The sequence below is a fragment of the Hydrogenophaga sp. genome (assembly GCF_030651625.1).
GTDB lineage: Bacteria > Pseudomonadota > Gammaproteobacteria > Burkholderiales > Burkholderiaceae_C > Hydrogenophaga.
Map to the genome: position 1 here is coordinate 113,078 of NZ_JAUSCF010000030.1, position 115,343 is coordinate 228,420.

Annotated in this window: 96 protein-coding genes and 1 pseudogene (1 of these 97 cut by a window edge); 40 read left to right on the top strand and 57 right to left on the bottom strand. The window is 64.8% G+C overall.

Annotation, left to right across the window (positions count from 1 at the left end; genetic code table 11):
- A protein-coding gene (locus tag Q7V46_RS14170) for an aminotransferase class III-fold pyridoxal phosphate-dependent enzyme (RefSeq protein WP_304914198.1) crosses the window boundary here: on the bottom strand, positions 1-600 show its beginning. Its footprint begins 741 nt before the window's first position; the window shows 600 of its 1,341 coding nt (coding positions 1-600); it begins with the start codon at positions 598-600; its stop codon lies off the left edge, out of view.
- Positions 601-719: 119 nt separating this feature from the next.
- On the opposite strand from Q7V46_RS14170, the gene purU reads away from it, so the two are divergent.
- Together purU and Q7V46_RS14180 are read left to right on the top strand one after the other, a co-directional pair.
- Positions 720-1,568, top strand: coding sequence for a formyltetrahydrofolate deformylase (gene purU / locus Q7V46_RS14175; RefSeq protein ID WP_304914199.1), 849 nt, complete (start codon positions 720-722; stop codon positions 1,566-1,568).
- Between the two features lie 166 nt (positions 1,569-1,734).
- Positions 1,735-2,604, top strand: coding sequence for a LysR substrate-binding domain-containing protein (locus Q7V46_RS14180; RefSeq protein ID WP_304914200.1), 870 nt, complete (start codon positions 1,735-1,737; stop codon positions 2,602-2,604).
- A 132-nt stretch (positions 2,605-2,736) separates the two neighbouring features.
- Here the strand turns inward: Q7V46_RS14180 and Q7V46_RS14185 are convergent, their stop codons facing one another.
- Positions 2,737-3,165: an Hsp20/alpha crystallin family protein gene (locus Q7V46_RS14185; RefSeq protein ID WP_304914201.1), complete on the bottom strand. Its 429-nt coding sequence runs from the start codon at positions 3,163-3,165 to the stop codon at positions 2,737-2,739.
- 217 nt (positions 3,166-3,382) lie between these two features.
- Between Q7V46_RS14185 and Q7V46_RS14190 the strand changes: the two genes are divergently transcribed.
- The 3 genes from Q7V46_RS14190 to Q7V46_RS14200 are packed head-to-tail and all read left to right on the top strand — an operon-like array spanning position 3,383 to position 9,281.
- Positions 3,383-4,885 carry an FAD-linked oxidase C-terminal domain-containing protein gene (locus Q7V46_RS14190; RefSeq protein ID WP_304914202.1) on the top strand — a complete coding sequence of 501 codons (1,503 nt, stop codon included), beginning with the start codon at positions 3,383-3,385 and terminating at the stop codon, positions 4,883-4,885.
- Between the two features lie 50 nt (positions 4,886-4,935).
- Positions 4,936-8,793: a PAS domain S-box protein gene (locus tag Q7V46_RS14195; RefSeq protein ID WP_304914203.1), complete on the top strand. Its 3,858-nt coding sequence runs from the start codon at positions 4,936-4,938 to the stop codon at positions 8,791-8,793.
- A gap of 2 nt (positions 8,794-8,795) precedes the next feature.
- Positions 8,796-9,281: a response regulator gene (locus tag Q7V46_RS14200; protein ID WP_304914204.1), complete on the top strand. Its 486-nt coding sequence runs from the start codon at positions 8,796-8,798 to the stop codon at positions 9,279-9,281.
- A 31-nt stretch (positions 9,282-9,312) separates the two neighbouring features.
- Here Q7V46_RS14200 and Q7V46_RS14205 read toward each other — a convergent pair whose 3' ends face one another.
- On the bottom strand, positions 9,313-11,145 hold the full coding sequence (locus Q7V46_RS14205; RefSeq protein WP_304914205.1) for a carboxyl transferase domain-containing protein: 1,833 nt from the start codon (positions 11,143-11,145) through the stop codon (positions 9,313-9,315).
- A gap of 316 nt (positions 11,146-11,461) precedes the next feature.
- Positions 11,462-11,770, bottom strand: coding sequence for an RNA-binding protein (locus tag Q7V46_RS14210; protein WP_304914206.1), 309 nt, complete (start codon positions 11,768-11,770; stop codon positions 11,462-11,464).
- 313 nt (positions 11,771-12,083) lie between these two features.
- On the opposite strand from Q7V46_RS14210, the gene Q7V46_RS14215 reads away from it, so the two are divergent.
- A complete protein-coding gene (locus Q7V46_RS14215; protein WP_304914207.1) occupies positions 12,084-15,047 on the top strand; it encodes an EAL domain-containing protein in 2,964 nt (987 codons plus the stop codon).
- Positions 15,048-15,310: 263 nt separating this feature from the next.
- On the opposite strand, the gene Q7V46_RS14220 is transcribed toward Q7V46_RS14215, so the two are convergent.
- The gene (locus Q7V46_RS14220; RefSeq protein WP_304914208.1) at positions 15,311-16,669 is read right to left on the bottom strand and encodes a glutamine synthetase family protein; all 1,359 of its coding nucleotides are present in this window, start codon (positions 16,667-16,669) and stop codon (positions 15,311-15,313) included.
- Between the two features lie 291 nt (positions 16,670-16,960).
- On the bottom strand, positions 16,961-20,038 hold the full coding sequence (locus Q7V46_RS14225) for an L-glutamate gamma-semialdehyde dehydrogenase (RefSeq protein WP_304914209.1): 3,078 nt from the start codon (positions 20,036-20,038) through the stop codon (positions 16,961-16,963).
- A 105-nt stretch (positions 20,039-20,143) separates the two neighbouring features.
- Between Q7V46_RS14225 and Q7V46_RS14230 the strand changes: the two are divergent.
- Both Q7V46_RS14230 and Q7V46_RS14235 read left to right on the top strand, forming a co-directional pair.
- Positions 20,144-20,617 (top strand): annotated as a pseudogene (locus tag Q7V46_RS14230) (Lrp/AsnC ligand binding domain-containing protein).
- Between the two features lie 104 nt (positions 20,618-20,721).
- On the top strand, positions 20,722-21,279 hold the full coding sequence (locus Q7V46_RS14235) for a DUF3617 domain-containing protein (RefSeq protein WP_304914210.1): 558 nt from the start codon (positions 20,722-20,724) through the stop codon (positions 21,277-21,279).
- Between the two features lie 13 nt (positions 21,280-21,292).
- Here Q7V46_RS14235 and Q7V46_RS14240 read toward each other — a convergent pair whose 3' ends face one another.
- Entirely contained in the window at positions 21,293-21,997 is a 705-nt protein-coding gene (locus Q7V46_RS14240) for a YggS family pyridoxal phosphate-dependent enzyme (protein ID WP_304914211.1), read from the bottom strand.
- A 41-nt stretch (positions 21,998-22,038) separates the two neighbouring features.
- On the opposite strand from Q7V46_RS14240, the gene Q7V46_RS14245 reads away from it, so the two are divergent.
- The 3 genes from Q7V46_RS14245 to Q7V46_RS14255 all read left to right on the top strand — a co-directional run bounded on the left by Q7V46_RS14245 (position 22,039) and on the right by Q7V46_RS14255 (position 25,584).
- A complete protein-coding gene (locus tag Q7V46_RS14245) occupies positions 22,039-23,082 on the top strand; it encodes a type IV pilus twitching motility protein PilT (protein ID WP_304914212.1) in 1,044 nt (347 codons plus the stop codon).
- Between the two features lie 158 nt (positions 23,083-23,240).
- Positions 23,241-24,377: a PilT/PilU family type 4a pilus ATPase gene (locus Q7V46_RS14250; protein ID WP_304914213.1), complete on the top strand. Its 1,137-nt coding sequence runs from the start codon at positions 23,241-23,243 to the stop codon at positions 24,375-24,377.
- A gap of 304 nt (positions 24,378-24,681) precedes the next feature.
- Positions 24,682-25,584, top strand: coding sequence for an NAD(P)-dependent oxidoreductase (locus Q7V46_RS14255; protein ID WP_304914214.1), 903 nt, complete (start codon positions 24,682-24,684; stop codon positions 25,582-25,584).
- A 411-nt stretch (positions 25,585-25,995) separates the two neighbouring features.
- On the opposite strand, the gene Q7V46_RS14260 is transcribed toward Q7V46_RS14255, so the two are convergent.
- The 3 genes from Q7V46_RS14260 to Q7V46_RS14270 all read right to left on the bottom strand — a co-directional run bounded on the left by Q7V46_RS14260 (position 25,996) and on the right by Q7V46_RS14270 (position 27,980).
- The gene (locus Q7V46_RS14260; protein ID WP_304914215.1) at positions 25,996-26,652 is read right to left on the bottom strand and encodes a BON domain-containing protein; all 657 of its coding nucleotides are present in this window, start codon (positions 26,650-26,652) and stop codon (positions 25,996-25,998) included.
- A complete protein-coding gene (locus Q7V46_RS14265; RefSeq protein WP_304914216.1) occupies positions 26,649-27,269 on the bottom strand; it encodes an SIS domain-containing protein in 621 nt (206 codons plus the stop codon). The genes Q7V46_RS14260 and Q7V46_RS14265 overlap by 4 nt, the downstream gene beginning before the upstream one ends.
- Before the next feature lie 267 nt (positions 27,270-27,536).
- Positions 27,537-27,980, bottom strand: coding sequence for a YraN family protein (locus tag Q7V46_RS14270; protein ID WP_304914217.1), 444 nt, complete (start codon positions 27,978-27,980; stop codon positions 27,537-27,539).
- Between Q7V46_RS14270 and rsmI the strand changes: the two genes are divergently transcribed.
- The gene (gene rsmI, locus Q7V46_RS14275; protein ID WP_304914218.1) at positions 27,980-28,906 is read left to right on the top strand and encodes a 16S rRNA (cytidine(1402)-2'-O)-methyltransferase; all 927 of its coding nucleotides are present in this window, start codon (positions 27,980-27,982) and stop codon (positions 28,904-28,906) included. The genes Q7V46_RS14270 and rsmI overlap by 1 nt on opposite strands.
- A gap of 30 nt (positions 28,907-28,936) precedes the next feature.
- Here the strand turns inward: rsmI and Q7V46_RS14280 are convergent, their stop codons facing one another.
- On the bottom strand, positions 28,937-29,305 hold the full coding sequence (locus Q7V46_RS14280) for a hypothetical protein (protein WP_304914219.1): 369 nt from the start codon (positions 29,303-29,305) through the stop codon (positions 28,937-28,939).
- Positions 29,306-29,564: 259 nt separating this feature from the next.
- Here Q7V46_RS14280 and Q7V46_RS14285 point away from each other — a divergent pair, with 259 nt between their 5' ends.
- The 4 genes from Q7V46_RS14285 to Q7V46_RS14300 all read left to right on the top strand — a co-directional run bounded on the left by Q7V46_RS14285 (position 29,565) and on the right by Q7V46_RS14300 (position 34,884).
- Positions 29,565-30,284: a DUF502 domain-containing protein gene (locus Q7V46_RS14285; RefSeq protein ID WP_304914220.1), complete on the top strand. Its 720-nt coding sequence runs from the start codon at positions 29,565-29,567 to the stop codon at positions 30,282-30,284.
- 22 nt (positions 30,285-30,306) lie between these two features.
- Positions 30,307-33,000: a GNAT family N-acetyltransferase gene (locus Q7V46_RS14290; RefSeq protein ID WP_304914221.1), complete on the top strand. Its 2,694-nt coding sequence runs from the start codon at positions 30,307-30,309 to the stop codon at positions 32,998-33,000.
- A 76-nt stretch (positions 33,001-33,076) separates the two neighbouring features.
- The gene (locus Q7V46_RS14295) at positions 33,077-33,670 is read left to right on the top strand and encodes an intradiol ring-cleavage dioxygenase (RefSeq protein ID WP_370690351.1); all 594 of its coding nucleotides are present in this window, start codon (positions 33,077-33,079) and stop codon (positions 33,668-33,670) included.
- A gap of 185 nt (positions 33,671-33,855) precedes the next feature.
- A complete protein-coding gene (locus Q7V46_RS14300; protein ID WP_304914223.1) occupies positions 33,856-34,884 on the top strand; it encodes a metal-dependent hydrolase in 1,029 nt (342 codons plus the stop codon).
- Between the two features lie 67 nt (positions 34,885-34,951).
- Here the strand turns inward: Q7V46_RS14300 and Q7V46_RS14305 are convergent, their stop codons facing one another.
- From Q7V46_RS14305 to Q7V46_RS14320, 4 genes are all read right to left on the bottom strand, one after another.
- Complete coding sequence (locus tag Q7V46_RS14305; RefSeq protein ID WP_304914224.1) at positions 34,952-35,422, bottom strand: CopD family protein; 471 nt, start codon at positions 35,420-35,422, stop codon at positions 34,952-34,954.
- Positions 35,423-35,497: 75 nt separating this feature from the next.
- A complete protein-coding gene (gene dinG / locus Q7V46_RS14310; protein WP_304914225.1) occupies positions 35,498-37,849 on the bottom strand; it encodes an ATP-dependent DNA helicase DinG in 2,352 nt (783 codons plus the stop codon).
- A gap of 149 nt (positions 37,850-37,998) precedes the next feature.
- Complete coding sequence (locus Q7V46_RS14315) at positions 37,999-39,237, bottom strand: FAD-binding oxidoreductase (RefSeq protein WP_304914226.1); 1,239 nt, start codon at positions 39,235-39,237, stop codon at positions 37,999-38,001.
- Positions 39,234-39,587: a RidA family protein gene (locus Q7V46_RS14320; protein ID WP_304914227.1), complete on the bottom strand. Its 354-nt coding sequence runs from the start codon at positions 39,585-39,587 to the stop codon at positions 39,234-39,236. Before Q7V46_RS14320 ends, Q7V46_RS14315 begins: the two co-directional genes overlap by 4 nt.
- A gap of 235 nt (positions 39,588-39,822) precedes the next feature.
- On the opposite strand from Q7V46_RS14320, the gene Q7V46_RS14325 reads away from it, so the two are divergent.
- From Q7V46_RS14325 to Q7V46_RS14350, 6 genes are all read left to right on the top strand, one after another.
- Positions 39,823-40,920, top strand: coding sequence for a patatin-like phospholipase family protein (locus Q7V46_RS14325; RefSeq protein ID WP_304914228.1), 1,098 nt, complete (start codon positions 39,823-39,825; stop codon positions 40,918-40,920).
- Positions 40,917-42,368: a GntP family permease gene (locus tag Q7V46_RS14330; protein WP_304914229.1), complete on the top strand. Its 1,452-nt coding sequence runs from the start codon at positions 40,917-40,919 to the stop codon at positions 42,366-42,368. The genes Q7V46_RS14325 and Q7V46_RS14330 overlap by 4 nt, the downstream gene beginning before the upstream one ends.
- A gap of 117 nt (positions 42,369-42,485) precedes the next feature.
- On the top strand, positions 42,486-43,118 hold the full coding sequence (locus Q7V46_RS14335; protein WP_304914230.1) for a TetR/AcrR family transcriptional regulator: 633 nt from the start codon (positions 42,486-42,488) through the stop codon (positions 43,116-43,118).
- Positions 43,115-44,311 (top strand): efflux RND transporter periplasmic adaptor subunit, encoded by a 1,197-nt coding sequence (locus Q7V46_RS14340; protein WP_304914231.1) that lies wholly within the window; start codon positions 43,115-43,117, stop codon positions 44,309-44,311. Before Q7V46_RS14335 ends, Q7V46_RS14340 begins: the two co-directional genes overlap by 4 nt.
- The gene (locus tag Q7V46_RS14345; RefSeq protein WP_304914232.1) at positions 44,308-45,498 is read left to right on the top strand and encodes an ABC transporter permease; all 1,191 of its coding nucleotides are present in this window, start codon (positions 44,308-44,310) and stop codon (positions 45,496-45,498) included. Before Q7V46_RS14340 ends, Q7V46_RS14345 begins: the two co-directional genes overlap by 4 nt.
- 5 nt (positions 45,499-45,503) lie before the next feature.
- Positions 45,504-46,220 (top strand): ABC transporter ATP-binding protein, encoded by a 717-nt coding sequence (locus tag Q7V46_RS14350; protein WP_304914233.1) that lies wholly within the window; start codon positions 45,504-45,506, stop codon positions 46,218-46,220.
- Positions 46,221-46,342: 122 nt separating this feature from the next.
- Here the strand turns inward: Q7V46_RS14350 and Q7V46_RS14355 are convergent, their stop codons facing one another.
- The 5 genes from Q7V46_RS14355 to Q7V46_RS14375 form a co-directional block, all read right to left on the bottom strand.
- Complete coding sequence (locus Q7V46_RS14355; RefSeq protein WP_304914234.1) at positions 46,343-48,805, bottom strand: PAS domain S-box protein; 2,463 nt, start codon at positions 48,803-48,805, stop codon at positions 46,343-46,345.
- A gap of 314 nt (positions 48,806-49,119) precedes the next feature.
- A complete protein-coding gene (gene mgtE, locus Q7V46_RS14360; protein ID WP_304914235.1) occupies positions 49,120-50,802 on the bottom strand; it encodes a magnesium transporter in 1,683 nt (560 codons plus the stop codon).
- 5 nt (positions 50,803-50,807) lie between these two features.
- Complete coding sequence (locus Q7V46_RS14365) at positions 50,808-52,820, bottom strand: SLC13 family permease (RefSeq protein ID WP_304914236.1); 2,013 nt, start codon at positions 52,818-52,820, stop codon at positions 50,808-50,810.
- Between the two features lie 153 nt (positions 52,821-52,973).
- Positions 52,974-53,666, bottom strand: coding sequence for a MarC family protein (locus Q7V46_RS14370; protein WP_304914237.1), 693 nt, complete (start codon positions 53,664-53,666; stop codon positions 52,974-52,976).
- A 13-nt stretch (positions 53,667-53,679) separates the two neighbouring features.
- Complete coding sequence (locus Q7V46_RS14375; protein WP_304914238.1) at positions 53,680-55,239, bottom strand: BCCT family transporter; 1,560 nt, start codon at positions 55,237-55,239, stop codon at positions 53,680-53,682.
- Between the two features lie 357 nt (positions 55,240-55,596).
- Here Q7V46_RS14375 and Q7V46_RS14380 point away from each other — a divergent pair, with 357 nt between their 5' ends.
- Complete coding sequence (locus Q7V46_RS14380) at positions 55,597-56,940, top strand: MFS transporter (RefSeq protein ID WP_304914239.1); 1,344 nt, start codon at positions 55,597-55,599, stop codon at positions 56,938-56,940.
- Between the two features lie 31 nt (positions 56,941-56,971).
- Here Q7V46_RS14380 and Q7V46_RS14385 read toward each other — a convergent pair whose 3' ends face one another.
- Positions 56,972-57,475, bottom strand: a complete 504-nt coding sequence (locus Q7V46_RS14385; RefSeq protein ID WP_304914240.1) for a MarR family winged helix-turn-helix transcriptional regulator — start codon at positions 57,473-57,475, stop codon at positions 56,972-56,974.
- A gap of 265 nt (positions 57,476-57,740) precedes the next feature.
- Between Q7V46_RS14385 and Q7V46_RS14390 the strand changes: the two genes are divergently transcribed.
- From Q7V46_RS14390 to Q7V46_RS14405, 4 genes are all read left to right on the top strand, one after another.
- Positions 57,741-58,721 (top strand): tripartite tricarboxylate transporter substrate binding protein, encoded by a 981-nt coding sequence (locus Q7V46_RS14390; RefSeq protein WP_304914241.1) that lies wholly within the window; start codon positions 57,741-57,743, stop codon positions 58,719-58,721.
- 20 nt (positions 58,722-58,741) lie between these two features.
- The gene (locus Q7V46_RS14395) at positions 58,742-60,145 is read left to right on the top strand and encodes a sulfatase (RefSeq protein ID WP_304914242.1); all 1,404 of its coding nucleotides are present in this window, start codon (positions 58,742-58,744) and stop codon (positions 60,143-60,145) included.
- A 261-nt stretch (positions 60,146-60,406) separates the two neighbouring features.
- On the top strand, positions 60,407-61,348 hold the full coding sequence (locus tag Q7V46_RS14400) for an ornithine cyclodeaminase family protein (RefSeq protein ID WP_304914243.1): 942 nt from the start codon (positions 60,407-60,409) through the stop codon (positions 61,346-61,348).
- 133 nt (positions 61,349-61,481) lie between these two features.
- On the top strand, positions 61,482-63,044 hold the full coding sequence (locus Q7V46_RS14405) for a cache domain-containing protein (RefSeq protein WP_304914244.1): 1,563 nt from the start codon (positions 61,482-61,484) through the stop codon (positions 63,042-63,044).
- A gap of 13 nt (positions 63,045-63,057) precedes the next feature.
- On the opposite strand, the gene Q7V46_RS14410 is transcribed toward Q7V46_RS14405, so the two are convergent.
- From Q7V46_RS14410 to Q7V46_RS14435, 6 genes are all read right to left on the bottom strand, one after another.
- Entirely contained in the window at positions 63,058-63,321 is a 264-nt protein-coding gene (locus Q7V46_RS14410) for a hypothetical protein (RefSeq protein ID WP_304914245.1), read from the bottom strand.
- A gap of 311 nt (positions 63,322-63,632) precedes the next feature.
- Positions 63,633-64,718 carry a C4-dicarboxylate TRAP transporter substrate-binding protein gene (locus Q7V46_RS14415; RefSeq protein ID WP_304914246.1) on the bottom strand — a complete coding sequence of 362 codons (1,086 nt, stop codon included), beginning with the start codon at positions 64,716-64,718 and terminating at the stop codon, positions 63,633-63,635.
- Positions 64,719-64,806: 88 nt separating this feature from the next.
- The gene (locus Q7V46_RS14420) at positions 64,807-65,802 is read right to left on the bottom strand and encodes a tripartite tricarboxylate transporter substrate binding protein (protein ID WP_304914247.1); all 996 of its coding nucleotides are present in this window, start codon (positions 65,800-65,802) and stop codon (positions 64,807-64,809) included.
- Complete coding sequence (locus tag Q7V46_RS14425; protein ID WP_304914248.1) at positions 65,799-66,971, bottom strand: CaiB/BaiF CoA-transferase family protein; 1,173 nt, start codon at positions 66,969-66,971, stop codon at positions 65,799-65,801. The genes Q7V46_RS14420 and Q7V46_RS14425 overlap by 4 nt, the downstream gene beginning before the upstream one ends.
- A 237-nt stretch (positions 66,972-67,208) precedes the next feature.
- Positions 67,209-68,024: a citryl-CoA lyase gene (locus Q7V46_RS14430; protein WP_304914249.1), complete on the bottom strand. Its 816-nt coding sequence runs from the start codon at positions 68,022-68,024 to the stop codon at positions 67,209-67,211.
- A gap of 45 nt (positions 68,025-68,069) precedes the next feature.
- Positions 68,070-68,960: a dioxygenase gene (locus Q7V46_RS14435; protein ID WP_304914250.1), complete on the bottom strand. Its 891-nt coding sequence runs from the start codon at positions 68,958-68,960 to the stop codon at positions 68,070-68,072.
- 123 nt (positions 68,961-69,083) lie between these two features.
- Here Q7V46_RS14435 and Q7V46_RS14440 point away from each other — a divergent pair, with 123 nt between their 5' ends.
- Entirely contained in the window at positions 69,084-69,971 is an 888-nt protein-coding gene (locus Q7V46_RS14440) for a LysR substrate-binding domain-containing protein (RefSeq protein WP_304914251.1), read from the top strand.
- A 5-nt stretch (positions 69,972-69,976) separates the two neighbouring features.
- On the opposite strand, the gene Q7V46_RS14445 is transcribed toward Q7V46_RS14440, so the two are convergent.
- The 7 genes from Q7V46_RS14445 to Q7V46_RS14475 all read right to left on the bottom strand — a co-directional run bounded on the left by Q7V46_RS14445 (position 69,977) and on the right by Q7V46_RS14475 (position 75,288).
- On the bottom strand, positions 69,977-70,564 hold the full coding sequence (locus Q7V46_RS14445) for a malonic semialdehyde reductase (protein ID WP_304914252.1): 588 nt from the start codon (positions 70,562-70,564) through the stop codon (positions 69,977-69,979).
- A gap of 12 nt (positions 70,565-70,576) precedes the next feature.
- On the bottom strand, positions 70,577-70,876 hold the full coding sequence (locus Q7V46_RS14450) for a Dabb family protein (RefSeq protein ID WP_304914253.1): 300 nt from the start codon (positions 70,874-70,876) through the stop codon (positions 70,577-70,579).
- An 8-nt stretch (positions 70,877-70,884) separates the two neighbouring features.
- Positions 70,885-71,190: a YciI family protein gene (locus Q7V46_RS14455; RefSeq protein ID WP_304914254.1), complete on the bottom strand. Its 306-nt coding sequence runs from the start codon at positions 71,188-71,190 to the stop codon at positions 70,885-70,887.
- A 42-nt stretch (positions 71,191-71,232) separates the two neighbouring features.
- Positions 71,233-72,552: a TRAP transporter large permease gene (locus Q7V46_RS14460; RefSeq protein ID WP_304914255.1), complete on the bottom strand. Its 1,320-nt coding sequence runs from the start codon at positions 72,550-72,552 to the stop codon at positions 71,233-71,235.
- Positions 72,549-73,118, bottom strand: a complete 570-nt coding sequence (locus Q7V46_RS14465) for a TRAP transporter small permease subunit (protein ID WP_304914256.1) — start codon at positions 73,116-73,118, stop codon at positions 72,549-72,551. The genes Q7V46_RS14460 and Q7V46_RS14465 overlap by 4 nt, the downstream gene beginning before the upstream one ends.
- A 165-nt stretch (positions 73,119-73,283) precedes the next feature.
- Positions 73,284-74,381 (bottom strand): C4-dicarboxylate TRAP transporter substrate-binding protein, encoded by a 1,098-nt coding sequence (locus Q7V46_RS14470; protein WP_304914257.1) that lies wholly within the window; start codon positions 74,379-74,381, stop codon positions 73,284-73,286.
- Positions 74,382-74,409: 28 nt separating this feature from the next.
- Positions 74,410-75,288 (bottom strand): intradiol ring-cleavage dioxygenase, encoded by an 879-nt coding sequence (locus Q7V46_RS14475; protein WP_304914258.1) that lies wholly within the window; start codon positions 75,286-75,288, stop codon positions 74,410-74,412.
- Between the two features lie 120 nt (positions 75,289-75,408).
- On the opposite strand from Q7V46_RS14475, the gene Q7V46_RS14480 reads away from it, so the two are divergent.
- Positions 75,409-76,338 (top strand): LysR family transcriptional regulator, encoded by a 930-nt coding sequence (locus Q7V46_RS14480; protein WP_304914259.1) that lies wholly within the window; start codon positions 75,409-75,411, stop codon positions 76,336-76,338.
- Between the two features lie 140 nt (positions 76,339-76,478).
- Here the strand turns inward: Q7V46_RS14480 and Q7V46_RS14485 are convergent, their stop codons facing one another.
- The 10 genes from Q7V46_RS14485 to Q7V46_RS14530 form a co-directional block, all read right to left on the bottom strand.
- The gene (locus Q7V46_RS14485; protein WP_370690352.1) at positions 76,479-77,162 is read right to left on the bottom strand and encodes a GntR family transcriptional regulator; all 684 of its coding nucleotides are present in this window, start codon (positions 77,160-77,162) and stop codon (positions 76,479-76,481) included.
- Between the two features lie 55 nt (positions 77,163-77,217).
- Positions 77,218-78,030 (bottom strand): class II aldolase/adducin family protein, encoded by an 813-nt coding sequence (locus Q7V46_RS14490; RefSeq protein ID WP_304914261.1) that lies wholly within the window; start codon positions 78,028-78,030, stop codon positions 77,218-77,220.
- A gap of 27 nt (positions 78,031-78,057) precedes the next feature.
- Entirely contained in the window at positions 78,058-79,053 is a 996-nt protein-coding gene (locus tag Q7V46_RS14495; RefSeq protein WP_304914262.1) for a PDR/VanB family oxidoreductase, read from the bottom strand.
- A complete protein-coding gene (locus Q7V46_RS14500; protein ID WP_304914263.1) occupies positions 79,050-80,588 on the bottom strand; it encodes a Rieske 2Fe-2S domain-containing protein in 1,539 nt (512 codons plus the stop codon). Before Q7V46_RS14500 ends, Q7V46_RS14495 begins: the two co-directional genes overlap by 4 nt.
- Before the next feature lie 178 nt (positions 80,589-80,766).
- The gene (locus Q7V46_RS14505) at positions 80,767-81,927 is read right to left on the bottom strand and encodes an MFS transporter (protein ID WP_304914264.1); all 1,161 of its coding nucleotides are present in this window, start codon (positions 81,925-81,927) and stop codon (positions 80,767-80,769) included.
- 233 nt (positions 81,928-82,160) lie between these two features.
- A complete protein-coding gene (locus Q7V46_RS14510) occupies positions 82,161-83,225 on the bottom strand; it encodes a maleylacetate reductase (protein WP_304914265.1) in 1,065 nt (354 codons plus the stop codon).
- A gap of 10 nt (positions 83,226-83,235) precedes the next feature.
- Positions 83,236-84,111: an NAD(P)-dependent oxidoreductase gene (locus tag Q7V46_RS14515; protein WP_304914266.1), complete on the bottom strand. Its 876-nt coding sequence runs from the start codon at positions 84,109-84,111 to the stop codon at positions 83,236-83,238.
- A complete protein-coding gene (locus Q7V46_RS14520) occupies positions 84,108-85,082 on the bottom strand; it encodes a tripartite tricarboxylate transporter substrate binding protein (RefSeq protein ID WP_304914267.1) in 975 nt (324 codons plus the stop codon). Before Q7V46_RS14520 ends, Q7V46_RS14515 begins: the two co-directional genes overlap by 4 nt.
- A 225-nt stretch (positions 85,083-85,307) precedes the next feature.
- Complete coding sequence (locus Q7V46_RS14525) at positions 85,308-86,651, bottom strand: amidohydrolase family protein (RefSeq protein WP_304914268.1); 1,344 nt, start codon at positions 86,649-86,651, stop codon at positions 85,308-85,310.
- A gap of 8 nt (positions 86,652-86,659) precedes the next feature.
- Entirely contained in the window at positions 86,660-87,583 is a 924-nt protein-coding gene (locus tag Q7V46_RS14530) for an NAD(P)-dependent oxidoreductase (RefSeq protein WP_304914269.1), read from the bottom strand.
- A gap of 352 nt (positions 87,584-87,935) precedes the next feature.
- On the opposite strand from Q7V46_RS14530, the gene Q7V46_RS14535 reads away from it, so the two are divergent.
- The 4 genes from Q7V46_RS14535 (at position 87,936) to corA (ending at position 92,107) form a co-directional block, all read left to right on the top strand.
- On the top strand, positions 87,936-88,652 hold the full coding sequence (locus Q7V46_RS14535; RefSeq protein ID WP_304914270.1) for a 3-oxoacid CoA-transferase subunit A: 717 nt from the start codon (positions 87,936-87,938) through the stop codon (positions 88,650-88,652).
- On the top strand, positions 88,649-89,386 hold the full coding sequence (locus Q7V46_RS14540) for a 3-oxoacid CoA-transferase subunit B (protein WP_304914271.1): 738 nt from the start codon (positions 88,649-88,651) through the stop codon (positions 89,384-89,386). The genes Q7V46_RS14535 and Q7V46_RS14540 overlap by 4 nt, the downstream gene beginning before the upstream one ends.
- Positions 89,387-89,461: 75 nt before the next feature.
- A complete protein-coding gene (locus Q7V46_RS14545; RefSeq protein ID WP_304914272.1) occupies positions 89,462-90,772 on the top strand; it encodes a patatin-like phospholipase family protein in 1,311 nt (436 codons plus the stop codon).
- 348 nt (positions 90,773-91,120) lie between these two features.
- Positions 91,121-92,107, top strand: coding sequence for a magnesium/cobalt transporter CorA (gene corA / locus Q7V46_RS14550; protein WP_304914273.1), 987 nt, complete (start codon positions 91,121-91,123; stop codon positions 92,105-92,107).
- 165 nt (positions 92,108-92,272) lie between these two features.
- Here the strand turns inward: corA and Q7V46_RS14555 are convergent, their stop codons facing one another.
- From Q7V46_RS14555 to Q7V46_RS14570, 4 genes are all read right to left on the bottom strand, one after another.
- Positions 92,273-92,956, bottom strand: coding sequence for a 5'-methylthioadenosine/adenosylhomocysteine nucleosidase (locus Q7V46_RS14555; protein ID WP_370690348.1), 684 nt, complete (start codon positions 92,954-92,956; stop codon positions 92,273-92,275).
- A gap of 188 nt (positions 92,957-93,144) precedes the next feature.
- Positions 93,145-94,833: a long-chain-fatty-acid--CoA ligase gene (locus tag Q7V46_RS14560; RefSeq protein ID WP_304914274.1), complete on the bottom strand. Its 1,689-nt coding sequence runs from the start codon at positions 94,831-94,833 to the stop codon at positions 93,145-93,147.
- A gap of 225 nt (positions 94,834-95,058) precedes the next feature.
- The gene (gene pntB, locus Q7V46_RS14565; protein WP_304914275.1) at positions 95,059-96,477 is read right to left on the bottom strand and encodes a Re/Si-specific NAD(P)(+) transhydrogenase subunit beta; all 1,419 of its coding nucleotides are present in this window, start codon (positions 96,475-96,477) and stop codon (positions 95,059-95,061) included.
- 26 nt (positions 96,478-96,503) lie between these two features.
- Positions 96,504-98,138 (bottom strand): Re/Si-specific NAD(P)(+) transhydrogenase subunit alpha, encoded by a 1,635-nt coding sequence (locus Q7V46_RS14570; protein ID WP_304914276.1) that lies wholly within the window; start codon positions 98,136-98,138, stop codon positions 96,504-96,506.
- Positions 98,139-98,605: 467 nt separating this feature from the next.
- On the opposite strand from Q7V46_RS14570, the gene Q7V46_RS14575 reads away from it, so the two are divergent.
- Positions 98,606-99,085, top strand: a complete 480-nt coding sequence (locus tag Q7V46_RS14575) for an NUDIX hydrolase (protein ID WP_304914277.1) — start codon at positions 98,606-98,608, stop codon at positions 99,083-99,085.
- A gap of 202 nt (positions 99,086-99,287) precedes the next feature.
- Here Q7V46_RS14575 and Q7V46_RS14580 read toward each other — a convergent pair whose 3' ends face one another.
- The gene (locus Q7V46_RS14580) at positions 99,288-99,836 is read right to left on the bottom strand and encodes a hypothetical protein (RefSeq protein ID WP_304914278.1); all 549 of its coding nucleotides are present in this window, start codon (positions 99,834-99,836) and stop codon (positions 99,288-99,290) included.
- 575 nt (positions 99,837-100,411) lie between these two features.
- On the opposite strand from Q7V46_RS14580, the gene Q7V46_RS14585 reads away from it, so the two are divergent.
- Together Q7V46_RS14585 and Q7V46_RS14590 are read left to right on the top strand one after the other, a co-directional pair.
- Positions 100,412-100,912 carry a hypothetical protein gene (locus Q7V46_RS14585; RefSeq protein ID WP_304914279.1) on the top strand — a complete coding sequence of 167 codons (501 nt, stop codon included), beginning with the start codon at positions 100,412-100,414 and terminating at the stop codon, positions 100,910-100,912.
- A complete protein-coding gene (locus tag Q7V46_RS14590) occupies positions 100,909-102,282 on the top strand; it encodes a GAF domain-containing protein (RefSeq protein WP_304914280.1) in 1,374 nt (457 codons plus the stop codon). Before Q7V46_RS14585 ends, Q7V46_RS14590 begins: the two co-directional genes overlap by 4 nt.
- A gap of 21 nt (positions 102,283-102,303) precedes the next feature.
- Here the strand turns inward: Q7V46_RS14590 and Q7V46_RS14595 are convergent, their stop codons facing one another.
- The gene (locus Q7V46_RS14595) at positions 102,304-103,047 is read right to left on the bottom strand and encodes a hemerythrin domain-containing protein (protein ID WP_304914281.1); all 744 of its coding nucleotides are present in this window, start codon (positions 103,045-103,047) and stop codon (positions 102,304-102,306) included.
- A gap of 162 nt (positions 103,048-103,209) precedes the next feature.
- Positions 103,210-103,611 (bottom strand): alternative ribosome rescue aminoacyl-tRNA hydrolase ArfB, encoded by a 402-nt coding sequence (gene arfB, locus Q7V46_RS14600; protein WP_304914282.1) that lies wholly within the window; start codon positions 103,609-103,611, stop codon positions 103,210-103,212.
- A 239-nt stretch (positions 103,612-103,850) separates the two neighbouring features.
- On the opposite strand from arfB, the gene Q7V46_RS14605 reads away from it, so the two are divergent.
- Positions 103,851-105,284 (top strand): ethylbenzene dehydrogenase-related protein, encoded by a 1,434-nt coding sequence (locus tag Q7V46_RS14605; protein WP_304914283.1) that lies wholly within the window; start codon positions 103,851-103,853, stop codon positions 105,282-105,284.
- A 2-nt stretch (positions 105,285-105,286) separates the two neighbouring features.
- Complete coding sequence (locus Q7V46_RS14610; protein ID WP_304914284.1) at positions 105,287-105,835, top strand: hypothetical protein; 549 nt, start codon at positions 105,287-105,289, stop codon at positions 105,833-105,835.
- Positions 105,836-105,908: 73 nt separating this feature from the next.
- Here the strand turns inward: Q7V46_RS14610 and eutC are convergent, their stop codons facing one another.
- The 6 genes from eutC to Q7V46_RS14640 form a co-directional block, all read right to left on the bottom strand.
- Entirely contained in the window at positions 105,909-106,730 is an 822-nt protein-coding gene (gene eutC, locus Q7V46_RS14615) for an ethanolamine ammonia-lyase subunit EutC (RefSeq protein ID WP_304914285.1), read from the bottom strand.
- Positions 106,727-108,139: an ethanolamine ammonia-lyase subunit EutB gene (locus Q7V46_RS14620; RefSeq protein ID WP_370690349.1), complete on the bottom strand. Its 1,413-nt coding sequence runs from the start codon at positions 108,137-108,139 to the stop codon at positions 106,727-106,729. The genes eutC and Q7V46_RS14620 overlap by 4 nt, the downstream gene beginning before the upstream one ends.
- Before the next feature lie 23 nt (positions 108,140-108,162).
- Complete coding sequence (locus Q7V46_RS14625) at positions 108,163-109,020, bottom strand: ABC transporter permease (protein WP_304914286.1); 858 nt, start codon at positions 109,018-109,020, stop codon at positions 108,163-108,165.
- 76 nt (positions 109,021-109,096) lie between these two features.
- A complete protein-coding gene (locus Q7V46_RS14630) occupies positions 109,097-109,963 on the bottom strand; it encodes an ABC transporter permease (protein ID WP_304914287.1) in 867 nt (288 codons plus the stop codon).
- A 7-nt stretch (positions 109,964-109,970) separates the two neighbouring features.
- Positions 109,971-111,086: an ABC transporter ATP-binding protein gene (locus Q7V46_RS14635; RefSeq protein WP_304914288.1), complete on the bottom strand. Its 1,116-nt coding sequence runs from the start codon at positions 111,084-111,086 to the stop codon at positions 109,971-109,973.
- A 9-nt stretch (positions 111,087-111,095) separates the two neighbouring features.
- Positions 111,096-112,163, bottom strand: coding sequence for an extracellular solute-binding protein (locus tag Q7V46_RS14640; RefSeq protein ID WP_304914289.1), 1,068 nt, complete (start codon positions 112,161-112,163; stop codon positions 111,096-111,098).
- Between the two features lie 205 nt (positions 112,164-112,368).
- On the opposite strand from Q7V46_RS14640, the gene Q7V46_RS14645 reads away from it, so the two are divergent.
- Together Q7V46_RS14645 and Q7V46_RS14650 are read left to right on the top strand one after the other, a co-directional pair.
- Positions 112,369-113,487: a carboxynorspermidine decarboxylase gene (locus tag Q7V46_RS14645; RefSeq protein ID WP_304914290.1), complete on the top strand. Its 1,119-nt coding sequence runs from the start codon at positions 112,369-112,371 to the stop codon at positions 113,485-113,487.
- A 220-nt stretch (positions 113,488-113,707) separates the two neighbouring features.
- Positions 113,708-114,958, top strand: coding sequence for a saccharopine dehydrogenase family protein (locus Q7V46_RS14650; RefSeq protein ID WP_304914291.1), 1,251 nt, complete (start codon positions 113,708-113,710; stop codon positions 114,956-114,958).
- The last annotated feature ends 385 nt before the right edge of the window (positions 114,959-115,343 follow it).

Consider the following 115,343-nt stretch of genomic DNA (forward strand, 5'->3'; position numbering starts at 1 on the left):
CAGCAGCAGGTCCTCCTCCCACACCGGTTCCTGGTTGTGGATGTAGGCGTGCTTCAGCGGATCATGGATGAAACGCAGGTGGTCCACGCGCGGCAGCAGGCTGGTGCCATAGACCTTTCGGTTGGCCGGAATGCCTCCCACCGACATGCCGCCAAAGCCCACGCCGTGGTAACCGCGTTCGCGGCCGATGAAGATGTTGCGGTGACCCTCGCCGCGCGCGCGGTGGTAGGCCAGCGCCACCTTCATGGAGGTGTCGGCTGCCTCGGAGCCGGAATTGCAGAACAGCACCTTGTTCAGGTCACCCGGCGCCATGGCGGCGATCATTTCGGCGGCGCGAAACGCCTTGTCGTTGCTCACACTGAACGCAGTGGCGTAGTCCAGCGTATCGAGCTGTTTCTTGATGGCTTCGTTGATCGGCTTGCGGTTGTGGCCGGCGCCCACGCACCAGAGGCTGGAAATACCGTCGATGACCTGGCGGCCGTCGTGTGTTGTGAAGTGCATGCCGTCGGCGGCCACGAACACCCGGGGGTCCTTCTGGAAGCTGCGGTTGGGCGTGAAGGGCAACCACTGGTTGTCCATACGGAGGTCGTTGTAGGCCATGTCGGTGCTCCTGGGGTACGAAGATCGCCAATTCTGGCAGGTCCAAAGGCCTTCGGGGGCACCACTGCCCACGGCGGCGACGGACCCATCGCCAGGCATCCTGCGACAATCGGTCGGCCATGAACCACACCTATGTCCTCACCCTCTCCTGCCCGGACCGCCCCGGCATCGTGCACGCTGTTTCGGGCTTCTTGCTGGAGCACGGCGGCAACATCGAAGAGGCCGCCCAGTACAACGACCCCGACACCGGGCTCTTCTTCATGCGGGTGCAGTTCGCCTGTGTGCAACTCACGCAGGACGATCTTCGCCTGCGCCTGAAGCTGTTCGCCGAGGCCTACGCCATGCGCTGGAGCCTGCACGCGCTGGCAGAACCGGTTCGCACCGTGATCTTCGTGAGCAAGGAGGGGCACTGTCTCAACGACCTGATGTTCCGGTGGAAAAGCGGTTTGCTGCCACTCGACATCCGCGCCATCATCAGCAACCACCGGGATTTCTACCAGCTCGCGGCCGGCTACAACGTGCCCTTCCACCACATTCCGGTGACCGCCGCCACCAAACCGCAGGCCGAGGCCAAGCAGCTGGAGATCATCCAGGGCGAAGGTGCCGAACTGGTGGTGCTGGCGCGCTACATGCAGGTGCTCAGCAACGACTTGTGCAAACAATTGGCAGGCAAGGCGATCAACATCCACCACAGCTTTCTCCCCAGCTTCAAAGGGGCCAAGCCGTACTACCAGGCGCACGACCGCGGCGTGAAGCTCATTGGCGCCACCGCCCACTACGTGACGGCCGATCTTGACGAAGGTCCGATCATCGAGCAGGACGTGGCCCGGGTGGACCACACCGACACGGTGGAAGACCTCACTGCCCTGGGCCGTGACACCGAAAGCCAGGTGCTGGCGCGCGCCGTGAAGTGGCACAGCGAGCACCGGGTGCTGCTCAACGGCCACAAGACGGTTGTCTTCAAATGAACTGTGCCCCCACGCTCCGCCGCCGCGCGGGTCGCTGCCCCCCGAGGGGGCTGACCTTGCTTGGGGCGGCCCGGCGCTGCGGTCGGTCGACCGCCCCCACGCTCCGCAGCTGCGCGGGTCGCTGCCCGGCGGCTCGTGACTCCCTCCGATGGGGACATTGACGCACATGACCATCCGAATTCCCCCGATACAGTGTCTGCTCACCTTCGAGGCCCTTGCGCGGCTGCGCAGCGTCACCCAGACGGGGGAGGAACTCAACGTCACACCCAGCGCGGTCAGCCATCGCATCAAGCAGCTGGAACAGATCCTGGGTACCAAGCTGTTTGGCCGGGCAGACTTTTCCCTGACAACCGAGGGCAGCGAATACCTGGCTCATGTGCGCGAAGGCCTGGCCACACTGCAAAAATTCCCTAGCAGCGCTGTCACACCCGGGCGACGCAAGCTTCGGCTGGCGGTGACGCCCACTTTCGCGCGCTCCATCCTGTTGCCGCGCCTGAAACAGTTCAGCGAGGCCTACCCGGAGATCGACCTGACGCTGCAGGTCAGCATCCCGCTGCTGGATGTGGTGGCCGAAGATGCGGACCTGATGATTCGCTTTGGCACCGGTCGCTACGCCGACGTGGAGCACGTCTGCCTGATGAAGGACGAAATCACACCACTGGCCTCACCCGCCTTTGCACGCGAGCACGGCCCGTTCGAAACCGCCGAAGACCTCGAGGGAGTGCCTTTGCTGCGAAGCCCGCTGGAGCCATGGCGCACCTGGTTCGCTGCGCACGAACTGGACTGGCCCGAGCCCCTGGACGGCTCGCAATTCAACGACATCGGTCTCATGTGCGACGGCGCTGCCGCCGGAATGGGCGTGGCACTGGTGCGGCTCAAACTGGGCGCGCCCTGGCTGGAGCACGGCACACTGGTGCCGCTGTACGAACGGCACGTGCCAAGCCCGCACGCGCACTACCTGTGCTGGCGCACCGGCACGATGGATCGCTGGGAATGCGCGGCGTTCGCCGAGTGGCTCAAGAAAAGCCTCAGCTGAACCCAGGAGCAACCGGAGCGCGTGCCCCTGATCCAGGGCAGCCTTGGAACCGGCTTGCCGGGCCAAAGGGCTGCGTCCCCCTCCCGCCGCAGGCGAGAGAGGGGGAAGACGCGTCAGCGACGCAGGGGGTGCTCACTCTATATTCAGGCGCTGCCCCGCCAGGGCCACCTTTTTGGGAAGGGTCAGCGTCAACACCCCGTTTTCATACTTGGCGCGGGCATTCTGGTTGTCAATGTCGGTCGCCAGCTGAAAGCTGCGAGACACCGCGCCGTAATAGCGCTCGGTGCGCAAAACCTTCTCGTCCTGGCGCTGGCTGTCCTCCTGCTTGATCTCGGCGCGCAGGGTCACCACGCTGCCCTCGACCGTCACATGAATGTCCTCCCTGGGCACGCCGGGCACCTCAGCCACCACCGTGTAGACCGACGGGGTTTCCTTCACGTCGATCTTTATCTGGGACGGCGACGGAAGGGAATCCCCGTGCAAGGGACGGACAAAAAACCCCGGAGCGACATCCTTGAAGAAGTCGTCGAGCAAACCGGAACGGGTGATCACATGGTTCATGGAAAAACTCCTTGTCAGCGTTGGCGGATCAGGGGGCACGGGCTGTGCCCCACCCAGCAAAAAGTTGATGTCGCCCCAGCGGTTTTTCAAGTCCCCATGCGCCAAATCCGACCGGTGGAGCGCTGCGCCAACTTCACACACGGCTGCAAGTTTCTTCAATCGCTGTGCGACCGATTGGCCTAAACTGAACGCCCGCGCGTTGTCCATCGCCCCCACCATGAATGTCCCCTCAACCCCTGTGCAGGTCAACCAGAGCGAACGCGCCGTGCGCCAGAGCACGGTGGTCAGTGCGCTGCAGGCGGTGCTGCCTGCGCATGCGCTCCTGTGGCACAACGAGGACACGACGCCTTACGAATGCGACGGTCTGACCGCCTACCGGCAACGGCCGCTGGTGGTGGCTCTGCCCGAGACCGAAGACCAGGTGGCCGCCGTGCTCAAGGTCTGCCATGCGCTGGACGTGCCCGTGATCGCCAGGGGCGCGGGAACCGGCCTGTCGGGTGGCGCCATGCCCCATGCGATGGGCGTGACCTTGGCACTGGCCAAGTTCAACCGCATCTCGCGGATCGACCCGCGCGCCAGAACCGCCGTGGTGCAGGCCGGCGTTCGCAACCTGGCCATTTCGGAGGCCGCTGCACCTCACGGTCTGTACTACGCGCCCGACCCGAGCAGTCAGATCGCCTGCACCATTGGCGGCAACGTGGCCGAAAACTCCGGTGGCGTGCATTGCCTTAAATACGGCCTGACGCTGCACAACGTGCTGCAGGTGCGGGGTTTCACGGTGGAAGGTGAACCCATCACCTTCGGTGCTGAAGCGCTCGACACGCCGGGTCTGGATCTGCTCTCGCTGGTGATTGGCAGCGAGGGCATGCTGGCCGTGATCACCGAGGTCACCGTCAAGCTGGTACCCAAGCCGCTGCTGGCGCGCTGCATCATGGCCAGTTTCAACAATGTGCGCAAAGCCGGCGATGCGGTGGCTTCGGTCATTGCTGAAGGCATCATCCCGGCGGGGCTGGAGATGATGGACAAGCCCATGACCGCTGCAGTGGAAGACTTCGTGCACGCGGGCTACGACCTGAATGCCGAAGCGATCCTGCTGTGCGAGAGCGACGGCACACCCGAAGAGGTGGAGGAAGAGATCGGCCGCATGAGCGCCGTGCTGCGCCGATGTGGCGCCACCGCCATCGCGGTCAGCCGCGACGAGGCCGAGCGGCTGCGTTTCTGGAGCGGCCGCAAGAACGCCTTTCCCGCCAGCGGGCGCATCAGCCCCGACTACATGTGCATGGACTCGACCATCCCGCGCAAACGCCTGGCCGACATCCTGCTCGCCATTGCCGAGATGGAAAAGAAATACCGGCTGCGTTGCGCCAACGTGTTTCATGCCGGCGACGGCAATCTGCACCCGCTGATCCTTTTCGACGCGAACGATGCCGATCAATTGCATCGCTGCGAGCTCTTTGGTGCCGACATACTGGAAACCAGTGTGGCCATGGGGGGCACAGTGACCGGAGAACACGGCGTGGGTGTGGAAAAGCTCAACAGCATGTGCGTGCAGTTTTCCGCCGAAGAGAATGCTCAAATGTTCGCAGTGAAGCGCGCTTTTGATACCAATGGCCTACTGAATCCCGGCAAGGTGATCCCCACCTTGCAACGTTGTGCTGAATACGGAAAGATGCTGGTGCGCGGAGGACAGCTGGCGCACCCGGAACTGCCCCGTTTCTGAGGGTCATATTCACCGTTGCTTTCACACCCGCTGGGGTAAAGTGGTGTGAGATGAGCGCACTTCACCCTCCGCCGGACAGCCGTTCTTCGTCTTCAGCCGTTGAGACGAAGCTGTCGGTGCGCGAAAGAGCCATGCTGATGGAGGTGGAAGCCCTCCGCGCAGAGAATGCCTACCTGCGAGGCCACTATGCCCAGCAACTGACCGGCACGCTGCAAGACCCTGTCGACCTGCAAGCCGGGTCCTCCTCCGCGCCACTGCCACTGCCGCTGGAGGCCACGTTGTCGCTGGGGGACGACCACGCGCCCGGCATTGCCCCCCTGGAGTACAGGGCAGTTTTCTCCGCTTTGTCCACCCTGTTTCCAATCGGGATCTTCCGGATCGATCACATGGGCGTGCTGACACACGTCGACGATCAGCTCAAGGCCATTTTTTCGCTGGAGCAGACCGACTTTCCTCACTTCGGCTGGCTGGAGCGCGTGCACCCGGAAGACCTGGACAGGGTGCGGCAGACATGGGATGAGGGCATCAGGCTGGTGCAGGAGCGCAGTATCGAGTTCCGGATCGTGAAGCCGGACGGCTCCCTGGCGCACTTACTGGCGAACACCGTCCCCCAAAAAGACGACCAGCACCGTTTGACTGGCCAACTGGGCTTCATGCTGGACATCAGCCGCATCCGCGCCATTGAAGCCGACGCGCAGATCAAGGACGAGCTCAACCATCAGATCATCGCCAGCACCATCGACTGCACCAAGGTGCTCGCTCTGGATGGCCGTCTGCAGCAGATCACGGCGCAGGGCTGTCGGTTGATGGAACTGGACAACGCCGACCAGGTGCGTCAGGGCGACTGGACCAACTGGTGGCCAGGCGAAGGCCGACAGCTCGCGCGGGCAGCGGTCGAGAGTGCCCGCAAGGGTGAAAGCGCCAAATTCGTGGCGTTTGGCTACACGTTCAAGGGTTCCCCCAAGTGGTGGGACACCGTGATCTCGCCGATCCGTGATGCGCACGGCACCCCGGTGATGCTGCTGGCGGTCTCACGCGACATCACCGAATCACATCAACAGCAGGAAGAAATCCGTCGGCTCAATGAAGGACTCGAGACGCGCGTGCGCCAGCGCACCGAAGAACTCGATCAGGCCAACCAGCGCATTCGCCAGACGCTGGCAGACACGCAGGCTCTGTACGACCAGGCACCTTGCGGCTACCACTCGGTTGATGCCGATGGACTGTATGTGCTCATCAACCAGACCGAACTGGACTGGCTGGACTACGCGCGCCACGAAGTCGTGGGCAAGCGCCGCTTTCGCGACCATGTCGCGCCCGAACACCTGGACATGGTGAAGGACCGCTTGCGGCGCCTGAAGCTGAGGGAGAAACTCGAAACTGTTGAGATCGACCTGCTCCGCCGCGATGGCAGCCGCTTCACAGTTCTGCTCAGCAGCACCGCTGTGTACGATGAACACGGCGTGTTCGTGCGCACGAACAACACACTGGTGGATGTCTCCGAGCGCAACGCCGCCAGCAGGGCGCTGGCCGAACAACGCAACTTGCTGCAGACCATCACCGACCGCGTTCCTGTCCAGATTGCTTTCTTCGATCGCGATCTGATCTGCCGCTTTGCCAACGCCAGCTACGCCCGGTGGTTGGGAAATGATTCGCAGCAACCGGTGGGTCTGCACCTGAGTCAGATCGCCCGCCCGGAAAACTACGAGAGCACCCGGGATCGTCTCGCCGCAGCCCTGGCCGGACACTCGCAACGCTTTGAAGGCGAAAGAGAGTTCCCGGACGGCAACCGTTTTTATGCCAGCATCGAATACACGCCGTACCTGAACCACGGCGAAGTGCAGGGCCTCATCATCCAGATGCTCGACATTTCCGACCGCAAGGCCTCAGAAGATCAGGTGCGTGGCGTCAATGCTCGGCTGCAGGAGGCACTGTCACAGGCGCAGTCGCTCTACAACCAGGCGCCTTGTGGCTACCACTCGCTGGACATCAACGGCATTTTTGTGTCGATCAACGACACCGAGCTGGAGTGGTTGGGCTACTCCCGTGAAGAAGTGGTTGGCAAGCTGGGGTTCAAGGACGTGATCCGGCCGGAGAACAATGCGCTGCTGGGGTCTCGGCTGCAGCGGCTGGTTGACGATGGCGTGCTCGAGGCTGCCGAATACGACGTGCAGAGACGCGACGGCACTGTCTTTCCTGCACTGATTTCCTCTTCTGCCGTGCGCGACGAGACGGGGCGCTTCCTGCGCAGCAACACCACCGTGGTCAATATCTCGCAACGCAAGCAGGCCGAACTGGCACTGGAACACAACCAGCGGTTCCTGCAAGCAATCACCGACCATGTGCCCGGCCTGATCGCCTACGTCGATGCATCGCTCCGGTTCCGCTTCGCCAATGCCGAACACCTCCATGTGTACGGCATGGACCCCCAGCAGATCATTGGCATGCACATGAGCGAGTGCGTGCCACCCGACGCCTGGCAAGACATCGCACCGCGCATTCAGGCTGCGGCAAATGGCTCTCCACAGCGATTTGAAGCGTGGCGCACAACAGTCTCGGGCACACCGATGTACATCAGCGCCACCTATCTGCCAGACATGCATGCCGGGCACGTGCAGGGCGTGTTCATCCAGATCATCGACATCACCGAGCGAAAAAGGGTCGAGGAACGCGTCAAGGGGCTCAACGAAGAGCTGGAAACCCGTATCAAGGAACGATCGGCCGAATTGCTCGAAAGTGAGCAGCGGTTCCGGATGATGGTGGACAACCTGCGCGATTACTGCATCTTCTTCATGGATGCGCAGGGCCTGATCACCGACTGGACCGACAGTGCCCAGCGGCTGGAAGGCTACTCGCCCTCTGAAATGCTGGGACGCCACTATTCGGTGCTCTTCGACAGCTCCTCGCCAGAAATTGCGCAGAGCCAGGCGAGCCAGACGCTGAGGCTTGCAGCGTCCCGAGGACAACACGACATCAGCAACTGGCATGTCCGCAAGGATGGTTCGCGCTACTGGGCGCAGTCGCTGCTGATCGCGCTGCGGGAAGCCAATGGCGAGTTGAGGGGTTTCGCCAAGATCAACCGCGACATGTCGGATGCCAAGCGGCTGGACGACCTGATGCGCAACATCAACGACGAGTTGGAAAACCGCGTTACCGAGCGCACCGAGCAATTGCTCGCCGCCAACCGGGACCTGGAGTCTTTCTCGTATTCGGTATCGCACGACCTCCGGTCGCCTCTGCGTCACATTTCCAGTTTTGTGAGCCTGCTGGAAGAGCACATGGGCGATCAGCGCGACGAGGTGGCTTCCAGGTACCTGAACACCATCGGCAACTCGGCGCGTCACATGAGCCAGCTGATCGATGGCCTGCTCGCTTTCTCGCGCCTGGGTCGCGCCGCGGTCAATGTCACGCCGGTTGACCTGGCCATGCTGGTCGACACCGTGGTCAGTCAGATCGCACACGACACCGAAGGTCGGGTCGTGGACTGGGTGATTCCACCAGACCTGCCGGTGGTGCATGGCGACGCCCTGTTGTTGCGCGAAGTCTGGGCCAACCTGCTGGGCAATGCATTCAAGTATTCAAGGCCGCGGGAGCGCGCCATCATTGAAGTGGGCTGGAGCGTGGATCCTGCGGTCGGCTACACCTTCTTTGTGAGAGACAACGGCGTCGGTTTTGATCCAAAATACGCCCAGAAGCTGTTTGGCGTCTTTCAGCGCCTCCACCGAGCGTCTGATTTTGAAGGAACCGGTATCGGCCTGGCCCTGGCGCGGCGCATCGTGGAGCGACACGGGGGCAGCATCTGGGCCGAGAGTCAGCTCGGGGTGGGCAGCGTGTTTTATTTTTCACTTCCTTTTGAAAGTGCGCAAATCATCGAGTCCCCCCGTGACTCGGGGTTCGCGGCGTTATGACCATGAACAAAAATGCAGAAGCCATCTTGCTGGTCGAAGACAATCCGGACGATGCCGAACTCACGAGGCTGGCCCTGGCCAGACACGGCCTGGATGGTCGTGTCACGCACGTCTCTGATGGCATGCAGGCGCTCGACTACCTTTACCGGCGCGATGCCTATGCGCATCGATCCGGTGGCAATCCCATTCTGGTCCTGCTGGACCTGAAAATGCCATTGCTGGACGGGATCGGGGTGCTCAAGGAAATCAAGGGTTCCAGTCAGCTGCACAACATCCCTGTGGTGGTGCTGACCTCATCCACCGAACCCAGCGACTTGCAGCGCGCCTATGACGCGGGCACCAACGCCTACATTGCGAAACCCACCGAGTTCTCCCAGTTCCTGGGAGCCATGAAGCACGTCTGCGAATTCTGGGTCAACATCAATCAGACAGCACCCCAGGTGGCAGGTGCAGGGATGCGCCCTTCCAGCTTCGGCGAATTGAACTGAGAGTCACTGAAGGCCCTTGACTCATGACACCTCACCAGGTGTCGATGAAGCGGCCGCGCGGCGCCTCATCCACTCGCGCGCTCTGTAATCCCTTTGAAATCCACTGCCGGGTCTGCGCCGGGTCAATGACCGCATCGATCTCCAGCGTTGCAGCCATCTGCATGGCTTCGCCATTGGCGACCTGCTGGGCCAGCAGGCGCTGAAACAGGCCCTCGCGCTCCGGTCCGGCGGGCAGCGCTTCCAGCTCCTTTCGGTAGCCCAGGCGCACGGCACCTTCAAGACCCATTGCGCCGAACTCCCCGGTCGGCCAGGCCACATTGAAAACAGGGGCGTGAAAACCGCCAGCGGTCATGCCCATGGCACCCAGGCCATACCCTTTGCGCAAGACCACGGCAAACACAGGCACACGCAGATGCGCCGCCACGACGAACAACCGGCTGACGTGCCGCACCTGCGCCCTGGCTTCGGCCGCCGGACCCACCATGAAGCCCGGGGTGTCCACAAAGCTCACCACCGGCAGGCCATGCGCGTTGCAAAGCTGGAGGAAGCGCGCCGCCTTGTCGGCCGCGTCGGCATCAATGGCGCCGCCCAGGTGCATGGGGTTGTTCGCCAGCACACCCACGGATCGGCCTTCAATGCGCGCCAGCGCGGTGTGGATGCCTGTGCCGAACCCTGTGCGCAAAACCAGCAAGCTGCCGACGTCCACCGTGCCCTCCACCGCCAACAGGCTGTCGTAGACCCGCAACCGGTTTTCCGGTACCACCTCCCTCAACCGCGTGGTGTCAGGTGCCGACCACTCGGCGGCGTGTCCCTGGAAAAATGACAGGTAGTGACGTGCCACCTCGACAGCGCACGCTTCATCTTCCACCAACAGATCGATCACGCCATTGGCATGCTGCACGGGACTCGGTCCGATGTCTTCAGGGCGGAAGCGGCCGAGGCCCCCGCCTTCGACCATGGCGGGTCCCCCCATGCCGATGTTGCTGGAGCGGGTGGCGATGATGACATCGCTGCAACCCAGCAGCGCCGCGTTGCCCGCGAAGCAGCGCCCTGCGGCAATGCCCACCACGGGGACCTGCCCGGAAAGCCTGGCCATCGCCGCGAACGTGCCCACGTGCAGGCCGGCGACGATGGGCATATCGGTGTCGCCGGGCCGGCCACCACCGCCCTCGGCAAACAGGACAACGGGCAAGCGTTGCGCCAGGGCAATGCCCAGCATGCGATCTGTCTTCTGATGGTTGCGCATGCCCTGCGTGCCGGCCAGCACGGTGGCGTCGTAAGCCATGACCACGGTGCGGGCGCGCGCCTCACCAAAGACCGATCCGTTGACCGAACCGATGCCGGTGACCATGCCATCGGCTGGCGTGTTTGCAATCAGGTCTTCTTCACTGCGGCGACCGCGCTGCGCCGCCACCGCCAGGGCGCCGTACTCCAGGAAGCTCCCTTGGTCGCACAACGCACCGATGTTTTCCCGCGCGGTGCGCAAGCCCTGCGCTCGGCGACGTGCAACCGCCTCAGGGCGTGCGGCGTCCTCCGTCAACGCGAGGCGGTTGCGCAAGCGCTGAAGATCGAACCGAAGTTCGGGGTCTTGAGGCAGCTCTGGAGCGTCTGCCTCAAGGTGCAGATCAGACAACGGTGCACCCGCCTGCAGAAGCTGCCCACTCACCAACACTTCACCGGAAGTAACCGCGTCACCGACATCCACATGCAGAACGGTCACTTGAATCGCGCGATCTGCCCTTACCTCGTGTTCCATCTTCATGGATTCGAGCACAACGAGCAGGGCACCGGCTTGCACGCTATCGCCGGGTTTCACCAGCCATTCAATGACTTGGGCAGACAAGGGGGAGCGCATGTCGATCATGCGCAAGATTCTGCGACGGTCCGGCAGTGGCTGGGGTCAATCTTGCGACAGGGAGCGCATACGACGTCCAGTCAGACTAGTTGCTCCACCTCGCAGCCACGACCCACGACGCATGCAACGGTCCCATCCAGGGGAACCGCCGAGTCGGCTTTGCCGGACGGCCAGTGCCGCCCCCTAGGAGGTGGCGCGAAGCGAGGGTTACTCATGCTGCGGCGCGAAATGCCTCTTCCAGAGATGCCGTGGAACCGGCTTTGCCGGGCCACTGGTATCGCCCCCTTGGGGTGACGCGAAGCGGCGCGGGGGGGAGTTTCATCTCTCAGTCGTACATGTTGGAGTCGGCCCACTGGGATGAAGGCCCGTCATCGTCGGAAGTCACAGCCACATTCAGATTGAGCACAAACACGACTTCTCCCCCGAATCGCCCCACGCCCAAGGTCTTCATGAGCTGCTGCTCCTGCTCCGGACGTTCCATGCGCAGGAAGCAGATCGCCTGCTTGGTTCCCTCGTGCATGGCGGTGAGAATGTCCAGCCGGGTGATGCGGCCGAACTCGCTGCACAGCTGGTGCAACGAAGACTTCAAGCTGGCCACATCGCTGTGGCGCCGGAGTTCTGCAAGCGCGGTCATGGTCAATCTACCCCTGATGAATCCTGTGTGGAGCCGCCTGACTTGAAGTGTTCAACCGCAAGAGAAGCGTTAAGCGGATATTAGTACATGCGCTACAAAAAAACACATCTTTGCAACAACTTTGCATGTGACAAATTACCAGCTATTCGGCCTGACACTTGATAGGCTGGCGAATCGGGCAAGGAAGCCTTTTCGGCCAGCTTTCAAATGGGTGACCAGGCCTCCTTCACCCAGCAGACACTAGGAGCCTGCTCTTTGACCTGCCTTCAATGTGCTACCCCGGGCGCACTGCCTGTGACAAATCGAGACTTCCATGCGCTCACTGCCTGAAATGCCTGCCGCCTCTGCCCCGAATGACCGCCCGGAATCGCCCGACGGGCGCCCTCCATTGCGGCGCGCATTCGATCACCTGACCGCGATGGCCGTGCGACTCACAGATGCCAGGGGAGCGGTGCTGGTGGTGCCAGCAGGAGACTCGGTCACGATCAAAGGCGCAACGGGCCTCTCACCCACCGAGCAGGGTGGCTTTGTGGCATGGGCCGGGCCGGCCTGCCCCCTTCTTGTTGGATCGGATGAATCGGCCTGCATCACGCCAACCGACTCCCCCGCCCTGTCCACCATCAATGCGGGAGCAAAGCCGATTCAACAAACCGACTGGATGGCCTTTCCGGCGAAGTCGGCGCGTCCAGACGGCTGGCTGGTGTTGCTGGACGCGCACCCTGCGGACAGGAACTCGAACCACGCCGCCGACACACTGGCGCTCGTGCTTGAGCAGGCGCAAGCGTTGCTGGACCTGGACAAGCTGGAGTCTTCTCCAAACGCCCTGCATGAAAGCGAAAGCCGACTCAACCTGACCGAACACACTGCGGGCGTGGGCAGCTGGGCGGTGGTGCTGTCCACCGGCCAGGTTCATATCTCCAACGAATGCGCATCGATCCTTGGCGTGGACGATGCCTCGAAATTCGATTCCATGGAGGCGATGGTGAACTGCTACACGCCTGAATGGCGCGATGGCATGCAAAAACGCTTGTCGCGTTGTCAGCAGTCCGGCGTGCCCTTTGACGAAGAAATACAGGTGATGGTGGAGGGTGTGGGCCCCAAATGGGTTCGCACTGTGGGTGCAGCACTGCGCGATGCACAGGGTCACATCGTCCGCCTCCAGGGCGCCGTTCAGGACATATCGGCTCAAAAGCAAGCCCAGCAGGAAACGCTGCGCCTCGCCATGCGCCTGACCACCACATTGGCCAGCATCACCGAGGCCTTCGTGACACTGGATCGGGAGTGTCGCTTCACCTATCTGAACCAGGAAAGTGAGCGTCTGCTCCAGAAGTCGACTGCCGACTTGCTCGACAAAGAAATCTGGGACGGCTTCGGCCCCAGCCTCGCTGAACGCCTTCGGGACCAGATGCACAAAGCGCTCAAAAACAACCGGCGCATTGAAATGGAGGACCATTTTCCCAGCCTTGGCAAATGGCTGGAGGTGCGCGCCTATCCGTTCGCCGAGGGCCTGGCTGTTTATTTCCGCGACGTCACCGAAAGGCGGCGTTCGCAGGAGCAGCTGATGCTGCTGGAAACCAGCGTGGCGCGACTGAACGACATCGTCGCCATCGCCGAGACCGGCATCAACAACAACCAGGAGCCTCGCATCGTTTTCGTCAACGACGCGTTCGAGCGGCACACCGGCTACTCCCGCGACGAGGTACTGGGCCAGACCCCGCACATGCTGCTGGAACTGGAACCGGCACTGCCCAAGCTGAGGGAAATGGCCATGGGCCTGCAGATGAACCGCCAGGCCCGAACGGAGCTCATGGTGCATCGCAAGAACGGGGCCATGTTCTGGGTCGAACTGGAAGTGGTGTCGGTACAAGCCACGGCCGAGGACGTCACCCACTGGGTGGCGGTGGGACGCGACATCACCCAGCGCAAGACCGCCGAAGACATGATCCGGCACATGGCGCTCTACGATCCGCTGACCGACCTGCCCAACCGCCAGTTGCTGACCGAACGTCTTCAGCAGGCGCTGGCACAAAGCGAACGGTCAGGTCAGCACGGCGCACTGATGTTCATCGACCTCGACAACTTCAAGATCCTCAACGACACGCTGGGTCACCACGTCGGAGACCAGTTGCTCAAGAAGGTGGCCATCCGACTCGCACAAAGCGTGCGCAAGACCGACACCGTGGCCCGCCTGGGCGGTGACGAGTTCGTGATCATGGTCGACGATCTCAGCACCGACCCCGAAGCCGCAGCGCTGAAATCGCATGCCCTGGCCAACAAAGTGCTCACCATGCTGCGCGAACCCTTCCATGTGGGCGGGCACCAGCATTTCGCCACGCCCAGCATCGGCGTCACCGCGTTCACCGGTCTCAACGACGATGTGGGCGAACTGCTCAAGCAGGCCGATCTGGCGATGTACCAGGCCAAGACGCTGGGTCGCAACACGCTGTGCTTTTTCGACCCCGCCATGCAGGCCACGGTCAACGCCAACGCAGCACTCGGCGTGGACATGCGGGTCGCGCTGAAGGAGCAGCAGTTTGTCGTCTACTACCAGCCTCAGGTGGACCGCCAGGGTGTGATCACGGGCGTGGAGGCGCTCGTGCGCTGGCAACACCCACAACGCGGACTCATCACCCCGATCCATTTCATTCCAGTGGCCGAAGACAACGGCATGATCCTGCCGCTGGGGCAATGGGTGCTGGAGACCGCCTGCGAACAGCTCGCTGCCTGGGCCGACTGGCCACAGACCACCAATCTCACCATTGCCGTGAATGTCAGCGTGCACCAGTTCCGCCACCCCGACTTTGTCGACATGGTGATGGCGGCCATCGGCCGAACCGGAATCAAGCCGCAACGGCTCAAACTCGAGCTGACCGAAAGCCTGCTGGCCGACCGCATGGAAATCACCATTGAAAAGATGGGCATGCTCAAGGACCTCGGAGTGACCCTCTCGCTGGACGACTTCGGTGTGGGCTATTCCTCACTCTCGGTGCTGAAGCGTCTGCCGCTCGATCAGCTCAAGATCGACAAAGGCTTCGTGGCCGATGTGCTCACCGACCCCAACGATGCGGCCATCTCAAGGGCCATCATCACGCTCGCACAAAGCCTGAGTTTGCAGGTGGTTGCAGAAGGCGTGGAAACCCAGGAGCAGCGGGAGTTTCTGGCCTACCAGGGCTGCGACCAGTTTCAGGGACACCTGTTCTCGCCACCACTGCCGATCGCCACACTGGACGCTTTTTTGCGCAACCCTTCTTCGGGGATGATGGTGGTCAGTCAGTAGGCAAGACCCCCCGCGCCGCCTTCGGCGTCACCCCCCTGGAAGGGGGGCGGCACCAGCAGCCCGTCCTGAGCTTGTCGAAGGGCGGTTCTGCTGTGCCCCTGGACGGCGTACCTGCACTCGATATGGGTCGCACTCCGGAACGGTGAAAAGACCTCCGGCGCGAAGTGCCCCACTTCCAGGGATACCGTCGGGCCGGCTTTGCCGGACGACTGGTATCGCCCCCTTGAGGGGGTTGCGCGAAGCGCGGCGGGGGTGCTTCCAGTTCAGACGTGCAGCAGCAGGAATCGACGCTCCCAGGGACTGATCACGTCGAAGTATTCGCGGTACTCGGTTTCCTTGATGGCACTGTATGTCTGGATGAAGTGTTCACCAAACAGCTCGACCAGTGGCGCGCAGCCCATGAGTTTTTCCACGGCGTCGTCGAGGTGTCGTGGCAGCTGATGAGGCTGCTCGTAGGCGCTGCCGGTGATCGGTTCGCTGGGCTTGAGGCCCTGCTTCATTCCCAGGTAGCCACAGGCCAGGCTGGCCGCCAGGGCCAGATAGGGGTTCACATCCACACCAGCCAGCCGGTTCTCCACCCGACGCGCTTCCGGTCCGGAGTGCGGCACCCGCAGTCCACAGGTGCGGTTGTCGTGACCCCAGCTCAGGTTGATGGGCGCCGAAGTGAACCGGGAGAGCCGCCGGTACGAGTTCACGTAGGGTGCGAAGAAGGCGGTAGCAGCGGGCAAGTAGGTCTGGAGGCCACCGATGTAGTGGAGGAATGCGTCGGATGGTGTGCCATCGGGCTGACTGAAGATGTTCTTCCCATTGTCCAGACCCACCACGCTCTGGTGAATATGCATGGCACTGCCGGGCTGGCCCTGCATGGGCTTGGCCATGAAGGTGGCGTACATCTGGTGGCGTATGGCCACTTCGCGGATGGTGCGCTTGAACAGGAAAACCTGGTCTGCCAACGGCAGCGGGTCCCCGTGGTCGAGGTTGATTTCCATCTGGGCCGTGCCCATCTCATGGATCAGCGTGTCCAGCTGAATGCCTTCGGCCTCGCACCAGTCGTACATCACATCAAAAATGTCGTCGTACTCGTTGATCGCATCCATCGAGAAGCTCTGCATGCCCGCCTCGGTGCGTTTGGTGCGCCCCACCGGGGGCTTGAGCGGAATGTCTTCGTCGGGCTCGACCTGCACCAGGTAGAACTCCATTTCGGGCGCCACCACCGGCTTCCAGCCTTCGTCAGCATAGAGCTTGAGCACCCGGCGCAACACGTTGCGAGGTGAGAGCTGCACGGCTTTGCCGTCAAAGTTGAAGCAGTCGTGAATGATCTGAGCGGTGGGTTCCTTGGCCCAGGGCACGGGCCGCAAGGTCTCGGGGTCCGGCATGAGCAGCATGTCCGGGTCGGCCACCGAGGTGAAATCCTTCTCCGGGTAGTCGCCGGTCACGGTCATGGCCAGCACCGCCTCCGGCAGGCGCAGGCCCACCTCGGGGTTGTATTTGTGGCGCGGCACAATCTTGCCGCGGGCCTGGCCCGCCATGTCGGGGATGATGCATTCCACTTCGGTGATGCGGTGTTCGTCCAGCCATTGCTGGATGCGCTGGGCGTCGTTGGCCGGGCTGGCGTCGGTCATGGTGTGTTCCGTGGATGGTCACCCGGTGGTGGGGCGGGCATCAGTATCGCACCGCCTCCACTCCGCACGAGGTGCCACCATCCAGAGACACCAAGGGTCCGGCTCCGCCGCCAAGGTGAGCCCTTCGACAGGCTCAGGGCGAACGGATGGGTGAGCGAGCAAACCGAGGAAGCCAAAACCCCGCTCGCGCGAAGTGCCCCTGTCCAGGGGCAGCAAGGGACGGCTCCGCCGGCCCAAGCTGCCGTCCCCCCTCGAAGCGCCGAAGGCGCGCTACGGAGGGGGGAAGCCGCGTCAGCGGCGCAGGGGGGAGTTTGCAAAAAGTTCCACGTTACCGCCAGCAGCGGTGGTGTTGATCGTCAGTGTCTGTTCGGCGCAAAAGCGCAGCAGGTAGTTCGGTCCGCCCGCCTTCGGGCCAGTGCCTGAGAGGCCCTCACCACCAAACGGCTGCACGCCCACCACCGCACCGATCATGTTGCGGTTCACGTACACATTTCCCACACGGGCCGCGCGGGCCAGGACCTGGGCGCGGTTGTCGATGCGGGTCTGGATGCCGAGCGTGAGTCCGTAGCCCAGGGCGTTGATCTGCAGTAGCGTCGCCATGGGGTCGCCCTTCCAGCGCACCACCTGCAGCACCGGGCCAAAAATCTCCTGCTTCGCGTCCGCAATGGCACCAATCTCAAACATCTGCGGCGGCATGAGATTGGGTATGGCGGTCGCCTGGGTCACCGCAGGCAACAGCGGCTTGGCGTGCGCATGCAATCGCTGGACTTCGCGCTGGATGCCCTCGAAGGCCTCGGTATCGATCAATGGACCCACATCGGTGGCCGGATCGGCGGTGTCGCCCACCACCAGTTCCTGTGCCGCACCCTGGATCATTTCAATCACCTGGTCAGCGATGCCCTCGTGCACACACAGCAACCGAAGGGCCGAGCAGCGCTGGCCCGCGCTGCGGAAGGCGCTTTGCACCACCGCGTCGACCACCTGTTCGGGCAGCGCCGTGCTGTCCACCAGCATGGCGTTGATGCCCCCGGTTTCAGCGATCAACGGCACGATGGGGCCGTCCTTCTCGGCCAGCGCGCGCTGGATGATCTTGGCCACCTGGGTCGATCCGGTGAACACCACACCAGCGACCCCAGGCTGCGCCACCAGCGACGCGCCCACGGTCTCGCCTGAGCCGTGCAGCAGTTGCAGCGCATCGACTGGAATGCCGGCTGCGTGCAGCAGCTTCACGGCTTCCAGGGCCACAGCCGGGGTCTGCTCAGCCGGTTTGGCCAGCACCGTGTTGCCCGTGGCCAGCGCTGCGGCCACCTGCCCCACGAAGATGGCCAGCGGGAAATTCCAGGGGCTGATGCAGACCCATGCGCCCCGCCCTTCCAGGCGCAGGGTGTTGCTTTCGCCCGTGGGACCAGGCAGGGTCTGGGGAGACTGGATACGCTCGGCTTCATTGGCGTAGAAGCACAGAAAGTCCACCGCCTCGCGCACCTCGGACACAGCGTCGCTCCAGGTCTTGTGCGCTTCTTTCACCAGCAAGGCGCAGAAACGGGGCAACTGTGCCTCCAGGGCATCGCCAGCGGAACGCAGGACAGCCGCGCGTCGGGACACCGGTGTGTGGTTCCAGGCATCAAAGGCTTTGACGGCGCGGTTCACAGCGGCCACTGCGTTTTCAGATCGCGCTTCAGGCACGGTAGGCACCACACACACCGCATGGGCAGCAAGAAGGTCGTCGCGCTGGGTAACCACGGCGAGGTCCCGCCCCTGGCTGTTGGCGCGTCCGGCGCCATACAGCTCCAGCGGAAGTGGCAGTGAAGCCGTCGGCTCAAGCCGCTGTGGGGAAATCAGCAGCTCTTCCATGCCCACCGATTCGTCAGCCAGTTGGTGCACGAAGGACGAGTTGGCGCCGTTCTCCAGCAGGCGGCGCACCAGGTAGGCCAGCAAGTCGCGGTGCGCGCCCACCGGGGCGTAGACCCTGCAGCCGATGTTCGGGTTCTTCAGCACTTCGCGGTAGATTCCTTCGCCCATGCCATGCAGGCGCTGCAGTTCGAACCGGGGCGCAGCACCCGATGCAGCTCCAGAAGTCTCGCGATTCGACGCGATTTGAAGGATGGCCGCAATCGTGCCTGCGTTGTGTGTGGCGAACTGCGGAAAGATTGCATCGGGTGCAGCCAGCAAGGCCTTGGCGCAGGCCAGGTAGCTCACGTCGGTGTGGTGCTTGTGGGTGAAAACCGGGTAGGCGGGCAGTCCCTGCTCCTGCGCCCGCTTGATCTCGGCGTCCCAGTAGGCGCCCTTGACCAGACGGCACATGAAGCGCAGCTGGTAGCGCCGCGCCAGCGAAGCCACGTGTTCGATCAGCTCGACCGCGCGCGTCTGGTAGGCCTGCAAGGCCAGGCCAAAACCCTGCCACTGCGGAAAGCGCTCGCTCACCAGCCGGGCCAGGGCCTCGAACACGTCGAGGGAGAGTTCAAGCCGCTCCACTTCTTCGGCGTCGATGGTGAGATTGAGGTTGGCCGCCGCGGCGGTCTCGCACAGCTGCCACACGCGGGGCACAAGCTCGTCCATCACGCGGGCATGCTGCGCATCTTCAAAGCGCGGATGCAGTGCGCTGAGCTTGATGGAGATGCCGTCGTTCTGCACCGGGCTGCGGGCTGGGTTGGCGGTGCGCGCGATGGCCGTGATGGCACTCTGATAGCTCGCCAGGTAGCGCAACGCATCGGCGTCGGTGCGGGCACCCTCGCCCAGCATGTCGAAACTGAAACTGAGATTGCCTTGCTTTTTCCGTGCACTCGCGGCCTCCTTCATCCCTTCTTCGATGGTCTGGCCAAGCACGAACTGGCGGCCGAGCAATTGCACCGCCCGCAGCGTGGCGCCCACGACGGTCCTGGCTCCCAGCTTGGTCATCAGGCCGGGCTGACGGTCTTCGCTGGGAAGGAAATGCTTGGACATCGCGATGGCGCTGGACGACAGCCGCGCCAGTGTGGAAACCTGGCCCCCAACCCTGGCTTCGCCAGGCCCCCCGAGGGGGTGCACGCCCCCTTGGGGCGGCCCGGCGGTGGCGTGGGCCGCACCATCAAAATCCGCCCGGCCCAGCTGGTCGGCGGTGAGGGCGATCGCGGTCTCGGCGTCGGGCACCCGCAGCAGGGCTTCGGCCAATCGCATCAGGGCCAGGCCCTCGGCGCTGGAGATGGGGTATTCCTTGAGCAGGCTTTCCATGGCCCAGAACGGGGGCGGGTTGTCTCGCACGGCGCGTACCCATGGCGTGGCGCTTCGGGCGGCCGCCGCCCAGTCGAGCGCGCCTTGAAGCGCCGAGATTCGGTTCGCCACCAGGTTGTTCTCAGTGCGGTAGGGAAATGGCAGTCGGTCGGTGGGGCGCATGGCAGGGGCTCCGGCAAAGGCACGTTGTTGAATTCCTGAATCTTCGGCCTCCAAGAAGTGAATTAATGTTCAATTTTCTTGTTTTTGCAGAATAATTCACTACTCATGACCGAAACCACCCACGTACTTGACCGGATCGACCTGCGCATCTTGCGCGTGCTGCAGAACGATGGGCGCATCCCCAACCTCAAGCTCGCCGAAGCTGTGACACTGTCGCCCACGGCGGTACTGGCACGCACGCAGCGTCTGCAGCGTGAGGGCTACATCCTGGGCTACGAGGCCCGGCTCAATCCGCTCAAGCTCGGCCTGGGCATGATGGTTTTTGTGGAGGTGCTGCTGGACCGGACCACGCCCAATGTGTTCGACCAGTTCAAGGCCGCGGTGCAGGTGTGAGACGAAATCATGGAGTGCCACATGGTGGCTGGCGGGTTTGACTACCTGCTCAAGACCCGCATGGCCGACATGTCGGCCTACCGGGATTTCGCCGGCAAGGTGTTGTGGCAGCTGCCCGGCGTGCGCGAAACGCGCACATACGCCGTGATGGAAGAAGTGAAAAACACCACCCAGTTGTGTGTTTGACATCTTCATCCTCACAGGGAGAATTGGGGAATGCGCCGCACAACCTCCACCAAGCGGGCTGTGCAGAGCATCCCCAGGCAGTTCAACCCCACCGGAGCCCCTACATGTTCAAGACCCTGCAAGTCCTCTGCCTCGCCACCCTGACCCTGGGGGCACTGGGTGCCAACGCCCAGAGCACCCGCCCCGGTCTGTGGGAAATCAACAGCAAGATGGGAGGCAACCCCGAGATGGACGCCGCCATGGCCCAGATGCAGCAGCAGATGGCCGCCATGCCGCCCGAACAGCGCAAGATGATGCAGGACATGATGGCCCGACAGGGCATGAACATCGGCGCCGGCGCGGGTGGCGGCGTCTCGATGAAGGTGTGCATCACGCCAGAAATGGCCGCCCGCCAGGAGATGCCCACCCAGACCGAGGGCGACTGCACCACCACCATCACCTCGCGCAGCGCCAGCGCGATGAAGATGAACTTCGTCTGCAAGAACCCGCCCTCAAGCGGTGAAGGCACCTACACCTTCTCGGGCGACACGGCCTACACGATGAAGATGGTCATGAAGTCCGTTCAGGACGGCAAGCCGCAGACCGTCACCATCGACGGACAGGGCAAGTGGCTCTCCAAGGACTGCGGCAACATACAGCCGATGCCGATGACCACGAAGTGATCCTGGCCAGCGCTCAGGCAGCGGCCGGCCGGCTGCCAAAAATGGCCCGGCCCACGCGCACCATGGTGGACCCCGCGGCCACTGCGGCATCCAGATCGTCGCTCATGCCCAGCGAGAGCGTGTCCAGCGCGAAGCCGCGGGCGTTGAGGTCGTCGAACAAGGCTTTCACCTGCAGAAAGACATCCCGCTGCGCTTCGAACCCAGCGACTGGCTCCGGCACACTCATGAGCCCCCGCAGGCGGATTCTCGGCAGTTGGGCCACCGCCTGCGCCAGCGCCAGCAGGTCGCCTGGCGCCACCCCCGACTTGTTGGCGCCCTGGTCCACATTGACCTGGAGGCAGACCTGCAATGGCGCCATGCGATCCGGACGCTGCTCGCTCAAACGTTGTGCAATCTTGAGCCGGTCAACCGACTGCACCCAGTCGAAATGCTCGGCCACCAGCCGGGATTTGTTGCTTTGCAACGGTCCGATGCAATGCCATTCCAAAGATGTGGGGAACCCGTCCAACTGGAGATTTCGGATCTTTTCGACCCCCTCCTGCACGTAGTTTTCGCCAAAAACGCGCTGACCGGCGGCCTGTGCCTGACGAACGGCGTCCGCATCGAAAGTCTTGGACACCGCCAGAAGTGTGACGTCCTTCGCATCCCGGCCTGCCCGTTGGCACGACCGGGCAATCCGCTCCCGAACCTCTTGGAGATTGGCTTCAATCGTCGTCATAATCTGTCGTCATACCTACCAACACAGCACGGGACACCGGGATGGATATCACCCAACTGCTTGCCTTCAGCGTCAAGAACAAGGCATCCGATCTTCACCTCTCGGCCGGTCTGCCGCCCATGATACGGGTCAACGGCGACGTGCGACGCATCAACGTCGAACCGCTGGACCACAAGCAGGTCCACAGCATGGTGTACGACATCATGAACGACAGCCAGCGCAAGCAGTACGAGGAATTCCTCGAATGCGACTTCTCATTCGAAATCGAAGGCCTGGCACGCTTCCGGGTCAATGCCTTCAACCACAACCGCGGTGCGGGCGCGGTGTTCAGGACCATTCCGAGCAAGATCCTGACGCTGGAGCAACTCAACGCTCCGAAGATCTTTGGCGATCTCGCGCTGCGCCCGCGGGGTCTGGTGTTGGTCACCGGCCCCACCGGTTCGGGCAAGTCCACCACGCTGGCGGGTATGGTCAACCACCTGAATGAAACCGAATACGGTCACATTCTCACTGTGGAAGACCCGGTCGAATTTGTGCACGACTCGAAGAAGTGCCTGATCAACCAGCGGGAAGTGGGACCGCACACGCTCAGCTTTGCCAACGCCCTGCGCTCGGCGCTGCGTGAAGACCCCGACGCCATTCTGGTGGGTGAAATGCGCGATCTGGAGACCATTCGCCTGGCCATGACGGCCGCCGAAACCGGTCACCTGGTGTTCGGCACCCTGCACACATCCAGCGCTGCCAAAACCATCGACCGGATCATCGACGTGTTCCCGGCTGAAGAAAAAGACATGGTTCGCGCCATGTTGTCCGAATCGCTGGTGGCCGTGATCTCGCAAACCCTTTGCAAGACCAAGGACGGCACCGGCCGGGTGGCGGCACACGAAATCATGCTGGGCACCAGCGCCATCCGCAACCTGATTCGCGAAGCCAAGGTGGCACAGATGTATTCCGCCATCCAGACCGGCAACAGCGTGGGCATGCAGACGCTGGACCAGAACCTCACCGAACTGGTTCGCCGCAATGTGATCAGTCCGGCAGAAGCGCGCAGCAAAGCCAAGATCCCTGAAAATTTCCCCGGGTAGATGAGCACCCCCCATTGCTTGCTCGCTGCGCGTAGCCGCATACCCCTCAGGGGGCAACGCGAGCGGCCCGGCACAGCCGGTTCCGCCGCGCTCTTGGTTGGGCATACACCGCACGGATGTGGCGGATTGAACTGTCGGTACACAAGAAGGTAGACACCATGGAACGCGATCAGGCATCGAAATTCATCAACGACTTGCTGCGCCTGATGGTCAGCCGCACAGGAAGCGACCTGTTCATCACCGCCGACTTTCCGCCCGCGATCAAGATTGACGGCAAGGTGGTCAAGGTGTCGCCACAGCCGCTGAACGCCAACCACACGCTCGCACTGGCCCGCGCGATCATGAACGACAAGCAGGCGGCCGAGTTCGAGCGCACCAAGGAGTGCAACTTCGCCATCTCGCCGCCTTCCATCGGTCGTTTCCGGGTGAGCGCCTTTGTGCAGCAGGGAAAAGTCGGCATGGTGTTGCGGACCATCCCCGCCGTGCTGCCCACCATCGACACGCTGGGCCTGCCGCAGGTGCTCAAGGACGTGGCACTTTCCAAACGCGGCCTGTGCATCCTGGTCGGGGCCACCGGTTCGGGCAAATCCACCTCGCTGGCGGCCATGGTGGACTGGCGCAACGAGCACACCTTCGGGCACATCATCACCATCGAAGATCCGGTGGAGTTTGTGCACGCACACAAGAACTGCGTGATCACCCAGCGCGAAGTGGGTCTGGACACCGACAGCTGGGAAGCGGCGCTCAAGAACACGCTGCGCCAGGCCCCCGACGTGATCCTGATGGGCGAAATCCGCGATCGGGAAACCATGGAGCACGCGATCCAGTTTTCGGAAACCGGTCACCTCTGCATGGCCACCCTGCACGCCAACAGCTCCAACCAGGCACTGGACCGGATCATCAACTTCTTCCCTGAAGAGCGACGACCCCAGTTGCTGATGGACTTGTCACTCAACCTGCGCGCCCTGATTTCACAGCGCCTGGTGCCCAGGCAGGACAGCAAGGGGCGGCATGCGGCGGTCGAGATCATGCTGAACTCGCCACTGATTTCCGATCTGATCTTCAAGGGTGAAGTCGCCGAGATCAAGGAAATCATGAAGAAGAGCACCCAGATGGGCATGCAGACCTTCGACCAGTCGCTGTTCAATGCGTTCGAGGCCCACCTGATCACGCTGGAAGACGCCCTGCGCAACGCCGATTCGCTCAACGACCTGCGCCTTCAGATCAAGCTCAACAGCCAGCGCGCCAAGACCACCGATCTGGCGGCGGGTACGGAGCACATGACGATTGTTTGACCCCACGCGCCGCGCCATCGGCGCGTCACCCCCCCAGGGTGCACACCTTCGGACCGGCCGAGCCGGATCTTCGGTGTTGCTGGATTGGGGTTCTCGCTCCGGAGGTGTGTCCTCTTCCCTCGCCCTGCGACACTTGTCGCCCTGGCACTTTTACAGACTGGCGCAGCGAGCGCGTGGGCGTTGTTTGATGGGGGTTTTGCTCCGGAGACAGCCTCTGGAGCGTCGGTTATGAGACATTCGGAGCCTGTACAGAACCTGTCAATGTACGGCTCTGCCGCCACCCCAGACCAGAAAGCACTGCACCATGAGCAACATCGCCGAACGCACTTACGAATCCACCCCAGCCCATAAAGTTGCCTTCATTGGCCTTGGGGTCATGGGGTATCCGATGGCGGGGCATCTTGCGCGGGCCGGACACGCTGTGACGGTGTACAACCGGTCCAGTGCCAAGGCGGCAGCCTGGGTGGCCGAATTCGGCGGGGCGCACCAGCCAACCCCTCGCGAAGCAGCTCAGGGTGCCGACATCGTGTTCGCCTGTGTGGGCAACGACGACGACCTGCGCGCCATCACGCTGGGTGCGGATGGAGCCTTCGCCGGCATGGCTGCTGGCGCCATCTTCGTGGACCACACCACCGCGTCGGCCGATGTGGCGCGCGAGCTGTACCAGGCCGCCAAGGCGCTGGGCGTGGCATTTGTGGATGCGCCGGTGTCGGGCGGCCAGGCGGGTGCGGTCAATGGGCAGCTCACCGTGATGTGTGGCGGCGATGCGGCCGCTTTTGACGCGGTGAAACCAGTCGCCATGGCCTTCTCTCGGGCCTTCACCCTGCTCGGCGAAAGCGGTGCTGGCCAGCTCACAAAGATGGTCAACCAGATCTGCATCGCCGGATTGGTACAGGGACTGTCGGAAGCCATTGCGTTCGGTCAAAAAGCCGGTCTGGACATGAACCAGGTGCTCGACGTGATCGGCAAGGGCGCCGCACAAAGCTGGCAACTGGACAACCGCGGCAAGACCATGGTGGCCGACAAGTTCGACTTCGGTTTTGCCGTGGACTGGATGCGCAAGGACCTGGGACTGGTGCTGGACGAAGCCAAGCGCAATGGCGCCCGACTGCCGGTGACGGCACTGGTGGACCAGTTTTATGCCGACGTGCAAGCCCTAGGCGGAAACCGGCTGGACACCTCGAGCCTGATCAAGCGGTTGAGGTAGCCACCCTCCCCTCCGAGAGGGGTAGTCCGATCCCGATTCCGCCTCCCGCCGTCATGCGCTGGCGAGTAGCGCAGGGCCGGGCGGAAAAAGACGCGCGCAAGTTTGAGCCGAAGGCGAGTTTGCGTGCACCCCGCCCGGACCGGGCAACGCAGTGTGCCCGTAGCGCAGCGGAAGGACAGCGCATCCGGCTCGCCTTTCTTTGGTCACTTTCTTTGGCGAACGCAAAGAAAGGTAACTCGCCCGCCGGGGCGAACCCGGCCAAACCATGCTTCCGAAGAAAGAAGCAAACGCGCGGAGAGGCCCCTCACCCCAACCCTCTCCCCAGAGGGGCGAGGGAGCAAAGCCACGCTCGCCGTAGGAGCAGTCCGGCCCCGAAAAAGCGAAAGCAGGAACGCCCCCACCCCAGCCGTCTTACTGCGCCGGTGCGGGTGCTGGCGTTGCTGCCGGCGCCATGCGGGCCAGTTCTTCTTCACTGATGATTTCAAGCACCCGAACGACACGCCGCACGCCCTGGGTGTTGCGGGCGACCTGGGTGGCGTAGTCCGCTTCGCGCTGGGTGACGCGACCCATGAGGTAGACCGTGCCGCGTTCTGTCGTGACCTTGAAGGCGGACGCGGGAATCTGATTGACGTCTATGAAGGCGGCCTTTACCCGACCGGTCACCACCGTATCGGCTGCGCGTTCGCGCAGGCTCGGGCTGTTGGTGATTTCCAGTTCGTTCTGCACCGCGGCCACATTTTCAACCCGGGACACGATCTCGCCGATCAGTGCCTTGTCGCGTTCGTTGGACACTTCGCCGGTGAGCAGCACCCGCCGGTTGTAACTGGTGACCAGCGCCCTTGCGCGGGAACCCACTTCGTCCTTGATGCGGTTCCCTGCCTTGAGTTCGATGGCCTGGTCTTCCAGCTGCGCGCCTGTCGTGCGCCGGTCACTGACCACGATGGCGCTGGTGACGGCAGCACCGCCCAGGAGCAACGGCGTGCACGCGGACAACGCGGTCAGGGCCACCAGAGAAGTCAGGGCCACGGCGAGCAAACGGCTCCTGGTCTGGGGAAGGGTCTTGTTCATGAAGGGATCTCCAGTTCGTTGATGACGGCTTCGGGCAGGCCCAGCAGCTGAGCGTCCACACCGTCGCAAATGCAGTGCAGCACCAGGTGGTGCACTTCGAGGATCCGTGCGGGCAGCTCGTGCGGCACGCACACATGCACATCGGTGTCACGCAGCAACTGGGTCATGCGACCGCCGCGAGCTCCGGTGAGCGCCACCACCGTCATGTCGCGCTCATGGGCCGCTTCCACGGCCGCCAGCAGATTGGCCGAATTGCCCGTGGTGGACAGCGCCAGCAGCACATCCCCACCATGGCCAAGCGCGCGCACCTGCCTCGCATAAACGGATCGCACGTCGAAATCGTTGGCGATTCCCGTCAGAACGGCAGCATCGGCCGAAAGTGAAAGCGCAGCCAGTTCCGGTCTCTCGCGGTCGTAGCGTCCGACAAAACTGGCCGCAAAATGCTGCGCGCCTGCGGCCGATGCACCGTTTCCGCAGGCCAGCACCTTGCCGCCGCCGGTCACGCTGGCCAGCACGGCGTTGGTGGCGGCCTCAACCAGCTGGGCCAGCGACTGGGCACACTGGTACTTCAGATCTGCACTGTCGATGAACTGTTGCTGAATGCGCTGGAGAAGCATGGGGAGATGATCCTAGAAACCGCAGTTGGACGGATCCGATTGGGCTGTCAGCGAGTGCACTGGCACGGCGCGACGACACAGCGGGCCAATGCCCGCAAGGAGGAGCAACGCAGCCAGCGCGCGCTCTGGCGGCTCAATCGGGTCTGTAGCGCCTTCACCCATGAGGTGCGCCGCTTCGTGGCCAAGGTTGTCAGTGTTCAGGGGCATCTCCAGCGGTAGGCAGCGCGGTCAACTGCGGTTTCTAGGATCATAGCGTTGAGGGTGGTGTCAAAAGCTTGCAGAGGTATCAAAAGCCGCTCGCAACCATTCAATGGATGCACCCACCGAACCCCCCATCGAGGGGCCCTGCAGCAGCACAACATCGAATCGGCATGGAGGCTCAGACCCGATCTGGTGCAAAAAGTGCCTCGCTGCCAGCACGATGCGTTTCTTTTTGGCGACCGTGATGCTGGCGCCCGCGCCGCCCTTGCCGCTGCCGGTGCGCTGGCGCACCTCGACGAACACCAGCGTGCCATCGGGCTCGCGCATAATCAGATCGACCTCGCCGCCGCCCCGGCCAGGCGTCTTGAAATTGCGCTTGACCAGACGCAGCCCCTGTTTCTGAAGGTGTTCGAGTGCCGCCTGCTCGGCCAGGTCCCCACGGGCCTTGGTGCTGGCACCCGCATCGGTACCGGTTGACTGAACCACACCCTTTTTCCGGAACGTCCACATTGTCTGCCAGCTCCCCATCCCTGTTGCTCGCCGCGCGCGACGCCGCAGCCCACCAGCATTATCCGCAGGGCGCGCTCTACATGGTGGCCACACCCATCGGCAACATGGCGGACATCAGCCTGCGGGCGCTGCATGTGCTCTCTCTGGCGGATACCGTCGCTTGCGAAGACACCCGCCACACCGCCTCCCTGCTGCAGACATACGGCCTGCACAAACCGCTGCTGGCCTTGCACGAACACAACGAAGCCGAGGCGGCCCAAACCGTGGTGACCCGGCTGCGGGAAGGTCAGCGCGTGGCCTATGTGAGCGACGCGGGCACACCCGGCGTGAGCGATCCTGGCGCCCGCCTGGCGGCGGTGGTCACTGCCGCTGCGTTGCGTTGTGTGCCTGTTCCCGGTGCCAGCAGCATCACCGCCCTGCTCAGCGTGGCGGGCGAGGCGGGCTGGGACGGGATTTTTGTGTTTGCGGGTTTTCTGTCGCCCAAGGCTGCTGAGCGACAGCGGCAAGTGCTGCAGATCGGCACGGAAGCCAAGGGATGTGTGCTGCTTGAAGCACCGCACCGGATTGAGGCACTGGCCCGCGATCTGGCCGTGCTCGGTGCGCGCCGCCTCACCATTGGACGCGAACTGACCAAGCAGTTCGAGGAAGTGGCCCAGATCGAGGCTTCCTCATTTCCCGCGTGGCTGGCGGGCGAAAGCCACCGCACCCGTGGCGAATTCGTGCTGCTGGTACACCCGAAGGTCGCCGAAACAGTGAAAGAAGGCGACATCAATGCGTCTGCTCTGCGGACGCTGGCCCTCTTGCTGGACGAGTTGCCGCTCAAAACGGCTGTTCGCGTATGCGCAGAGATCACCGGCGAGCCCCGCAACGCCTTGTACGAAGCTGCACTGGCGCTTCGAAAACAAGGTGACCCGGACAAAGCCTGAACTCGCCCGGGAATACCGGTGGCGGCAAGCTCAGTACTGCATGCGCGCCATCGGATCGCCACCGGAGCGTGGGCCGGGTTTCAGAGGATCGTGACGCCGATCAGGCGCATCGGGCACCTCGTGCGCCTGCACATCGACCACATCACCGGGGGCTGCGCCTGTCGCCCCTGAACCTGGGCGCCGGACCCAGGCACCCTGGGCATAGCGTTGCGAAGTCTGGCGAAACCGCTCGAACACCATCACAGGGGCCGGTTTGCGGCCAGTCAACAGAGCCCAGAGCGACAGCCCCAGCACCACCACCAGGCTGGCCAGGAGAAGGCTGAGCAGAAACACCAAGCCCGCCACACCCAGCGCCAGCTTGAGCACCGCGCTGAGCACGCGACCCAGAAAATCAGTCATTGAATTCATTCCATCAAGAGCCCAGCGGGCCAGGGGGCGTTCCTGAAACAGCACGAAGGAACGGACGTGAGCTCAACAGCTGGGGTCATTTTCCCTGGATGCAAGCGGTTTGGCCACACGCACACCACGGCAACAGAGCGTGATTCTCGAAAAAATTCGGACTGCCGGCCTGCAACTGGCGCGATCCATGCATAGCTGACGCCGGCGGCTGCTATGCTGCCCGGTGCCGGCGCCGGTGTGCGCCCATGAAATGCTTCCCATGCCGACGAAACGCCTTTACCAGTATTTTTTTCGCGGACTGCTCACCGTGCTGCCACTGGGCCTCACGGTGTACCTGCTTTTCCTGTTTGTGAGCTTTCTGGAATCGATGGCCATGTTCGTGATCCGGCCCATCGTCGGTGACTTTTACCTGCCGGGTCTGGGCATCGCCTTGGCGGTGCTGGCCATTCTGGCGCTGGGCTATCTGGTCTCACAGAGCTACACCACCCGTTTCGTGTCGTTGGTGGAGCTGCCTTTCACCAACCTGCCGGTGATCAAGAGCATTTATTCGTCCCTGAAGAACTTTGCCGACTACTTCGCCCCGCACGAGAAAGACACCCAGCAGGTGGTGCGGCTGTGCGCTCCGGACAGCGAAATCTCTATCGTGGGCCTGGTCACCCGGCAGAACATGAGCGATCTGCCGTCGGGTCTGGCCAGCAACGAGAACATTGCAGTCTACCTGCCCATGGGGTACATGATCGGCGGCTACACGGTGTTCGTCCCACGCACCTGGGTGCATCCGATCGAGATGTCGGTGGAGGAAGCCATGCGCTCTTCGCTGATTGCATGGATGTCGGCGAACCGCAACAACCCGGCCCCCAGCTACTTCGAGGTCGATCAGGCCGCCCGGGCGCTCGCGCCGCAGCGTCCTGCACCTGAGCCACCTTTGGCGCAGCCGCCTGCCCCACAACCGCCACCCCCGCCGCACCGCCCGTTCTGAGGAACGACACCAACGCCCATCCATGAGCATCCGCCACCTCGACGCCCTTTTCAACCCGGCCTCGGTGGCTGTCTTCGGTGCATCCCAGCGACCGGGCAGCGTGGGCTCCACCGTGTGGCGCAACATGCGCGATGGCGGTTTTGCAGGCGCCCTCTACCCCGTCAACCCCAAGCACGCTTCGCTCGAAGGCGTCAAAGCCTATCGGAACGTCGCTGCACTGCCCGAGACGCCTGACCTGGCGGTGATCTGCACCCCTGCCGACACCGTGGTCCCGTTGATTGAGGCGCTGGGCGCGCGCGGCACGCGGGCGGCCATTGTCGTCACCGCCGGCCTGGACGCGCAGCAGAAACGGGCCATGCTGGACGCCGCCCGTGTGCACACGCTGCGCATTCTCGGACCCAACTGCATCGGCATGCTGGTGCCGCACCTGGGGCTCAACGCCAGCTTCGCGCACATCGGCGCCCAACCGGGTGAACTCGCGTTCGTGTCGCAATCGGGTGCGCTGGTGACCGCGATGCTGGACTGGGCGGGCTCGCGCGGCATCGGCTTTTCACACTTCGTCTCGCTCGGCGAGCGGGCCGACGTGGACTTCGGCGACATGCTCGACTTCCTGGGCAGCGACCCGAAGACGCGTTCCATCCTGCTCTACATCGAAAGCATCGAGGAGCCGCGCAAGTTCATGTCTGCGGCCCGCGCAGCGGCGCGCAACAAGCCGGTGATTGTGGTGAAAGCCGGGCGGTCGACCGCCGGTCAGGCCGCCGCCGCTTCCCACACCGGGGCGCTGGCGGGTTCCGACGCGGTGTTCGACGCGGCCATCGCACGGGCCGGCATGCTGCGCGTGGAGAGCTTGCAAGACCTCTTCCTGGCGGCAGAAACGCTTTCCCGGTTTCGGGATGGACCGACCGAACGGCTCATTGTGCTCACCAACGGCGGCGGCGCCGGCGTGATGGCTGCGGACGCGGCCGCGGCCGCCAACGTGCCGCTGGCCGAGCTGGACGATGCGATCAAGGCCAGGCTGGATGCCGTGCTGCCGGCCAACTGGTCGCACGCCAACCCGGTCGACATCATCGGCGATGCGCCCTGTGAGCGCTATGTGGCGGCGCTGGAGGCGCTGGCGAGCGATCCGCAAAGTGCGGTGCTGTTCATTCATGCGCCCACAGCCATCGTGCCCAGCGCGGACATTGCACAGGCGCTGCTGCCGGCCATCAAGGCGCTCCCTCAGCGGGTGCTGGGCTGCTGGCTGGGTGACCGGGCGGTGGCCCAGGCACGCCAGACTTTCCGGGATGCGGGGGTGCCCGACTACAACACGCCCGAAGAAGCGATCCGGGCGTTTTCGTTCCTGCGCGCCTACCGACAGCACCAGGCGGAATTGCTTCAGACGCCACCCGCGCACAGTGCCACTCAGGCGGTGGACCTGTCACGCCTGCGCGACATCGTGGAGACGGTGCTCACCAGCGGGCGCGAACTGCTGACCGAACCCGAAGCCAAGGACTTTCTGGCCGCCGCCGGGCTGCCTGTGGTGCCCACCCGGATCGTCCAGGCCGATACCAGCGCTGCCTGCGCTGCCGCCGATGCCATGGGCTATCCGGTGGCGCTGAAAATCCTCTCGCATGACATCACGCACAAATCGGACGTGGGCGGGGTGCGCCTGAACATCGGCAACGCCGCCGAACTGGCCGAGGCCTGCACCGCCATGCTGGCGCGCGTGCGCGCGGCCCGGCCCGACGCAGCGGTGCTGGGCTTCACCGTGCAACCCATGGTGCGAAAGAAGCATGCCCATGAACTGATCGTCGGGGTCAGTGTGGACCCGATGTTCGGACCGGTGGTGCTGTTCGGCGATGGCGGCACTGCTGTGGAGGTGCTGGCAGACCGCGCGCTGGCGCTACCGCCGCTGAACACACCACTGGCACTGGCCCAGATTGCACGCACCCGGGTCGCGCGCCTGCTGCAGGGCTACCGCTACGAGCCCGCCGCCGACCTGGATGCGGTTGCCGAGGTGCTGGTGTCGGTGTCCCAGCTGCTGGTGGACGTGCCCGAGCTGGCCGAACTCGACATCAACCCGCTGCTGGTCAACCACGAAGGTGCCATCGCGCTGGACGCCCGGGTGCGGGTGTCGGCGCAGTGCCCTGCCGGGGCACACCATTTCGCGATCCAGCCCTACCCCACCGAACTCATCGAAGACTGGACCTGGCAGGACCAGATCGTGGTGCTGCGCCCGATCCGCCCGGAAGACGAAGCCCAGCACCGCACTTTTCTGGAAAAGCTGGACCCGGAAGACATCCGGCTGCGCGTGTTCTACAGCCGGCGCAGCATCGAGCACAGCGAGCTCGCCCGCCTGACGCAGATCGACTACGCCCGCGAGATGGCCTTCATTGCCACGCGCGCCTTGCCCGAGGGTGGCGAAGAGACCCTGGGCACCGTGCGCGCCACGGTGGACCCGGACAACCACACCGCCGAGTTCGGCGTCATCGTGCGCTCGGACCTCAAGGGGAGCGGGCTGGGTCACCGGCTGATGAGCAAGATGATTGGTCACCTGCGCGCACGCGGCACCCATCAGTTGGTGGGCACCGTGCTGAGCATCAACCGCGGGATGCTGGAACTTGCCCGCTCGCTGGGCTTCCAAGAGACGGACATGCCCGGCGATCCGGACGACCACGACATGCGGTTCGTCTCGCTGGACCTGCAAACACCGCCGCGCCCGCGACCCGAGCCCTGAGGCGATCCGGGGCGGGTTTTGTGGTCACCCTGGAGCCCCCATGAACACACTGCCCTCCCCCGTTCGCCGCCGGCTGATGCTGGCCACCGCCGCCACGCTGGCCGCACCGGCCTGGATTACCCCCGCACGCGCCCAGACAACCCTGCGCCCCACGCCCAGCCAGACGGAAGGCCCGTTCTACCCGGTGGCGCTGCCCGCCGACAGCGATTTCGACCTGCTGCGCAACGGGCAGGTGGACTACCGCCAAGGGGAACCCGCCTGGGTGGAGGGCGTGGTGACCGATACCAGGGGCACCCCTGTGTCAGGCGCCTCGGTCGAGATCTGGCAGTGCGACCACGCAGGGCGCTACCACCACCCGGGCGACGGCAACCGGGCCGACCCGGCGTTCCAGGGCTTTGGCCAGGTCAGCGTGGGGCGCGACGGCCGCTACCGCTTTCGCACCCTCAAGCCGGTGCCATATTCGAGCCGCACACCGCACATCCATGTGAAGGTCAAGCTCGACCGGCAGACCCTGCTCACCACCCAGATGTATGTGGCAGGCGACCCGGGCAACGAGCGCGACTTCCTGTGGCGACGGCTGGACGAAAGGGGGCGGGCCGCGCTCACGGTGCCGTTCACCCCGGGAAGCGATGGACTCAAGGCGGATTTTCCTATCGTGGTGGCGGCTTGACCCCCCCGCGCCGTTGCGCGTCACCCCCCGAGGAGGGCGATGCGAGTGGCCCGGTAAAGCCGGTTCCACCGCATCTCTGGAATGAGGCACTTCGCACCGTTGAGGTGGCGAAAACAGCTGCATCTGGATGCTGCGAAATGTCCCCTTGATGCTCAGCTTCTCTGGTCTGCAATTAAGCTCCGCGCATGGATTCATTGACACAGATTGCCCTGGGCTCGGCCGTGACCGTGGCCGTGATGGGCCGGCGCACCGCCGTGTGGAAGGCGGCGGCCTGGGGTGCGGTGGCCGGGACCTTGCCCGACCTGGACGCCTTCATCGACCACGGCGACGCCATTCTGAACATGGTGCTGCACCGGGCCGAGACCCATTCGCTGTTCTTCACCACGCTGTTCGCACCGCTGATGGCGTGGGGGGTGTCGCGCATCCATGGCGAAACCGCGCTGTTCAGGCGCTGGTGGCTGGCGCTGTGGCTGGCCCTGTTCACCCACCCGTTGCTCGACGCCATGACGGTCTACGGCACCCAGTTGCTGCAGCCGTTCACCGACCGGCCCTTTGGCGTGGACAGCATGTTCATTATCGACCCTGCCTACACCTTGCCGCTGCTGGCGGGCGTGGTGGCTGCGCTCGCGTTGAGCCGGGTGGAACGTGGCCTGCGCTGGAACCTGGTGGGGCTGATGGTGAGCACCGCCTACCTCGGCTGGAGCGTGGTGGCGCAGCAGGTGGCCACCGGCGTGGCACGCGCCTCTCTGCAGGAGCAAGGCGTCAACGCCGAGCGGCTGCTGGTGACACCAGCCCCCTTCAACACGGTGCTGTGGCGACTGGTGGCCGTGACCCCCACGCACTACCACGAGGGCTATTACTCGCTGCTGGACCGAAAACCCATGGTGCGCTGGACCTCGCACGACCGGGGCGCTGCCCTGATCGAACAGCACGGCGAGGCCGAGCCGGTGGCCCGCATGGCCGCATTCACCCATGGCTTCTACCGCCTGCGCACCACCCCCGAAGGGCGCCTGATGGTGACCGATCTGCGCATGGGGCAGGAGCCTGCGTACGTGTTCGACTTCGACGTCGGCACCCCTGAGACCGTCGGTCAGGCAACCGCCACCCAGGTCGTGGCACGAGCCGACATCGGACAGGCGCTACCTTGGCTGTGGCGTCGCGTGCGCGGCGAGGACCTGCTGCCCATGGGCGCTGCCATCGCTGCACCGCGCTGATTCAGCAGCGAGTATCGCCCGAAGCCACGGCTTGCACAGGCGGAACGTTGCGGGGGTGTTCCGGTCCTCAGGCCATCGTCACGGCGATCCCGATGACGGCGACGCCGATGGTCAGGTTGATCGCGACCCAGGTCCGGATCGATGCCAGGGCGACGCCACCGGCGGACCAGTCGCTGGCCTCCAAGGCCTTGTTCAGGCGCTTGAAGAGGGCGAAGCGGAGGTGACCGAAGATGGCCATCATCACGAGACCGAGCACGGTCATGAGCGTCCAGTTCAGCGGCATGTTGAAGCTGAGCCCGGCCTGCACGGTTTCCTTGGCCACGCGGCCCATCATCCACACCCCTGAAACCAGCACCAGCACCACCGCCACCAGCACGGCAGAGAAGAAACGTTGCAAGGCCGCGTGCATGAGGCGAACACGCTGTGGTGGCTCCAGCATCAGCGCGGCCGGACGCAGGAAGAACAGGGCAAACACCATGCCGCCGACCCACACGACGATGGACAGGATGTGCAGCAGTTTGAGGGTGGCGTAGATCATGGGCGGGCGGTCTCGTGAAAAAGAGGGGGCATAGGCTTCGACAAGCTCGGCCCGAACGGGGTTGGAACGGTGAACTCAGGTACTCACATCGGTGAGCACTGTGCCCACGCGGCGTTGCAGCCTATAGGGTGGCAACCCCTTGAGCATGCGTCGCCCATAGGACTGCCTCAGCAAGCGGGCATCGTAGCAAACGACCACCGCCTCGTCGGTCTCTGAACGCAAAGCCCTGCCTGTCCACTGCAAGAGGCGCGCGCCGGTGGCGGGCACCACCAGCTCGCTGAACGGGTCGCGACCCTGGGCCTTGAGCCAGTCGGCGCGGGCCTGGCCCACGGGATCGCTGGGCGAGGCGAACGGCAATTTGGTGATGAACACCCATTCGCACAGTTCGCCAGGCAGATCCAGACCTTCGCCGAACGATTGAAGGCCGAACAGGATGGATGCACGGCCCGCCCGCACCCGTTCGGCATGCCTCTGCAGCAACTGGGTGCGCGAGGCTTCGCCCTGCACCAGCACCTTGTTGCGCAGGTCGCTGTGCAGGCCGCGCTCCAGCAGGTCTTGAGCGCGCCGCAGCTGTGCCCTCGATGTGAACAGCACCAGCGCACCTCGCTGCACCTCGGCCAGGTCCGCCATCAGCGCATCCAGCATTTCGCGCGTGTAGCCCTCCACGTCCTTCGGGTCGGCCTGGGTCTGCACCACCACCAGGCGACCCTGGGTGGCGTGGTCGAACGGGCTTTGCACTTCGCGGGCCACCACAGCGTCGTCGAAGGCCAGGCCAGATTCCTGCAGGAAATGATCAAACCCGCCACAGGTGACCAGCGATGCGGAGGTGACCACCGCTGCGCGCACCTTGCTCCAGAGCTGGTGGCGCAGCAGGCTGCCGGGCTGCAGCGGGCAGGCGTGCGCGGTGAGCGTGACCAGGCCGTGCTGGATACCGGCCTCCAGCCACTTGGCCAGTGGCGGATGGCCTTCGTCGGCCTCCTGCAGCCAGAGTTCCGCCGTGGCCTGGGCGTGCTGCAGGCGCGGCGCGAGCACGCCCAGGCGGCTGTAGAGCTTGGCGCAGCGCGCGGCGTCACCCGGGTTGTCGCGGGCGTTGGCCTTGAGCTGGGTGGCCAGGGTTTCCATCACCTTGAGCAGGGCGCTGGCGCGGGTGTGCAGCTGGGACACGGTCTCGGCCCAGCCGGTGGGCAGGGCGCCGCCTTCGAAGCGATCCACCACCGGGCTGGAGGCGTTCCAGCGTTCAGGGACGGCTTGTCGAGACACGGGGCGGTTGCTGGCCCGACCCGTGAGCGCGAGCCATTCCGGCGACTCGCCGAAGCGGGCCATGGCCAGGCGTGCCAGCTCAGCCTGCGCGGCCTTGAGTTCGCGCGCCAGCAGTGCCACGTCCACCCCTGGTGTGTGCTTCATCGCGCCGGCCACCTCTTCCACCGCGCGCGGCAGGCGGTCCAGCCACTGGCTGCGCATGAGGTCCATGCTTTCGGTGAACTGCCCCTGCGCCACCGGCCCCAGGTGGTGGGCTTCGTCGAACACCACATAGCAATCTGAAGGGTCGGGCAGCGCGTGCAGGCCCAGGGTGGAGAGCAGCAGATCGTGGTTGACCACGATCACCTGCGACTGCGCCAGCCGCGCGCGGGCCTGGTAGTAGCTGCAGCTGTTGTAGCTGGGGCAGTGGCGGGCGGTGCAGCTGTGGCGCTCGGCCGCCACGGGTGTCCACAAGTCGCCTTCCGGGGGCGTGTCCAGCCGGTCGCGGTCACCGTCCCAGGTGCCGCCGTCCAGCGACTGCGCCCATTCGGTGTAGGTGCGGGCGCGCTCAAGCCAGCGCTCGGCGCTGCGCGCACTGCCGGCGGCGCGGGCCACGGCGCCTGCGGCCGCCTGGTCCGGCGTTTCGTCGTTGGCCTGCAGCGCGTCGTCGCTTTCAAACAGGTCGGCGCTGGCGGCGTCGCCACCGCTGAGCTGGTCAAGCTTGAGACGGCACACGTAGCGGCCACGCCCTTTGGCGAGCGCAAAGGTGAAGGATTCGGGCAGCGCGGCACTCAGGGCGGGCAGGTCCTTGGCGATGAGCTGTTCCTGCAGGGCCACGGTGGCGGTGGAGATGATCACGCGCTTCTGTTGCGCCAGCGCCAGTGGAATGACGGTGGACGCATAGGCCGCCGACTTGCCCACACCGGTACCCGCCTGCACCACGGCAATACCGCGATCCGGCAGGGCGGCGTCGCCGGTCACGGCACCATCGCCCAGGCGCACGCCACTGAGGGTGTGGGCGATCAGCGCTGCCATGTCGCGCTGGCCCGGGCGCGAGCGAAAACCGGGCGCGCGCGCCACCATGTGGTCGAAAGCAGCCAGCGCCAGGGCCTCGCGGGCCAGGGGACCGGCCACCCCGGCATCGGCGGTCGGGGAAGGTGCTTCGGCGGTGGGGTTGGGTTGGGTCATGCGGGCGCGTTGGCCTGGAAACGGCAGTTGGACAGGCCCGGAGCAAACACGCATTGTCCCAGACGCATGGCAGGAGGCTGAAAGGTTGCGATTCACCGTGACTTGCTCCTCCCCCGCTGGGGGAAGGAGTCAAGCCAGATCACCCGCCTTCAACCAAAGCGCGCGGGTGCGTAGGGCTTGGGATCGACCACGGGTGTCTGGCCTTCGATCATTTCCGCCATCAGCCGCCCGCTCACTGGGCCCAGGGTGAAACCCTGGTGCGCATGACCCAGGTTGAACCAGAGACCGCGATGGCGTGGCGCCGGGCCGATGACGGGCAGCATGTCGGCGGTGCAGGGCCGCGCGCCCAGCCAGGGCTCGGGCTCCACCGGTTCGGGCAGGTCCACCAGTTCGCGGGCCAGGGCCCAGGCGCGGTCGAGCTGCACGGGTGTGGGCCGGGCATCCAGCTGGGCGAATTCGGCCCCGGTGGTGATGCGCACGCCCTGCCGCATGGGTGCCAGCACCAGGCCACGATCGACGTCGTACATCGCCAGCCGGGGCGGCTCGCCACCCCGGTAATGGCGGTGGTAACCGCGCTTGACGAACAGCGGGAAACGGTAGCCGAGCTGGCGCAGCAGCGTGTCGGACCAGGGGCCCAGCGCCACCACCGCGTGCTCGGCGCTGATCGCGCCATTTTCGGTGCGCACCTGCCAGCCACTGGCTGTGGGGTTCAGGCTGGCGGCATCGCCTTTGGCCAGGGTGCCGCCCACTTTTTCAAAGAGGTCCGCGTAGCGGGCCACCAGCGCACCAGGGTCGCTCACGGCCCAGGTGTCGTGCCAGTGGATGGCGCCAGCCAGCCGGGTGCGCAGGGCGGGTTCGGCGGCGGCAAGTGCGTCGGGGTCCAGCGTTGTGTGACGCAGGCCGTGCGATTGCTCCAGCGCGCGCGCCTTGTCTGCAGCCTGTTGCATGGACACAGAACTGCGGAACACAAAATGGTAGCCGTCGCGCTTCACCAGATCGCCAGCACCGGCCTGCTCGATCAGCGGCGCGTGTTCCAGGGTACTGTGCTCGATCAGGCGGGCGAAGGCCTGCGAGAGCAACGCATGGCGCCGGGGTTGCGAGTGGGCCCAGTAGCGCGCCAGCGGCCGGGCCAGGCCGGCCAACGCGCCGAAGTGGTAGTTCACATCGGCACCGCGCTTGAGCGCCACGCGCGCAAGGGTGCCCAGCTGGCGCGGGAAGGCGTACGGCTCGACCGCCTCGCGCTGGATCAGGCCGGCATTGCCGTAGGAAGTTTCGCGCCCGGGCTCGCGCCGGTCCACCAGGGTCACGGCGTGGCCGCGCAGGGCCAGGTGAAGAGCGGTGCAGGTGCCGACCATGCCGGCCCCGAGCACCACGATGCTCTTGGTCATGTTCGTGCCAGTGCCACCGCTGTGAGTTCCAGCCGCGGACCGGGCCGCATGAGGTCGGCGCGCACCGTGGTGCGCGCCGGGAAGGGTGGCTGGAATCGCTGTGCGTACACCTGGTTGAACGCGGTAAAGTCGCCGGCATCGATCAGGTAGGCCGTGACGGAAATGACATCGCTCAGCTCCAGGCCCTGGGCTTTCAAGGTGGCTTCGATGCGGTCGAGGGTGAGCGCCGTCTGGGCCTCGATGCCTTCGGGCACGCTGCCATCGGTGTTGAAAGGCAGTTCGCCGGAGAGAAAAACCAGGTTGCCGCCGGTACGGGCTTTGGACAAAGGGGGTGTGGTGGGTGATGTCATGCAGCGGCCTCTGGATAAACCGCGATTATTGGCCGGGAGAGCCCCGAACGGTGGGAGTTCTGGTGGCCAGGCTGCCGGTGCCTGGCCAGCGGTCGTCAGCCGAAGGAGCGCGCCTGGGTTTTTTGCAGATGATGAAACCCTGCTTCTGCACTTCCCGCCCTCTGCTGCGCTGTGTGGCGCAACTTCACCGCCAAATATGCTGCAATGCACAATAGCGTGTTGACAAGGACACCGCATGAGCAAACCACCACACCCCCGACCGCGCACCCCCGGCGTTTCCCATCGGCGCATGCAGATCGACCTGGCCCTGCAAGGCGGCGGCTCGCATGGCGCCTTCACCTGGGGTGTGCTGGACCGGCTGCTGGAGGAAGACGGGCTGGAGATCGCGGCCATCAGCGGCACCAGCGCGGGCGCGATGAACGCGGTGGCACTGGCGGCCGGGTTGATGGATGGCGGGCGTGAAGGTGCCCAACGCGTGTTGCGCAATTTCTGGCAGCGGGTATCGCAGTCCTCGCCTTTCCACCACCTCCAGAGCGGTCCGCTGGGCACGCTGGCCGGCCCAGCGGCCGACCTGTTGGCGCCCTGGATCGAACCCTGGAAGCGCGCCGCCAGCCTGTGGGGGCAGCAGTTTTCACCGTACCAGCTCAACCCGCTGAACCTGAACCCGCTGCACGACATTCTGGTGGACACGGTGGACTTTGAACGCGTGCGCCAATGTGACAAGACCCAACTCTTCATCGCTGCCACTCAGGTTCGCACAGGCGCGCTGCGGGTGTTCGACCAGAGCACACTCAACGCCGACATGGTGATGGCTTCGGCCTGCCTGCCGCTGATGTTCCAGGCGGTGGAGATCGACGGTGAGGGCTACTGGGACGGCGGCTACGCTGGCAACCCGTCGCTGATGCCGCTGATCGCCCAGAGCGCTGCCGACGACCTGCTGCTGGTGCAGATCAACCCGATCGAGCGCGCAGCCCTGCCCACCCGGGCCGGCGACATCCTGGACCGTATCAATGAAGTGACCTTCAATGCCAGCCTGGTCAAGGAGATGCGGTCCATCGCCCTGCTCAAGCAACTGATCGGCGAAGAAGGGCGACCCGCCCATGCCTACCGCAACCCCTTGTTCCAGCGCGTCGATGCGCTTCGAGTGCACCTGATCGACGGTGGGGCCTCGCTCGCGCCCCTGGGTGCGGACAGCAAGTCGTCGACCCAGTGGGCCTTCCTTTTGCAGTTGCACGACCTGGGCGTCAAGGCTGCGGACAGCTGGCTTGAGCAACACGGGGACGACATCGGCGTGCGCAGCAGCCTTGACCTGTCCGGAGCGCTGGTGTCGTGACCAGCATCGCGGGTATCGTTCTGGCGCTGGTCCTGCTCATGGCGCTGGCTTACCGTGGCGTGAGCGTGCTGATCCTGGCGCCGCTCATGGCCCTGCTGGCCGCAATCTTCACGCCCGGAGCACCGCTGCTGGCGAGCTACACGCAGATCTTCATGCCGGCACTGGGCGGCTTCGTGATCGCGTTTTTTCCGCTGTTCCTGCTGGGCGCCGTGTTTGGCAAGCTCATGGAAGCCTCGGGTGCGGCGCGCGTGATTGCCCACGGAGTCGTCGCCGGCCTTGGCGAGCAACGTGCCATCTTGGCCATTGTGCTGGCCTGCGCGGTGCTCACCTATGGCGGCGTCTCGCTTTTCGTGGTGGCGTTCGCGGTCTACCCCATTGCGGCGGCGCTGTTCCGCCAGGCCGACGTGCCCAAGCGACTGATCCCCGGCACCATCGCGCTGGGCGCATTCACTTTCACCATGACGGCGCTGCCCGGCACGCCCGCCATCCAGAACGCCATTCCCATGCCCTATTTCGGCACCACGCCGTTTGCCGCGCCTGGGCTGGGGCTGATCGGCGGCGCCGTGATGCTGGCACTGGGCACGCTGTGGCTCACGCGCCGCGCCGCGCGGGCGAAGTCGCAAGGCGAGGGCTACGGAGAAGACGCCGATGCCCCCACGCTGGACGATCCGGCCAACGCTTCCAAATCCAGCGCTGCGGGTGTGGCCGAGGCGGCCCCACCAGTGACCAACGCAACATTCAGCCGCCCCGCGTTCGCCCGCGCCATTGCGCCGGTGGTGCTGGTGATCGCGCTCAACTATGTCCTGGCGACCTGGGTGTTTCCCACCCTGGACACCGCCTACCTGGCCGAGCCGCGCTTTGGCGCCACCCACATCAACAACCTGCGGGGCATCTGGGCCGTGATCGGTGCACTCAGCGCCGCCATCGTGCTGTTGCTGGTGCTGCAACGCCAGCGCCTGACAACACTGGTGCCCACTTTGGAAGCCGGTGCCACCAGCTCGGTGCTGCCGCTGCTCAACACCGCTTCACAGGTGGGTTTTGGTGCGGTGATCGCCTCGCTCGCCGGCTTCACGCTGATCCGCGACGCGGTGCTGGGCATCGCGCCGGGCAACCCGCTGGTGAGCGTGTCCATCGCGGTGAACATCCTGGCCGGCATCACCGGTTCGGCATCGGGCGGCATGAGCATCGCGCTGCAGACACTGGGCGACACCTGGCTGGCCATGGGCCAGGCCGCCGGCATCGCGCCCGACCTGCTGCACCGGGTGACCGCGATCGCCACCGGCGGTCTCGACGCCCTGCCCCACAACGGCGCGGTGATCACGCTGCTGGGCATCTGCGGGCTGTCACACCGCAAGAGCTATTTCGACATCTTTGTGGTGGCGGTGGCCTTTCCCTTGCTGGCTCTGGTGGCTGTGGTAGCGCTGGGCACGGTGTTCGGGAGCTTCTGAGCGTGTGTCCGACTGGGCGGTCTGCCTCCTGAACAGCAAGGGGCGAAGAGCGCCGTCTGTAATCCGGTGGCATTTCGCACTTGAATATAAGTAATTACTAAATTACATTCATACCCCATGCGACCCAAACAAGCCACCCATACCCGCCAGGCCGAACTGGTGGCTGCGGCGCTGGCTCTGGCCGCCGACCGCAATCCGGCCGACGTGACCACGGCTGCTTTGGCGCAGGCGGTGGGCATCACGCAGGGCGCGGTGTTTCGACACTTCGAGACCAAGGAAGCCATCTGGCTGGCCGTGATGGACTTCGTGCATCAGGACCTGCTGGCACGTCTGCACGCCGCAGCCACCGCGCAAGCGCAGCCACTGGCGGCGCTGCGCGCGGTGTTCATGGCCCATGTGGAATTCGTGGTGGAGCAGCCTGGTGTGCCACGCGTGATCTTTCAGGAACTTCAGCGTCCCGAAGACACGCCACTCAAGGCGTGCGTGCGCAGGTTGATGCAGACCTATCGCACGCTGCTCAATGGTCTGCTTCAGCAGGCCCAGGCGGCACAACAGCTGACGCCTGGCACCGACCTGCCAGCGGCAGCCGTGCTGTTCATCGGCTCGGTGCAGGGACTGGTGATGCAGTCGCTGCTGAATGGCCAGGTGCGTTCCATGCGTGTTCTGGCTCCCGCCGTTTTCGACCTTTTCCAGCAAGCCATTGCCGCACCGCCCACCAGAGCACGACGCACCCCGGAGACCTCCCCATGAAGATGAACCCTCAAAACTCGCGCCGGCTGTTGCTGGGCGCTCTGGCACTGGCGCTGGTCGGTGCGCTGGCCTTTGTGGCGTTGCGCACCGGGCCGCTGGCCCCCATCAAGGTCCAGGTGACCGCAGTGAAAAAGGGCAGCGTGCTGCCCGAGATCTTCGGCATTGGTCAGGTCGAGGCTCGACGCAGCTGGATGTTGGGACCGACCGCAGCCGGGCGTGTGCTGGACGTGCAGGTTGACGTGGGCGAAACAGTGCAACCCGGTCAGTCATTGGCCGCAATGGATCCAGTGGACCTGGACCAGCGGCTGGCAGCGCTGGACGCCTCCCTGGCCCGCGCACAGAGCGCTCAACAAGCGGTGAGCGCGCAAGTGGCCGATGCACAGGCGCGGCGCGCGCTGGCAATGGCGAACCTGAAGCGCAACGAGGACCTCGCGCGGCAAAACTTCATCAGCGCTGGCGCGCTGGAAGCCCGATCACAGGAGGTGGCCTCGGCCAACGCCGGGCTCCAGGCGGCCCAGGCGAACCTGGGCGGCAGCGCACAGGACGTCACCCGCCTGCGCGCCGAACGCGCCGCGCTGGCGCAGCAGCGCGACAACCTCAGACTGGTGGCACCCGCCGCAGCGGTGGTGACCGCGCGCGACGCTGAAGCCGGCACCACGGTGGTGGCGGGCCAGGCCGTGCTGAGGCTCATCGATCCGGCGAGCCTGTGGGTAAAGCTGCGGGTGGACCAGGGCCGGTCGGCAGGCCTGACGCCGGGGCTGGTGGCCCGCATCGCGCTGCGCTCGCGCCCGGGCGAACTGCTGAACGGCACCCTGGCCCGGGTGGAAGCGCTGGCCGACAGTGTGACCGAGGAGCGGTTGGCGATGGTTGCTTTTGACGATTTGCCAGCGGGGGTGTCGGTGGGCGAGATGGCCGAGGTGACACTGGCCTTGCCGGCCACCGCCGAGAGCCTGCTGCTGCCCAACGCGGCCGTGCAGCAGCACGACGGAAAAACTGGCGTGTGGCGGCTGGAGGCAGGTGCACTGGTGTTTGTGCCAGTGACCCTGGGTGTGCAGGGGCTCGACGGCATGGTGCAGGCACTGGATGGTGTGATCGAGGGCGATACGGTGGTGCTGTACAGCCAGAGCGCACTGAAGCCCGATGCGCGCATTGCTGTGGTCGATCAACTGATGCCCACAGGAGGCGCGAAGTGATCAGCCTGGCGGGGCGCGACATCCTGCACGGATGGAGCAAGTACGTGCTGACCGGGCTGGGCCTGGGCCTGCTGATTGGCGTGACGCTGACCATGGCCGGCGTGTACCGCGGCATGGTGGACGACGCGCACGCGCTGCTGGCCAACAGCCGCGCCGACCTGTGGGTGGTGCAGAAGGACACGCAGGGTCCGTACGCCGAATCGTCGAACATCAAGGACGACGTGGTGCGCAGCGTGCGCGGCATGCCGGGCGTGGCCACGGCAGCCAACGTGACCTACTTCACCATGCAGGTGGCGCGCCAGGGCAAAGACAACCGCGTCATGGTGGTGGGCATCGAAACCGGCCAGCCGGGCGCACCAGGTTACCTGGTGGCCGGGCGCCACCTCACGCGCAGCCACTACGAGGCAGTGGCCGATGTGAAGACCGGCTTTCAGCTTGGCGAGACGGTCCGCATCCGCCGGCACGACTACACGGTGGTGGGGCTGACGCGGCGCATGGTGTCGTCGGGCGGTGACCCGATGCTGTTCGTGCCGCTGAAGGACGCACAGGAAACGCAGTTCCTGAAGGACAACGACGCCATCGTCAATGACCGTGCGCGCACCGCCGCCAACCCGGTCTTCAACCGCCCGGGCAACCCCGGCCTGCTGGACGCAGTGCAAAACCTGCAGACCAGCAGCCGCAATGTGAACGCGGTGCTGGTGCAGATTGCACCGGGCTTCACGCCCGAACAGGTGGCCGAGCCAATCCGCCGCTGGAAACACCTGAGCGTGTACACGCGCGACGGCATGGAAGACATCCTGGTGGTGAAGCTGATCGCGAATTCGGCGAAGCAGATCGGCATGTTCCTGGTGATTCTCGCCATCGTAAGCGCGGCCATTGTGGCTTTCATCATCTACACCATGACCATGGGCAAGCTGAGGGAAATCGCGGTGCTCAAACTCATCGGCACCCGCGACCGCACCATCGCCGGCATGATCCTGCAGCAGGCGCTGGGCCTGGGCCTGATCGGCTTTGCCGTGGGCAAGGTGGCCGCCACTTTCTGGGCGCCCGCGTTTCCCAAGTTTGTGTTGCTGCTGCCCGGCGACGCCGTCACCGGACTGGTGGCCACGCTGGTGATCTGCGCGCTGGCCAGCACACTGGCGATTCGCGTGGCGCTAAAGGTCGACCCCGGCGCGGCGATCGGATGAACCCCATGAACCACACATCTGGCGGCGGCATCCTGATCGAAGGCTTGCGCAAGGTCTACGGCAGCGGCGACACCGCTGTGGAGGCGCTGAAACACGTGAACATGCAGGTGGCCCCCGGCGAGGTCGTGGGCCTGGTCGGGCCCTCGGGCTCGGGCAAGAGCACGCTGCTGAAATGCCTGGGGGCAATCATCGAACCCACCAGCGGGAGGATGACGCTGGGTGACGAGGTGATCTACGACAACGGCTGGATCGTTCGCGACTTGCGCGCGCTGCGGCGCGACCGCATCGGCTTCGTGTTTCAGGCCCCCTACCTGATTCCGTTCCTGGATGTGACCGACAACGTGGCCCTGATGCCCATGCTCGCCGGACAGCCAAATGCCAGGGCGCGTGAACGCGCGCTGGAGTTGCTCACCGCGCTGGACGTGCAGCACCGCGCGAAGGCCGAACCCTCACAGCTTTCGGGTGGAGAGCAGCAACGCGTGTCGATTGCACGGGCACTGGCCAACAAACCGCCGGTGATCCTGGCCGACGAGCCCACCGCACCACTGGACAGCGAACGCGCGCTGGGCGTGATGCGCATCCTGAACCAGATGGCGCAACAAGCGCAGACCGCGATCATCGTGGTCACGCACGACGAGAAGATCATTCCGACCTTCAAGCGGATCTACCACATCCGCGACGGTCAGACTGTGGAAGAAGCAGGTGAAGGTCGCAGGCTGTAGCAGACCCGGGCGACTCGCGCCTCTCCGGTGGTGTTCGGCTGTGCAAAACACATTGTCTGCATGGGCCGATGCACATGCGGCGAGCCGGCCCGCGGTATGTCGACCATTGCAGGCTCAGGCTCTCACCCCCTGCCAGCAGCCCCTGGCAACGTGAAATAGAACGCCGCGCCCTCGCCCACTTTACCCACTCCACGCAATTTGCCCCCGTGACGCTCGATGACGCGGTGCACCGTGGCAAGCCCCACACCCGTGCCTTCGAATTCGTGGTGGGCGTGCAGGCGCTTGAAAGGCTGGAACAGCTGGTCGGCGTAAGTCATGTCAAAACCTGCGCCGTTGTCACAAACGCAAAATTCGGAATGGCCATCCGCGTTCTGTCGCCGCGTGAAGCTGATGCGCGCCTGCGCGGTCTGGCCGGTGTACTTCCATGCGTTGCCGAGCAGGTTCTGCAGAACCACGCGCATCAACCCGGGGTCGGCCTGAACGACCAGGTCATCATCAATGTGCCATTCGACCGCTCGTCCTGACTCGTCTGCCGAAAGTTCGGCCACAACAGATCGCGCCAGTTCGCTGAGGTCGACACGCTCCCATTGAAGGTCGGCGCGGCTGAGGTGCGCCATGGTCAGCATGTCGGTGATCAGCTGTCCCATGCGGCGCGCCGACCTCTGGATCCGCTCCAGGTAGGACCGCCCTTGCTCGCTGATCTGTTCTCCGAAGTCTGCGTCGAGCAGGCTGGCATATCCGTCGATGCTGCGCAGCGGCGTGCGCAGGTCGTGCGACACGCTGTAAGCGAAGGCTTCCAGATCGCGGTTGAGCATGGTCATTTCACGTGTGCGCTCCACCACACGCTGTTCCAGTTCTTCGTTCAGCCGTTTGAGGGCCTCCTCCGCCCGACGGATATCGGTGATGTCCTGGACCGTGCCAATGCTGCGCAGCAGCCGCTCGCTGGCGTATTCACTGACGCCGGTTTCCCGCACGTGCTTCACGCGTCCATCGGGCATGAGCAGGCGGTGCACCAGTTCGTAGGACTGCCGGGTCTTCACCGATCGACTGTAGGCCTCTTGAAGGCGTTCACGATCATCGGGGTGGACAACGCCGAGGAAGCTCTCATAGGTGACGACAAACGAGGCGGGATCGACCTCGAAGATGCGGTAGGTCTCGTCGGACCAGAGTATCTTTCCAGTGGTGGCGTTGAGTTCCCAGCTACCGACATGGGCCAGCCGCTGTGCTTCCTTCAGCCGGGCTTCGCTCTCCTTCAGCGCGGCCTCGGTGCGGCGGCGGTCTGTGATGTCCTGCAAGGTGAACTGCAGCAGCGTCTGCCCCTCTGACTCGAAGCGCATCAGATTCACCTCTGCGTCCCACCGCGTTCCGTCCGGACGTTGGTGTAACCACTCGAACACCAGTGAGCCGGTGTCGGTGGCTTTGCCAATGTATTCGCGCGCCTTGGCGGGCGAAGGCGTACCGTCGTACTGCAAGGGGGCGGAAAATGCTTCGGGTGTCTGGCCAAGCACTTCCGAGCGGTGCTGGTAGCCGTAGATGTGGCAGGCCGCAGGGTTGCAGTCAATGACCTTCCCGGTGCTGGCGTCCAGAACGGCGGTGGGCACGTGCGAGCTTTCAAACATCCGCACCCGGAAGGCTTCGCCGGCAGCCACCGCTGCCTGACTGCGCGCCACGCGCATCAACAGCACGCTGATGAGGCCCCCGCAAACGAACAGCAGGGCGGCCAGCGTTGCTGTCACCACACGGCCCCGTTCGAACCCGGGTGTCAGGGGGGCCAGCACAGACGCATCGGACAGCCCGATGGCCACCACCAGGCCATAGGGGGCGATCCGATGCCAGCCATAGGTGCGCGCCACTTCATCCACATGGCCCCTGACACGGTAGATGCCTTGCTCCAGGCCCGGGTCCTGCACATAGGGCCGGTCGGGTGCGACCCGTGTGCCCATTGCTCCGATGTTGCCCCGGCTGCGCGCCATGAACGTGCCATCGGGGTGGATGAGGGCCACCACATCCTGGTCTGAGAGCTGCAAGGCAGCCAGCTTCTGCCCCACCCCTTCGCTCGACACCATCAGCTGAAGCACACCGTTGAACTGCCCGTCACGCATGATGGGGCGACTGACGATGAAGATCCAGCGATCGACCAGACGCGAGGGAACCGGCTTGCCGATGTGCATCTTGTCGCCGCCCGTTTTCTGAGCCTGGAAATGTGCACGGTCGCCCACGTAGGTCTGGTCTTCCTGCCCCAGGCTGTTGTAGATCACATAGCCGTCGGCATCGACCACGCTGGCATGGCTGATGAAGCCGGGCGGCAAGGTTTCCAGCACGCTGCGGACGACAGGCTCGAAAAGCACCGGATCGCGCAACCATTCCCGACGCAGGTCCAGCAGCTTCAGATCAAGCATGCTCAGCAGGATGCCCACCTGCCCGGCCATGGCGTCTGCCAGGTGCAGGCTGCGCTTTTCGGCTTGCTGCATGACCTGCTCGCGCAACTGCTCCCGGGAGCGCTCCGCCTGCCACCACAGCACGCAGGCCGCCAGCACGGTGAACAGCATCACCGCCAGAATCAGCGCGCGCGCACGGTTCTTCATGACTTGACTGCGCCCCGGAGCCCATTGCCTTCAATGCCTCGACCCGACCACCGTTGGCATGAACGCAGTTGCTGCCTGGAACGAGGCATCGAATACTTGTTGGGACGGATGGAAGGCATCAACGACACATTGTGTAACGTTTTTGTATTCTCGCAAGGAAACGGCGGCGTGGGTGTGAGAGGGTTGGCACCTTGCCGGAATTTTTCCGGACTGCGTTGTAATCTGCCAGCCCTGGAGGGTGCCTACACCTTGCGCCGTTGATGGAAATAGTGCATTGACAGACCTGCCAACGGATCACTCCGACCCGTATCGCATCACACCAGCAACAGGCTGGCCAGCCCCAGAAACGAAAAGAAGCCGATCACGTCGGTCACGGTGGTCAGCACCACGCCGCCCGCCAGCGCCGGGTCGATGCCCATGCGCCGCAGCACCAGCGGGATGGCCAGCCCGGCCAGCGCGGCACACAGCAGGTTGATGAGAATGGCCGCCCCCAGCACACCACCCAGTCCCCAGTTGCCGAACCAGACCACCGCCAGCAAGGCGATCACTCCGGCCCACAGCAGCCCGTTGAGCACCGACGTACCCATTTCGCGGTACACCAGCGCACGCAGGTTGCCATTCTGGATCTGTCCCAGCGCCAGGCCCCGGATCATCAGGGTGAGCGTCTGGCTGCCCGCGATGCCACCCATGCTGGCCACGATGGGCATCAGCACCGCCAACGCCACAAGTTGCGCCAGTGTGGCCTCGAACCGGCCAATCACCCAGGAGGCCAGAAAGGCGGTGACCAGATTGATGCCCAGCCACACCGCGCGCCGCTGCGCGCTCACCATCACTGGCGCAAACATGTCGGCTTCGTCGTCCAGACCGGCCATCTGCATCAGGGCGCGGTCAGCGTCCTCGCGGATCAGGTCGACCACGTCGTCCACCGTGATGCGACCGACCAGGCGTTGCTGCGCGTCCACCACCGGCGCAGAGAGCAGGTCGTGATCCTGGAACAGCCGGGCCACCTCGGTGTCGGGCGTTTCCAGCGCAATGCCCGCCACGTCGGTGTGCATCACTTCGGCCACGCGCCGTGCAGGCTCGGCCGTCACCAGCGCGCTCAGGCGCAACACGCCCTGGTAAATTCCCTGCCGGTCCACCACCATGAGCTGGTCGGTGTGCGACGGCAGGGTGTCGAGCAGGCGCAGGTAGCGCAGCACCGTGCCGATGCGCACATCGGCGCGCACCTCGATGTAGCTGGTGTCCATCAGGCCACCGGCGGAGTCGTCCGGGTGAGCCAGCAAGGTCTCGACCTGCTCGCGCCGGGCACCACTGACGGCCTGCATCAGAAGGGCGCTCAGGTCGTGCGGCAACTGCTGGATCAGGTCGACCAGGTCGTCGAGGTCGAGCGGCTGAACGGCGGCCACCAGATCGTCCGGGTCCAGTTCGCGCGCCAGCTTGGCGCGGATCTCGTCGTGCAGGTAGGTCAGCACCTTGCCGGCGCGATCGGTCTCGACCATGCTCCACACAACGACCCGCTCTGCGGGGGGCAGGGCTTCGAGCAGGCCGGCGACCTTGGCCGGGTGCATGCGGTGCAGCAGCTTGCCAACCCTCTTGAGCCGGCCTTCGGTCAGCGCCTCCCGCACGGCGGCCAGCTGGTTGACTGCAACGACCGAGAGCTGCGAATCGCTGGAACTCACGGCATCGACAGGATCTGCCGAATCGACCGGATCGCCCCGGACGGCCGCATCGGCGGCCAGCTGACGCGCCAGCGCGGCCTTCAGGTGCGGCAGGATGCGCCCCTCCATGGGGGCCGACACCTGCTGCCAGAGCGAGTCGCGCTCCTCCCGGTTCAAGGCCTCCACCAGCGCAGCGGCTTTGGCTGGGTGCATGCGCGCGAGCAGCTTGCGCACGCGCTTGTAACGGCGCTCGCGCAGCGCCTGCACGATGAGTTCGCTGTCGGTGACAGGGCCGGTTTCGGCGCCGGCATCAGATTCGGGGCTGGGCGTTTTCTGCATGGCGTTCACAAGGGCCAGACGATGAGCAACAAGGGCAGGCTGACGGCAATCACCAGCAGTTCGAGGGGCAGACCCAGGCGCCAGTAATCACCAAAACGGAATCCTCCCGGGCCGAGGATGAGGGTGTTGTTCTGGTGTCCGATGGGGGTGAGGAAAGCGCACGAGGCGCCGATGGCCACGGCCATCAGAAAGGCGTCGGAGCTCACATTCAGCGCATTCGCGGTTCCGATGGCGATCGGGCACATCACCGCGGCGGTGGCGGCGTTGTTCATCAGGTCGGACAGGAACATGGTGACGACCAGCACCAGGGCCAGCGTGACCACCGCATGGCCCTGCGCCACGCCGTCCATCAGCAGGCGTGCGAGCAGGTCGGCCGTGCCGGTGCTGGCCATGGCGCCCGCCACCGGAATGAGCGCGGCCAGCAGGGCGATCACCGGCCAGTCGATGTTTTCGTAGACGCTGCGGGGCGGCACGGTGCGCAGCACCATGGAGGCCAGCACACCCAGCGCAAAAGAGATCGCAGCCGGCAACAGGCCAAACGCGGCCCCCCCCACCGCCAGCGCCATGACGCCGCCGGCCAGCCAGGCCTTGCGCGGACTGGGAATGTGCAGTTCGCGCTCGGCCAGCGGCACACAGCCCTTGTCGGCTGCAAATGCGCCCATGGCGTCTGGTGGCCCCTGCATCAGCAGCAGGTCGCCCACCTGGAACCGCCACTCGCGCAGGCGGTCCATGGAGCGGTGACCCTGGCGGGACACCGCCAGCAGGTTGATTCCGTAACGCGTGCGCAGCAACAGGTCGCTGGCGGTCTGTCCCTGCAGACCGGAGCCCGGCAGCACCGCCAGTTCCATCAGCACGATATCGCGCGATAGACGGGGTTGTTCCTTGGGGTCCTTGTCCGGCTTGTCCTCAGTTTCGTCTGCCACTTCGCTTGCTTCTTCGCTTCCCCCTGCGCTCGCTTCTTCATTCGTCCCAGCGAAATCGCCCGGATCTTCGTTGCTGACCCTGTGACCGACTTGAATTTCTGGAGGCCCGGTCCTTTGATCTGGCAGGCCATCTGGCTTTGAGGTCCCAGCTTCGATACTGCCCAAGGCTTCAGCCTCAGCATCTTCGGGCTGTGCGTCCACTGGTCGCTTGGCCTCCTCCAGCCGCAGCCCCAGCTTGGAGAGCAGGCCTGACAGGGCATCCGCTTCGGCTTCCACAATCAGGATGTCCCCGGCCAGCACGCGGCGGTAGGCGCTGGGCGCGTTCACGCGCATGTCATGCCGGACCAGACCCACCACCTGCGCACCAGCGTCGTCGAGCTGTTTTTCGAGATCGTGCAAGGTCTGCCCCACACACTTGCTGCTCTTGGGTACGCGCACCTCAGTCAGATAGGCCCCGGTCTCGAAGCCTTCCAGGCCCGCCTGCCGGCGCACCGGCACCAGCCGCCACCCCACGAGGGCCACGAAAACCACCCCCAGAAGCGCAACCACCAGCCCCACCGGCGTGAAATCAAACATGCCGAAGCTGCCCGTTCCCTGCTGCGCCCGGAAGCCTGACACGATCAGGTTGGGCGGGGTGCCGATCAGCGTGGTCATGCCACCCAGAATGGTGCCGAAAGCCAGCGGCATGAGCACGCGACCAGGTGGCATGTCCAGGCGCCTGGCCAGTTGCATGGCCACTGGCATCAGCAATGCCATGGCACCCACGTTGTTCATGAAGCCCGAAAGCAAGGCACCCAGACCCACCAGCGCCGCCAGGCTGAGGGTGGGGCCGGCCTCGCGCGGCAGCACCCGGCGCGCCAGCACATCAACGGCGCCCGAAGTCTGCAGACCGCGGCTGAGCACCAGCACGCAGGCCACTGTAATCACGGCCGGGTGACCAAAACCGGAGAACGCCTCGGCGGCGGGGACCACGCCGGTGAGCACGCAGGCCAGCAGTGAGCCTACCGCCACCATGTCGTGGCGCCAGCGTCCCCACAGGAACAGTCCCACGGTGGCGGCAAGGATCGCAAGAATGACGTACTGGTCCTGGGTCATGAAGTTCCAACGGGAGGGCAGCGCGGGCTGCGATCACCGGCCCTGTTGAACCGGCATGCGAAGTATGCAGTCCAGTGCCGACGGCATTTCCTCAGCAGACTTCGGCCAGGACGCGGCTCCACCAGCCGGGCTGCACATGGCAGCTTCAAACCATCAGACCACACCGCTGGACACAAGCAGACTGCGCAGCAGTTCGCTCAGACCATCCCAGACGATCTGCACGCCCAGACACAAGAGAATGAACGCCGACAGGCGCAGGAAGATCACGGTGCCGGCCTCGCCCAGCGGTTTGAGAAGGCGCTCGGCATAGCGGAACGCGAGGTACAGCAGGATGCCGATGGCCAGCAGCGCCAGCGTCCCTCCAGCCATATGGGCCACCGATCTCGCGATTCGCTCGTCGTTGAGCGACACGCCCACGGTGATGGCGGCTGCGATGGAGCCCGGGCCGCAGCTGATCGGGAACGTCAGCGGGTAGAACGCCTGTCGTTTGGCCATCTCGGGTGTGAACGACTCGGCCAGCTCGGTGCGGCTGTCCACCGTGGACTGGGTGGCGGTGATGAGCCGCCACGCCGTGGCCGCCACGATCAAACCGCCGCCCACCCGCACGATGGGCAGGGAGATGCCGAAAAATTCCAGCACATACGAACCGACCAGCATCGAACCCAGCATGAGCGCGAACATGTTGCGGGCGATCCTGCGCGCCAGCATGGCCCGCGTGCGCGGCGACGCACCATCGGTGAGCCCCAGGAAAATCGGCGCCGTGGCCGCCGGGTTCAGGATCGGCAGAAGCGCAGCGAAGGCGAAAAGGAAGCTCTTGCCAAAGGCAAGCAACAGTTCTGTCGTCAAGGCAATGCTTCCGTCAGCGACCCGTGATGGCGGGATTGTCCGGAACCGTGGCCACCGGTGGATCGATCATGTCGCGCATGCGCCGGCGCAAAGCCTTGTCGCGCCGCTGCTCTTCGTTCCAGTCGTCACGCACGCCGCGCCACAGCGCGATGGCCATGAGCACGATCACCGCGGTGAAGGGCAGCGCAAACACGATGGTGGCGGTCTGCACCGCCTTGAGGCCGCCGGCCAGCAACAGGCTGATCGCAATGCCCGAGACCAGCACACCCCAGATGATCTTCACGCGCGCGCTGGGGTCGGCCTTTCCGCCGGTGCTCATCATGCCCAGCACCAGGGTGGCCGAGTCGCCCGAGGTCACGAAGAACACCAGCACCAGCACGGTGGCGATGCCTGCGAGCAGACCGGACATGGGCAGGGCTTCGAACATGGCGAACAGCGCGGTGGACACGTCTGCACCCACGGCCTCGGCGATCGGCAAGCCTTGCATGATTTCCATGTTCAACGCGGTGCCGCCAAACACCGAGAACCAAACGAAGGCGGCCAGTGTGGGCGCCAGGACCGTGCCCAGGATGAATTCACGGATGGTGCGGCCGCGCGACACACGGGCAATGAACAGGCCCACGAACGGCGACCAGCTCACCCACCAGGCCCAGTAAAAGACCGTCCAGCCGCTGACCCAGCCGCTGTCGCGGAACGGTGTCATGCGCAGGCTCATGCGCACGAACTCGCTCACATAGCTGCCCAGGGTATTGGTGAAGGTGTCGATGATGGCCACGGTGGGACCCATCGTGAACACGGCCAGGGTGAGCAGCACCGCCAGCACGAGGTTGATGCTGGAGAGCCACTTGATGCCCCGTGTGACCCCGGTCACGGCCGATGCCAGGAACAGCACCGTGACGACGGCGATGATGCCGACCTGCGAGGCATTGCCCACCGGCAAACCGAAAACAGCGTTGAGTCCGCTGTTGATCTGCAGCGCGCCCATGCCCAGCGAAGCCGCCACGCCGAAGGCGGTGGCGATCACGGCCAGCACATTGACCACGGGGCCCAGCTTCTTCAGCGGCGCCCAGGGCAGCGTTTCCACGGCCGTGCTCACCAGGGCGGAGCCGCCCTTGCGGAACTGGAAGAAGGCAATGGCCAGGGCCACGATGCTGTACACCGCCCAGGGGTGCAGCCCCCAGTGGAAGAAGCTGTAGCGCATGGCTGCCGAAGCGGCTTCGGGCGTGTTGGCCTCGATGCCGGGCGGCGGTGCGCCGTAGTGCGAGATCGGCTCGGCCACACCCCAGAACACCAGGCCAATGCCCATGCCGGCGGCAAACAGCATGGCGAACCAGGAGCCCATGGAGAACTCGGGCTCATCGTCTTCACCTCCCAGCTTGAGGTCGCCATAGCGGCTGAAGGCCAGCACGATCGCCAGGACGACCAGGCCCAGCACCGACCACAGGTAGAACCAGCCGAAGTCGCGGGTGACAACAGTCAGCGCGGTATCGAACACGGACCCGAGCGAGGCAGGGGCAATGACGCCCCAGAAAACAATGGCCAGGATGAGCCCGGCCGAGACGATGAGCTGCATGGAAAAACTCCTCCAGAAAGGGGTGCCCGCCTGTGTGGCGCCGTCTTGTGGTGACGGTCGAGTCGGCCCGGCCTTCAGGGCGCGGACGATGGCGGATGCACCGGATCGGCGGTGAGGGAATCGACGGCGGCGGTGGCCCGATGTGTCGGCTGGGACCGGCACCGAGGCGCTCGAACAGGGCGGTGAGCGGGTGCAGGGAAACCGTCAGCAAGGACCGGCACCACCAGCGCAGGGTGCGCGCCAGCCATGCCGTCGGAAGGGCCATGATTGTCGCAGCGATCACCGAGGTGCGTGGATGGCCCTGGACAAACCCGAGCAGGCCCCAAGGTTGGGGCGAGGTGGTTAGGGTCGGGGCCCATGACCGCCACGCCCGCGCCAGCCAACCCCGCCACCCGACACCCCGAGTGGGTGGAGAGCCTCTACGAACGCCTGGCCGAGGACGACGAGGGCCGCGTGTGCAAGGCGATCAGCGAAAGCGCCTGCCGCGAAGCCCCCGGCAATTTCCTGCGCAATCTGGTGGCCAACACGCTGAGCAACATCGCCGACCGGCTGGCCAGCGCCAAGACCACGCTGCCCTGGCTGCTGATGCAGCTGGGTGCGCCGGCCTGGATGCTGAGCCTGCTGGTACCGATCCGCGAATCGGGTTCGATGCTGCCGCAGATGGCGATTGGCGCCTGGGTGCGGCGGCAGCCGGTGCGCAAATGGGTGTGGGTCTGGGGCGGGTTGGTGCAGGCGCTGAGCCTGGCCGGGCTGGGGTGGGTGGGCATCACCCTGACCGGCACGGCCGCCGGCTGGACAGTGATCGCGCTGCTGGTGGTGTTCAGCCTGGCGCGCGGCGCCTGCTCCGTGGCCTACAAGGACGTGCAGGGAAAAACCGTGCCCAGGACGCGGCGCGGGCGCCTGGCGGGCTGGATCAGCGCCGCCTCCGGCCTGGCAGCGCTGGCAGTGGGCGTCGGGCTGGGCTTCGTGCCTGGCGATTCCTCGATGGCGCTGGTGGTGGGCCTGCTGCTGGCCGGTGGCGCACTCTGGGGCATGGCCTCGCTCACCTTCTCGCGCATCGTGGAAGAACCCGGTGCCACCGAAGGCGGGGCCAACGGGCTCCGCGAAGCGTTGGCTCAGCTGTCGGTGCTGCGCGACGATGCGCCGTTCCGCCGCTTCGTGATCGCGCGCGCACTGGCCATGGGTTCAGGTCTGGCCGCCCCGTTCTACCTGGCGCTTGCGCGCGACGACCTGGGCCAGGCCTTGGGCTGGCTCGGCGTGTTCATCGCGGTGGAGGGTCTGGCCTCGCTGCTGAGCTCGCCGGTGTGGGGGCGCTGGGCCGACCGCTCCAGCCGGCAGGTGTTCGCAGCCGCGTGTGCGCTGGCCGCCCTGCTGTCCATTGGCGTGGCGCTGGGGGCTTGGGCTGGCCTGTCACCCACGGTGGCGCTGGTGTTCTACCCGGTGGCCTTTTTCGGTCTGGGCGTGGCACACGCCGGCATCCGGCTGGGCCGCAAGACCTACCTGGTCGACATGGCCGAAGGCAACCAGCGCACGGTGTACGTGGCGGTCAGCAACAGCGTGATCGGTGCGCTGTTGCTGTTCACAGGCCTGCTGGGGGCGGCTGCGGCGCTGGTATCGGTGCCCGGCACGGTGCTGCTGCTGGGCGTGGCCGGCCTCGCGGGATCGGCGATGAGCCTGCGCTGGAAGGAAGTCTCGGACTGACCTGCCAGCATCGACGGGCACTGCCGCACGTTCATTCGCCGCTGTCGATCGGCGGCAGCAGGTGTTTAGATTGCGCCACCATCTCGTGAACGCGCCCCTGTAGCGCGTTCACCATCTGGTCGAGCAGCGCGCGCTCATCAGGTGACAGTGCGCTCGCCAGATCCCGGTTGATGGCCGCCACGCGCGGAAAGATCGACTGGTACACGCGCCGCCCTTCCTCGGTCAGGAACACGTGCACTTCGCGCCGGTCTGACGGCTTGGGCTGGCGGCTGATCAGCTTCTTGTCGGCCAGGCGGGTGAGCGTGCGCGACGTGCGTGCACGGTCAAGCATGGCGTGTTCGGCCAGCTCACTGGAGAGCACGCCCTCGTGCTCCGACAGAAACGACAGCACCCGCCATTCGCGTCGGGTGAGCCCAAATTCGTGCTCGCACACGTGCACCACCAGCCGACTGGCGGTGATGTGGATGCGGTAGAGCCGGTACAGCAGCAGGTCGGTCTGCACCTGCGGGTGGGTCAGTCGGTCGTCGGGGGTCATGGGCTGCCTTTGCGCAGGGAGGCCGGATCACCTCAGGGAAAACACCTGCCTTGATTGATTTCTGCAATTCATTGTCACTGCATAGCATGGGGCCTGCACCGGGGAAGGGAAGCCCCTCCGCACCGCTTTCGGCGCCCCTCCCCGCAAGGGGGGCACATCCCAGGGTCCGGCAAAACTGGTCATTTAAGCGTTCTGGATTTGGGCCCATTCGCTCGCTGCTGGAACGGTTTTTCTTCTGGACATTTTATTTTTCGAGGCAATCACCATGAACATCGCTTTTTCCCGCCGCCCCCTTCTGTGCGCGCTTGCTGTCCTTGGTCTGGGTCTGTCTGTTTCGCTGGCTGCAGCGCAAGACACCTACCCGTCCAAGCCGGTGAAGTTCATCAACAACTTTCCGGCCGGTGGTCCGTCGGATCTGCTGGCGCGCTCGGTGGCGGCGGTGTTGCAGGAGACGCTGAAGCAGCCGTTCGTGGTGGAGAACCGAGCCGGTGCGTCAGGCAACATCGGGGCCGACGCGGTGGCGCGCAGCCCGTCCGATGGCTACACCGTGCTGTTCGGTATCGACACCACCTTCACCATCAATCCCCACCTCTACAAAACCATGCCCTTCAAGGCCAGCGACTTCAAGCCGGTGGTGGTCATGGCCTCGTCAGGGCTGATGGTGGGTGTGCATCCGTCCACCGGTATCAAGACCCTGCCAGCGCTGGTCGAGGCAGCCAAGTCCAAGAGCCTGAACTTCAGCTCGGCCGGCAGTGGCGCCCCCGGGCACCTCGCGGTGGAATTGTTCAATGAAGCCACGCAGACCAAGCTGAACCACATTCCCTACCGGGGCAACACACCCGCCGTCACCGCCGTGCTCGCGGGTGAGGTGGACGGCGGCGCGCTGGCCACGCCGGGCATGCTGCCGCACGTGCAGGTGGGCAAGATCACCGCGCTGGCGGTCACCAGCCGCCAGCGTTCGCGCCTGGCACCCGATCTGCCCACGGTCGGCGAGCTGGGCCTGGGCCGGCTGGAACAGGAGGTGCTGTACGTGGTGATGGCGCCGGCCGCCACGCCTGAGGCGGTGATGCAGACGCTGCAAAAGCACATTGTGGAAGCACTGCAACGTCCCGAAGTGCAGGCCCGCATGGGCAATCTCGACCTGTTCTTCGAAGGCCTCACCGGTGACGCCGCGGCCAAGCGCATCGGCGACCTGTCCAACCGCTATGGACCCATCGTCAAGGCCACCGGCATGAAGGTGGAGTGAGCGCGAGAATGATCAGCACCATGCAACGACCCAACATCATTTACATCGTCTCAGACGACCTCGGCTTTGCCGACCTGGGCTGCTACGGCGGCCGTGAGGCGCAATTTGGCCCAGTGTCACCGAACATCGACCGCCTGGCGGCCGGCGGGATGAAGTTCACCCAGGGCTACGCCAATTCGCCGGTGTGTTCGCCCACGCGGTTTGCGCTCATGACCATGCGGTATCAGTACCGTCTGCGCGGCGCGCTGGAAGAGCCCATCAACAGCCGCAGCAAAGGCAGCGAAACCCTGGGCCTGCCCACCAGCATGCCCACCCTGCCTTCGCTGCTGCGCGACGCAGGCTACAGCACCGGCCTGGTGGGCAAGTGGCATCTGGGCTACCCGCCGCATTTCGGCCCTCAGCGCTCGGGCTACGACGAGTTCTTCGGCATCATGGCCGGCGGGGTCGACTACTTCACCCACTGCTCGTCCACCGGCGACCACGACCTCTACATCGGCGAAATCTTGACCCCCGACCCTGGCGAAGCCAGGCCCGCCGAGGGGGCGCCGTCGTCCTTGGGGCGGCCCGGCGGACGACTGGTACCGCACAAGGAAGTGGGCTACCTCACCGATGTGTTCTCGGACCGCGCAGTGGACTACGTGAACCGCCACGCCGAAAGCGCCAGGGCAGGCAAGCCCTTCTTCCTGAGCCTGCACTACACCGCGCCGCACTGGCCATGGGAAACGCGGGACGACGCCCACGTTGCGCCCGAGGTGGCGAAGAACCTGTTCCATCTCGACGGCGGGAACATCCACAGCTACCGCAAGATGATCCATCACATGGATGAGGGCATCGGCCAGATCATGGCGGCGCTGCGCGCACAGGGGCTGGAACAGGACACCCTGGTGGTCTTCACCAGCGACAACGGCGGCGAACGCTTCAGCGACAACTGGCCGCTGGTGGGTGGCAAGATGGACCTGACCGAGGGCGGCATCCGCGTGCCGTGGATCGCGCACTGGCCGGGTGCCATTGCGCCCGGCACCACCAGCCTGCAGCACTGCATGACCATGGACTGGTCGGCCACCATGCTGCACCTGGGTGGCGGCCAGGCCCACCCGGACTACCCGCTCGACGGCGTCGACCTGCGGCCCGTGCTGCGCGAGCCGGCGCACACCTTTGACCGACCGCTTTACTGGCGCATGAACCACCGCGGCCAGCGTGCCCTGCGTGTGGGCGACTGGAAGTACCTGATGGTCGACGGCCACGAGTACCTGTTCAACCTTCCGGCGGACGAACGCGAACGCGCCAACCAGGCCAGACGCGAGCCGCAGCGGATGGAGGCCATGCGTGAACAGTGGCTGGACTGGAATGCCACCATGCCGGCGATTCCGGCCGACGCGACGGTGAGCCTGGGTTTTTCTGCGAAAGACATGCCGCAGAGATAGAGATCACCCCCTGAGGGATCTGGTCTCCCCCCTGCGCCGCTGACCCGGCTTCCCCCCCTCACTGGCGCCTTCGGCCTGGAAGGGGGACGCACCCCTGTGGCCCGGCAGAGCCGGTTCCACGGGTGCCCTGGACGAAGGCATGGCTCGCCTCGTGCCGGGATGAGGCTGCAGATAAAGCAAGTTCTGTCGTTTCCCCCACGCTGTTGCGGATTGATCATTCGGGTGTCATTTGGGCGCGCTGGCGATTGCTACCATCGCTGCATGCTCCATCACGATGCTTCGGCCACCCGCGCCGCCCTGCCTTTTGACCTTCTTGTGCCCGCGCTTCGCGAGCGCTTTGCTGGAAGCTGCGAGACGCCGCAGCGCCATGTGCACACCATTGCCACGCCGGGCGGCAGCCGAATGACCTCGCTCATCATGCCCTCGTGGATGCCCGGCCGGTACTACGGTGTGAAGGTGATCAACATTGCGCCGGGCAACGCGGCCAAAGGCCTGCCTGGTCTGCACGGCAGCTATCTGCTGTTCGATGCCACCACCGGCGTGCCACTGGCCGTCGTCGATGGGACCGAACTCACCACCCGCCGCACCGCTGCCGCTTCCGCGCTGGCGGCTTCGTTTCTGGCGCGCGAAGACGCCAGTCACCTGCTGGTGGTGGGGGCGGGCGCCGTCGCTGCCCTGCTGCCTGCGGCCTACAGCGCGGTGCGCAACCTGCAGCGGGTGTCGGTGTGGGCACGGCGGCCCGAGCAGGCCGAGGCGCTGGCCACGCAGTGGCGCACCGCAGGGTTCGATGCCCAGGCCGTGACCGACCTGCCAACTGCCTGCGGGGAAGCCGACATCATCAGTTGCGCCACCCTGGCCACCGAACCGGTGGTACACGGTGCCTGGCTCGCACCCGGCTCGCACCTGGATCTGATTGGCAGCTTCACGCCGGGCATGCGAGAGGCAGACGACGCCTGCTTTGCGGATGCGCGCGTGTTCGTGGACACCGAAGAAGCCCTGGAAAAGAGCGGCGACCTGCTCGGCCCGCTGTCGCGTGGCGTGGTACGCGAAGACGAGGTGCGCGGCACCCTCACCACACTGTGCAAAGGTGTGGCCACGGCACGCCGCTCGCCCAGCGACCGCACCGTGTTCAAGTCGGTCGGTACAGCGCTGGAAGATCTCGCTGGCGCGGTGCTCGTGTACGAAAGCAGCCTGTCCCGCTGAACCCTTGGGAGGGTGATCTGGACCCTTCCTGAGCCACTCATCACGCTGACGGACACAGCAAAACCGTATAGGCTGTGTTCCACGAGACGGATCGCATCAAGCGGCGCACCGCGACCTCTTCAAATCCAAGCGCATGACCATCTCCCGCAACAGCCTGGCTGCCTACCTCGCACTGGCCTTCACCCTGATTTCGGTGGCACTCACCCTGCTGCTCACCGCCTACAGCGACCGGGCCGCCAGCACCCGTATCCGCGCCAGCATCGGCAACAACCTGTCCGAACTGGCCAATCAGACCGCGAGTCGGCTGGATCGCTCCATGTTCGAGCGCTACCGGGAGGTGCGACTCATCACCGACCGGCTGCACGACACCCAGGACCTCGACAATGTGCGGCGGGAACTGGCGGCGCTGCAGGAGAGTTATCCGGCATACGCCTGGATCGGCTTGACCGACACCCAGGGGCGCGTGATGGCCGCCACGCGCGGCATGCTGGAAGGCGTGGATGTGTCAGGGCGCCCCTGGTTCACGAACGCGATCAACAACGTGCACATGGGGGATGTGCACGATGCCCTGCTGCTGTCCCGGCTGCTCGGCGCCAACGACAGTGAGCCCCTGCGTTTTGTCGACATTGCCTTTCCAATCACCAACGCCAACGGCCAGATCGCCGGCGTACTGAGTGCGCATCTGTCGTGGCAGTGGGCCAAGGACATCGAGCACGAGATCTTCGTGCCTGTGGGTCGCAGCCGCACCGTCGATCCATTGATCGTCTCCAGCACTGGGGCGGTCCTGCTGGGTCCGGCCGATCTGCTGGGGCAGACACTGGACCTGCCCAGCCTGAGCGCTGCGCTGCGCAATGACACCGGTCACGTGCGCGAGACCTGGCCCGACGGTCGCGAGTACCTGGTGGGCTACAGCAGGGACCAGGGCTTCGATGCCTATCCGGGCCTGGGCTGGCGTGTGCTGGTGCGGCAGGATACCGGCGAGGCATTTGCGCCGGTCAACCAGTTGCATCAGCAGCTGTTGATCGGCGGCTTTGCATTGGCCGCGCTGTTCTCATTGATCGGGTGGCTGGTGGCCAGGCGCATCACCCGGCCGCTGCAAGACCTGGCCGAGGTGGCCCAAGGCATCGAAGCCGGCTATGAGGTGAAAGCCCGAAGCACCGGCGTCTACGACGAAGTGGCGACCCTGGGTCGGGCGTTCAACTCTCTGATCGCCAAGCTGCAACGGAACGAGGCCGAGATGCGCCAGCTCAATGTATCGCTGGAGCGGCGGGTGCAGGAACGCACCGCCGAATACGAGGCCACCATCGATCAATTGCTTGAAAGCCGTGAGCGACTCCAGACCGTCATTGAAACCACACAGGACCCCTTCATAGCGACGGATTTCGAAGGGCACATCACCGAGTGGAACGGCCCCGCCGAAAGGCTTTTTGGCTGGAGTCGAAACGAAGTGCTGGGCGAACTGTTGCCCGACATCATCCTGCCCGAGCGCCACCAGGACGTGTTCATCAAGGCGGTGGCGCATTTCCTCACCACCGGACATGCCCCCTTCGCCGACCAGACACTGGAGCGCACGCTGGTCAAGCGCGACGGCACGGAGTTTCAGGTGTCCATGAAGATCCGCCTGATCAACACCGGCAAGCTGCAGCAGTTCAGCGCCTTTCTTCAGGCAGTGCCTGCCAGCCCCTCACGACCCTGAAGGAAGCGGGTGCTCAGCTTCCGGCAGCTTCGCCCACGGCGTCTTTCACGCACTTGCGGGTGAAGCTGGTCTTGGCAGCGCCGTACAGCTTGCGCTCGGTCGCGGTGGTCTCGCACGCTGTGGTGGCATCGCGCTCGCACTTGGTGAGAAAAGAGGTTTTGGCAGCACCCGCCAGCTTCTTTTCAGCCGCAGCGGCCGTGCACGTCGCGCCCTGCGCAAAGACCTGGGTGGACAAGACCATCAGCATGGAACACACCGTCAAGGAAGACTTGAACATGCAGAACTCCATCGCAAGTGAAGACAGCGGACAAGCATACGCCAAGACGGCCATTTTGTGACAAGGTGTTTCATCCTGTCTGGCCGCCTGTTTTTTCAGCAGACCCTGGCGCGCCTGAAAAACCGGGGCCTGCGAGAGTTGTGCAAGGACTTTTCCACAGCTTCAGACACAGGCAGTGTGGGCAAGTTCACGCTGGACAATTGCGAATTTTTCCGAGGATCCCTGAATGCATGGGCCTGTCACCATGAAAAACCCCGCAGGGCCGGGGAGGCACTGCGGGGTTGCGGGCTCGGTGAGAGGCGAGAAAACGATCAGCGCTCCCAGTCACGCTCAGGCTGTGCACCGCGCGCTTTCACGGCGGTGATGTACTGGCTCAGCAAAGACTTCGCCGGCACACCTCGGGCCTCATTGTTCTTCACCCATTCCTGCGACAGCGGGGGCAGCGAGTCGATCCACTTGCGACGGTCGGCTTCCGACATCGGTGTCACGGTCACGGGCGGGTTCTGGGTCTTGCCCACTTCGACCATGCGATCCATGGCGGTCTGGTGACGCTGCACCAGGTCTTCCCCGTGGCGGCGCGAGTATTCGGCGCCGGCTTCGCGCATGGCGGTCTGCACCTCGGGTGGCAGCTTGGCCCAGCTGTCCTTGTTGATGGCCAGGCCGCCAGAGAACACCACGCCCATGTTCACCTTGGTGATGTAGGGCGCCACCTCGTAGATCTTGGTCGGCAGGATGCCGGTGGCCAGCGAAACCACACCCTCGGACACACCGGTCTGGATGTCGGTGTAGAAGGTGGTGAGCGCGCCATCCACCGGCGTGGCGCCCACGCCGCGCAGCCACAGACCCAGAATGCCCGGTGCCGAGATCTTCTTGCCCTTGAGGTCGTCGATCGATTTCACCGGAAACTTGGTGTAGAGGTCATAGGTGTCCGACCCTGTGGCACCCAGGAACACCAGGTTGTATTTGTCCCACTCGTTGCGGAACGCCGGGTTCTTGTCGATCAGCTCGTTCATAGCGCCCAGCACGATGCGCGAGTCGCTGGTAACGAACGGGGTGTGCACGCTGAGCTGGCTGATCGGCATCTTTGCCGGCTCCAGGTAGCTGAACACCCAGCCGATGTCTGTGATGCCCTGCTCCACCGAAGTGAGCGTGGCGTTGGCCTTGTAGAGCTGGCCGCCAAAGGCCTCTCGCCACTGGATCTTGTACTTGCCGCCGGCGGCCAGGCGCTTGTCCACCTCGGGCATGAACACCTGCGGAATGAAGCCCACCCACGGGATGGTGGTGGGGTGGCTCGAAGCCACAGTGAGGTTGATCACCTGCTGCGCCGCAGCGCCCAGGGGCACGGTGGCTGCGAAGGCGGCCGTGGCCGCCAGCCGGACGAAGGTCGAACGTTTCATGCTTGTCTCCTGTTGTAGATGGATTTTTTGGTGGTCTGCGCCACCGGGCTTAGGGGAAACGGTTGAAGAATGGTTCAGAAATTCGGCTTCAGTCCACCTGTGCGCCGGACTGGCGCACCAGCACGGCCCATTTGTCGACTTCAGCGCGACCGAAGGCGGTCATGGCCTCGGCGCCCAGCGGGCGTTGCTCGACACCCTGGGCCAGCAACTTGCCGGCGACTTCGCTGCTGGCCAGTGTCTTGGCCGCCGAGTCACGCAGACGCGCCAGCACGGGAGCGGGCGTGGCGGCCGGTGCGTAAAGCATGAACCAGGCCACGAGGTCGAATTCGGCACCCACCTGTTCGGCCACACTGGGCACCTCGCGCGCAGCGGCGCTGCGCTGTGCGCTGGACACGCCGAGCGCACGCAGGCGGCCCGCCTGCATGTGCGGCAGCACGGCGGCCGGGTGGTAGAACATGAAGTCGGCGCGGCCGGCGATCACGTCGCTCATGGCCATGCCACCTTCCTTGTAGGGCACATGCAGCATCTGGCCACCCAGGCGCGCCTTGAGCAGTTCACCAGCGAGGTGGCCCGAGGTGCCGTTGCCGGCCGACGCGAACGAAGCGCCCTGCCCCTGCGCGGCCCGCGCCTTCAGGTCAGCCAGGGTCTTGATGGGGCCATCGGACGAGGTCACCAGGAAGGTGGGGGTGTAGCCCACCAGCGCGATCGGTGCAAAGTCCTTCAACGGGTCGTAGCTCAGGTTGCGGAACAGCGTGGCGTTGATCGCGTGCGTGCCCACCGTGCCCATGATGAGCTGGTAGCCATCGGCCTGGCCGCGTGCCACCAGCGCAGAACCCGTGGTGCCACCGGCGCCGGCGCGGTTGTCCACGATCAGCGGCTGACCGAGTTCGCGGCCCATCGCTTCGCCGACCACGCGCGAGATGATGTCGGTGGTGGTGCCGGCACCGAAGGGCACGATCAGGCGCACCGGCTTGTCGGGAAAGGTCTGGGCGTGTGCGGTGGGCAGGCCCAGCGCGCTGGCGGTGGCGGCCAGCACCATCATGGCGTCGCGGCGGTTGGGGTGGCGGGGGGTGGTGTCGGTCATACAGTCTCCTTGTGGTGTTCAGTGGGTTCGGCCTGGCGCTGTGGCCAGCCGTTGGCGTAGAGGGCGTTGTGTTCGCCCAGCGTGGGAGGCGGTGCGACGTCGAGGGTTCGCTGGCCGTCAAAACTGATGGGTGAGCGCACCGTGCGCGAAGCGCCCATCACCGGGTGGTGGGTGTCCACGAACAGCTGCAGGTGCCGCGCCTGGGCGTCATCGGGCACTTCGTCGGTGCGGTACATGGGCGCGTGGGGCACGTCCTGCGCCACCAGCCGATCACACCACTCGGTGCGCGGGCGTTGCTTGAAGATGCCACCGAGCACGTCGATGAGCGCATCCTGGTTTTCGATGCGTGCGCTGCGGTCGCGGAAGCGTTCGTCGTCAAAGATGTCGGGTCGTTCCATGGCCACGGCCAGGCCCTGCCAGAATTTTTCCGGTGACGACATGTGCAGCGCAATCCAGCCTCCGCAGGCGCATTCGAGCACGTAGCTCTGCGACACACTGGGTCGGCTGTAAGGGCCCATCACCTCGCCCACCGAAAACAGGTGGGTGAAGGCGTCCAGGTTGAAGTGCGCCATGGCCTCGAACATGGACACGTCAACGCGGCGCCCCTGTCCGCTGACCTGCCGTTCGAACAAGGCACCCAGAATGCCGAAGGCGGCGTAATAGCCGGTCATGGCATCGGCGATCGCCGGGCCCACCACGCGCGGGTTGGCGGGGTTCACCAGCAAGCGCAGATAGCCGCTGGCGGCCTGGGCCACGGTGTCGTAACTGGGGCGCGCAGCGGCGGGGCCGTCCTGGCCGAAGCCGCTGATGGCACAGTAGACCAGGCGCGGGTTGAGGGCGCGCAAGCGATCTTCGCCCGCGTGGATCTGGTCGGCAAAGCCGGGGCGGAAGTTCTGGATATAGACGTCGGCGCCTTCGATCAACCTGTCGAAGGTTTCGCGGTCTTCCGGTTTGCGTGTGTCCAGCGCCACGCTGTGCTTGTTGCGGTTGTAGGTCTGGTAGTGCGGGCTGTAGAGGCCGCCTTTGAATGCGCGGAAAGGATCGCCACTACCGGGCAATTCCACCTTCACCACCTCGGCACCCATGTCGGCCAGCATCATGGACGCGGCGGGCCCGGTGATGAAGGTGCCGTGTTCGACAACGCGGAGGCCTTTGAGTACCTGGGTCATATCAATGCTCCACCGCGCAAAGGCGGGAATCAAGTTGCTGCAGGGGGCTTTGTCCAGGAACACCGCGGAACTGGCTATGCCAGGCCGCAGGTGTTGTCCACCTCCCGCCGAAGGCGAGAGAGGGGGGCTGAGGGCCGCGGCTCCGAGCCTGCCTGCGCAGGCTTGGACAGCCCGAAGAAGCTTCGCCTCTGGCAAGGCTGCGGCCTGCAAGGCAGGCGAAGCGGCGCGGGGGCTGTTTCATATCTTCTGGTCGGGCACGAAGCCGTCGGGCACGTGCCCGGTGTAGCGCTGCTCCAGCGTGGCCTGGTACGACAGCGCGAAGCCGATGGGCGCTTCCAGTTCTTCGCTCATGTGGGCGATGAGACCCGCACAACGCGCCAGCATGGGCACGCCCTTGAGCGCATTCAGTGGAAAGCCAACGCCCAGCAGCACGGCAGGGATGGCGGCCGACACGTTGAGCTTGAGCGGCTTGCCAATCACTTCGGGCAGCACCGCTTCCACCGCTTCGGCGATCTGAACGAAGCGTTGACCACCGCCGGCCTTCTTCGACACCGCAAACAGCGCGTCGACACGCGGATCGCGCTCCTTGTGCAGCGGGTGGCCGTAGCCGGGCACCGCCTGCTTGCGTGCCCGCCATTCCCCCACCACCGCACGAGCAGCCGCCTGCAGGTCGTCACCGTGGGCCGGTGCGGCGCGGTCGATCTCATCAAACAGGCGGCCCGCGGTTTCCGAAGCACCCAGAATGACCGAGCCGCAGCCCAGGATGCCGGCGGCCACGGCGCCCTGCAACGCATCGGGCGCGGCGGCCAGCGTCATGCGCGCGGCCTGCACGCTGGGCACCAGGCCGTGCTCGGCAATCGCCACCAGGGTGGCGTTGAGCACCGCGCTGGCCGGTGCATCGGGCTTCTTCCCGGTGAGCAGCAGGTAGAAGTAGTCGGCGAAGTTGACCTGGCCGATCAGGTCCTGGCACAGGTCCTGGCCGCGCACCACGATGGCGTCGGCGTTGGAAGCACAAATGGCGGAATGCGGCACGGTGGCCTTGCCGATCTTCAAAGGAATCTCCGGTGGGTAATGGGACAGTCGGACCGACTGGGCCGGTCAGCTCTTCACGAGCTGGAAGTCGTAGGTGGCGCTGTGGTACGGCTTGTCCATGACTCGACCGTCGGGCGCGGTGCCCGGGGCATGGGCCGTGAACGGCACGATCAGGCTGTTGCGCACGCCAAAGACGGCGTCGGAATCGAGGTACGGGCTGTCGGCCACGAACAGGTGGGTGGTCACGGTCTGATGACCGGGCGCGTACACCTTCATGTGGATATGACCCGGCCGGTTCGGGTGGCGGCCCATGCGGGTGAGCATCTGCCCCACCGGGCCGTCATCGGGCACCGGATAGAAGCTGGGCTTGATCGACCAGAAGCGGTAGCGGCCTTCGGCGTCGGTGTGAAAGCGTGCGCGCAGACGCATGCCCGCATCGTCACCCATCTGCATGTCGTAGACGCCTTCACCATCGCCAGACCACACGTCCATGCAGCAGTTGGCAATCGGCTTGCCTTCGGTATCGGTCACGCGGCCGTGGTAATAGGCCGGCTCGCCTGGCATGTTCTCGCCAATGTCCGCACCCAAGGGCAGTGCCGGTGCGCCTTCCCAATAGAACGGCCCCTGCACCGTGGCTTCGGTGGGCTTGCCGGTGCTGCCGCTGTGCTCAAACGCCTTGGCGGCCTTGAGCTGGTTCAGTGCCACCACCAGCATCGAAATGCCCAGGGTGTCGGAGAGCAAGATGAACTCCTGGCGCTTGTCGTCGCACTTCTGGCCGGTGGCGGTGAGGAACATGATCGCGTTGATCCATTCTTCCTCGGTCAGCTCCACCTCACGAACGAAAGCGTGGGCGTGCTTCACCAACGCACCCATGACCCGTTTGAAGCGCGGGTCCTGGCAATCGGCCATGCGGTCGAGCACGGCCTGGGTGATGTCTTCGGCTTCGAGTTGAGCCATGGTTTTGTCTCCGGCGTCTTGTTTGAAACTGGTGCCAGTCTAGGCACTGACAAGCGGCGATGGAAGTGATGATTTTCAACAGCTATGATCGATGCCATCAATACATGAATTAAGGGTTTCCCCTTGGAACTGCGGCATCTTCGCTACTTCGACGCCATCGCCGAAACCCAGAATTTCACCCGCGCGGCGGAGCGTCTGCACGTCACGCAATCGACCCTTTCGCACCAGATCCGGCAACTGGAAGAAGAACTGGGTCTGGTGCTTTTCGACCGCAGTCACAAGAAGGTGGCGTTGACCGAGGCGGGTGAGATGTTGCGCAGCCATCTCATGCCCGCGTTGCAGCAGATCGACCGCGGCCTGCAGGCGATGAGCCACCCGGCAGAAACGTTGTCGGGCGAAATCCGCATCGCCGCCACGCACAGTTTCAATACCCGGCTGGTGCCCCTGTGCGTCTCGTCGTTCCTGAGCCACCACCCGGGCATTCGGGTCAGCGTGGAAGAGCTGTCGGCCAGCCTGATCGCCAAGCGCCTGGTCAGCGGGCACCTGGAGCTGGGGGTGTCGTACCGTCCAGAAGACCGCTCGGAACTGTGGTTCGAGCCGCTCTACAACGAAGAGTTGAAGCTGGTGGTGTCCGACCGCCATCCGCTGGCCAAACGGCGACGGGTGCGCATGATCGAGCTGCACAACTGTCGCATGGTGTTGCTGCCGCGTCAGTTTTCCACCCGGCTGCTGCTGGACGACTGCTTCGAGGCCGCTGGCGCGCAACCGCTGGTGATCGCCGAGCTCAACTCCATCGCCCCGATGATCGAACTCATCCGCCAGACCGACCTGGCCGGCATCATCGCGGAGACAGCGGTGTCGCCAGCCGCAGACCTGCGCGCGATTCCCATCGAAGACCCCACGCCCATCCGCACGCCGGGTCTGCTGTGGAAAAAGGGGGGCAACCGGTCACCGATGGTGAAGCACATGGCTTCCCTGATCCGCCGGGCCGCCGCCGGACACGCAGGTTGAGCGGGTCAGATCACCTGACAAGCCTCTTCAAATGACAAGCGCGGATTGCGATCGAACAGCAGGCTGTCGTCGCCGTAACCCAGGTTGATCAGAAAGTTGGTTTTCCAGCGGCCATCGGGGAAAAATTCGGCGTCCACCTTGGCCAAGTCGAAACCGCTCATGGGGCCACAGTCCAGGCCCACGGCGCGCACCGCCAAAATGAAATAGGCACCGCCCAGCGTGCCGTTGCGGGTGGCGGTGGCGCTGGCCAGCGCGGGGTTGGCCTCGAAGTTTTCCTTCGCGCCTTCGCGATGCCACACCTTGGGCATGAATTCAAAAAACCTGGTGTCGGTGGCCACGATCACGGTGACCGGCGCTGTGCGCGTCTTGTCCAGATTGCCCGGCATCATCGCCGGCAGCAGGCGCTCGCGGGCGGGCTGAGAGTTCAGGAACACATAGCGGGTGGGCTGAGTGTTCATGGAGGTGGGGGCCAGCGCGGCCAGTTCGTACACGCGTTGCAGCAGCTCGGGCGCCACTGGCTTGTCGGTGAAGCCATTAGCGGTGCGCGCCTTCAGGAACAGGGTGTCGAGAGCTGCGGTGTCGATGGGATTCATTGAAAGGGCCTTTCAGGGGATGTAGTCAACTTGGTGCCGGGTGATGCGCAGGCCTTCCAGCGCCTGCCTCACACGGGTGTGTTCGGGGTGAATGGCGTATTCGGCCAGTGCCTGCAGCGATTCGAATTCGGAGTACAGCACCACGTCGCACGCGTAGTCGACATGGCTCTGGTCGATACCGATCTCGAGCTTGAGCAGACCGGGGATGCGGTAGCGAATGCCTTCAAAGGCGGCCTTGATGCACAAGGCATTGCGTTGCCGCTCTGCCGCATCAATGCCCAGAACGTTCCACATCACGATGTGTTTGATCATGGGGTCACTCAGGCGGCGGGAGGGAAACCGGCCTTCTGGGGCCAGAGGTTCTGGAAGGCATGCACCTGCACGCTGGCGTACAGGCCGGCCCGGGTGAAGGGTTCGCCAGCCTGCCATTGCAGGGCGGCTTCGCGGCTATCGAAGTCGATCGCGAGCACGCTGCCCACCATGGTGGCGCCGTCGTCCGACAGCAGCGGTCCGGCGAAGGCGATGCGATCGGCCACAGCGCCCAGATAGGCCTTGTGCTCCGGGCGCATGCGCTGGCGCAACGCCTGGCCATCGGGTTTGTCGAGCAGGTGAAAAACGTAGATCATGGTTTCAGCATCGGTGAGGGTTGTGCAGGAATTTCCTGTGCATCACATGCGGGCCAGCCAGGTGGACAAGCCGGGAAACACCGCCAGGATGAACAGGGCCAGCACCATCACCATCACGAAGGGGAAGGTGCCGGCGAAGATGTCGCGGATGGTGATGGAAGGGTTGTTGAGCGCGCTCTTCACCGTGTAGACCGACACCCCGAATGGCGGCGTGAGCAGGCCGATCTCCACCGCCAGCACGGTGAGCACGCCGAACCAGATCAGGTCCATGTTGAAGGCTGCGGCGATCGGCAGCACGATCGGCAGCATGATCAGCATGATGGACACCGAATCGATGATGCAGCCCAGCAGCACCACGATCACGATGTAGGCGAACAGGAACGCCCACGGACCCAGGCCCATCTGGGTGATGCTCTCGGTGATGGCCGCAGGCATGCCGGTCATGGCCAGCATGCGACTGTAAAGCGAAGCCGCCGCAATCAGGAACAGCACCGCCACCGACACATAGCCGGTCTCGGTCAGCACGCTCCACAGTTTGCGCCAGGTGAGGCGCCGGCGAATGATGGCGATCAGGAAAGCACCCGCTGCACCCACGGCCCCGGCCTCGGTGGGCGTGAAGAAGCCGCTGTACAACCCCCCAAGCACCAGCACCACCAGCAGCAGGATGGGCACGAACTTCACCGCCGCGGTGGCCAGGGTTTCGGTCTCCACGTCGGCATCGGCCTTCTGCACCCCGCCCTGGAAGATCTTGCTCGGGAACACGTACGCGAACACCAGGATCAGCGTGGCGAACATGGCCGCAAGCATGATGCCGGGAATGATGCCGGCGAGGAACATGCGGCCGATGGACTCTTCCGCGATCACGCCGTAGATGATCATCAGCAGCGAGGGCGGAATCAGCATGCCCAGCACCGATGATCCCGCCACCACACCCACCGAGAAGCGCGGCGTGTAGCCATGGCGGATCATCTCGGGAACGGCCACCTTGGTGAATACCGAAGCCGACGCGATGGAGATGCCGGTGATGGCGGCGAACACCGCGTTCGCGCCCACGGTGGCCAGACCCAGCCCGCCGCGCAAGCGGCGCAGCAGCCACTGGAACACATCGAACGTGTCTCGCCCGACCCCCGACACACTGACGAACATGCCCATCAGCACGAACAGCGGTACCACGCCAAACAGGTAGTCGCGGATCGCGTCGTTGGCCGCCGCACCCACGAAGCGGGCGGCGATTTCCGGGGAACGGATGACCCAGACCGCCGCGAAGGACGTGACGATCAGCGCGATGCCGATGTGCATGCCCAGGATGATGAGAACCAGCATGGCACCGATGGCCATGAAGCCCAGCGTGAGATCGCTCATCGGGACGCTCCCCTCGCCGGCGCCTGTGCGCTGCTGCGCAGGTCGTGCCAGGCCAGCAGCGCGTACTGGAGCGCTGCCAGTCCGGCACCCAGAACGACCACGAAGCGCATCGGCCAGGTGGGGAAGGTGAACACGCCTTCAATGCCCAGAAATTCACTGTTCGTCCACGACCGCACGGCGATCGGCCAGGTGGCGTAGGCGATGAGACCGCAGGCGAAGATGCCGACCATCGAGAACAGTGCCCGCAGCCGCAACGCGGTGCGCGGGTGGCTGAGCAGGAACGGGTCCAGGAACAGGTCCGCCCGGCTCATGCGCCCGTGGCGCAGCGTGCTGGGCAGTTGCAGGAACACGATGATGATGATGGAAGCCGCGACCATCTCGGCCACGCCGTCGATGGGCTGGTTGAAGGCGTTGCGCATGAACACGTCGGCGCACATCAGCAGCATCACCGCCGCAATCACCAGCGACCCTGCCCCGTTGAGACCGTCCACCAGGTGCCCGAACGGGCTGCTCGGCGTCGTCGGCGGCGGCCCCTCATCGAGATTGGTATTGGCTTCGTAACTCATAAGGCAAGGCCCAGGAAAAGCAAAAATCAAACAGCGAGGGTCTGCAGGAAACTTGATGCGCAGGCGAACAGGCCCGCAAACTCCAGGGTCACCGCGGAACCGGCTTTGCCGGGCCGCTGGTGACGCCCCCCTTTAGGGGGGTGACGCCGCAGGCGGCGCGGGGGGTTACAACGCTTTGTCCCAGTCGCGCAGCGGCTTCGCACCACGCTTGCGCAGTTCTTCCATGTAGGTCTTCACGATCTGGGCGGCCGGTCCCCGTGCCGCATTGGTGCGTGCCCAGTCGGCGGCAATGTCGGGCATGGTGCTGGCCCATTTTTCGCGCTCGCCAGGTGCCATGGGGGCCACCTTCACCGGCACGCTCTGGTTCGCGCCCTGCGTCTGGATCGACTGCAGGGCGGCTTCGTAGCGCTGCATGAGCGTGTCGCCCAGGGTCTTGGAATACATCAGCCCCACCTCCTTGACGATCTTCTGCACGTCGGGCGGCAGCGCGCCAAAGCTGTCCTTGTTCATGGCCATGCCACCGTTGTACAGCGCACCGATGTCCACTGTGGTCACATAGGGCGCCACCTCGTAGATCTTGTTGGGCAGGATGCCGGTGGCGATCGAGATCGTGCCCTCACTCACACCGGTCTGGATGTCGGTGTAATAGCTGGTGAGCGAGCCGTCCACCGGTACCGCACCCGAGCCGCGCAACCAGGTGCCCACCGCACCGGGGGCAGAAATCTTTTTGCCAGCCAGGTCGGCGTAGGTGGTGATCGGCGTCTTGGTGAACAAATGGTAGGTGTCCACGCCACTGGCACCCAGGAACACCACGTTGTTGCGGTCCCACTCGGCCTTGAGCGCGGGCACCTTTTCGTTCATTTCATTGGCCACTTCAAGAATGGTGCGCAGGTCGCCGGTGGCAAATGGCGTCACGGTGGCGAACTGGGTGAGCGGCATCTTGGCGGACTCCAGGTTGGCGAACACCCAGCCGATGTCGGCAATGCCCGACCCCACGCTGGTGAGCGTGGCGTTCATCTTGTAGAGCTGGCCGCCATAAGCCTCTCTCCACTCGATTTTGTAGCCCTTGTTCAGCGCCTCCACGCGTTTGGTGACTTCAGGGATGAACAGGGTGCTCATCAGTCCCACCCAGGGCAAGGTGGCCGGGTGGCTGGAAGCAACGGTCAACCTGAACGTTTGCTGTGCGTTGGCAGCAGAGTGAAATCCTGCTGCCATCAGGGCCGTGGCCAGTGCGGTGGTCACGAAAGTGCGCTTCTTCATCATGGTGTTGTCTCCTGTTGTGTTGGCCAGGTCAGGCCGCGGGTGAGGCTTCGGTCGATCGGGTGAGGGGTGGGGTCTGTGCGGGCACAGGGTTCAAGACGAAATCGAAATCCAGGCTGAAACCGCCGTCCGGCTGCTGCACCCAGTCGGCCACCAGTGACTGGCGCACGCCGAACACAGCATCAGAATCGAGGTAGGGATCGCCGTTGCGAAACACATGGGTTACCAGCGTCTGGAAGCCCTCGGCCTGGATGCGGAAATGCAGGTGCGCCGGCCGCCACGGATGGCGCCTGGTGGCGCGCAGCATCTCACCCACCGGGCCGTCGACGGGAATCGGGTAGGGCTCAGCCACCACACTCTGGAAGTGAAAGCGGCCATCTGCTCCGCTGCGCAGAACACCCCGGCCCTGCGCGTGCTTCAGGTCATCACGCTGTACGTCGTACTTGCCTTCGGCGTCGGCCTGCCACACGTCGATCACCGCATCCACCACGGGCGTGCCATCCAGCGCGCGCACGCTGCCACGCACGGTGCAGGGCTGGCCGGGTGCGCCATTGGCCACGTCGGCCCCATGATCGAAATGCGGCGCACCTTCCACATGGAACGGGCCGAACACCGTGGCCTCGGTGCAGCCTTTGGGCTTGTCGTTGTTCAGGGCCACGGTGAGCATGGACAGGCCCAGCGTGTCGGACAGCAGAATGAATTCCTGGCGCTGATCGTCGCAGGTGTGGCCCACGCGGGTGAGAAAGTCGATGCCGTAAGCCCACTCGGCCTCGGTGAGCTTGACCTCGCGGGCGAACGCGTGCAAGTGCTGCACAAGGCTGGTCAGCACCTGCTTCAGGCGAGGGTCCGGTGTCTGGGCCAGGCGGGCGATCACCGCCTGCGTGATGTTGTACTGATCGAGGTTGCGCACCTTTGTCTCCTGCAGGCGGCGCAGGCCGCCTGGTGAGATCACAATGTAGGTCGCAGGGCACAGAAAGAGAATGCCGGGGGCTGAAAAGACTTTTCCGGCACGTGAAACAAAGAGACAACGATGGACCGCTGGACCGAAATCGAACTGTTCGTGCAAGTGGCCGAGACCGGCAGCATGAGCCGCGCCGCCGAGGCGCTGAACCTCTCCAATGCAAGTGCCAGCCGGCACCTGGCCGCTTTGGAGGAACGCCTGGGGGTGCGCCTGGTGGAACGCAATACGCGCCGCCTGTACCTCACCGAAACCGGCCAGGAATTCTTCCAGCGCGCCAAGGCCATCCTGGGTGACCTGCGCGATGCCGAATCCACTGTGAACGCCGCCGCATTCAATCCGACCGGTGTGCTGCGTGTGACCTCATCGCTGAGCTTTGCCATGCACCACATCGCGCCGCTGCTGCGCGCGTTCACCGACCGCTACCCCAACGTCAAGGTGCACGTGGAGGCCGCCAATCGCTATCTGGACATCATCGACAACAACATCGACGTGGCGATCCGAACCCGTGAATACGAACCCGACAGCAACATCACCATCCGCCGTCTGGGTGAAACACGACGCATCCTGGCAGCTGCACCCGGCTATCTGGCACGCCACGGCTTTCCCCGCACGCTGGACGACCTCCAGAACCACAAGCTGCTGATCTACGTGCACGCCAACAACCCACACGAACTGCGCTTCACCAGGGGCGACGAACACCGCAGCGTGAGCGTGCAGGGTCTGCTGGAAACCAACGACGGCCAGATCGTGCGCGCCGCCGCACTGGACGGCATGGGCATCCTGGTACAGCCCAGCTACATCGTCTACGACGACGTCGTCGCTGGCAGACTGGTGCCGGTGCTCGACGACTGGGACCTGCCTCACCTGACCATCAACCTGGCCTACCCCAGCCGCAAGCACCTGAGCGCCAAGGTGCGCGCCTTCATCGACTTCATGGCCGGGCACTTCGAAAAGATGGACTACGAACGCAAATGGACAGGTCGGTTTTCGGTGTATTGAATCCGACACGTTCAAGGCTGCCTGGCCAGCGGCGTGCCAGCTTCCCCAGGAAAAGCAGCCCCGCCAGCACCCTGCGCAGCCGCATCTGGCGCTGACACCGCGACGGATACGAGTCCGCGGTCACGCCGTGGAGCAGATGCTCAGGCCGCCATTCGCGGCGGCGGCTGTTGGGTTGCGTCCATGCTCAGCATCAACGTCTGGCGCGCCAGTTCGGCGTGGCGCTCGGACAGCGCCGCAGCCAGCGCGCCGTCGCGCTGGTGTATGGCATTCATGATGGCTTCGTGCTCATCCCAGATGGACGCACGCGCTCCCCGCTGCTGCAGCACCGCCCCCATGACGCGCCGAAAATGGATCCAGTGCAGCGCCGAATTCTCGATGATGAGCGGGTTGCCGGAGGCTTCGTAGATGGCATGGTGAAACGCCATGTCCGCGTCGATCATGGCCTTCACGTCGGTACCGGCTGCAGCGGCCCGGCCGTCATCGATCAGTGACCGGTGCAGCACCGCGCCCTGCTCGGCCGCCAGGCGAGCGGCCAGGGCGTCCATCGCGCCGCGCACGCGGTAGAGGTGCCCAATTCGCACCGGGTCGAGTTGCACCACGATGAGTCCCCGGCCCGGCGCTTCCACCAGCAGCCCGTCCTTCTTGAGCAGGCGCAGTGCCTGCAGCACCGGCGAGCGGGACACGTTGAGCTGTTCTGCGATGTCTTCCTGCTTGATGCGGGAACCTGGCGTCAGGGTGCCGTCGCTGATGGCGTCGAGCAAGGTCTTGTAGACCTCGTCGACGTAATCGGTTCGGGTGTTGATTCGGGTGAGGCTCATGGGGATCTCCGGGTGCGTCCTTCTGGAGGAAGGCTACCAGATCGAACCACCGGCAGGCGACTCAATCGAACATGTCGGGCTGTGTGGCCGCCACATGGTCGTAGATGGGCTGGAAGTGCAGCCAGCCGATGTATTCGGAGCCCACGTGCTCGCGGCTGTAGCGCGAGCGTTCGGGTGAGACCAGCACCGGCTTGTGGCCGCTGGCTTCCACCAGCAGCTGCTGGCGGCAGCAGCGCTCCAGCGCGATGAACCAGAAAGCAGCGGCTTCGATGCTGTGGCGGCTGGCGGTGAGCAAGCCGTGGTTCTGGTGGATGGCGGCCTTCACGCCCTTGAACCAGTCGCACACCGCCATGCCGGCCTTTTCTTCCACCGCCACCTGGCCGGCTTCGTCCTTGATGACCACGTGGTCCTCGAAGAAGGCGGCCGCGTCCTGCGAAATGGGTTCCAGCGGGCGCCCGAGCGCGGCAAACGCGGTGCCGTACACCGTGTGGGCGTGGCACATGGCCAGGATGTCGGGGTGCGCCTCGTGCACCGCCGCGTGCAGCACGAAGCCGGCGCGGTTGATGGCGTGGCGGCCCTGCACCACACGGCCCTTGTGGTCGGCCAGGATCAGGTTGGACACCTTCACCTGCGCGAAGTGCACGCACATCGGGTTGGTCCAGTACAGCTCGGGGTGCTCCGGGTCGCGGATGGTGAGGTGGCCGGCGAAGCCGTAGTCAAAGCCTTCCAGCGCAAACGCGCGGCAAGCGGCCACAAGGCGCTGCTTGAGGTGCAGGCGATGGTCGTCGAAGTTGTCAAATTCGGGGATTTCAGGGAACACCAGGCCCGGCTGGGTGGGCTGGTAAAGAGAGGTGTTTTTCACTCGGTCAAGCATGGTGGGCTCCGTGGGGATGGGGTGGTGTCAGATGTCCAGGACCAGCAGAGGGCCGCGCGAGCGCGAGACGCACACGGTCATGCAGTGGGTTTTCTCTTCGTCGGAGAGGATGTAGTCGTTGTGCTCCACATCGCCTTCAAGGTAGCCGGTCTTGCATGCGCCACACAGGCCCGACAGGCACGAGGTGGGTACCCGGTGCCCCGCCAGCTCGATGGCCCGGACGATGGTCTGTTCCGGCCCCACCTGCACGGTGATGCCGGTGCGCGCCAGGCTGACCTGGAACGATCCGGCGGGCAGGTCCGACACCTTGGGCTCGGGCGCCTTGAAGTGTTCGCTGTGCACCGTGCCGGTGGACCAGTGCGCCGTGGCCTCGGTGCAGGCCTTCATGAAGCCGGGCGGGCCGCAGAAGTACACGTGCGTGCCGGGGGCCGGCTGCTTGAGCAGCGCGGCGATGTCCAGGCCTTTGGCCGGGTCGCCCTGGTCGTGGTGGAAATGCAGTTGGTCTGGTGGTACCAGCGCCCTCAGTGCTCCCTTGAACGCAGCGTGCTCGGGCGTTTTGGCGCAGTAGTGCAGTTCGAACGATGCGTCCTGCGCAGCGAGCGTGTGGGCCATGGCCTTGAGCGGCGTGATGCCGATGCCGCCGGCCAGCAGCACGCTGTGGGTGGCGTTCGCCGCCAGAGGAAAAGCGTTGCGCGGCAAGCCCACGGTGAGAATCTGGCCCACCTTCACCTGGTCGTGCATGGCCTTTGATCCGCCCTGGCCTTTGACCTCGCGCAGCACGCCCAGCGTCCAGCGGGACTGGTCCAGCGGATCGCCCGCCAGCGAGTAGGAGCGCATCAACCCGCTGCCCAGGTGCACATCGAGGTGCGAACCCGCGGTCACCTCGGGCAGGCGCCCACCATTCGGGTCCACCAGTTCGAATGCGTGGATGGACTCTGCCTCGTAGCGAACGGACTGCACCCGCAGATTCAGGGTATCGGCGCCCGCGTGGGTCAGCGCGCTTCGGGGCAAGGCGGCGGTCACGCGGCTCTCCGCTCAAGCACCTCGGCTTGCAGGGCTTCCATGCGCTCGCGCACAAAGCTTTCGCGTTCGGCGCCTTTGAGTGTTTCGGCGGCACTGAGGATCTTCACCACCTCGCGCGCCAAGTGGCGGCGCAGCGTCACTTCTTCTTCCTTGGTGCGGCCCACCGGCAGCTCGAACACGTTGCCCGAGCAGTAGCTGTTGGGCGCAGCGCCTTCTTCGCGCAGCCATTCGGCGAACTTCTCCGGCGAGGCGTTGGGGTTGGTGCCGCGCACGGCGTCGCGCAGCATCTTGCGGAACATGAAAACGCCGGCGTCGAACTTGGTGGGGTTTTCCAGCGCGTGCACCGCAATGGGCCGCTGGCTGATGATGGCTTCGTAGTCGCCGGGCGCGTACTGCGCGTCCTTGTAGTGTTCGCGGGCGCGGTGGTCGCTGGGGATCGGCGGCATGTCTTCCAGTTTGTACTGGCCGAAACGCTGGGGCCGGCGCAGCGCCACCTGGCCTTCCAGGAAGTCCATGGTCTCGTATCCCACCAGGTTCTTGTCGCCCACGCCACGGGTGTCGATGCCGGGGCCGAGCACGCGCCAGCCCAGCATCTTGCTGTGGTGGTCGTCCACCGGCACGGTCCAGCGGATGATGTTGAAGCGGCCGAAGAGCTTCTTCTTGTGCCCGTCTTCCGAGGTGTAGGCGTGCAGGCTGAGGTTGGGCAGCACCTGATGCTGCACGCGGATGTACATGTGGCCGTCGTCGGAGCGGCGCGCGCCGGAACAGGCCAGGCTGCGGCCGCCCTGCACGGGCACGAAGTGCATGTCGGGCGGCACTTCCATGGAAGCGGCGCCCACTTCGTCAAACGTGGTGCCCTGGAACTTTTCGCCAGTGACCTGGCGCTTGGCATGCAAAGCCATGGTGTGGAAGTTGTCGGCAGCGTTGTCCTGCACCTGCAGCCAGTTGCAGTGCTGGAAGTTGCTGTAAGGCACCAGCTCGTCGGTTTCGGCCACGGTGAAGTTGCCTTCCCACTCAGGGAACGGTGGCTCCTGTTCGGGCGGGCCCATGTAAGCAAAGATCAGGCCGTTGCGCTCGAAAGCCTTGTAGGCGCCCTGGCGGATCGAGCAGCGGTAGCGCTCGCCCTCTTCTTCTTCGCCCTCAGGGAAGGGCACTCGCAGGCAGGTGCCGTCCACGTCGAACTGCATGCCGTGGTAGCAGCAGGAAATGCCGTGTTCCTCGATTTTTCCGTACTCCAGCGAGGCACCGCGGTGCACACAGTGCGCGTGCAGCAGGCCGATGCGGCCGCTGCCATCGCGAAAGCACACCAGTTCTTCACCCAGGATCTTCAGGAAGCGCGGCGTGTCGGTCAGCTCCATGGCCATGCACACCGGGTGCCAGAAACGGCGCATGTATTCGCCGGTGGGTGTGCCTGGGCCCACTTCGGTCAACTCGGGATCGTGCCCCGGCACCTTGTTGGTGAAGTAGCCGCCGTAGGGAATGAGCTTCTTTTCGGTGGCGGTTTCGGTGAGGCTGTTGGTGTCTCGCGTGTTCATCTGGGGGCCCTGGTTGGAGGAAGGGAATGGCGTTCGATCTGAAGACCGTGGTTTTGTACTCTGTATACCGTATACAGATAATAGAGACAGGTGCTCACCGGTGCATCCGGGTTAACCCGGATTCCAGATCACTTCTCTGGCTGCGACTCGCTGGCGCAGGGGGAAAAGTAAGTGCTCATTAACTCCGCCACCGCCAGACTGCGGCCGCCACCGAACTCAGCACCCCGATCACCATGATCGCCGGCCAGCCCCACTGCGCCAGAGCCAGGGTGCCGACGAGTGCTCCACCTGACATGCCGATGAACATGCCGGTGAACAGCAGTGCGTTCAGACGGCTGCGTGCGTTGGGGTCCAGGCCATAGATGGTGCTCTGGTGTGCGATCAGTGAGGCCTGCACGCCGAAGTCGAAACCGATGGCCGCGACGACCAGCAGCAGCACCTGCCCGGAGACGGGCAACACGGCCATGCCGGCCAGCGCGGCGAACGACACCGCTGCCAGGACGGCACCCAGAATGGCCACCCTGCGCGGCCCACGCCGGTCCGCCAGGCGCCCGGCCAGCGGTGCTGCCAGTGCACCGGCAGCACCTGCCAATCCGAAGGCGCCTGCCACGCCGCTGCCAAAACCGAATCGCGTGTGCAGCATCACGGCCAGGGTGGACCAGAAGGCGCTGAATCCCAGCGCAAGCACGCCTTGTGCAATGGCCGCGCGACGCAGCACCGGGTACTGTCGCCACAGCCCCAGCATGGAAGCCAGCAGTGCACGGTATCCCAGTTGCGTGGTGGCGGGGAACGAAGGCACGCCACCACGCACCGCCCACGCCAGCAACAGCACACCCAGTGCCGCGATGCCGAACATGGTGCGCCAGCCCGCCACCTGTGCGACCGCGCCGGCCACCACGCGCGACAGCAAAATGCCCAGCAGCAGACCGGTCATCACCGTGCCCACGGCCTTGCCGCGCTGCGCCACCGGTGCCAGCGAAACGGCCGCAGGTACAAAATCCTGTGCCAGCGTGGCGGTGAGGCCCACGCACAGACTGGCCAGCAACAGCCAGCCAATGCCGGGAGCCAGCGCGCTGGCCAGCAGACTGATCGCCAGCAGCACCGACTTGATCAGCATGACGCTGCGACGGTCGTAGCGGTCACCGAGCGGGGCGAGCAGAAGAATGCCCAGGGCATAGCCCAGTTGCGTGAGCATGGGCACGGCGCCGATCGCGCCATCGCTGGCTTGCAGGTCCTGCGCCACACCCGGCAGCATGGGCTGGCTGTAGTAGAGCGAGGCAACGCTCAGCCCCGCTCCGGTGGCCAGCAACAGTGTGAGTGCGGTCGAGGGCGCTTTCATGCCGGGTATTTCAGGCGGCGGAAGAAAAGAGGGCATGAAAGCGTGTGGTCACGGGGACGGGTCCCGGGTGCTACAGGTACCTGGGTTCAAACGGATACACCGAGCAACACCGCCTGATGATCGGCCTGATGGGCACGCGCTTGCGCACAAGCGCCAAGTTCCGCAAGCCATCGAACCACACGGCGGCGGCACCGCACCCGGCCCTTCGCACCGCTCAACGCCTGACAGCGGCGTCAATCCGGCCGCCGCCCTTCAAAAGCATCGTCCAGCAGCTTCCGGATGGCCCCGGTCTCCAGCGGCCTCGGGTTTGGGTACTGGTTCTGCAGGGCGATTTCGCAGGCGCGGTCCAGGTCTTCGGCCTTCATGCCGATGTGCTTGAGCGCAACGGGCGCGCCGTTCGACTGGGCCAGATCAAACACCGCCTGAGCCGCATGACCATCGCTGCGTCCCAGTGCGCGGGCGATGCGCTGCATGGCCTGAGGCGCGGCCGCGGCGTTGTAGGCCAGTGCGTGCGGCAGCACGATGGTGTGGGTTTCGGCGTGCGGCAGGTTGAAGCTGCCGCCCAGCGTGTGGCAGAGCTTGTGGTGCAGCGCCATGCCCACCGAACCCAGCACGATGCCGCAGAGCCAAGCGCCATAGAGCGCGTCGCTGCGGGCTTCCACGTCTTGCGGATTGGCCTGTATGCGCGGCAGCGCGCGGCCGATGGCGGCGATGCCTTCTTCGGCCATGAGGTCGATCACCGGATTGCCTTCGACCGAGTACAGGCCCTCTGCCGCGTGTGCGATGGCATTGATGCCACTGGTCACACTCAATCCCACCGGCAAGCTGAGCGTGAGCAAAGGGTCGTAAATCACGCTGCGCGGCAGCACGCGCATGTCACGCCCGGTTTTCTTCAAACCCGCTTCTGTGATGCCGTAAATGGGCGTCATTTCCGAACCGGCATAGGTGGTCGGAATGGCCAGGATGGGCAGACCCGAGTCCAGAGCAATGGCCTTGCCCAGACCGGTGGTGGAGCCACCCCCGATGGCCACGGCACAGTCCGCTCCCATGCGGCGCGCCACTTCGCGCGCTTCGCGGGCGGTCTCGATGGGTACGTGCATCACGGCCCGGTCGAACACGCCCGCCGCCCGGTCGCCCAGCAGCGCGGCCACGCGCTCGGCACCGGCACGCTGTTCGGGTGTGCACAACACCAGCGCGCGCTGCGCGCCCATGGCCTCGATGGCCTGGGGCAGCTGTTCCAGCGAACCGGCGCCGAACACCACACGACTCGGCAGGCCTTGGTAGACAAAGGATTTCATCGGTATGCCCCTAAACGACCAGTCCGGAGGCGCGCTGGACAACGCGGATGATGGCCGCATAGTCGAGTTCTGCATCACCCTGCGCCTGCGCTGCCGCCATGAGCTGGCGCGTCGCGGCAGTCTGGGTGAGCGGCACATGCAGGCGCGCGCCTTCGCCCAGGATCAGGTCAATGTCCTTGTTCATCTGACCCACGGTGAAAGTGGGGGTGTAGTCGTTCCGGCTCAGCTGCGCGCTCTTGGCCTTGACGATGGGCGAGGCCACCGCGCTGGCGCCGATCACCTGCCACATGTCTTCCCAGTCCAAACCGCCCTTCTGCCCCAGCGTGAGCGCTTCGGCCAGCATGGCGCTGGTCTGCGCGATCATGAGATTGACCACCAGCTTCATCAGCCGCGCCTGCTCGGCTTCACCCAGCCAGAAGTGGTTGGGGCCCCAGCAGCGCAGCAGCGGCAGCAGGCGTTCGTGCAAGGCCTTCGGGCCGGAGGCCATCACCGTGAGCTGCGCCGCTTCGGCCATGTGGTTGTTGCCAGACACGGTGCAGCGCAAGTACTGCACGCCGGGCGCCACCAGGCGTTCGGCCACGCAGGCGGATGCGCCGGGCGAGACCGTGCTGGTGTCGATCCACACGGCGCTGGCGCTGGCCACCTGTGCCACGCGATCGCTCACCGCCAGCAGCGCGGCGTCGTGCGGGAGCGACGACACGATCACCTCGGCAGCGCCCAGACCATCGGTCACCGCCAGCCCGGCCTCGCTGGCCAGCGACAGCCGCCCGGCTGCAGGGTCTTCCACCGTCACCGCATGGCCAGCGGCCAGCAGGTGGCGTGCCATGGGCAAGCCCATCTTGCCCACGCCAATGACGTGGACGCGCAACGGTTCGGAAGTGCTCATTGGGGCTTGAGGTTGGCCGCTTTCGCGATGCGCGCAGCGGCATCCATCTCGGTGCGGATGAACTGGTTGAACTGCTCAGGCGTCATGGGAAACGGCACCGCCGCCTGGCGCGCCAGGCGGTCTTTCACGTCCGGATCGTTGAGCGCCTTGATGGCCTCGGCGTGCAGCCGCTGGACGATCGCAGGGGGTGTCTGGGCGTGCACCACCATGCCGACCCAGAATACAAAGTCGGAACCGGGAATGCCGGCTTCCACCGTGGTGGGCACATTGGGCAGCGCGGAATGGCGCTCGGCGGTGCTCACGGCCAGCGGCACCAGCTTGTTATCGCGGATCAGCGGCAGGGCGGAAGACAACGGCGAGAAGAACCAGTCCACCCGGTCCCCCATCACATCCGCCAGCGCCTCGGGGGTGCCGCGGTAGGGCACATGCGTGGCGGTGATGTCGGCCTGGAGCCGGAATTTTTCGGCGTTGAGGTGGGTGGCACTGCCCACGCCAGCCGAGGCGTAGTTGATCTGGCCCGGTCGGGCCCTGGCCGCCGCCACGGCTTCACCTGCCGTCTTCCAGCCCTTGCCCGGGCCGGTGACCATCACGTTGGGCAGCGCCGCCAGCGGGGTGATGCCGGTGAGATCGCGCAAGGTGTCATAGGGCAGATTGGGGTACACCGCCGGGTTGACCGCATGGCTGGAAGAAGGAATCAGCACCGTGTAACCATCGGGCTCGGCACGCGCCACCTGGCCGGCGCCCACCGTACCGCCTGCGCCGGGTCGGTTGTCCACCGTCACCGGCTGGCCCATGCTGCGCTGCATCGCCTCGGCCACCACGCGGGCGATCAGGTCGGTGCCGCTGCCGGCGGTGAAAGGCACCACCAGGGTGATGGGTCTGCTGGGGTAAGGCTGTGCCCAGGACGAACCGACCGTCAGCGCGCAAACCGCAGCGGCCACCAGACCCCTCATGCTCAACATCTTCTTCATTGCTTTGTCTCCTTCTGGGTGAATGACACCACCGGGGCGCTTCAAGAAAAGCGCTGCCCAGCGGAACCGGAAACCGTTCTTGTTTTCTTCCGACTCAATGGGAGTCGCTGCCGCAGCCCCGCGCCCGGAGCGCGTGCCCCCCATCCAGCAACACCCAGGATCCGCCTTCGCCGGTCCGAAGGTGTGCCCCCTCGAGGGGGTCGCGCGCAGCGCGGCGGGGGTGTATCACCGCATCCCCATGGCGCGGGTGATCTTGTCGCCGGACTCGCGCAGCGCGCTCAGCAGCGGCGGCAGGTTCACACCCAGCAGGCGACCTTCGCGCTTGACCCACTGACCGGCCACCATCACGCTGTCGATGTTGGCCAGGCTGGCCTGGAACACCACGGCGCTGACCGGGTCGTGCACCGGCTGCATGTTGATCTCGTCCGCACGAATCACCACCAGGTCGGCCTGCTTGCCGGGCGCCAGGCTGCCGATGCGGTCCTGCATGCCCAGCATCCGCGCACCCTCCACCGTGATCCAGCTCAGGGCTTCGCGCGTGGTCACCGTGGAGGTGGGCGGGATGCTGCCGTGCTCGGCGCGGTAGGCCACGTTGTCCAGGCTGCGCTGGATGCCCAGCGCAATACGCGCCTGGCTGATCATGTCGCCGCTCATCACGCTTTCCAGATCCACGCCCAGCGAAGGCGCGCGACCCAGCGCGCGCAGACGACCAGTCAGTGGATGGCCGTGGCCTTGCGACATCTCGCTCTCGGCCGCGGCCGAGAAGCTCATGCCCAGGTCACAGAAGCGCCTGAGTTGTTCATCGGTCAGCGCGTGGCCGTGCACGATGTTGACGTTCGGCCCCAGCAGACCAAGTGCCTCCAGCCGCTCCCAGCCGTCGGGCGTGCGGGCCGGGCCGCCGCCCTGGTGCAGCGAGGCGATGATGCCCAGTTCCTGCGCCATGCGGAAGTCGTGAATGGCCACGTCCAGCGTGCTGTAGTGCGGACCCAGCACAGCGGCGTGCACGCTCAGCAGCGGCTGGCCCTGATGCGCCTTCATCAGGCGCTCCACCTCGGCGCGCGGGTGCGGCACCTCCCAGAACGGGGTCTGGCCGGGTTGCGGGTCGGGCTTGGGCGTACCATGGAAAAACGCCGCACGAATGCCCGACTCCAGCAGCGCGGCCACCGCCGCGTCGTTGTGCGCGGGCGTGGGGTTGTTGTGGCACCAGTCGACCAGGGTGGTGGTGCCACAGTTGAGCTGGTTGAGCGCTCCCACCAGGGTGGCGATGTGCAGATCGTCGGGCGTGAACGCCGTGGCCAGACCGGCGTGCATGTTCTGGAAATACTGCAGCAGCGTCCAGTTGGCGGCCACACCACGCAGCGCGGTCTGCCAGGTGTGCATGTGGGCGTTGATGAGCCCCGGGATGACGATGCAGCCACGGCCATCGACCACCTGGGCCTCGTCCACGGCAAGGGTGGGAGCGATGGCGGTCAGGGTGTCGCCGCTCACCAGGATGTCGGCCTGCGGCAGGTCGCCCTGCGCATCCATGGTGATGACCGTGGCCCCGCGAATCAGCGTGCGCTGTGCCATGGGGGTGCTCAGCTGCTCAGGCCATCGGAGACGTCGACGTCCTCGGGCTTGAGGGTGAGGCCGGCATCGGCGGCGGTTTCCTTCAGCAGCACCGCGAAGTCGATGTCGTCATAGCCCCGGCCCACCATGCGCGCAATGCTCTCGCGCGTGGCCGCCGCCGAAGGCATGGCCACCCCGTGCGCCTTGGCAGCACCCAGGCCCAGGTCCATGTCTTTCAGGAGCAGCTTGGGCGTGAAGGTGACCTGATCGAAATTGAGCTTGGTCAGCACCGGCGTCTTGTAGCGGGTGTACATGCTGCCCAGCACCGAATCGTTGATGCTTTCCAGGAACACATGGCGTGGAATGCCGGCCTTTTCGGCCAGTACCGTGATCTCGCAAAGGCTCTGGATGATCACGCCGAACATGGTGTTGTGCGCGATCTTCCACACCCGCGCCAGCTCGCCCTCGCCCACCCACATGGCCTTGCGCGAAATGGCGGCGAGATAGGGCTGGTGTTCATCAAACAGCGCCTTCGGTCCCGACGCCACCAGCAGCAGCTTGCCGGCCTTGGCCACCTTGGCGTTGCCGGACACCGGCGCGCACAGGTAGGCCACGCCCATGGCTTCGAGCCGTTCGCGGATTTCAGCCGAACCTTCCTGCGAGATGGACGAGCTGTCGATCAGGGTTTTTGGTCTGGTGGTGCCGGTCATGAGGCCGCCCTCACCGAACAGCACTTCCTTCAGGTCCGCGGTGGTGGACACCATGGTGAAGACCGCATCGCAGCCAGCCAGATCCTGCTTGCTGTTGACCAGCACCGCACCATATTTCGCCAGCGGCTCGGCCTTGCTGCGGGTGCGGTTCCACACCTCAACCTTGTGGCCCGCCTGGGTCAGTTGTTTCACCATGGCTTCGCCCATGCGGCCCAGGCCGATCCATCCGATTCGTTTGCTCACGCTTGTCTCCATTTGTTGGGTGGGTTCGACGCAGAGTGTCCGAGCAGCGAAGCGGTCCTGCAACGGATCGACTGAAAATCAGTTTTTCGGCAGCGTCCCACTGACGTCCAGAGGCACCGACATAATTCCCCAGGGCCGGTGCCGCGCTAGGAGCCTGCGCGGCAGAAGGCATCGAAGCGAAACGCGTGGGAAAAGAGCCCTATTCGGCGCCGATTTTGAGGACTGTGGCCGTAGCCACAGCCGGACAAACGGGGGCGAAGTGGGACTTTTCTCCATGCGTTGCAGCCGATGTCGTTCTGCCGCGCAGGCTCCTAGGCGCGTTCGCGGGTCACTCACCACCGAGGAGACCGTTTTGATCAACAAGCTGAGCGCGTCCGTGGCCGACGCGCTGACCGGCATTGCCGACGGCGCCACCGTGCTCATTGGCGGCTTCGGTACCGCCGGCATTCCCAACGAACTCATCGACGGCCTGATCGATCAGGGCGCGCGCGAGCTCACGGTGGTGAACAACAATGCCGGCAACGGCGACCACGGCCTGGCAGCGTTGCTGAAAACCGGGCGCGTGCGCAAGGTCATCTGCAGCTTTCCCCGCCAGGCCGACAGCCACGTGTTCGACGGCCTGTACCGCTCAGGCAAGCTGGAGCTGGAACTGGTGCCCCAGGGCAACCTGGCCGAGCGCCTGCGTGCCGCGGGCGCCGGCATTGGTGCCTTCTTCACACCCACCGGCTTCGGCACCGACCTGGCCAAGCACCCGGATGGCACGCTGAAGGAAACCCGCGTGATCAACGACCGCCCCTATGTGCTGGAATACCCCATCTTTGGCGACGTGGCACTCATCAAGGCCGAGCGCGGCGACCGCTGGGGCAACCTCACCTACCGCAAGGCCGCACGCAACTTCGGTCCGGTGATGGCCACCGCTGCGAAACGCACGGTCGCCAGCGTGTTCGAGATCGCCGAACTCGGCACGCTGGATCCGGAGACCATCGTCACGCCCGGCATCCATGTGAGCGCGGTGGTTCAGATTCCGCGCGTGGCCACGCAGGCCGGTGGTTTCAAGGAGACTGCATGAACAAGATTGACCCCCACGCTCCGCCGCTTCGCGGGTCGCTGCCCCCCGGGGGGGCTGAGCCGTCTTGGGGCGGCCCGGCGACGGCTCGCACTTACGCAAAACGCACCAAGGACGAACTGGCGAAACGCGTGGCACAGGACATCTTCGATGGCGCCTACGTGAACCTCGGCATTGGCCAGCCCACGCTGGTGGCCAACCACATCCCGGCCGGACGCGAAGTGATCCTGCACAGCGAGAACGGCATCCTGGGCATGGGCCCGGCGCCGGCGCAGGGCGAAGAAGACTACGACCTCATCAACGCCGGCAAGCAGCCGGTGACGCTGCTGCCGGGTGGAGCGTACTTCCACCACGCCGACAGCTTCGGCATGATGCGCGGCGGCCACCTGGACATCTGCGTGCTCGGCGCCTTCCAGGTATCCGCCACTGGCGACCTGGCCAACTGGAGCACCGGCGAGCCGGGCAGCATTCCCGCCGTCGGCGGCGCCATGGATCTGGCCATCGGCGCCAAGCAAACCTGGGTGATGATGGACCTGCTGACCAAGCAGGGCGCCAGCAAGGTGGTGCCGCACTGCACCTACCCGCTCACCGGCATCGGCTGCGTCAAGCGCATCTACAGTGACCTGGCCACGCTCGAATGCACACCGCTGGGTCTGCGCCTGATCGACGCGGTAGACGGGCTGGAACACGCCGAACTGGAGCGCCTCGTCGGCTTGCCCATCGCCGCTGCAGAATAGTTGTCGTCGCGCGAAAACACCTGGGCAAATCCCACGTGGCTCAAGCCTGGCGCTGTGTCATGATTTCAGCAACTTTTGCTCCCCCGGCTTGCCACGCATGGCAAGGCGTTTTGCACTTTGTCGCTCGACACGCTGATCTCACGCAATCTGCTCACACCGCCCGCCCTCCCTGAGCGGCCTGGCGCGTGCGCGCTGGTGCTCATGGGCGGCGGCGCGCGCACGGCCTACCAGGCGGGCGTCCTCAAGGCGGTGGCGGCCATGCTGGCTGCCCGTGCCCCCGCAACCACACCCAACGCCATTCCCGCCTTCCCCTTCCAGTGGCTGTTCGGCACTTCAGCCGGTGCGTTGAACGCGGCGTTCCTTGGCAGCCGGTCCTGGCACGGCCTGGAAGCCTTGCCCATGCTGGCCGCTTTCTGGAGCGGGCTGCGTTCGTCACAGGTGTACGCGCTCGACGCCCCCCGCTGGGTGCGCACCAACCGCGTGGTGGCCGGCTGGACACTCGCGCGCCAGGTGAAGCGCCACCGCGCCCTGCTCGACACCCTGCCACTGGTCGACACCCTGCACCGCGCCATCGACCTGGCCGCCCTGGAGAAGGCGCTGGAGCAAGGACACATCGATGCCCTGGGTGTGACCGCCTCCAGCTACTCCACCGGTGAACACTGGACCTTCTGCCAGACGCGGCCGGGCCACCCCGTGGCGCCATGGCACCGGCCAGGCCGACGGGCCGAATTCCAACCCATCACCATCGAACACCTGATGGCCTCCAGCGCCATCCCCTTCCTGTTCCCCGCCGTGCCGCTGTGGGTGGATGGTCGCAAGGAGCACTTCGGCGACGGTTCCATGCGACAGCTCTCACCCCTGTCTCCCGCCATCCAGTTCGGCGCTCGCCGGCTATTGGTGGTTGGCGTGGGTCAGCCCCAGCGTTCGGGCATGAGCGCGCCCACCAGCGACGAACCCACCGCCGGCACCATCGCCGGGCATGCCATGGCCAGCGTGTTTCACGACACGCTGCAGGCCGATGTGGAACAGGTGCAGCGCGTCAGCCAGACCCTCAGCCGGCTGCCCCCTGCGCTGGCGGCCGCCCTGCCGTACCGACCTGTGCGCGTGCTGGCCATTCAGCCCACTTTCTCACTCGACGAAATGGCGCTCAAACACATCGGGGCGCTGCCGGTGTCCACCCGAAACACCCTCGCCGGCCTGGGAGCGCTCGACACCAAACGAGGCTCGGCAGGCAGCGCGGCCTCGCTGGCGAGCTACCTGCTGTTCGAACCCGACTTCGTCAACGCCCTGATTTCACTCGGCGAAGGCGATGCCTGGCGCCGCAAGGATGAGGTGCTGGATTTCTTTGAGCCCACGCCAGCAGGGGAACCCCCGGATCGCCAGTGACTGAGTCGGCCAGGATCACCGAGGAACCGCCCTTCGACAAGCTCAGGACGGAACTCAAGTGATGCCCTTCCCGCCGAAGGCGAGAGAGGGGGTGACGCGAAGCGGCGCGGGGGGAGCCTTCCTCTACAGTGACATAATTGCGCGCCATACTTCCCCCGAAACCCACCATGGACAGCACGCCTCCCAGTTGTGTGCTTTCAGTCCCCTCCAGTTTCGCCTGAGCCTCGCCCCCCTGCTGCGGTGGCTGTGATCAGGCAGACGGTCGGCTGAAAGCGCCCCCAAGCCCGTCGCGGCGCGGCAGCCATGCCCGCCCCATCACAGAATCCGTAAACCGCCGGGAGCGCACGCATGCTCAACGTCTTCACGCTGGCCAATGGCCGCCTTTTCCAGGAAGAAATCGAGTCGCTCGAAGAGCTGGCCCGGTTCAAGCCCATCTGGGTCGACCTGGAAGACCCCACCCCCGAAGAACGCCGCTGGGTCAAGCAGCATTTCGGCCTGTCGATCCCGGAAGACGCGATGGACGAAGACATCGAGGAATCGGCGCGGTTCTTTGAGGAAGACAACGGCGAGCTGCATGTGCGCAGCGACTTCTTGATCACGGCAGACGAGAAACCTCGCTCGGTCCGCGTGGCGTTCATTCTCAACGAGCACAACGACAAGCTCAAGAGCCAGGGTGTGCTGTTCTCGATCCACGATGAAGACGTGCCGGTGTTTCGCCTGCTGCGCATGCGCGCCCGGCGCATGCCTGGCCTGATCGATGACGCCAAGGACGTGCTGCTGATGCTGTTCGACGCCGACGCCGAGTACTGCGCCGACACGCTGGAAGACATCTACGACGAAATCGAGATCGTCAGCGCCCAGGTGCTCAACAGCAACGCATCAGACAACCTGCTCAGTGAAGCCCTCTCGGCCATCGCGCGTCACGAGGACATGTCGGGCCGCATCCGCCGCAACGTGATGGATACCCGGCGCGCGGTCAGCTTCATGATGCGCAGCCGCCTGCTCAGCGTCGAGCAGTTTGAAGACGCGCGCCAGATCCTGCGCGACCTGGACTCGCTCGACAGCCACACCGCGTTCCTGTTCGACAAGATCAACTTCCTGATGGACGCCACCGTGGGTTTCATCAACATCAACCAGAACAAGATCATCAAGATCTTCTCGGTGGCCAGTGTGTCGCTGCTGCCACCCACGCTGGTGGCCAGCAGCTACGGCATGAACTTCCAGTTCATGCCCGAACTGGAGTGGTCGTACGGCTACCCGTTTGCCATCGCCCTGATGGTGTTGTCGGCCGTGGTGCCGATGGTGTACTTTCGCAAGCGGGGCTGGCTCCGTTAAGCCCACCCCCGCCGCGCTGCGCGCGACCCCCTCAAGGGGGCGATACCAGTCGTCCGGCAAAGCCGGTCCGACGGTATCCCAGGCTTCAGGCACATCGCGCCGGAAAGCATGCTCGCCAACGGCACCACGAACCGGGGTCGCCTTGCTCCGATGCAGAGTTGGCCACTACGCCAGTGCTTCTATGATGGCACCGCTGTAGCGCGAAGCGACCTCGCGCAGGAAGCGCGGGAAGTCCACATGCGCGGCGTCGTCGGCGCGGTCCGAAATGGTGCGCACCACGGCCAGTGGCACGCCGAAGTCGTGGCAGACCTGGGCGAAGGCTGCGCCTTCCATTTCCACCGCGAGTGCGTCGGGCAGCTCGCGCTGCAGGGCCTGGCTCTCGGCGGTGGTGGACACGAAACGGTCACCGCTGATGAGCAGGCCCTGGTGCAGACGAGGCGCCTGCAGGCCGAATGCACTCACTGTGGCGGCATCGAGTTGTGCGGGCAGGGTGTGCAGCATGCGTTCGCAGGCCAGTTCCAGCGCGTCGGTGAGCAGACTGTCTGCATCGAAGCGACTGCGCTGGTACCCCGGCACTTCGTGACGCGGAAAGATCGGCGAAGCATCCATGTCGTGCTGCAGAAAGCTGCGCGCCAACACCACATCGCCCACGTTCACACCCACACCCAGCCCACCGGCCACACCGGTGAAGACGATGCGCTTCACGCCAAAGCGTTCGATCAGCAAGGTGGCGGTGGTGGCAGCAGCGACCTTGCCGATGCCCGAGAGCACCGCCACCACGTCCTGCCCATGCAAATGCCCCACCCAGAAATCCCGCCCGCCCACCGCCTGCCTGTGTTCGTCTGGCATCAGCGCGAGCACGCTGGCGAGTTCGTCGTGCAGAGCCGAGACGATGGCAGTGGATTGGCGATACCCCCCTGCGCCGCTTCGCGGCTTCCCCCCTGCAAGGGGGGACCCCACTGGTGGCCCGGCAAAGCCGGTTCCACGGTGGGCGCTGGACAAGGCTTCCTCAGGCATACCGCAGCGGGGGGATGGACCTACTTCTTGTCGCGTAGTTCGCGACGCAGGATCTTACCCACCGGCGTCTTGGGCAGTTCGGTGCGGAACTCGATCACCCTGGGCTGTTTGTAGCCGGTGAGGTTGGCCTTGCAGTAGGCGCGCACCTGCTCTTCGCTCAGGGCCGGGTCCTTTTTCACGATGACCAGCTTCACGGCCTCGCCCGACTTGTCGTCGGGCACACCCACCACCGCACACTCCATCACGCCGTCGAGTTGCGCCACCACATCCTCGACCTCGTTCGGGTAGACGTTGAAGCCGCTGACCAGCACCATGTCTTTCTTGCGGTCGACGATCTTGAAATAACCGCGTTCGTCCATCACGCCGATGTCGCCGGTCTTGAAGAAGCCGTCGGCGGTCATGACCTTGGCGGTCTCGTCGGGGCGCTGCCAGTAACCGGCCATGACCTGCGGACCTTTGATGGCGATCTCGCCGGGCTGGCCCAGCGGCACCTCATTGCCATCGTCGTCCAGACACTTCATCCAGGTGTTGGGCAGCGGTACGCCGATGGTGCCGCTGTACTCGGTGCTGGTGGTGGGATTGCAGCTCGCCGACGGACTGGTTTCCGACAGGCCATAACCTTCGCAGATCGGGCAGCCGGTCTTGTCCAGCCACAGCTTGGCGACAGCCCCCTGCACCGCCATGCCACCACCCACCGACACCTTGAGGTTGCTCCAGTTCACGGACCCGAAATCCGGGTGGTTGGCCAGCCCGTTGAACAGCGTGTTGACTGCTGGGAAACTGTGGAAGGTGTGCTTGCTCAGCTCCTTGAGCACCGCCGGCAGGTCGCGCGGGTTGGGGATCAGGATGGTCTTGCCGCCGGTGCGCATGGACAGCATCATGTTCACCGTGAAAGCGAAGATGTGGTACAGCGGCAGCGCGCACACGCTGGTGGGTTGCTCGCCGGCCGGCACCTTGCGCATGACGGGGTCGTTCCACGCCTCGGACTGCAGCACGTTGGCGATCACGTTGCGATGCAGCAGCACAGCGCCCTTGCTCACACCCGTGGTGCCCCCCGTGTACTGCAGCACGGCCACGTCGTCGGCCTTGATGTCCGGGCGCTTCAGGCTGCCCCGCGTGCCACGCGCCACGGCCTCGTTGAACCGCACCGCTTGCGGCAGGCTGAAGGTGGGCACCATCTTTTTCACGTTGCGCACCACGTAGTTCACGATGGCGCCCTTGAGCAGGCCCAGCATGTCACCCATGGCCGCCAGCACCACGTGCTTGACCGGCGTGTTGCCGATGCACTGCTGCAGCGTGGAGGCGAAGTTCTCGATGATGACGATGGCCTTGGCGCCGGAATCCTTGAGCTGGTGCTCCAGTTCGCGTGCGGTGTAGAGCGGGTTGACGTTGACCACGACGAAGCCGGCGCGCAGGATGCCGGCCACCACGACCGGGTACTGGGGCACGTTGGGCATCATGATGGCCACGCGATCACCCTTGACCAGTCCCAGGCCCTGGAGGTAAGCGGCAAAAGCCTGTGACAGGCTGTCGGTGAGCCCGAACGTCACGTCCTTGCCCATGAAGCTGTAAGCCGTTCTTGCGGCGTTCTTCTGGAAGCTCTCCTCCATCAGGTGCACCAGCGAGGGGTATTGCGCCACATCGATGTCGGCGGGCACACCCTCAGGATACGCGCCCAGCCAGGGACGGTTGGCCGTCGATTCGGTCATTCGGTCTCTCCGTTGATGTTGTTCAGACAGCCGTCCCGGCGAACGGCAACCCTACATTCTGGCCCACCCCCAGCGATGAGGCGATCGTGTTTTACCCTCACCTGAAACCGCCCGGGCTCTGCAAACCGAACCAGACCATTTCCGGGCGCTACAGAAAACCACGAAAGCTCGATGGTCCGCCTGGTTTGCACGGGCCGGGGCGGTCTTGCCCAGACCAGTGCGTGATCAGGCCTTCAACGCCACCAGCACTTCGTCGAGCATCTTCTTGGCGTCGCCGAAGAGCATGCGGTTGTTTTCCTTGTAGAACAAGGGGTTGTCCACGCCGGCGTAACCGCTGGCCATGGAGCGCTTCATGACGATGCTGGTGCGTGCCTTCCACACTTCCAGCACCGGCATGCCGGCGATCGGGCTGGTCGGGTCGTCCTGTGCGGCCGGGTTGACGATGTCGTTGGCGCCGATGACGATCGCCACATCGGTATCGGGGAAGTCGTCGTTGAGTTCGTCCATCTCGAACACGATGTCGTAAGGCACCCTGGCTTCAGCCAGCAGCACGTTCATGTGGCCCGGCATGCGGCCGGCCACCGGGTGGATGCCGAATCGCACATTGACCCCTTTCTCGCGCAGCGTGCGGGTGATCTCGAACACCGTGTGCTGGGCCTGCGCCACCGCCATGCCATAGCCAGGCACGATGATCACGTTCTTGGCGTCACGCAGCATTTCGGCGGTATCAAGGGCGCTCACTGGCACCACTTCACCCTGCGGCTCGGCGGGCGCGCCGTCTGTCTTGGGCGCGGGCTTGCCACCGCCGCTGCCAAAGCCGCCGGCGATCACGCTGATGAAGTTGCGGTTCATCGCGTTGCACATGATGTAGGACAGGATGGCGCCGGAGGAGCCCACCAGTGCGCCGGTCACAATCAGCAGATCGTTGCTGAGCATGAAGCCGGTGGCCGCAGCAGCCCAGCCGGAATAGCTGTTGAGCATGGACACCACCACCGGCATGTCCGCACCACCGATGGCCATGACCATGTGCATGCCGAACAGCAGTGCGAGCACCGTCATGATGATCAGGGGCGTCATGCCGTCGGCCACGCTGTCGACGCGGATGAATTCGCGCCCGTACCAGATCACCACCAGCAGAGCGATCAGGTTGAGCCAGTGGCGCGCCGGCAGCAGCAGCGGCTTGCCGCCGATCTTGCCCGAGAGCTTGCCGAACGCGATCAGCGAGCCGGAGAAGGTGACCGCCCCGATCAGAATACCGATGTAGATCTCGACTTCGTGGATCACCTTCTCGGCACCCTCGTAATTGATCGAGGTGTCGACATAGCTGGCGAAACCGACCAGGCAGGCGGCCAGACCCACCAGGCTGTGCATGAGCGCCACCAGCTCGGGCATCTGGGTCATCTTGACCACTTTGGCGGCGTAGAGGCCGACGCTGCCGCCAATGACCAGCGCCGCAATGATCCAGGGCAGGCCGGCCGCGCTGACACTCGGCCCGAAAATGGTTGCCAGCACGGCCAGGGCCATGCCGATCATGCCGAACAGGTTGCCGCGCCTTGAGGTTTCCGGGTTGGACAGGCCACCCAGACTCAGGATGAACAGAATGGCGGCACCGAGATAAGCCACCGTGGTGAGACTTTGGGACATGTTCGTCTTTCCTTGTTCTTGTCTCTTTATTTGCGGAACATGGCGAGCATGCGGCGCGTCACCGAGAAACCGCCGAACATGTTGATGGCGGTCAGCGTGATGCCGACAAAGGCCAGCCAGTGAATCAACTCGGCCGGGCGGCCGCCGGCCGAGGGGTCCGGGGGCGCAATCTGGACCAACGCGCCAATGGCGATGATGCTGGAGATGGCGTTGGTCACGCTCATCAGCGGCGTGTGCAGCGCAGGTGTCACGTTCCACACCACCATGTAGCCAATGAAGCAGGCCAGCACGAACACCGTGAAGTGGCCAAGGAAGGCCGCCGGGGCGTAGGCGCCGATGAACCAGAAAGCCAGAGCGCCCACGCCGAAGATGATGGCCAGGTTCTTGGCGGGCAGCGGACCGGTACTGCCGTGGCCGTGCCCACCCTTCTTCTCGACCGCCGGGCCCGCGGGCTTGGCCGCCGGCTTGGCGGCCACGACCAGCGGCGGCGCAGGCCAGGTGATCTCGCCATCCTTGACCACCGTCAGTCCGCGGATGGCATCGTCTTCCATGTTGACGTTGATGACGCCGTCCTTGGTCTTGCACAGCTCTTCGGTCAGGCGAAACAGGTTGGTGCCGTACAGCGTGGAAGACTGGCGGGCCATGCGCGAGGCCAGATCGGTGTAGCCAACAATGGTCACGCCGTGGCGCACCACGGCCTCACCCGGCACAGTCAGTTCGCAGTTGCCGCCCTGTTCGGCCGCCATATCGACGATCACGCTGCCGGGCTTCATGCTCCTGACCATCTCGGCGGTGATCAGCTTGGGCGCCGGCTTGCCGGGAATCAGTGCGGTGGTGATGATGATGTCGACATCCTTTGCCTGCTGCGCGTACATCTCGCGCTGCGCGGCCTGGAAGCCTTCGCTCATGACCTTGGCGTAACCACCGCCGCCCGAGCCTTCTTCCTCGTAGTCGACCTTGACGAACTCGCCGCCCAGCGAAACCACCTGATCGGCCACCTCGGCGCGGGTGTCGTTGGCGCGCACGATGGCACCCAGGCTGGCGGCCGCGCCAATGGCGGCCAGGCCTGCCACACCGGCACCGGCGATGAACACCTTGGCCGGTTGCACCTTGCCGGCAGCCGTGATCTGACCGTTGAAGAAGCGGCCAAACGCGTTGGCCGCTTCCACCACGGCACGGTAACCACTGACACCAGCCATCGAGGTCAGCGCGTCCATCTTCTGGGCACGGCTGAGCGTGCGCGGCAGCGCGTCGATCGACAATGCCGTGACTTTCCTGGCTGCCAGTTGCTGCATCAGCTCCGGGTTCTGTGCCGGCCAGAGGAAGCCGATGATGGTCTGACCCTCGTGCATCAGCGCCACTTCGTCGGGGGTGGGCGCACGCACCTTGAAGACGATGTCACTGTTGTTCCAGAGCTCGGTGGTCGAGCCGGCGATGCTGGCGCCGGCTTCACGGTAGGCATCGTCGGACAGGTCGGCCAGATCGCCTGCGCCCGTCTCCACCACCACACCAAAGCCCAACTTGACCAGCTTGGTCACCACATCGGGCACGGTGGCCACGCGTTTCTCGCCGGGGAAGATCTCGCGCGGCACGCCAATGCGCTGGGGCGTGGGAGCGACCGCGATGGCGGCGGCGGTATCAGTGGGTGCGCCAGAAGTCATGGAAGTGTCCTTAGAGCAGGGATTTCAGAAAGGAGCAGGGAAATGGGGGCGGAGCATCCAGGCGAGCGCGAGGGTCGGCAGAGCTTTGCCGTCTTCGCGAACCGAAGACTCCGTCAGCCGTCGGTGCAGGTGCATGCCGCGTGCGGGCCTGGTAGACGGGCCCGCTTTTTCCTGGCCGTCTTTGGCGCGGCGGTCGAGCGGCTCTCGCTCGGCGTTGTTTCGGCGGGATCGCCTGGCAGCATGGATGTCTCCTCACTCGCATGGGTTCGTCACGAATCCGCGCGAGCTTAACCCGAAAGCCATACCGGGGCGAACCGGTTTCTTACCGGACGCGACAGGCCACCCACCCTTTTCCTGCACATGACCGCTGAATGAAAGCGGCGCTCCCCACCCCGCTCCCTGCTCCATCCACAGCCAGTGTGTGGTGTTCTGAGAGAGGTTGTTGTACGGCACCACATAATGCCGGCATGGACACCCGATGGAAACCCAGCGTCACCGTGGCCGCCGTCATCGAACGCAACGGCCGCTACCTGCTGATCGAAGAACACACGCCCGAAGGTCTGCGCCTGAACAACCCGGCGGGTCACCTCGACCCGGGCGAAAGCCCTGAGCAGGGCGTGGCACGGGAGACGCTTGAAGAAACCGCACACCACTTCAAACCCACCGCGCTGGTGGGCGTGTACCTTTCACGCTTTCAGCGCGAAGCCACGGGCGAAGACATCACCTACCTGCGCTTCGCATTCTGCGGTGAGCTGGGTGAAGAAGTGTCTGACCAGGCACTGGACACCGGTATCGTGCGCACGCTGTGGATGACGCCCGACGAGGTGCGCGCCAGTGTCGACAGGCACCGCAGTCCTTTGGTGCTGCGCTGCGTGGAAGACCACCTGTCGGGGTTGCGTTATCCATTGGGGCTGGTAGTGACGGACGCGTCGGTGCTCAGGGTTTAGGCGCCCGGTGGGCTGCTGAAGGAAGACAGTGGCTGACGCAGCGTGACGGTATGGCGGCTTGTGGCTTTATCCCCAGGGCAAATCGCTGGCGGTGTTGGCGGTACAAAGTCAGGACGAAAAAATGGAGGCGGTTTGCCTCCATTTTCTTTGCGTCCTTGCGACGCGCAACGGCCCTCCCGGACCTACTTTCAATAGTACATGGTCAGATCAGATCTTTCCAGACTTCGCCATCAATACTGACCTGCAATGGCGAGAATGTAGGGTCGCCCACTGTCACCGGATCTCCTGCGGGGGTGAGGACCCAATTATTAGGACATGAATTTAGCGGGGGGCCATCTGTGGACGTCGTCGTGGTTTGACCTGCACCATAGCCGCTCAGGATGAAACCGGTGACCTGATTGCGTTCACGTGCCACAGACGTGACGATCCCTTCCGAAGTAGTGGTGGTCGTTCTTTCACGCTCTTGGGTACTTTGATTGTTTGTATTGGTACAGATCCAGCTGACCTCGGTCACGGTGGTCGAACTGGTGCGGAATGTCACCTTACTGGCGTTGTCTTGCAGCATTTTGTTATTCAGGTTAAGCGCCACCTGCACATCGCCCTTGCCCACAAAACCCGTGCCCTCATCCGTCATCTCCCAGGCTTTCGCCGTCGCTTGGGTGACATCGGTGTCGCCGCCACCGCCACAGGCCGTCAGAATCCCCACCGCCGCGGCCAGCACCGTGGCACGCACTTTCGTTGCAACTCGCATGAAAAACTCCTCAGAAATTGAATCTTGCCCATTGCTTCCGACCCAACGCACCTCTCGTGTGCGCAGGTTGTGCGGCCGTTTGATCGCGCCGGGCGAGAGGCCCTTGCCCACGTATGCCCGATGCCCTCCCGTTTCTCGCGCGTGCTGCCCGAAAAGCAAACCCTTGACGCAGGAAAAGCATGGCCACCACCAATTACTTTTACTTACGTGAATAAACTTTTAACTCACTTCGGTTTAATTTGGGTGAATTTTTTTTAATACCAACGGTCCGCCTTCATCACTTTGTATGAAGATTGGAACGATCGGCATCTGAATGTCGTCGGTGCCGGGCGAAACAGACAGTATCCTCCCCGCCCAGCCCAGGTGCCCGGGGGCGGGGAGGTCCCGCTTTCGCACTCGTCACTGGCCCTGAACACCCACCGCACCGGATCGCTCTGGTCATTTCTGCACTGGCGTGTGTCCATCGATCTCTGCATGCGGTCGCCATCAACTCTCCCGGCGCACGCGAGCCCGCTTTGCTTCCTGCAGACGGCTGGCTATCATGCTGGGCGTGTTTGAACCTGGCTTTGCACACTGTGGAAACGTCCACCACCCGACCGCTGCTGACACCGGATCACCTTGCCATGATCGAACGTGGCGTGTCGGTGATCGTCAGCTCGTGCGGTCACGACCTCACGCCCAGCGTGATGCGCGCAGTGGGCAGCCGGACCGACGATGAAGGGCGCCGCTTCACTGTCTACCTGTGCCGCAGTCAGTCGGCCCAGTTGCTGAAGGACGTGGCCCGAAGCGGCCGGCTGGCCGCCGTGTTCAGCCAGCCCAGCACCCACCGCACCGTGCAGCTCAAGACCCGCACCGCTCGGTTACGGGAAGCCACCGAGGACGACGTACCCGCACTCGGGCGCTGTCTGCAGGGCATGGAGCGCGAACTCACGAGCATTGGTTTTGCTGCCGTTTACGCGCGCGCCATGCTGGCTTACCGGCTGGACGATCTGGTGGCCGTCGAGTTCGTGCCCGAAGTGGCCTTCGACCAGACGCCCGGTCCCAAGGCGGGCCAACCCATCACGGCAACCACATGACGACCGCCCATGCGCAGCCCGTGGTGGATCTGAACGAGGTGCGACCCTGCCTGGAGGGTGCCATCCCGGCCATGATGGCCACCTGCGCGGCCGACGGCACACCCAACGTGGCCTACATCTCGCAGGTGTACTACGTGGACGAAGGCCATGTGTCGCTGTCGTTCCAGTTCTTCAACAAGACGCGACAGAACCTGCTGGCCAACCCGCGTTCCACGCTGCTGCTGCTGAACCCGCTCAATGCGGTGTTCTACCGGCTGCAGCTGCGCTACCTGCGCACCGAAGAATCGGGGCCGGTGTTCGAGAGCATGAAGGCCCAGCTGGCGGGCATCGCATCGCACACCGGCATGGCCGACGTGTTCCGCCTCCGCGGGTCGGACATCCACGAAGTGATCGAGGTCGAACGCCTGCCGCAGGAGCCGTTGCCCGAGGCCCTGCCGGCGCCACCGTCCAGACCCAACTTTCTTGCCGTGTTGCGCCGTGGCAGTGCACGCCTATCAAGCGCCAACACCCTGGACACGCTGCTTGAAGCCACGCTGGACACCCTGGAGCAGGGTCTTGCGGTGCGCCACGCCATGGTGCTGATCCTCGACAACGCCACGCAGCGCCTCTACACCCTGGCCAGCCGGGGCTACGAGACCTCGGGCGTGGGATCGGAGATCGCGCTGGGCGATGGCGTGATCGGCGTGGCGGCACGCGAACGCACGCCGGTGCGCATCATGCACATGACCAGCGCCTACCTCTACAGCTGCGCCATGCGCAACAGCCTGGGCGACGCACACCCGCACCACACCGACATCCCTTACCCCGGCCTGCACGCGCCGCACAGCCAGATGGCGGTGCCGCTGCAGTCGGCCGGGCGGGTGGTGGGCGTGCTGTTTGTCGAGAGTCCGCTGGACATGCAGTTCAGCTACGAGGACGAAGACCTGCTGGTCTCGCTGGGTGGCCAGCTGGGCGCGGCCATCGACCTGATGCACGAGGCCGAAACACCCTGCACCGACGGCAAGGCGGAACCCGCAGCGGCCAGTGCACCAACGGTGTTGGCGGGACCGGCGCTGCGTGTGCGCCACTACCGCAGCAACGACAGCGTGTTCATCAACAACAGCTACCTGATCAAGGGCGTGGCCGGCGCCATCCTCTGGAAGCTGCTGCGCGATGGTCAACAGGGTCGGCGTGACTTCACCAACCGCGAGCTGCGGCTGGACAAGTCCTTGCGCCTGCCCGACGTGGCCGACAACCTCGAAGCCCGCTTGCTGCTGCTGCACCGGCGGCTGATCGAGCAGTGCCCGCAACTGCACATCCTGAAGACCGGGCGCGGCTGCTTCCGCTTTGAAGCGAGCGGGCCGGTCGAGCTGGAAGACGTGGACGGCTGAAGCGGGCGCCGGAATGCCGGGTCAGCCTTCCACCAGGCCCGGCTCGGGGGAAAGCCCCAGCCCGTAGGCCAGCTTGGCCCATTCGCGCACATTCAGTTGCCCCTTCACACCGGTCAGCAGCCCCTCAAACACCGGCGCAGGCGCGCCCGCGCGCATGCCCTGCATCACCCCCAGGCGCTCGGGCGCGTTCAGTTGCGGCAGCATCCAGCGCATCACCAGCATCATTTCGGGCGGTGGCACCGTGGCCAGCAGGGCGTCGTGGACGGCGATCAGTTCGGCATCGGTGTAGGCGGCCCAGAGCGCGGTGTTGTGCACCGTTTCTTCGACGTGCATATGCTGGAAGTTGTCTGCCACGAACAGAGCCAGCGCCAGGTAGAGCGCCTGCAGCGCAGACTCACGCTCACCGGCCTCCAGGGTGAGCAAGGTCCGGGCCGCATCACCGAGGTGGGCGATGTGTCGGAGGTGCGCTTCGTGGTCCTCGGCCACCGGCTGGGAGACGCCGGGGCAGCGGGCATCGAGTGCCGGATGCGCGAATTCGTTTTCGTGGGCGACATGGCTGGCGCACAGGGCCAGGAGTTCTTCCACCCGGGCCATGGCGTGCTTCACGTCGGCGTCGTCTGTGGGGTCGGCGCGGCCAACCGCGATCAGCGTGTCGGCCATGAAGGCGCGCAAGGCCTTGTGGATGCCTGCGTACAGATTGAAGCGGCCAAGGCCGGTGCGGGCGGCAGCGGCCAGGTGGTTCATTTCGATCGCATGGGATTGCATGTGGATTCCTTTGCCGGGCGGCGCCCGGTTTGACTTGTGATGACCGCAGCACCCCATGTGCCGCGTGTCATGGAAAACAAGTCTAGAAATCGCGCGCGAGGCGCGCTGCTAAATAGCGCTTAAAGGAATCGTAAAAAAACCTTAAGCGAACAGAAAACAGGTTCAGTCGATGCTGCGCACCCGGCCGCGCAGCTGCTTGACCGTCGATCGCGTGGCCTTGCCTTCCAGACGGCGCTGCTTCGAGCCAAACGTGGGCCTGGTGGGTTTGCGCGCCTTGGGCAATGTGGCCACGCTGTCCACCAGCGCCTGAAGCCGGTCCAGCGCCTCGGCCTTGTTCTGCTCCAGGCTGCGACTCGTCTGGGCCTTGATCACCACCACCCCTTCGGTGGTGATGCGTTTGTCGCTCAGGGCCAGCAGACGTTCCTTCACGGCCTCCGGCAGTGAAGACGCGTGCACGGCAAACCGGAGGTGCACCGCGTTGGACACCTTGTTGACGTTCTGTCCGCCCGCGCCCTGTGCGCGGATGGCGGTGAACTCCACTTGCGAAGGGTCGACCCGGGACATGGGGGCAGTGTGCCACGCGAAAGTGTCTGCGTTTCGGGTGCGTGTCCCGCACAGGAAAGCAACAAAGCCTTGCGGGTTCCCCATTCAATTGTTAAGCCAACCTTAAATGGATGGATTGCTTTCAAAGTTCTTACTCAATTGATGGCGCCGTGCCGCCCTGCGTAGCGATGGTTGACATATGTCAACCGGTCGATTCCTGTGAAGCCTACGCTGGACGCTCATCAAAACAGGAGACCCCCATGAATAAAACCACCGCCCAAGGTGGGCTGCTGGCCGCCGTGGCGCTGTTCGGGGGGGCCTTGCTGCTCTCCTGGTTCACACACGGCACCGGTGTCATCCGCGACGACCCCAAGCGCAACATCAGCATCCCCAAGCAGTTGACCGTGCCCTTGCAGGTGCAGGCCGCCTACAACGGTACCGACATGTTCTTCCGCTACCGGTGGCCGGCCGAGAAGCCAGGCATCTTTCACGATGTGCTCACCTATGAGGACGGCAAATGGGTCACCAAAGGCAAGGCCGTACCGGGCTCCGAGCCTGACGGACTGCACGAGGACCGGGTGGCCATGATGCTGGACGATGGCAGCGTGCCCGAGTTCGCGCGCTATGGCGGCTATCTGGCCATTGGCGCGGGCATCGCCACCTTCACCAAGCACGCTTCCAGCGATGAGGTACAGGCACACCCCTACCTCGGCAAGAAACTCAAGCAGGACGAAGTGGGCAAGCACCTGCCGCAGACGCGCACCGACATCAATGACTGGGCCAGCGTTCAGCCTGAAGAAACCTTGAAGGCGCAACGGGCCGCCGGCTATTTCCTGGACTTGTGGCACTGGCGCGGCCATCGATCCAACCCGATCAACATGTCAGACGACCAACTGGTCGCCGAAGCCCGGATGGGCGACGCGGGCAAGAGCAGCGCAACCTCCAACTGGGACGGCGAACTCAAGCAGCCCAGGCTGATGTTCAACAGCACCGCCACGGGCTACAGGTCCCTGAAATGGGACGATGTGGCGAACGGCAAGCTGTCACAGGACAGCACCTACTTTCTGCGCGACGGCGAGGCGGTCCCTTTTGACCCCGCCGCCGGCTGGCAGAACGGCGATACCCTGCCAAGGCGCATCCTGCGCACACCCGAGGAATCGACGGCCGACATTGCCGTGCAAGGCAAAGGGCTCTGGACCGATGGCTTCTGGGACGTGACGCTCACGCGCAAGCTCGACACCGGCCATCCGCTGGACGACAAGATCCTGAAAGACCAGGGCGCCTATGCGGTGGCTTTCTCCATCCACCGCAATGCCACGGGTGGACGATGGCACTATGTGTCACTGCCCTACTCACTGGGTCTGAGCCGGGACGCCAACATCGTGGCGCAGAAATTTGATGAGGCCGCTCCCACCTGGGGCGAAAAGTGGACAACGGTCGAACTCTTCTACCCCGGCCAGGTGAGTTGGCCGCACCTCAACAGCACCCAGCACGCTGGCGCGAAGTACATCAAACAGGGACAGCCTGTGACCACGCACCACAGCGTGGACCAGCTCAAGCACTACGGCGTCGAAGCCGAGTTCGCGAGCGAGATCTACAACCAGTGGCGCTGGACACTGCTCGCCGGCCTCGTGCTGATCGCGGCATTCGGCTTTGCCCTCAACCAGTCGCTCAAGCGCACCACAGGAGTCTGATCATGGATGCTTATCACGTCGTGATGGTTCACTTTCCGATCGCGCTTTGGATGACCGCCACACTGGCGATCTTCCTGCGGGTGTTCTCTGATGGCCCGCTGGCCAGAGCCGTTGATCACGCACTCGTTCCCCTGCTCAGCGCGAGCCTGGTGTTCGGTGTCATTGCGTTTGCCATCGGCCTGATGGTGTGGCCCTGGGAAACGATCTCCGCGTCGGCCCTGGGTCGCAACCATGTGCTGCTCGCCAGCTGGACCGTGGCCTACTGGGCCATGATCCTGTTCGTGCGGTGGCGCCGGGGCGAGAGCGTGTGGCAGGGCACATCGCGCTGGGTCATGGCCGTACTGGCTTTCCTGGGCAGCGCCCTGCTGGGCATCACCGGCACCCTGGGCGGCCACCTCGTGGGCATCTACACCGAGGTCTCTGACCTGCTACGCATCTTGGGATGGGAGGTGTACACCACCTACTACGTGCCCAACATCACCCTGATTGCTCTGGCCGTGATTTCGCTGGGGCTGCTGGTCATGGCATTCCTGAGCCGCAAGGCGACCTGAGCGTCGCGGCGAACCGCCGGCAACAGATCGGGCCGCAGCGGACCACCAGCGCGTCCGCCCCGCCCGGGATCCTTCAGGGCCGCAGCCTCTGCGGCCCTGAGAGTGGCGGGTCCAGCCGCTCATCCACCTCGTCTTTCAGGGCGATGCCCGTGATCTGGCGCAGGCGGGCCTGCCGCAACAGCGCCATCAGTTTGCCTGCCGCCCGCTCGGGTGGCAGGCCCGCGTCGCGCACGTTGGAGATGCAGTTGCGCTGCGCATCGCTCAGGCCCACACGCGGTGCCCATGTGAAGTAGATGCCCAGGCTGTCCGGCGAGCTCAGCCCCGGGCGCTCCCCGATCAACACCACCACGGTGCGTGCGTGCAGCAAAGCACCGATCTCGTCGCCAATGGCCACGCGGCCCTGCTCGACCAGCGCCACCGGCGCCAGCGTCCAGCGGTGTGTATCGTCCTCCCGGAGTCGCTTCACGAGGTTTGTCATCAGCGGCAGGGCGTGCTGCATGGCGGCATGGGCCGAAAGACCATCGGCGATCACAAAGGCGAGGTCAGGTGGTGTGTCTGTCCCTTGGTCTTGTTGCCAGTTCTGCAGGGTCTGCACCGAGCCGGCATCCAGCCGGCGCCCCAGGTCGGGTCGTTGCAGGTAGGTGATTCGGTCGGGTGCGGCACTGTGCAATTGAAGCGCCTGCAGACCGAGCGCGTGCAGGGGTTCTGTGAGTTGGGTCGGGTCGAAAGGCAGGTGCACCGCATCGCGTGCCTGTGCATGGGCCAACTGGAATGCCAGGTGCGCGGCCGTGGGCTGACTGACACCGGCACGTCCCAGAGCGATGCGCGCGTCGGTGAAGCGCCGAAGTCCGCGCCACAGCGCGGGCGTGACGGTCGCCGTGGGCACCTTGTTCATGACGCCTCCAGGCGGGCAATGGCTGGTGCAAAGGCATCCGGCAACGCAGGCACCAGGCGCATGCCCTCTCCTGGCTCGGTCACACCCATGCGTTGCAACCAGGCTTCAAACTCCGGTGCGGGCCGAAGGCCGAGCAGCAGACGCATGGCCAGCGCGTCGTGGAACGAGGTGCTCTGGTAGTTGAGCATGATGTCGTCCGCCCCCGGCACACCCATGATGAAGCTGACCCCGGCCGTGCACAGCACGGTCAGCAGCGCGTCCATGTCGTCGCTGTCTGCCTCGGCGTGGTTGGTGTAGCAGACATCGCAACCCATGGGCACGCCCAGCAGCTTGCCGCAAAAGTGGTCTTCCAGTCCGGCACGCAGGATCTGCTTGCCATTGAAAAGGTATTCAGGGCCAATGAAGCCCACCACCGTGTTGACCAGCAGCGGCTGGAAGTGCCGCGCCACCGCGTAGGCGCGGGCTTCAATGGTCTGCTGGTCGCAGCCATGGTGGGCATTGGCCGACAAGGCGCTGCCCTGGCCAGTCTCGAAATACATCACGTGCTCGCCGCGCTGCCCGTCGTCAAAAACCGCGCCACGCCGCTGCGCAAGTGCCGCTGCGCGCGCCTCAGCCAGCAGCGCGAGGTCGATGCCGAAACTGCGGTTGGTGGCCTCGGTGCCGCCAATCGACTGGAAAACCAGATCGACCGGCGCACCCCGTTCCATGGCCTGCAGCGTGTTGGTCACGTGTGTGAGCACACAGCTTTGCGTGGGCATTGCGTAGCGGGTGATCACCTCATCGAGCATGTGCAGCAGGCGCTGGACCTGCGGCACGTTGTCGGTGGCGGGGTTGATGCCGATCACCGCATCGCCACTGCCCATGAGCAGGCCATCGATCAGGCTGGCGGCGATGCCGGCCATGTCGTCGGTGGGGTGGTTGGGTTGCAGGCGTGTGGCCAGCCGGCCCGGCAGCCCGATGGTGCCGCGAAAACGCGTGACCACGGTGCACTTGCGTGCGATCAGTGCCAGATCCTGAACCCTGCAGAGCTTGCTCACTGCGGCCACCATTTCGGGTGTGAGGCCGGGGGCCAGCGACGTCAGTGTCGCGGTGTCGGCTTCGTCACCGAGCAGCCAGTTGCGGAAGTCGCCCACGGTCAGGTGCGACACCGGCGCAAAAGCCGCGCGGTCGTGGGTGTCCACGATGAGGCGGGTCACCTCGTCGGCCTCATAGGGCACCACAGTCTCGTTCAGGAAATGCGCCAGCGGCAGGTCGGCCAGGGCCATCTGGGCCGCCACACGCTCCTGGCTGTCAGCCGCGGCCACACCAGCGAGCTGATCACCCGAGCGCAGCGGCGAAGCGCGCGCCATCAGCGCGCGCAGGTCGTCAAAGACGTAGCGCCGTGGGCCGATGGTGTGAGCGTGTTGCAAGATTCAGACCTTAGCAGTTGCTGTCATGGCTGTGTCGCAGGTTTTCGCCAGAGCAGCATCAGCGCCAGCAGCGCCGATGCGATCATGAGGAACAGGCTGATGGCATTGAGCACCGGCGTGGCGCCTTCGCGCATGCGGCTGTACATGAGCACCGTCAGCGGCGGATCGGAGCCCACCAGCATCAGCGTGGTGTTGAAGTTCTCGAACGACATCAGGAACGCCATGGCGGCTGCGCCAATCATGCTCGGGCGCAGGTAGGGCAACGTGATGGTCCACAGCACCGCGAGCCGGCTGGCACCCAGGTTGTAGGCGGCTTCTTCGAGCGTGCGGTCGAAGCGACGCAGGCTGGCCGAAATGGTGAGCGTGGCAATGGTGACGATGTAGCAGAACTGCCCCAGGATCACCAGTGGCAACCCAGGGCGCAGGAAGTCCAGCTCCAGCCCCCAGGTTTCGTCGGCAAAGTTGGCGATGCGGCTGGCGAAGGCGAGGATGGAGATGCCCAGGATCACGCCCGGAATCACCAGCGGCAGCATGGTCAGCAACGCAATCGCGTTCTTGCCGGGAAACTCGAAGCGTTCCAGCAGGAAGGCGTTGCAGGTGCCCACACCCACCGACAACACCGTGACCCACAGGGCTACCCAGGCGCTGGTGCCCAGGCTTCTGATCAGTTCGCCGTCGGCCAGCAGGCCGGTGCGGGTATCGCTGTCGGCCACAAACCAGTCAAGCGTGAAGCCCATCCACGGCGGCGTGGGATAAGCCGCGTCGTTGAACGCGAACACGGCCACCACCAGCAACGGCACGAACAGGAACACAAAGAACCCGACCACGAAGGCGCCCAGGCCGAAGCGCTGCGAGGCGGGGCGAGGCAGGCTGGGGATCATGGTCAGTGCCCGCCCGGCCGCCCGAAGGGCTCTGAGCGCCCCCTCGGGGGGCAGAGAACGAAGAGAACGTGGGGGCTCACGTCTTCATCACAGCGCCGAAGCGCTGGCCAGTCAATTTCAGACCTGCCCAGACGAGGAGACTGGACAGGAACAACAGCAGGAAACCGAAGGCGGCGCCCTGGTTCCAGTTGAAGCGGGTGATGAACTGGGTGTAGATCTGCTCAGTGAACCACAACGAGTTCTTGCCACCCAGCAGCGTGGGCGTGAGGTAGTTGCCCAGGCAGAGCATGAAGACCACGATGCTGCCGGCGGCGATGCCGGGCGCGGCGTGCGGGATGACAATGCGGCGCACGATGTTGGCGGTGCTGCCATCCAAGTCGTAGGCGGCTTCGATCATGCTGTCGTCCAGACTCTCCAGGCTGTTGACCAGCGGAATCACCATGAACAGCAGCGAGGCGTACACCAGGCCCACCAGGATGGTGGCGTCGCGGTAGAGCAGCTCCACAGGCTGGTCGGCCAGGCCCACAGCCTGCAGCACGCTGGAGACCACGCCGGTTTCGCGCAGCAGGATCAGCCAGCCCAGGGTGCGCACCATTTCACTGACCCAGAACGGCAACAGGCACAACACCAGCAGCACGGTCTTGGCGCGGCCCTGCGCCACTTTGGCGATGTACCAGGCGGCCGGAAAGGCCAGCAGCAGTGTGAGCACCGTGGCCAGCACCGACAGCGTGGCTGTGCGCACAAAGGTGTTCCAGTACAGCGGCTCGTCCACGAAGGTGCGGTACTGGTCCAGGCTGAAGCCGTATTCACCCGGCCCCACCCGGGCCTGCAGCGAAAGCACCAGCAGCTCCACATGCGGCAGGATGACCAGACCCAGCAGCCACAGCAGCGCGGGCGCGAGCAGCACCCAGAGGAAGAAGCGGCGGTGGGTCGACTCGCTCATGACCAGATCAGACGCGAAAACACCATGCCTGGTCGGGTCGGTAGGTGAAATGCACCGTCTCGCCGTTCTGCAGATCAGCCAGCCGCCCTGTGAGCGGCAAAGCAATGTGCAAAGGTGTGCCGGACGTAACTTCATGCACCTGCACGGTGGAGTTGCCGCCGTCAAACAGCAGGCTTTGCACGGTGGCGCTGAACGCCGGGTTCCCCGCGGGCAGCTCACCCGCCTGGCGGCCTATCTCAATCGCTTCAGGGCGCACGAAGAGCACCGCCGTCTCGCCCACGTCCAGCGATTCCACGCGCTTTGCCCACAGGCCCAGACCGCTGGCGGTGCGCAGCAGCACCTGCTCACCGTTGCGTGCTTCAATGCGGCCCTCAAAGCGGTTGTTGTTGCCCACAAACCCCGCCACAAAGGCGGTGGCCGGCTGGTAATAGAGGTGCTGCGGGCTACCGACTTGCTCGAAGCGACCGTGGTTCATGACGGCCACCTGGTCGGACATGACCAGCGCTTCGGACTGGTCGTGCGTGATGTAGACGAAGGTGGTGCCGACTTCGGCCTGCAACTGCTTGAGCTCCACCTTCATGTGCTCGCGCAGCTTGAGATCGAGCGCACCCAGCGGTTCATCGAGCAGCAGCAAGGCAGGCTCCAGCACCAGCGAACGCGCGATGGCCACGCGCTGCTTCTGCCCACCCGAGAGCTGGTCGATGCGCTTGCTTTCGCTGCCGGGAAGGCCCACACGCCGCAGCATGTCGGTCATCCTGGCCTTGGCGGCGGCGCTCTTGATACCGCGTCGCTCCAGGCCATAGGCGATGTTCTCTCCCACGCTCATCATGGGGAACAGCGCCAGGTGCTGGAACACCATGTTGACCGGGCGCCGGTTGGGCGGCACGCCCAGCATGGACGCGCCCTTGATGTGCAGGTCACCGCCGTCCGGGGCGATGAAGCCCGCGATCATGCGCAGCAGCGTGGTCTTGCCACAGCCGGACGGGCCGAGGATGGAAAAAAACGAACCACGGCGAACGCTGAAGCTGAGGTCCTGCACCGCCACAAACGCTCCGAAGCGTTTGTGCAGGGACAGCACCTCCAGATCGTGTTCGCCGGACGCAGCGGGGGCGGAGTTCGGCACCGCAGCCGCTTACTTCGCGGCTTTCACACGGTCGAGCACACGACCTTCGATGTCTTCAATGCCGGCGGGCACGGCCGGGTACCACTTGATGTTGTTCAAGGCCGCTTCGGGGAAGCTGTCGGCGAACTGCTTTTTCAACCCTGCATCCATCAGCTGGTCTGCACCCTTGGAGGCGGTGAAGTTGCCGGCGGCGCCGGCCACCTTGGCAGCGATTTCCGGACGCATGTTGAAGTTGATCCAGGCGTAGGCGGCAGCATCGTTGCGGCCCTTGGCGGGAATGGCAAAGGTGTCGACCCAGCCCAGCGCGCCGGACTTCGGCGCCACGAACTTCACATCAGGGTTGGCCTTGTTGAGCTCCCAGCCGCCGGTGTCCCACATCATGGCGGTGGTGAGCTCACCGGAACGGATGCCGGCGAGCAACTGGTCCTTGCCGTCCCAGTAGAACTTCACATTGGGCTTGCAGTCGGCCAGCTTCTTGCCCATTTCGTCCATCAGGGCACCGTAGGCCTTGGGATCGTTGTAAAGCGCAAACGGGTCCTTGCCGGATGCAAACGCCATGGCAACCAGCGTGGGGCGCTTCAGCCGCATGCTCACCTTGCCGGCGTTTTCGGCGGCACACAGATCGGCGTAGTCGGTGGCCTTGGAGGTTTTGGTGTTGACCACCAGGCCGTCGGTGCCCCAGATGTGCGGTACGCCGTAGACGGCGCCGCCCACGGTGGTGTTTTTCTTGGTGGCTTCGAGCATGGAGGGGATGAACAGATCGGTCTTGATCTTGCTCATGTCCATGGCCTTGTATATCTTGAATTCGGTCTGCGGTCCGGCGATGCGGTCCTGGCTGGGTTGGGCCAGATCAAAGCCCGCGCCGGCCGTGGCGCGCAGCTTGGAGATCATTTCTTCGTTGTTGGAGGTGGTGACCTCCACCTTGAAGCCGGTTTCCTTGGTGAATTGCTCGATCACATCCTTGGGCGCGTAGCCGCCCCAGGTCAGCAGGCGCAGCGTTTTGTTGTCTTGCGCATGGGCGGCGCCCGCAGCAACCACCAGAGTGGCTAGGACAATTCGGGTCAGGGAATGCTTCATTGGCGACTCGCTTTCGGCAGTGTGTGACAGGGAATGGAAGCAAAGAAAGCCCGGCGGGCCTGGCGTCTGGGCGGGACCGGCGCTATAGGAGCGCAGAATCCGGGAAAGCCCACAATAAGTCAAGTCAATGACGTTTTCGTGACGCCCCATTCCCGCAATCCTTGCGGAGGCGTGCTCCCAAAAGGGGCGTGGGGATAATGGGCACATGTCCGACTCCCGTCTCCCCACACCTCACTACCTCATCGACAAGTCCCGCCTGCTGCCCAACCTGGAAAAAATGGCCTGGCTTCGTCAGACCTCGGGCGCGAAGTCGCTGCTGGCGCTCAAATGTTTTGCCACCTGGTCGGTGTTCGACTTCATGGCCGAGTACATGGACGGCACCACCAGTTCTTCGCTGTTTGAGGTGCGGCTGGGGCGCGAGAAATTTGCCGGGGAAACGCATGCCTATTCGGTGGCCTGGGCCGATCACGAGATCGGCGAAGTGGTGGACCACTGCGACAAGATCATCTTCAACACCCTGGGTCAACTGCGCCGCTTTGATGCCGCCTCAAAAGCCAGGGTGCGAGGCCTGCGCGTGAACCCCGGTGTGAGCTCATCGAGCTTCGACCTGGCCGACCCGGCGCGGCCCTTTTCGCGACTGGGTGAGCACGACCCGACCGCCATCGAGCGCGCCCTGGACGAGATTGGCGACATCAGCGGCTTCATGTTCCACAACAACTGCGAGAACGGCCGGCTGGAGCGTTTCGGCGAGATGCTGGATCACATCGAACAGCGCTTCGGCCACCTGATCCGCCGTATGGACTGGATCAGCCTGGGCGGCGGCATTGCCTTCACCCACCCGGACTACCCGCTGGCCGCGTTTGCCGAGCGCCTCAAGCGCTTTGCCGACGAATACGGCGTGCAGGTCTATCTGGAGCCGGGCGAGGCCGCAGTGGCCAACTCCACCACGCTGGAAGTGAGCGTGCTCGACACCCTGCACAACGGCAAGGACCTGGCCATTGTGGACAGCTCCATCGAGGCCCACATGCTGGACCTTCTGGTCTACCGCTACAGCGGCCGCATCGAACCCAACCAGGGCCCGCACGAATGGATGGTGTGCGGCAAGTCATGTCTGGCGGGTGACATCGTCGGCGAGTTCCGTTTTGCGCAGCCCTTGAAGGTAGGCGACCGCCTGTCCATCGAAGACGCCGCCGCCTACACCATGGTCAAGAAAAACTGGTTCAACGGCGTGCAGATGCCGGCCATTGCGGTGCGCGAACTCAATGGCGAAGTGCGACTTGTACGCGCCTTCGGCTATGCGGACTTTGCGTCCGCATTGTCATGAGCCACCCCCCGCGCCGCTTCGCGTCACCACCCTGCAAGGGGGGCGGCACCCGTGGCCCGGCAAAGCCGGTTCCACGGTGCCTCTGGATAGCTCCCCTGCTTGCCTCGCAGTTCGCTCGAAGGCCAGCGGTTCGCTGATTTTTATTGTGGCTGCCCCCTGCCCTCGCGGCGGGCTGGCGCAGCTTTTGTTCAACCACCTCCGACGAAAGGAATTCGACGACATGAAGCGCAATGTGCTCATCATCGGCGCCGGTGGCGTGGCTCAAGTGGCGGCGCACAAATGCGCCCAGAACAACGATGTGCTGGGCGATATCCACATCGCCTCGCGAACGATCGCCAAATGTGAGGCCATCATCGCCTCCGTGCAAGCCAAGGGCAGCCTGAAGCAACCCGGCATCCTGCAGGCCCACACCATCGACGCCATGCACACGCCGGCGGTGGCCGAGCTGATACGCCGCACCGGTGCGCAGATCGTCATCAATCTGGGCAGTGCCTTCGTCAACATGTCGGTGCTGGAGGCCTGCATCGCCACCGGCGCGGCCTACATGGACACCGCCATCCACGAAGACCCGCTGAAGATCTGCGAGCCACCGCCCTGGTACGCCAATCACGAGTGGAAGCGGCGCGAACGGTGCAAGGCAGCCGGCGTGACCGCCGTGCTGGGCGTGGGCTTTGACCCCGGCGTGGTCAACGCTTATGCGCGCCTGGCCGAAGACCACTTCCTGGACACCATCCACAGCATCGACATCATCGACATCAACGCGGGCCGCCACGACCGCTGGTTCGCCACCAACTTCGACCCCGAAGTCAACTTCCGCGAGTTCACCGGAACGGTGATGTCCTGGCAGCAGGGCCGATGGAAAGAAAACAAGATGTTCGAGGTCAGCAAGTCCTGGGACTTGCCGGTGGTGGGGAAGCAAAGGGCCTACCTGACCGGCCACGACGAACTGCACTCGCTGGCCAGTCGCTACCCGCAGGCCAATCTGCGCTTCTGGATGGGCTTTGGCGAGCACTACATCAACGTGTTCACCGTACTGAACAACCTGGGCCTGCTGTCCGAGCAACCGGTGAAAACGGCCGAAGGCCTGGAGGTGGTGCCGCTGAAGGTGGTGAAGGCCGTGCTGCCCGACCCGGCCAGCCTGGCGCCGGGCTACACCGGCAAGACCTGCATCGGCGACCTTGTCAAAGGCACCAGGGACGGCAAGGAAGCCGAAGTTTTCATCTACAACGTGGCCGACCACGCCGAAGCTTATGCCGAGGTGGGCAGCCAGGGCATCTCGTACACCGCGGGGGTGCCACCAGTGGCCGCAGCCCTGCTGATTGCCGATGGCACCTGGGACACGCGCACCATGGTCAATGTGGAAGACCTGGACCCTGTGCCCTTCCTGAGACTGATGGACCGCATGGGCTTGCCGACGCGGGTGCGGGATGGCAACGGCGACCGCCCGTGGAACGAATTGACGGGGGCGTGATGTCTGCCTCGGCAACTTTCGTAGATTTGAGCAGGTCCACGCCAACGCTGAGCCTGCTGGGACGCCCAAGCTTTCCATGTTTTTTTCCTGCGTTGACGTGGTGTTCAGGCGTCGTACACCCCGGACTGGCTTGGGGCGGCTCTTGAGCCTTGTCGCAGATCTCGGCCCACATCTCGTCTGGCCCGCCGGACGGCCGTTCGACATGCGCTGCTGACGGACCGATCTGCAGCGATTGAAACCGTCGGTGACGAAGTGATGAGCCCACACACGGTCTGGGCGACCTGGCCGATCGCTGGGGTCGGATATTCGACGTCCGACTGGGGCAAAGAATCCTTACGACCTGCGAAGAACCCTGACTACTTGAGCGCCTTCGCCGCAAGAATGC

What these genes read in the sequence shown, in the direction of transcription:
- pntB (WP_304914275.1), bottom strand. Translation starts at nt 96,477, where the DNA reads ATGTCCCAAAGTCTCACCACGGTGGCTTATCTCGGTGCCGCCATTCTG.
- Q7V46_RS14305 (WP_304914224.1), bottom strand. Translation starts at nt 35,422, where the DNA reads ATGATCTACGCCACCCTCAAACTGCTGCACATCCTGTCCATCGTCGTG.
- Q7V46_RS14280 (WP_304914219.1), bottom strand. Translation starts at nt 29,305, where the DNA reads ATGACTGATTTTCTGGGTCGCGTGCTCAGCGCGGTGCTCAAGCTGGCG.
- Q7V46_RS14415 (WP_304914246.1), bottom strand. Translation starts at nt 64,718, where the DNA reads ATGAAACGTTCGACCTTCGTCCGGCTGGCGGCCACGGCCGCCTTCGCA.
- Q7V46_RS14190 (WP_304914202.1), top strand. Translation starts at nt 3,383, where the DNA reads ATGAATGTCCCCTCAACCCCTGTGCAGGTCAACCAGAGCGAACGCGCC.
- Q7V46_RS14570 (WP_304914276.1), bottom strand. Translation starts at nt 98,138, where the DNA reads ATGACTTCTGGCGCACCCACTGATACCGCCGCCGCCATCGCGGTCGCT.
- Q7V46_RS14195 (WP_304914203.1), top strand. Translation starts at nt 4,936, where the DNA reads ATGAGCGCACTTCACCCTCCGCCGGACAGCCGTTCTTCGTCTTCAGCC.
- Q7V46_RS14425 (WP_304914248.1), bottom strand. Translation starts at nt 66,971, where the DNA reads ATGACCCAGGTACTCAAAGGCCTCCGCGTTGTCGAACACGGCACCTTC.
- Q7V46_RS14235 (WP_304914210.1), top strand. Translation starts at nt 20,722, where the DNA reads ATGTTCAAGACCCTGCAAGTCCTCTGCCTCGCCACCCTGACCCTGGGG.
- corA (WP_304914273.1), top strand. Translation starts at nt 91,121, where the DNA reads ATGCTCAACGTCTTCACGCTGGCCAATGGCCGCCTTTTCCAGGAAGAA.
- Q7V46_RS14350 (WP_304914233.1), top strand. Translation starts at nt 45,504, where the DNA reads ATGAACCACACATCTGGCGGCGGCATCCTGATCGAAGGCTTGCGCAAG.
- Q7V46_RS14270 (WP_304914217.1), bottom strand. Translation starts at nt 27,980, where the DNA reads ATGTGGACGTTCCGGAAAAAGGGTGTGGTTCAGTCAACCGGTACCGAT.
- mgtE (WP_304914235.1), bottom strand. Translation starts at nt 50,802, where the DNA reads ATGCAGAAAACGCCCAGCCCCGAATCTGATGCCGGCGCCGAAACCGGC.
- Q7V46_RS14260 (WP_304914215.1), bottom strand. Translation starts at nt 26,652, where the DNA reads ATGAACAAGACCCTTCCCCAGACCAGGAGCCGTTTGCTCGCCGTGGCC.
- dinG (WP_304914225.1), bottom strand. Translation starts at nt 37,849, where the DNA reads ATGACCCAACCCAACCCCACCGCCGAAGCACCTTCCCCGACCGCCGAT.
- Q7V46_RS14300 (WP_304914223.1), top strand. Translation starts at nt 33,856, where the DNA reads ATGGATTCATTGACACAGATTGCCCTGGGCTCGGCCGTGACCGTGGCC.
- Q7V46_RS14320 (WP_304914227.1), bottom strand. Translation starts at nt 39,587, where the DNA reads ATGACATCACCCACCACACCCCCTTTGTCCAAAGCCCGTACCGGCGGC.
- Q7V46_RS14245 (WP_304914212.1), top strand. Translation starts at nt 22,039, where the DNA reads ATGGATATCACCCAACTGCTTGCCTTCAGCGTCAAGAACAAGGCATCC.
- Q7V46_RS14480 (WP_304914259.1), top strand. Translation starts at nt 75,409, where the DNA reads ATGGACCGCTGGACCGAAATCGAACTGTTCGTGCAAGTGGCCGAGACC.
- Q7V46_RS14365 (WP_304914236.1), bottom strand. Translation starts at nt 52,820, where the DNA reads ATGACCCAGGACCAGTACGTCATTCTTGCGATCCTTGCCGCCACCGTG.
- Q7V46_RS14395 (WP_304914242.1), top strand. Translation starts at nt 58,742, where the DNA reads ATGCAACGACCCAACATCATTTACATCGTCTCAGACGACCTCGGCTTT.
- Q7V46_RS14410 (WP_304914245.1), bottom strand. Translation starts at nt 63,321, where the DNA reads ATGTTCAAGTCTTCCTTGACGGTGTGTTCCATGCTGATGGTCTTGTCC.
- Q7V46_RS14625 (WP_304914286.1), bottom strand. Translation starts at nt 109,020, where the DNA reads ATGATCCCCAGCCTGCCTCGCCCCGCCTCGCAGCGCTTCGGCCTGGGC.
- Q7V46_RS14540 (WP_304914271.1), top strand. Translation starts at nt 88,649, where the DNA reads ATGAACAAGATTGACCCCCACGCTCCGCCGCTTCGCGGGTCGCTGCCC.
- Q7V46_RS14590 (WP_304914280.1), top strand. Translation starts at nt 100,909, where the DNA reads ATGACGACCGCCCATGCGCAGCCCGTGGTGGATCTGAACGAGGTGCGA.
- Q7V46_RS14605 (WP_304914283.1), top strand. Translation starts at nt 103,851, where the DNA reads ATGAATAAAACCACCGCCCAAGGTGGGCTGCTGGCCGCCGTGGCGCTG.
- Q7V46_RS14355 (WP_304914234.1), bottom strand. Translation starts at nt 48,805, where the DNA reads ATGAAGAACCGTGCGCGCGCGCTGATTCTGGCGGTGATGCTGTTCACC.
- Q7V46_RS14225 (WP_304914209.1), bottom strand. Translation starts at nt 20,038, where the DNA reads ATGCGCCCCACCGACCGACTGCCATTTCCCTACCGCACTGAGAACAAC.
- Q7V46_RS14490 (WP_304914261.1), bottom strand. Translation starts at nt 78,030, where the DNA reads ATGCTTGACCGAGTGAAAAACACCTCTCTTTACCAGCCCACCCAGCCG.
- Q7V46_RS14255 (WP_304914214.1), top strand. Translation starts at nt 24,682, where the DNA reads ATGAGCAACATCGCCGAACGCACTTACGAATCCACCCCAGCCCATAAA.
- Q7V46_RS14380 (WP_304914239.1), top strand. Translation starts at nt 55,597, where the DNA reads ATGACCGCCACGCCCGCGCCAGCCAACCCCGCCACCCGACACCCCGAG.
- Q7V46_RS14610 (WP_304914284.1), top strand. Translation starts at nt 105,287, where the DNA reads ATGGATGCTTATCACGTCGTGATGGTTCACTTTCCGATCGCGCTTTGG.
- Q7V46_RS14555 (WP_370690348.1), bottom strand. Translation starts at nt 92,956, where the DNA reads ATGCCAGACGAACACAGGCAGGCGGTGGGCGGGCGGGATTTCTGGGTG.
- Q7V46_RS14185 (WP_304914201.1), bottom strand. Translation starts at nt 3,165, where the DNA reads ATGAACCATGTGATCACCCGTTCCGGTTTGCTCGACGACTTCTTCAAG.
- Q7V46_RS14450 (WP_304914253.1), bottom strand. Translation starts at nt 70,876, where the DNA reads ATGATCAAACACATCGTGATGTGGAACGTTCTGGGCATTGATGCGGCA.
- Q7V46_RS14595 (WP_304914281.1), bottom strand. Translation starts at nt 103,047, where the DNA reads ATGCAATCCCATGCGATCGAAATGAACCACCTGGCCGCTGCCGCCCGC.
- Q7V46_RS14560 (WP_304914274.1), bottom strand. Translation starts at nt 94,833, where the DNA reads ATGACCGAATCGACGGCCAACCGTCCCTGGCTGGGCGCGTATCCTGAG.
- Q7V46_RS14385 (WP_304914240.1), bottom strand. Translation starts at nt 57,475, where the DNA reads ATGACCCCCGACGACCGACTGACCCACCCGCAGGTGCAGACCGACCTG.
- Q7V46_RS14315 (WP_304914226.1), bottom strand. Translation starts at nt 39,237, where the DNA reads ATGACCAAGAGCATCGTGGTGCTCGGGGCCGGCATGGTCGGCACCTGC.
- Q7V46_RS14505 (WP_304914264.1), bottom strand. Translation starts at nt 81,927, where the DNA reads ATGAAAGCGCCCTCGACCGCACTCACACTGTTGCTGGCCACCGGAGCG.
- Q7V46_RS14200 (WP_304914204.1), top strand. Translation starts at nt 8,796, where the DNA reads ATGAACAAAAATGCAGAAGCCATCTTGCTGGTCGAAGACAATCCGGAC.
- Q7V46_RS14435 (WP_304914250.1), bottom strand. Translation starts at nt 68,960, where the DNA reads ATGGCTCAACTCGAAGCCGAAGACATCACCCAGGCCGTGCTCGACCGC.
- Q7V46_RS14510 (WP_304914265.1), bottom strand. Translation starts at nt 83,225, where the DNA reads ATGAAATCCTTTGTCTACCAAGGCCTGCCGAGTCGTGTGGTGTTCGGC.
- arfB (WP_304914282.1), bottom strand. Translation starts at nt 103,611, where the DNA reads ATGTCCCGGGTCGACCCTTCGCAAGTGGAGTTCACCGCCATCCGCGCA.
- Q7V46_RS14290 (WP_304914221.1), top strand. Translation starts at nt 30,307, where the DNA reads ATGAGCATCCGCCACCTCGACGCCCTTTTCAACCCGGCCTCGGTGGCT.
- Q7V46_RS14575 (WP_304914277.1), top strand. Translation starts at nt 98,606, where the DNA reads ATGGACACCCGATGGAAACCCAGCGTCACCGTGGCCGCCGTCATCGAA.
- Q7V46_RS14210 (WP_304914206.1), bottom strand. Translation starts at nt 11,770, where the DNA reads ATGACCGCGCTTGCAGAACTCCGGCGCCACAGCGATGTGGCCAGCTTG.
- Q7V46_RS14250 (WP_304914213.1), top strand. Translation starts at nt 23,241, where the DNA reads ATGGAACGCGATCAGGCATCGAAATTCATCAACGACTTGCTGCGCCTG.
- eutC (WP_304914285.1), bottom strand. Translation starts at nt 106,730, where the DNA reads ATGAACAAGGTGCCCACGGCGACCGTCACGCCCGCGCTGTGGCGCGGA.
- Q7V46_RS14205 (WP_304914205.1), bottom strand. Translation starts at nt 11,145, where the DNA reads ATGATCGACATGCGCTCCCCCTTGTCTGCCCAAGTCATTGAATGGCTG.
- Q7V46_RS14400 (WP_304914243.1), top strand. Translation starts at nt 60,407, where the DNA reads ATGCTCCATCACGATGCTTCGGCCACCCGCGCCGCCCTGCCTTTTGAC.
- Q7V46_RS14640 (WP_304914289.1), bottom strand. Translation starts at nt 112,163, where the DNA reads ATGAAGCATTCCCTGACCCGAATTGTCCTAGCCACTCTGGTGGTTGCT.
- Q7V46_RS14390 (WP_304914241.1), top strand. Translation starts at nt 57,741, where the DNA reads ATGAACATCGCTTTTTCCCGCCGCCCCCTTCTGTGCGCGCTTGCTGTC.
- Q7V46_RS14500 (WP_304914263.1), bottom strand. Translation starts at nt 80,588, where the DNA reads ATGAACACGCGAGACACCAACAGCCTCACCGAAACCGCCACCGAAAAG.
- Q7V46_RS14650 (WP_304914291.1), top strand. Translation starts at nt 113,708, where the DNA reads ATGAAGCGCAATGTGCTCATCATCGGCGCCGGTGGCGTGGCTCAAGTG.
- Q7V46_RS14240 (WP_304914211.1), bottom strand. Translation starts at nt 21,997, where the DNA reads ATGACGACGATTGAAGCCAATCTCCAAGAGGTTCGGGAGCGGATTGCC.
- Q7V46_RS14420 (WP_304914247.1), bottom strand. Translation starts at nt 65,802, where the DNA reads ATGACCGACACCACCCCCCGCCACCCCAACCGCCGCGACGCCATGATG.
- Q7V46_RS14515 (WP_304914266.1), bottom strand. Translation starts at nt 84,111, where the DNA reads ATGAGCACTTCCGAACCGTTGCGCGTCCACGTCATTGGCGTGGGCAAG.
- Q7V46_RS14525 (WP_304914268.1), bottom strand. Translation starts at nt 86,651, where the DNA reads ATGGCACAGCGCACGCTGATTCGCGGGGCCACGGTCATCACCATGGAT.
- Q7V46_RS14465 (WP_304914256.1), bottom strand. Translation starts at nt 73,118, where the DNA reads ATGAGTTACGAAGCCAATACCAATCTCGATGAGGGGCCGCCGCCGACG.
- Q7V46_RS14460 (WP_304914255.1), bottom strand. Translation starts at nt 72,552, where the DNA reads ATGAGCGATCTCACGCTGGGCTTCATGGCCATCGGTGCCATGCTGGTT.
- Q7V46_RS14180 (WP_304914200.1), top strand. Translation starts at nt 1,735, where the DNA reads ATGACCATCCGAATTCCCCCGATACAGTGTCTGCTCACCTTCGAGGCC.
- Q7V46_RS14405 (WP_304914244.1), top strand. Translation starts at nt 61,482, where the DNA reads ATGACCATCTCCCGCAACAGCCTGGCTGCCTACCTCGCACTGGCCTTC.
- Q7V46_RS14580 (WP_304914278.1), bottom strand. Translation starts at nt 99,836, where the DNA reads ATGCGAGTTGCAACGAAAGTGCGTGCCACGGTGCTGGCCGCGGCGGTG.
- Q7V46_RS14335 (WP_304914230.1), top strand. Translation starts at nt 42,486, where the DNA reads ATGCGACCCAAACAAGCCACCCATACCCGCCAGGCCGAACTGGTGGCT.
- Q7V46_RS14265 (WP_304914216.1), bottom strand. Translation starts at nt 27,269, where the DNA reads ATGCTTCTCCAGCGCATTCAGCAACAGTTCATCGACAGTGCAGATCTG.
- Q7V46_RS14215 (WP_304914207.1), top strand. Translation starts at nt 12,084, where the DNA reads ATGCGCTCACTGCCTGAAATGCCTGCCGCCTCTGCCCCGAATGACCGC.
- Q7V46_RS14295 (WP_370690351.1), top strand. Translation starts at nt 33,077, where the DNA reads ATGCTGGCCACCGCCGCCACGCTGGCCGCACCGGCCTGGATTACCCCC.
- Q7V46_RS14520 (WP_304914267.1), bottom strand. Translation starts at nt 85,082, where the DNA reads ATGAAGAAGATGTTGAGCATGAGGGGTCTGGTGGCCGCTGCGGTTTGC.
- Q7V46_RS14375 (WP_304914238.1), bottom strand. Translation starts at nt 55,239, where the DNA reads ATGCAGCTCATCGTCTCGGCCGGGCTCATCCTGGCCATTGTTTTCTGG.
- Q7V46_RS14445 (WP_304914252.1), bottom strand. Translation starts at nt 70,564, where the DNA reads ATGAATCCCATCGACACCGCAGCTCTCGACACCCTGTTCCTGAAGGCG.
- Q7V46_RS14455 (WP_304914254.1), bottom strand. Translation starts at nt 71,190, where the DNA reads ATGATCTACGTTTTTCACCTGCTCGACAAACCCGATGGCCAGGCGTTG.
- Q7V46_RS14470 (WP_304914257.1), bottom strand. Translation starts at nt 74,381, where the DNA reads ATGATGAAGAAGCGCACTTTCGTGACCACCGCACTGGCCACGGCCCTG.
- Q7V46_RS14630 (WP_304914287.1), bottom strand. Translation starts at nt 109,963, where the DNA reads ATGAGCGAGTCGACCCACCGCCGCTTCTTCCTCTGGGTGCTGCTCGCG.
- purU (WP_304914199.1), top strand. Translation starts at nt 720, where the DNA reads ATGAACCACACCTATGTCCTCACCCTCTCCTGCCCGGACCGCCCCGGC.
- Q7V46_RS14340 (WP_304914231.1), top strand. Translation starts at nt 43,115, where the DNA reads ATGAAGATGAACCCTCAAAACTCGCGCCGGCTGTTGCTGGGCGCTCTG.
- Q7V46_RS14220 (WP_304914208.1), bottom strand. Translation starts at nt 16,669, where the DNA reads ATGACCGACGCCAGCCCGGCCAACGACGCCCAGCGCATCCAGCAATGG.
- Q7V46_RS14645 (WP_304914290.1), top strand. Translation starts at nt 112,369, where the DNA reads ATGTCCGACTCCCGTCTCCCCACACCTCACTACCTCATCGACAAGTCC.
- Q7V46_RS14285 (WP_304914220.1), top strand. Translation starts at nt 29,565, where the DNA reads ATGCCGACGAAACGCCTTTACCAGTATTTTTTTCGCGGACTGCTCACC.
- Q7V46_RS14325 (WP_304914228.1), top strand. Translation starts at nt 39,823, where the DNA reads ATGAGCAAACCACCACACCCCCGACCGCGCACCCCCGGCGTTTCCCAT.